General features: G+C 37.4%; 119 protein-coding genes, 1 tRNA gene, 2 pseudogenes and 1 riboswitch (2 of these 123 cut by a window edge). Of the genes and pseudogenes, 45 read left to right on the top strand and 77 right to left on the bottom strand.

Annotated features, from left to right (window positions below):
- The 43 genes from ACFX4W_RS12600 to ACFX4W_RS12390 form a co-directional block, all read right to left on the bottom strand.
- Nucleotides 1-21, bottom strand: the 5' portion of a protein-coding gene (locus ACFX4W_RS12600) for a sulfatase family protein (RefSeq protein ID WP_043982517.1). Its footprint begins 1,722 nt before the window's first position; 21 of the gene's 1,743 nt are visible here — the first part of the coding sequence; its start codon is at nt 19-21; its stop codon lies beyond the left edge, outside the window.
- 501 nt (nt 22-522) lie between these two features.
- Complete coding sequence (locus ACFX4W_RS12595) at nt 523-981, bottom strand: cell wall hydrolase (RefSeq protein ID WP_043982516.1); 459 nt, start codon at nt 979-981, stop codon at nt 523-525.
- Between the two features lie 189 nt (nt 982-1,170).
- On the bottom strand, nt 1,171-2,472 hold the full coding sequence (locus ACFX4W_RS12590; protein ID WP_043982515.1) for a valine--pyruvate transaminase: 1,302 nt from the start codon (nt 2,470-2,472) through the stop codon (nt 1,171-1,173).
- 15 nt (nt 2,473-2,487) lie between these two features.
- Nucleotides 2,488-3,723, bottom strand: coding sequence for a DUF6421 family protein (locus tag ACFX4W_RS12585; protein ID WP_043982512.1), 1,236 nt, complete (start codon nt 3,721-3,723; stop codon nt 2,488-2,490).
- A 27-nt stretch (nt 3,724-3,750) separates the two neighbouring features.
- Nucleotides 3,751-4,689 carry a DMT family transporter gene (locus ACFX4W_RS12580; RefSeq protein ID WP_043982511.1) on the bottom strand — a complete coding sequence of 313 codons (939 nt, stop codon included), beginning with the start codon at nt 4,687-4,689 and terminating at the stop codon, nt 3,751-3,753.
- Nucleotides 4,690-4,721: 32 nt separating this feature from the next.
- The gene (locus ACFX4W_RS12575; RefSeq protein WP_043982510.1) at nt 4,722-5,282 is read right to left on the bottom strand and encodes a hypothetical protein; all 561 of its coding nucleotides are present in this window, start codon (nt 5,280-5,282) and stop codon (nt 4,722-4,724) included.
- A 15-nt stretch (nt 5,283-5,297) separates the two neighbouring features.
- Nucleotides 5,298-6,560 carry an ATP-grasp domain-containing protein gene (locus ACFX4W_RS12570; RefSeq protein ID WP_043982508.1) on the bottom strand — a complete coding sequence of 421 codons (1,263 nt, stop codon included), beginning with the start codon at nt 6,558-6,560 and terminating at the stop codon, nt 5,298-5,300.
- Between the two features lie 307 nt (nt 6,561-6,867).
- Nucleotides 6,868-7,203, bottom strand: coding sequence for a hypothetical protein (locus tag ACFX4W_RS12565; protein WP_043982506.1), 336 nt, complete (start codon nt 7,201-7,203; stop codon nt 6,868-6,870).
- 189 nt (nt 7,204-7,392) lie between these two features.
- A complete protein-coding gene (locus tag ACFX4W_RS12560) occupies nt 7,393-8,565 on the bottom strand; it encodes an iron-containing alcohol dehydrogenase (protein WP_043982504.1) in 1,173 nt (390 codons plus the stop codon).
- A 190-nt stretch (nt 8,566-8,755) separates the two neighbouring features.
- On the bottom strand, nt 8,756-9,217 hold the full coding sequence (locus ACFX4W_RS12555) for a GNAT family N-acetyltransferase (protein ID WP_043982503.1): 462 nt from the start codon (nt 9,215-9,217) through the stop codon (nt 8,756-8,758).
- A gap of 39 nt (nt 9,218-9,256) precedes the next feature.
- A complete protein-coding gene (locus ACFX4W_RS12550) occupies nt 9,257-9,514 on the bottom strand; it encodes a SunI/YnzG family protein (RefSeq protein WP_043982500.1) in 258 nt (85 codons plus the stop codon).
- Between the two features lie 66 nt (nt 9,515-9,580).
- Nucleotides 9,581-10,327, bottom strand: a complete 747-nt coding sequence (locus tag ACFX4W_RS12545; RefSeq protein WP_043982499.1) for an MBL fold metallo-hydrolase — start codon at nt 10,325-10,327, stop codon at nt 9,581-9,583.
- Nucleotides 10,328-10,565: 238 nt separating this feature from the next.
- Nucleotides 10,566-12,047, bottom strand: a complete 1,482-nt coding sequence (locus ACFX4W_RS12540; RefSeq protein WP_323619131.1) for an amino acid permease — start codon at nt 12,045-12,047, stop codon at nt 10,566-10,568.
- A gap of 101 nt (nt 12,048-12,148) precedes the next feature.
- Nucleotides 12,149-12,427, bottom strand: a complete 279-nt coding sequence (locus ACFX4W_RS12535; protein WP_016764133.1) for a YokU family protein — start codon at nt 12,425-12,427, stop codon at nt 12,149-12,151.
- 2 nt (nt 12,428-12,429) lie between these two features.
- Nucleotides 12,430-13,839, bottom strand: a complete 1,410-nt coding sequence (kamA, locus tag ACFX4W_RS12530) for a lysine 2,3-aminomutase (RefSeq protein WP_028408513.1) — start codon at nt 13,837-13,839, stop codon at nt 12,430-12,432.
- A 42-nt stretch (nt 13,840-13,881) separates the two neighbouring features.
- Nucleotides 13,882-14,361 (bottom strand): GNAT family N-acetyltransferase, encoded by a 480-nt coding sequence (locus tag ACFX4W_RS12525; protein WP_043982496.1) that lies wholly within the window; start codon nt 14,359-14,361, stop codon nt 13,882-13,884.
- Complete coding sequence (locus tag ACFX4W_RS12520; protein ID WP_340447472.1) at nt 14,349-15,869, bottom strand: M81 family metallopeptidase; 1,521 nt, start codon at nt 15,867-15,869, stop codon at nt 14,349-14,351. Before ACFX4W_RS12520 ends, ACFX4W_RS12525 begins: the two co-directional genes overlap by 13 nt.
- Nucleotides 15,870-15,898: 29 nt before the next feature.
- Entirely contained in the window at nt 15,899-17,359 is a 1,461-nt protein-coding gene (locus ACFX4W_RS12515; protein WP_377559461.1) for an aldehyde dehydrogenase family protein, read from the bottom strand.
- A 28-nt stretch (nt 17,360-17,387) separates the two neighbouring features.
- On the bottom strand, nt 17,388-18,683 hold the full coding sequence (locus ACFX4W_RS12510; protein ID WP_377559459.1) for an aminotransferase class III-fold pyridoxal phosphate-dependent enzyme: 1,296 nt from the start codon (nt 18,681-18,683) through the stop codon (nt 17,388-17,390).
- Nucleotides 18,667-20,052, bottom strand: a complete 1,386-nt coding sequence (locus ACFX4W_RS12505; protein ID WP_097823407.1) for an aminotransferase family protein — start codon at nt 20,050-20,052, stop codon at nt 18,667-18,669. Before ACFX4W_RS12505 ends, ACFX4W_RS12510 begins: the two co-directional genes overlap by 17 nt.
- Nucleotides 20,040-21,230 (bottom strand): thiolase family protein, encoded by a 1,191-nt coding sequence (locus ACFX4W_RS12500; protein WP_043982489.1) that lies wholly within the window; start codon nt 21,228-21,230, stop codon nt 20,040-20,042. Before ACFX4W_RS12500 ends, ACFX4W_RS12505 begins: the two co-directional genes overlap by 13 nt.
- Nucleotides 21,230-21,892: a 3-oxoacid CoA-transferase subunit B gene (locus ACFX4W_RS12495; protein WP_043982487.1), complete on the bottom strand. Its 663-nt coding sequence runs from the start codon at nt 21,890-21,892 to the stop codon at nt 21,230-21,232. The genes ACFX4W_RS12500 and ACFX4W_RS12495 overlap by 1 nt, the downstream gene beginning before the upstream one ends.
- Before the next feature lies 1 nt (nt 21,893).
- Nucleotides 21,894-22,550, bottom strand: a complete 657-nt coding sequence (locus tag ACFX4W_RS12490; protein WP_043982486.1) for a CoA transferase subunit A — start codon at nt 22,548-22,550, stop codon at nt 21,894-21,896.
- Between the two features lie 178 nt (nt 22,551-22,728).
- Nucleotides 22,729-23,058, bottom strand: coding sequence for a DUF3870 domain-containing protein (locus ACFX4W_RS12485; RefSeq protein WP_013057066.1), 330 nt, complete (start codon nt 23,056-23,058; stop codon nt 22,729-22,731).
- A 214-nt stretch (nt 23,059-23,272) separates the two neighbouring features.
- Nucleotides 23,273-23,521 carry a ferredoxin gene (locus ACFX4W_RS12480; protein ID WP_013083172.1) on the bottom strand — a complete coding sequence of 83 codons (249 nt, stop codon included), beginning with the start codon at nt 23,519-23,521 and terminating at the stop codon, nt 23,273-23,275.
- Between the two features lie 37 nt (nt 23,522-23,558).
- A complete protein-coding gene (gene pdxS, locus ACFX4W_RS12475; RefSeq protein WP_162214255.1) occupies nt 23,559-24,443 on the bottom strand; it encodes a pyridoxal 5'-phosphate synthase lyase subunit PdxS in 885 nt (294 codons plus the stop codon).
- 193 nt (nt 24,444-24,636) lie between these two features.
- A complete protein-coding gene (locus ACFX4W_RS12470) occupies nt 24,637-25,620 on the bottom strand; it encodes a quinone oxidoreductase family protein (RefSeq protein WP_340447476.1) in 984 nt (327 codons plus the stop codon).
- A gap of 14 nt (nt 25,621-25,634) precedes the next feature.
- Nucleotides 25,635-26,408 (bottom strand): enoyl-CoA hydratase/isomerase family protein, encoded by a 774-nt coding sequence (locus ACFX4W_RS12465; protein ID WP_043982483.1) that lies wholly within the window; start codon nt 26,406-26,408, stop codon nt 25,635-25,637.
- 29 nt (nt 26,409-26,437) lie between these two features.
- The gene (locus ACFX4W_RS12460) at nt 26,438-27,199 is read right to left on the bottom strand and encodes an SDR family NAD(P)-dependent oxidoreductase (protein WP_162214253.1); all 762 of its coding nucleotides are present in this window, start codon (nt 27,197-27,199) and stop codon (nt 26,438-26,440) included.
- A gap of 11 nt (nt 27,200-27,210) precedes the next feature.
- Nucleotides 27,211-28,989: an acyl-CoA dehydrogenase family protein gene (locus ACFX4W_RS12455; RefSeq protein ID WP_377559454.1), complete on the bottom strand. Its 1,779-nt coding sequence runs from the start codon at nt 28,987-28,989 to the stop codon at nt 27,211-27,213.
- Nucleotides 28,977-29,720: a 2-phosphosulfolactate phosphatase gene (locus ACFX4W_RS12450; protein ID WP_280559621.1), complete on the bottom strand. Its 744-nt coding sequence runs from the start codon at nt 29,718-29,720 to the stop codon at nt 28,977-28,979. Before ACFX4W_RS12450 ends, ACFX4W_RS12455 begins: the two co-directional genes overlap by 13 nt.
- The gene (locus ACFX4W_RS12445) at nt 29,717-30,775 is read right to left on the bottom strand and encodes a phosphotransferase family protein (protein WP_377559452.1); all 1,059 of its coding nucleotides are present in this window, start codon (nt 30,773-30,775) and stop codon (nt 29,717-29,719) included. The genes ACFX4W_RS12450 and ACFX4W_RS12445 overlap by 4 nt, the downstream gene beginning before the upstream one ends.
- A gap of 25 nt (nt 30,776-30,800) precedes the next feature.
- On the bottom strand, nt 30,801-31,202 hold the full coding sequence (locus tag ACFX4W_RS12440) for an acyl-CoA thioesterase (RefSeq protein WP_043982478.1): 402 nt from the start codon (nt 31,200-31,202) through the stop codon (nt 30,801-30,803).
- A 14-nt stretch (nt 31,203-31,216) separates the two neighbouring features.
- Nucleotides 31,217-31,999, bottom strand: coding sequence for an enoyl-CoA hydratase (locus ACFX4W_RS12435; RefSeq protein WP_013083163.1), 783 nt, complete (start codon nt 31,997-31,999; stop codon nt 31,217-31,219).
- Entirely contained in the window at nt 31,999-32,880 is an 882-nt protein-coding gene (locus ACFX4W_RS12430; protein WP_165575126.1) for a 3-hydroxyacyl-CoA dehydrogenase family protein, read from the bottom strand. Before ACFX4W_RS12430 ends, ACFX4W_RS12435 begins: the two co-directional genes overlap by 1 nt.
- Nucleotides 32,881-32,963: 83 nt before the next feature.
- Nucleotides 32,964-33,527: a TetR/AcrR family transcriptional regulator gene (locus tag ACFX4W_RS12425; protein ID WP_230183826.1), complete on the bottom strand. Its 564-nt coding sequence runs from the start codon at nt 33,525-33,527 to the stop codon at nt 32,964-32,966.
- 90 nt (nt 33,528-33,617) lie between these two features.
- Nucleotides 33,618-35,234: a long-chain-fatty-acid--CoA ligase gene (locus ACFX4W_RS12420; protein WP_230183827.1), complete on the bottom strand. Its 1,617-nt coding sequence runs from the start codon at nt 35,232-35,234 to the stop codon at nt 33,618-33,620.
- A gap of 19 nt (nt 35,235-35,253) precedes the next feature.
- Nucleotides 35,254-36,027 carry an SDR family oxidoreductase gene (locus ACFX4W_RS12415; RefSeq protein WP_043982473.1) on the bottom strand — a complete coding sequence of 258 codons (774 nt, stop codon included), beginning with the start codon at nt 36,025-36,027 and terminating at the stop codon, nt 35,254-35,256.
- Nucleotides 36,005-37,249: an acyl-CoA dehydrogenase gene (locus ACFX4W_RS12410; protein WP_237074908.1), complete on the bottom strand. Its 1,245-nt coding sequence runs from the start codon at nt 37,247-37,249 to the stop codon at nt 36,005-36,007. Before ACFX4W_RS12410 ends, ACFX4W_RS12415 begins: the two co-directional genes overlap by 23 nt.
- Before the next feature lie 151 nt (nt 37,250-37,400).
- Nucleotides 37,401-37,664, bottom strand: a complete 264-nt coding sequence (locus tag ACFX4W_RS12405) for a DUF1292 domain-containing protein (protein ID WP_013057050.1) — start codon at nt 37,662-37,664, stop codon at nt 37,401-37,403.
- A gap of 86 nt (nt 37,665-37,750) precedes the next feature.
- Nucleotides 37,751-39,475 carry a PAS domain-containing sensor histidine kinase gene (locus ACFX4W_RS12400; protein ID WP_043982471.1) on the bottom strand — a complete coding sequence of 575 codons (1,725 nt, stop codon included), beginning with the start codon at nt 39,473-39,475 and terminating at the stop codon, nt 37,751-37,753.
- Nucleotides 39,476-39,636: 161 nt separating this feature from the next.
- Nucleotides 39,637-39,951 (bottom strand): YckD family protein, encoded by a 315-nt coding sequence (locus tag ACFX4W_RS12395; protein ID WP_043982470.1) that lies wholly within the window; start codon nt 39,949-39,951, stop codon nt 39,637-39,639.
- A gap of 73 nt (nt 39,952-40,024) precedes the next feature.
- Nucleotides 40,025-41,143, bottom strand: coding sequence for an NAD(P)/FAD-dependent oxidoreductase (locus ACFX4W_RS12390; RefSeq protein ID WP_043982469.1), 1,119 nt, complete (start codon nt 41,141-41,143; stop codon nt 40,025-40,027).
- Nucleotides 41,144-41,478: 335 nt separating this feature from the next.
- On the opposite strand from ACFX4W_RS12390, the gene ACFX4W_RS12385 reads away from it, so the two are divergent.
- From ACFX4W_RS12385 to ACFX4W_RS12360, 6 genes are all read left to right on the top strand, one after another.
- Nucleotides 41,479-41,991 (top strand): CBO0543 family protein, encoded by a 513-nt coding sequence (locus tag ACFX4W_RS12385; RefSeq protein ID WP_043982468.1) that lies wholly within the window; start codon nt 41,479-41,481, stop codon nt 41,989-41,991.
- Nucleotides 41,992-42,057: 66 nt separating this feature from the next.
- Nucleotides 42,058-42,240: riboswitch (Lysine riboswitch) on the top strand.
- Nucleotides 42,241-42,385: 145 nt separating this feature from the next.
- On the top strand, nt 42,386-43,714 hold the full coding sequence (gene lysA, locus ACFX4W_RS12380) for a diaminopimelate decarboxylase (RefSeq protein ID WP_165575129.1): 1,329 nt from the start codon (nt 42,386-42,388) through the stop codon (nt 43,712-43,714).
- Nucleotides 43,715-43,766: 52 nt separating this feature from the next.
- The gene (locus tag ACFX4W_RS12375; protein WP_013057044.1) at nt 43,767-45,029 is read left to right on the top strand and encodes a dicarboxylate/amino acid:cation symporter; all 1,263 of its coding nucleotides are present in this window, start codon (nt 43,767-43,769) and stop codon (nt 45,027-45,029) included.
- 138 nt (nt 45,030-45,167) lie between these two features.
- Nucleotides 45,168-45,302: a hypothetical protein gene (locus tag ACFX4W_RS12370; RefSeq protein WP_013057043.1), complete on the top strand. Its 135-nt coding sequence runs from the start codon at nt 45,168-45,170 to the stop codon at nt 45,300-45,302.
- Between the two features lie 150 nt (nt 45,303-45,452).
- Nucleotides 45,453-45,638, top strand: coding sequence for a hypothetical protein (locus tag ACFX4W_RS12365; protein ID WP_043982464.1), 186 nt, complete (start codon nt 45,453-45,455; stop codon nt 45,636-45,638).
- 136 nt (nt 45,639-45,774) lie between these two features.
- Entirely contained in the window at nt 45,775-46,686 is a 912-nt protein-coding gene (locus tag ACFX4W_RS12360) for a LysR family transcriptional regulator (RefSeq protein ID WP_165575130.1), read from the top strand.
- 186 nt (nt 46,687-46,872) lie between these two features.
- Here the strand turns inward: ACFX4W_RS12360 and ACFX4W_RS12355 are convergent, their stop codons facing one another.
- The 8 genes and pseudogenes from ACFX4W_RS12355 to ACFX4W_RS12320 all read right to left on the bottom strand — a co-directional run bounded on the left by ACFX4W_RS12355 (nt 46,873) and on the right by ACFX4W_RS12320 (nt 54,172).
- On the bottom strand, nt 46,873-47,559 hold the full coding sequence (locus ACFX4W_RS12355) for an O-methyltransferase (RefSeq protein WP_043982461.1): 687 nt from the start codon (nt 47,557-47,559) through the stop codon (nt 46,873-46,875).
- 178 nt (nt 47,560-47,737) lie between these two features.
- Entirely contained in the window at nt 47,738-48,457 is a 720-nt protein-coding gene (locus ACFX4W_RS12350; RefSeq protein ID WP_043982459.1) for a pentapeptide repeat-containing protein, read from the bottom strand.
- An 18-nt stretch (nt 48,458-48,475) separates the two neighbouring features.
- Nucleotides 48,476-48,805: a PadR family transcriptional regulator gene (locus ACFX4W_RS12345; RefSeq protein ID WP_013057038.1), complete on the bottom strand. Its 330-nt coding sequence runs from the start codon at nt 48,803-48,805 to the stop codon at nt 48,476-48,478.
- A 156-nt stretch (nt 48,806-48,961) separates the two neighbouring features.
- Entirely contained in the window at nt 48,962-49,540 is a 579-nt protein-coding gene (locus tag ACFX4W_RS12340) for a GNAT family N-acetyltransferase (protein WP_280559612.1), read from the bottom strand.
- 181 nt (nt 49,541-49,721) lie between these two features.
- Complete coding sequence (locus ACFX4W_RS12335) at nt 49,722-50,195, bottom strand: hypothetical protein (protein ID WP_162214245.1); 474 nt, start codon at nt 50,193-50,195, stop codon at nt 49,722-49,724.
- A 244-nt stretch (nt 50,196-50,439) separates the two neighbouring features.
- Nucleotides 50,440-51,900, bottom strand: a complete 1,461-nt coding sequence (locus ACFX4W_RS12330) for an aminoacyl-histidine dipeptidase (RefSeq protein ID WP_162214244.1) — start codon at nt 51,898-51,900, stop codon at nt 50,440-50,442.
- Between the two features lie 194 nt (nt 51,901-52,094).
- Nucleotides 52,095-52,871, bottom strand: coding sequence for a 3-hydroxybutyrate dehydrogenase (locus tag ACFX4W_RS12325; RefSeq protein WP_013057034.1), 777 nt, complete (start codon nt 52,869-52,871; stop codon nt 52,095-52,097).
- Nucleotides 52,872-52,890: 19 nt separating this feature from the next.
- Nucleotides 52,891-54,172 (bottom strand): annotated as a pseudogene (locus ACFX4W_RS12320) (GntP family permease).
- 337 nt (nt 54,173-54,509) lie between these two features.
- Here ACFX4W_RS12320 and ACFX4W_RS12315 point away from each other — a divergent pair.
- Nucleotides 54,510-55,109 carry a DedA family protein gene (locus tag ACFX4W_RS12315; RefSeq protein WP_043982455.1) on the top strand — a complete coding sequence of 200 codons (600 nt, stop codon included), beginning with the start codon at nt 54,510-54,512 and terminating at the stop codon, nt 55,107-55,109.
- 35 nt (nt 55,110-55,144) lie between these two features.
- Here ACFX4W_RS12315 and ACFX4W_RS12310 read toward each other — a convergent pair whose 3' ends face one another.
- From ACFX4W_RS12310 to ACFX4W_RS12300, 3 genes are all read right to left on the bottom strand, one after another.
- On the bottom strand, nt 55,145-56,452 hold the full coding sequence (locus ACFX4W_RS12310; protein ID WP_165575132.1) for a CitMHS family transporter: 1,308 nt from the start codon (nt 56,450-56,452) through the stop codon (nt 55,145-55,147).
- A 197-nt stretch (nt 56,453-56,649) separates the two neighbouring features.
- Nucleotides 56,650-57,357, bottom strand: coding sequence for a response regulator (locus tag ACFX4W_RS12305; RefSeq protein WP_162214241.1), 708 nt, complete (start codon nt 57,355-57,357; stop codon nt 56,650-56,652).
- On the bottom strand, nt 57,354-58,961 hold the full coding sequence (locus ACFX4W_RS12300; protein WP_280559604.1) for an ATP-binding protein: 1,608 nt from the start codon (nt 58,959-58,961) through the stop codon (nt 57,354-57,356). Before ACFX4W_RS12300 ends, ACFX4W_RS12305 begins: the two co-directional genes overlap by 4 nt.
- A gap of 195 nt (nt 58,962-59,156) precedes the next feature.
- On the opposite strand from ACFX4W_RS12300, the gene ACFX4W_RS12295 reads away from it, so the two are divergent.
- From ACFX4W_RS12295 to ACFX4W_RS12285, 3 genes are all read left to right on the top strand, one after another.
- Nucleotides 59,157-59,927 (top strand): SDR family NAD(P)-dependent oxidoreductase, encoded by a 771-nt coding sequence (locus tag ACFX4W_RS12295; RefSeq protein WP_377559443.1) that lies wholly within the window; start codon nt 59,157-59,159, stop codon nt 59,925-59,927.
- 171 nt (nt 59,928-60,098) lie between these two features.
- Nucleotides 60,099-60,239: a small, acid-soluble spore protein L gene (gene sspL, locus ACFX4W_RS12290; RefSeq protein WP_013057030.1), complete on the top strand. Its 141-nt coding sequence runs from the start codon at nt 60,099-60,101 to the stop codon at nt 60,237-60,239.
- Between the two features lie 257 nt (nt 60,240-60,496).
- On the top strand, nt 60,497-61,168 hold the full coding sequence (locus ACFX4W_RS12285) for an NAD(P)H-dependent oxidoreductase (RefSeq protein WP_280559600.1): 672 nt from the start codon (nt 60,497-60,499) through the stop codon (nt 61,166-61,168).
- 29 nt (nt 61,169-61,197) lie between these two features.
- Here the strand turns inward: ACFX4W_RS12285 and ACFX4W_RS12280 are convergent, their stop codons facing one another.
- The 5 genes from ACFX4W_RS12280 to ACFX4W_RS12260 form a co-directional block, all read right to left on the bottom strand.
- Complete coding sequence (locus ACFX4W_RS12280; protein WP_043982444.1) at nt 61,198-61,485, bottom strand: hypothetical protein; 288 nt, start codon at nt 61,483-61,485, stop codon at nt 61,198-61,200.
- Nucleotides 61,486-61,608: 123 nt separating this feature from the next.
- Nucleotides 61,609-61,827: a spore germination protein gene (locus tag ACFX4W_RS12275; protein WP_025752385.1), complete on the bottom strand. Its 219-nt coding sequence runs from the start codon at nt 61,825-61,827 to the stop codon at nt 61,609-61,611.
- A gap of 164 nt (nt 61,828-61,991) precedes the next feature.
- On the bottom strand, nt 61,992-62,660 hold the full coding sequence (fsa, locus tag ACFX4W_RS12270; protein WP_013057026.1) for a fructose-6-phosphate aldolase: 669 nt from the start codon (nt 62,658-62,660) through the stop codon (nt 61,992-61,994).
- Nucleotides 62,661-62,936: 276 nt separating this feature from the next.
- Nucleotides 62,937-63,677, bottom strand: a complete 741-nt coding sequence (locus tag ACFX4W_RS12265) for a metallophosphoesterase family protein (RefSeq protein WP_016764089.1) — start codon at nt 63,675-63,677, stop codon at nt 62,937-62,939.
- 307 nt (nt 63,678-63,984) lie between these two features.
- The gene (locus ACFX4W_RS12260) at nt 63,985-65,628 is read right to left on the bottom strand and encodes a M4 family metallopeptidase (protein WP_377560531.1); all 1,644 of its coding nucleotides are present in this window, start codon (nt 65,626-65,628) and stop codon (nt 63,985-63,987) included.
- Between the two features lie 429 nt (nt 65,629-66,057).
- Here ACFX4W_RS12260 and ACFX4W_RS12255 point away from each other — a divergent pair, with 429 nt between their 5' ends.
- Together ACFX4W_RS12255 and ACFX4W_RS12250 are read left to right on the top strand one after the other, a co-directional pair.
- Nucleotides 66,058-66,339, top strand: a complete 282-nt coding sequence (locus ACFX4W_RS12255) for a hypothetical protein (RefSeq protein WP_237074951.1) — start codon at nt 66,058-66,060, stop codon at nt 66,337-66,339.
- 411 nt (nt 66,340-66,750) lie between these two features.
- On the top strand, nt 66,751-67,677 hold the full coding sequence (locus tag ACFX4W_RS12250) for a manganese-dependent inorganic pyrophosphatase (protein WP_014459925.1): 927 nt from the start codon (nt 66,751-66,753) through the stop codon (nt 67,675-67,677).
- Between the two features lie 18 nt (nt 67,678-67,695).
- Here the strand turns inward: ACFX4W_RS12250 and ACFX4W_RS12245 are convergent, their stop codons facing one another.
- Complete coding sequence (locus ACFX4W_RS12245; protein WP_097823301.1) at nt 67,696-68,640, bottom strand: alpha/beta hydrolase; 945 nt, start codon at nt 68,638-68,640, stop codon at nt 67,696-67,698.
- A gap of 225 nt (nt 68,641-68,865) precedes the next feature.
- Here ACFX4W_RS12245 and ilvD point away from each other — a divergent pair, with 225 nt between their 5' ends.
- Nucleotides 68,866-70,542 carry a dihydroxy-acid dehydratase gene (ilvD, locus tag ACFX4W_RS12240; RefSeq protein WP_028408385.1) on the top strand — a complete coding sequence of 559 codons (1,677 nt, stop codon included), beginning with the start codon at nt 68,866-68,868 and terminating at the stop codon, nt 70,540-70,542.
- A 67-nt stretch (nt 70,543-70,609) separates the two neighbouring features.
- On the opposite strand, the gene ACFX4W_RS12235 is transcribed toward ilvD, so the two are convergent.
- Complete coding sequence (locus ACFX4W_RS12235; RefSeq protein ID WP_043982783.1) at nt 70,610-71,038, bottom strand: GNAT family N-acetyltransferase; 429 nt, start codon at nt 71,036-71,038, stop codon at nt 70,610-70,612.
- A 366-nt stretch (nt 71,039-71,404) separates the two neighbouring features.
- On the opposite strand from ACFX4W_RS12235, the gene ACFX4W_RS12230 reads away from it, so the two are divergent.
- On the top strand, nt 71,405-72,193 hold the full coding sequence (locus tag ACFX4W_RS12230) for a DUF4240 domain-containing protein (protein WP_043982782.1): 789 nt from the start codon (nt 71,405-71,407) through the stop codon (nt 72,191-72,193).
- 46 nt (nt 72,194-72,239) lie between these two features.
- Here ACFX4W_RS12230 and ACFX4W_RS12225 read toward each other — a convergent pair whose 3' ends face one another.
- On the bottom strand, nt 72,240-73,217 hold the full coding sequence (locus tag ACFX4W_RS12225; protein WP_043982781.1) for a DMT family transporter: 978 nt from the start codon (nt 73,215-73,217) through the stop codon (nt 72,240-72,242).
- 100 nt (nt 73,218-73,317) lie between these two features.
- Between ACFX4W_RS12225 and ACFX4W_RS12220 the strand changes: the two genes are divergently transcribed.
- On the top strand, nt 73,318-73,875 hold the full coding sequence (locus ACFX4W_RS12220; protein ID WP_043982780.1) for a helix-turn-helix domain-containing protein: 558 nt from the start codon (nt 73,318-73,320) through the stop codon (nt 73,873-73,875).
- A 44-nt stretch (nt 73,876-73,919) separates the two neighbouring features.
- Here the strand turns inward: ACFX4W_RS12220 and ACFX4W_RS12215 are convergent, their stop codons facing one another.
- Both ACFX4W_RS12215 and ACFX4W_RS12210 read right to left on the bottom strand, forming a co-directional pair.
- Complete coding sequence (locus ACFX4W_RS12215; protein WP_028408390.1) at nt 73,920-74,204, bottom strand: hypothetical protein; 285 nt, start codon at nt 74,202-74,204, stop codon at nt 73,920-73,922.
- 95 nt (nt 74,205-74,299) lie between these two features.
- Nucleotides 74,300-74,638 (bottom strand): hypothetical protein, encoded by a 339-nt coding sequence (locus ACFX4W_RS12210; protein ID WP_050691151.1) that lies wholly within the window; start codon nt 74,636-74,638, stop codon nt 74,300-74,302.
- Nucleotides 74,639-74,973: 335 nt separating this feature from the next.
- Between ACFX4W_RS12210 and ACFX4W_RS12205 the strand changes: the two genes are divergently transcribed.
- The 6 genes from ACFX4W_RS12205 (at nt 74,974) to ACFX4W_RS12180 (ending at nt 82,655) form a co-directional block, all read left to right on the top strand.
- Complete coding sequence (locus tag ACFX4W_RS12205; protein ID WP_272911207.1) at nt 74,974-76,092, top strand: GAF domain-containing sensor histidine kinase; 1,119 nt, start codon at nt 74,974-74,976, stop codon at nt 76,090-76,092.
- A gap of 15 nt (nt 76,093-76,107) precedes the next feature.
- Nucleotides 76,108-76,746, top strand: coding sequence for a response regulator (locus ACFX4W_RS12200; protein ID WP_162214315.1), 639 nt, complete (start codon nt 76,108-76,110; stop codon nt 76,744-76,746).
- Nucleotides 76,747-76,885: 139 nt separating this feature from the next.
- Nucleotides 76,886-77,425 (top strand): NADPH-dependent FMN reductase, encoded by a 540-nt coding sequence (locus ACFX4W_RS12195; protein WP_377559438.1) that lies wholly within the window; start codon nt 76,886-76,888, stop codon nt 77,423-77,425.
- Nucleotides 77,425-78,642 carry an MFS transporter gene (locus ACFX4W_RS12190; protein WP_165575092.1) on the top strand — a complete coding sequence of 406 codons (1,218 nt, stop codon included), beginning with the start codon at nt 77,425-77,427 and terminating at the stop codon, nt 78,640-78,642. The genes ACFX4W_RS12195 and ACFX4W_RS12190 overlap by 1 nt, the downstream gene beginning before the upstream one ends.
- Before the next feature lie 132 nt (nt 78,643-78,774).
- Nucleotides 78,775-81,981: an SNF2 helicase associated domain-containing protein gene (locus ACFX4W_RS12185; RefSeq protein ID WP_377559436.1), complete on the top strand. Its 3,207-nt coding sequence runs from the start codon at nt 78,775-78,777 to the stop codon at nt 81,979-81,981.
- A 17-nt stretch (nt 81,982-81,998) separates the two neighbouring features.
- Nucleotides 81,999-82,655, top strand: a complete 657-nt coding sequence (locus ACFX4W_RS12180) for an MtnX-like HAD-IB family phosphatase (protein ID WP_165575093.1) — start codon at nt 81,999-82,001, stop codon at nt 82,653-82,655.
- An 11-nt stretch (nt 82,656-82,666) separates the two neighbouring features.
- On the opposite strand, the gene ACFX4W_RS12175 is transcribed toward ACFX4W_RS12180, so the two are convergent.
- Together ACFX4W_RS12175 and ACFX4W_RS12170 are read right to left on the bottom strand one after the other, a co-directional pair.
- Complete coding sequence (locus ACFX4W_RS12175; RefSeq protein ID WP_340447602.1) at nt 82,667-83,761, bottom strand: acetyl-CoA C-acyltransferase; 1,095 nt, start codon at nt 83,759-83,761, stop codon at nt 82,667-82,669.
- Nucleotides 83,762-83,775: 14 nt separating this feature from the next.
- Entirely contained in the window at nt 83,776-84,333 is a 558-nt protein-coding gene (locus tag ACFX4W_RS12170; RefSeq protein ID WP_028408399.1) for a biotin transporter BioY, read from the bottom strand.
- A gap of 154 nt (nt 84,334-84,487) precedes the next feature.
- Between ACFX4W_RS12170 and ACFX4W_RS12165 the strand changes: the two genes are divergently transcribed.
- The 7 genes from ACFX4W_RS12165 to ACFX4W_RS12135 all read left to right on the top strand — a co-directional run bounded on the left by ACFX4W_RS12165 (nt 84,488) and on the right by ACFX4W_RS12135 (nt 90,773).
- Entirely contained in the window at nt 84,488-85,921 is a 1,434-nt protein-coding gene (locus ACFX4W_RS12165; RefSeq protein ID WP_377559433.1) for a class I adenylate-forming enzyme family protein, read from the top strand.
- Nucleotides 85,908-86,366, top strand: coding sequence for a GNAT family N-acetyltransferase (locus ACFX4W_RS12160; protein WP_237074947.1), 459 nt, complete (start codon nt 85,908-85,910; stop codon nt 86,364-86,366). The genes ACFX4W_RS12165 and ACFX4W_RS12160 overlap by 14 nt, the downstream gene beginning before the upstream one ends.
- A gap of 465 nt (nt 86,367-86,831) precedes the next feature.
- Nucleotides 86,832-87,419 carry a nucleotidyltransferase domain-containing protein gene (locus ACFX4W_RS12155; protein WP_377559430.1) on the top strand — a complete coding sequence of 196 codons (588 nt, stop codon included), beginning with the start codon at nt 86,832-86,834 and terminating at the stop codon, nt 87,417-87,419.
- 49 nt (nt 87,420-87,468) lie between these two features.
- On the top strand, nt 87,469-88,653 hold the full coding sequence (locus tag ACFX4W_RS12150; RefSeq protein ID WP_483879988.1) for an ABC transporter permease: 1,185 nt from the start codon (nt 87,469-87,471) through the stop codon (nt 88,651-88,653).
- On the top strand, nt 88,654-89,340 hold the full coding sequence (locus tag ACFX4W_RS12145) for an ABC transporter ATP-binding protein (protein WP_280560080.1): 687 nt from the start codon (nt 88,654-88,656) through the stop codon (nt 89,338-89,340). It begins immediately after the preceding gene.
- Nucleotides 89,341-89,686: 346 nt separating this feature from the next.
- Nucleotides 89,687-90,196: a GNAT family N-acetyltransferase gene (locus ACFX4W_RS12140; protein ID WP_043978728.1), complete on the top strand. Its 510-nt coding sequence runs from the start codon at nt 89,687-89,689 to the stop codon at nt 90,194-90,196.
- A 409-nt stretch (nt 90,197-90,605) separates the two neighbouring features.
- Nucleotides 90,606-90,773 carry a hypothetical protein gene (locus tag ACFX4W_RS12135; protein WP_165574791.1) on the top strand — a complete coding sequence of 56 codons (168 nt, stop codon included), beginning with the start codon at nt 90,606-90,608 and terminating at the stop codon, nt 90,771-90,773.
- 397 nt (nt 90,774-91,170) lie between these two features.
- Here ACFX4W_RS12135 and ACFX4W_RS12130 read toward each other — a convergent pair whose 3' ends face one another.
- Nucleotides 91,171-91,362 carry a hypothetical protein gene (locus tag ACFX4W_RS12130; protein ID WP_013058411.1) on the bottom strand — a complete coding sequence of 64 codons (192 nt, stop codon included), beginning with the start codon at nt 91,360-91,362 and terminating at the stop codon, nt 91,171-91,173.
- A 534-nt stretch (nt 91,363-91,896) separates the two neighbouring features.
- Here ACFX4W_RS12130 and ACFX4W_RS12125 point away from each other — a divergent pair.
- Together ACFX4W_RS12125 and ACFX4W_RS12120 are read left to right on the top strand one after the other, a co-directional pair.
- Nucleotides 91,897-92,787, top strand: a complete 891-nt coding sequence (locus ACFX4W_RS12125) for a LysR family transcriptional regulator (protein ID WP_043978181.1) — start codon at nt 91,897-91,899, stop codon at nt 92,785-92,787.
- Between the two features lie 344 nt (nt 92,788-93,131).
- Nucleotides 93,132-94,334, top strand: coding sequence for an iron-containing alcohol dehydrogenase (locus ACFX4W_RS12120; protein ID WP_165574793.1), 1,203 nt, complete (start codon nt 93,132-93,134; stop codon nt 94,332-94,334).
- Between the two features lie 325 nt (nt 94,335-94,659).
- Here the strand turns inward: ACFX4W_RS12120 and ACFX4W_RS12115 are convergent, their stop codons facing one another.
- From ACFX4W_RS12115 to bioF, 4 genes are all read right to left on the bottom strand, one after another.
- Complete coding sequence (locus ACFX4W_RS12115) at nt 94,660-94,920, bottom strand: YnfE family protein (RefSeq protein WP_235567333.1); 261 nt, start codon at nt 94,918-94,920, stop codon at nt 94,660-94,662.
- 418 nt (nt 94,921-95,338) lie between these two features.
- Nucleotides 95,339-96,163: a malonyl-ACP O-methyltransferase BioC gene (bioC, locus tag ACFX4W_RS12110; RefSeq protein ID WP_043978191.1), complete on the bottom strand. Its 825-nt coding sequence runs from the start codon at nt 96,161-96,163 to the stop codon at nt 95,339-95,341.
- Nucleotides 96,156-96,902 carry an alpha/beta fold hydrolase gene (locus ACFX4W_RS12105; protein WP_043978194.1) on the bottom strand — a complete coding sequence of 249 codons (747 nt, stop codon included), beginning with the start codon at nt 96,900-96,902 and terminating at the stop codon, nt 96,156-96,158. Before ACFX4W_RS12105 ends, bioC begins: the two co-directional genes overlap by 8 nt.
- Nucleotides 96,899-98,077, bottom strand: coding sequence for an 8-amino-7-oxononanoate synthase (bioF, locus tag ACFX4W_RS12100; RefSeq protein ID WP_043978196.1), 1,179 nt, complete (start codon nt 98,075-98,077; stop codon nt 96,899-96,901). The genes ACFX4W_RS12105 and bioF overlap by 4 nt, the downstream gene beginning before the upstream one ends.
- A gap of 261 nt (nt 98,078-98,338) precedes the next feature.
- Between bioF and ACFX4W_RS12095 the strand changes: the two genes are divergently transcribed.
- From ACFX4W_RS12095 to ACFX4W_RS30715, 5 genes and pseudogenes are all read left to right on the top strand, one after another.
- Nucleotides 98,339-98,572, top strand: a complete 234-nt coding sequence (locus ACFX4W_RS12095; protein WP_043978199.1) for a hypothetical protein — start codon at nt 98,339-98,341, stop codon at nt 98,570-98,572.
- 144 nt (nt 98,573-98,716) lie between these two features.
- A complete protein-coding gene (locus tag ACFX4W_RS12090) occupies nt 98,717-98,869 on the top strand; it encodes a hypothetical protein (protein WP_377559423.1) in 153 nt (50 codons plus the stop codon).
- Nucleotides 98,870-99,226: 357 nt separating this feature from the next.
- Nucleotides 99,227-99,859 (top strand): TetR/AcrR family transcriptional regulator, encoded by a 633-nt coding sequence (locus ACFX4W_RS12085; protein WP_043978201.1) that lies wholly within the window; start codon nt 99,227-99,229, stop codon nt 99,857-99,859.
- A gap of 135 nt (nt 99,860-99,994) precedes the next feature.
- Nucleotides 99,995-101,692: an MFS transporter gene (locus ACFX4W_RS12080; protein WP_280560078.1), complete on the top strand. Its 1,698-nt coding sequence runs from the start codon at nt 99,995-99,997 to the stop codon at nt 101,690-101,692.
- Nucleotides 101,693-101,789: 97 nt separating this feature from the next.
- Nucleotides 101,790-101,939 (top strand): annotated as a pseudogene (locus tag ACFX4W_RS30715) (SF0329 family protein); the annotation flags it as partial.
- A 405-nt stretch (nt 101,940-102,344) separates the two neighbouring features.
- Here the strand turns inward: ACFX4W_RS30715 and ACFX4W_RS12075 are convergent.
- Nucleotides 102,345-102,539, bottom strand: a complete 195-nt coding sequence (locus tag ACFX4W_RS12075; RefSeq protein ID WP_043978207.1) for a hypothetical protein — start codon at nt 102,537-102,539, stop codon at nt 102,345-102,347.
- Nucleotides 102,540-103,102: 563 nt separating this feature from the next.
- Between ACFX4W_RS12075 and ACFX4W_RS12070 the strand changes: the two genes are divergently transcribed.
- Nucleotides 103,103-104,548 carry a DHA2 family efflux MFS transporter permease subunit gene (locus ACFX4W_RS12070; RefSeq protein ID WP_043978210.1) on the top strand — a complete coding sequence of 482 codons (1,446 nt, stop codon included), beginning with the start codon at nt 103,103-103,105 and terminating at the stop codon, nt 104,546-104,548.
- A 95-nt stretch (nt 104,549-104,643) separates the two neighbouring features.
- On the top strand, nt 104,644-105,111 hold the full coding sequence (locus ACFX4W_RS12065) for a hypothetical protein (protein WP_043978213.1): 468 nt from the start codon (nt 104,644-104,646) through the stop codon (nt 105,109-105,111).
- Nucleotides 105,112-105,369: 258 nt separating this feature from the next.
- Here ACFX4W_RS12065 and ACFX4W_RS12060 read toward each other — a convergent pair whose 3' ends face one another.
- Nucleotides 105,370-106,668 carry a CitMHS family transporter gene (locus tag ACFX4W_RS12060; protein ID WP_043978216.1) on the bottom strand — a complete coding sequence of 433 codons (1,299 nt, stop codon included), beginning with the start codon at nt 106,666-106,668 and terminating at the stop codon, nt 105,370-105,372.
- Nucleotides 106,669-107,412: 744 nt separating this feature from the next.
- Nucleotides 107,413-108,264 carry a MurR/RpiR family transcriptional regulator gene (locus tag ACFX4W_RS12055; RefSeq protein WP_043978222.1) on the bottom strand — a complete coding sequence of 284 codons (852 nt, stop codon included), beginning with the start codon at nt 108,262-108,264 and terminating at the stop codon, nt 107,413-107,415.
- A gap of 435 nt (nt 108,265-108,699) precedes the next feature.
- Here ACFX4W_RS12055 and ACFX4W_RS12050 point away from each other — a divergent pair, with 435 nt between their 5' ends.
- Genes ACFX4W_RS12050 through ACFX4W_RS12040 form a run of 3 tightly spaced genes read left to right on the top strand, consistent with a single transcriptional unit; the run spans nt 108,700 to nt 110,489 of the window.
- On the top strand, nt 108,700-109,380 hold the full coding sequence (locus ACFX4W_RS12050; protein ID WP_043978224.1) for an S-adenosylmethionine--2-demethylmenaquinone methyltransferase: 681 nt from the start codon (nt 108,700-108,702) through the stop codon (nt 109,378-109,380).
- Nucleotides 109,381-109,400: 20 nt separating this feature from the next.
- On the top strand, nt 109,401-110,291 hold the full coding sequence (locus ACFX4W_RS12045) for a prephenate dehydrogenase/arogenate dehydrogenase family protein (protein ID WP_043978227.1): 891 nt from the start codon (nt 109,401-109,403) through the stop codon (nt 110,289-110,291).
- A gap of 45 nt (nt 110,292-110,336) precedes the next feature.
- Complete coding sequence (locus tag ACFX4W_RS12040) at nt 110,337-110,489, top strand: hypothetical protein (protein ID WP_157842249.1); 153 nt, start codon at nt 110,337-110,339, stop codon at nt 110,487-110,489.
- 885 nt (nt 110,490-111,374) lie between these two features.
- On the opposite strand, the gene ACFX4W_RS12035 is transcribed toward ACFX4W_RS12040, so the two are convergent.
- The 3 genes from ACFX4W_RS12035 to ACFX4W_RS12025 are packed head-to-tail and all read right to left on the bottom strand — an operon-like array spanning nt 111,375 to nt 112,724.
- Nucleotides 111,375-111,785, bottom strand: a complete 411-nt coding sequence (locus tag ACFX4W_RS12035; protein WP_043978230.1) for a DUF5360 family protein — start codon at nt 111,783-111,785, stop codon at nt 111,375-111,377.
- Between the two features lie 4 nt (nt 111,786-111,789).
- The gene (locus ACFX4W_RS12030) at nt 111,790-112,152 is read right to left on the bottom strand and encodes a DMT family transporter (protein ID WP_043978233.1); all 363 of its coding nucleotides are present in this window, start codon (nt 112,150-112,152) and stop codon (nt 111,790-111,792) included.
- A 14-nt stretch (nt 112,153-112,166) separates the two neighbouring features.
- Nucleotides 112,167-112,724, bottom strand: a complete 558-nt coding sequence (locus ACFX4W_RS12025; protein ID WP_043978235.1) for a TetR/AcrR family transcriptional regulator — start codon at nt 112,722-112,724, stop codon at nt 112,167-112,169.
- Nucleotides 112,725-112,998: 274 nt separating this feature from the next.
- On the opposite strand from ACFX4W_RS12025, the gene ACFX4W_RS12020 reads away from it, so the two are divergent.
- The 5 genes from ACFX4W_RS12020 to sodA form a co-directional block, all read left to right on the top strand.
- Entirely contained in the window at nt 112,999-113,364 is a 366-nt protein-coding gene (locus ACFX4W_RS12020; RefSeq protein ID WP_043978238.1) for a DUF2089 domain-containing protein, read from the top strand.
- A gap of 11 nt (nt 113,365-113,375) precedes the next feature.
- Entirely contained in the window at nt 113,376-113,765 is a 390-nt protein-coding gene (locus ACFX4W_RS12015; RefSeq protein ID WP_043978240.1) for an SHOCT-like domain-containing protein, read from the top strand.
- 10 nt (nt 113,766-113,775) lie between these two features.
- The gene (locus ACFX4W_RS12010) at nt 113,776-114,057 is read left to right on the top strand and encodes a hypothetical protein (protein WP_043978267.1); all 282 of its coding nucleotides are present in this window, start codon (nt 113,776-113,778) and stop codon (nt 114,055-114,057) included.
- Nucleotides 114,058-114,508: 451 nt separating this feature from the next.
- Nucleotides 114,509-114,600: transfer RNA gene (locus ACFX4W_RS12005), tRNA-OTHER, on the top strand.
- A gap of 197 nt (nt 114,601-114,797) precedes the next feature.
- Nucleotides 114,798-115,343 carry the 5' portion of a superoxide dismutase SodA gene (gene sodA / locus ACFX4W_RS12000; RefSeq protein ID WP_013059198.1) on the top strand. The gene runs 63 nt beyond the window's last position, so the window shows 546 of its 609 coding nt (coding positions 1-546); the start codon lies at nt 114,798-114,800; its stop codon lies off the right edge, out of view.

Genomic DNA, 115,343 nt, shown 5'->3' with positions numbered 1-115,343 from the left:
AAAATTAGGCTGTTTCTGCATGTTTATTCCTCCGCATGTTTATCAAATTTTCTGTATTGATAAACTATGTAAAAAGCACTTTTTTTAGAAGAACGGAGTACGGTTCATGTCTTTTTATACCCACACAAAAAAAGACTTGGAGGATTTCTCTAAGTCTTTCATAACTCGTTTCAATACGATATTCCTTATTTTTTGTAAGCTTTTAGCTGCTGATTTCGTTTATAGGTGCTAATGATACTAGGTATCAATTATACTTATCATAAAACTCCACATCATGTAGCGCCAATCCCCTGTAAAAAGCGCTACTCCCGTAAAAAAACGAGCTGACCAGCAAGAGCTAACCATGAAGCTATCCAAGCAAACATCATATTCTCTTTCACGTTATCACCTCATATTTTTAATTATGAATGACTTTTTATATTTTACCATGAAATTCTAATTTTAAAGATTATTCTACTGTTTATTTTATGTACATAACTAAAAAAGCTAATAGCAGCGCGCAGCTAGCCATTAGCTTTTTTATTATTTTGCAAATACATGATTTCCTATTTTAATTGTTTCTTGTTTTTGGCGCAGCCATTGATCTCCCGTTTTATCAGGATTAAAGAAGAATAATGAACCTTTTCCTTGACCTTGGAAGTTAATTGCTTCTTCTACAGCTTTTTTTGAATCTTTGTCTGCAGGTTTATTAATTTGACCGTTGCTGACCGGACTATACTGACCTTTTTGATAAATAACGCCTTTTACAGTGTCTGGGAATTTGCTGCTGTCGACTCTATTTAATACAACTGTCGCCACGGCTACTTTGCCTGCATAAGGCTCTCCTTTGGCTTCAGCTGATACAAGACGAGCTAATAATTCTTTATCATTTTTATTTACTTGAACGTGCTGTTCATGAGCGGGCACTGCTGCAAATGCTGAGTAACCTGCACCAAAACTTGGGATAAGCATTGCTATAGCAATCACTAGTTTCTTTATCATAAAAATAAAAAGCCTCCTTGCTATTTCTTGACGTGGTTCATATGCTAGCAGAAATATAGGAGTCTTTCATTGCAAAAAATTATCCAGTTCCAAAAGAAATTGGATGTTATTGTCTTCTTTAAACAATCTTTAGCTTATAAAGAACCCTTTATGATTACGTATGAGTTGCACTTCTAAACCTTAAAGAAATTATAATTTTTCTGTTTGAAATATAAAGTTTGAACTGTATATTTCCTTAACTACTGAAGAAAGAATATCAATTCCTTTCTTTAACTCCTCATCTGCAGCAGTAAGACTTATGCGAATGCACTCCCGGTTGTGAGAAGAAGATTGGCTGCCGTGAAAGAATGAGCCGCCTGGCACTACAATCAAGTTTTCTGCTTTTAATTTATTGTATAGATCGCTATCACTGAAAGGCAAACCTTCTAACCAAAGCCAGCCAAATAACGAACCTTCCGCTTTGTGCAAATACCAAGGAATATCATCCGGCATACGTGTAGTTAAAAGTTTTTTTAAATAGTCATGTTTTTGTTTATAATGAGTTCTTATATAGTTAGCTGAAATTCTGGCTAACTGCCCGCTCTTTAAGGTGTTAACCACCATCCTCTGACCTAGCCTAGAAGAGTGAATCAAAATATTTGATTGAAATGCTTCCATTACTTTTATGAAGTCACTTTTTCCTATAGCAATTCCTATTCTCTCACCAGGCAATCCGGCTTTAGAAAGACTCATGCAGTGAATGATATTATCATGTATGATTGGATCCATTTCAATGAAATTAATAGCAGGAAAAGGCGGTGCGTAAGCTGAATCAATTAGAAATGGAATGTGATAGTCCTTGCACACTTGGGATATAAGCTGTACGGCTTCTTCGGAAAGGATGTTGCCGCTTGGGTTATTAGGTCTTGATAATACAATAGCTCCGATGTCTGGGTCCTGAGCTATTTTATCTTTAAATGCCTGTTTGTTAAATTCATAGCGAAACGTATGACGATCAAGCTTTGAGAGGATAGGAGGAATTCCTTCTATTACACCTTCCTCAAGTGCGACTCCACTATACCCAGCGTAATCTGGCAGCATAGGTATTAATGCTTTTTTTACTCTTCCTTCTTTACTTGTACCACAAAACGAATTTAAAGCTAAAAAAAAGAGATTTTGACTTCCCGACGTGATCAAGACTTGTTCTCTGTCCAGTTTAATACGATAATTCGTAAAGAAGTATTCTCTTATGCAATCAATTAATTCATGCGTACCGTAACTAGAACCATATTGGCTAATCAAATTTTTTAATTGTTTGTCGTTCACAATATCTCTTAAAGCTTCTTCCCACATTTCATAAACTTGAGGGAGGATGGCAGGGTTGCCAGCACTTAAATTCACATATTGATTGAGATTGGAATTGAGCACCTCTTGGATGTCATGCATGATAGCGCGAACACCTACTTTATCAGTCATTTTGCTTCCTATTTTACTTAAATGCAAAGCAGTCACTAGTGCACCTTCTCCTTAAAGATTATGGTCATCGAATAGTAAGTATGGAACTTCAATCTTTTTATTTTGCTGATTAATAAAGTAATTGTCCGGGATAATAAATTTATCATCGTTCTCACTAGGTAATAAGTATTTTCGAACATAATGTTCAGCTTCTTCTTTATAGTCAAGGTCACTTTGAATCGTTTCAAGTTCTTCAATTTCTTTTACTAAAAGATCCAGTTCTTCTAAGCATATGTCTAAATCTAAATAAGCATGGTCTCCTTTTCGGGATATTGAACGCCCATTTGCAACTAGCCAGCTAAAAAGAAAAAAACCTGTTCCAGAATCAAAGTTTCGAGGTGCATTATGCTGACTAGGGTATCTTAAAAGTCGTTCAAAGAGAACAAATTCCGTTATCTCTTCCCAAAAAGGATATTTTCTTTTATGAAGAGTCAGCACCGTCTGGCAATCTACTTTAACTTCTTCTAGTATGCCTGCAAAAAAATTCATTTTCGCCTGTATATGTTGGTCAAAAGGTTTGTTTCCGCAGTGATGGTAATAATCATGCAGATATCCCCAGATTACCCTTGCCTGATAAGTGTCTTCTCTATTCATAGTATGAGATTTAAAGTTGAAATCAGGAAAGATAGAAGACGCTCTTTTTAATGTATCCTCATTGTATATGCTGTGAAATTTATTAAAGAAAAATATCGCGAAGTTTTGACTTGTTACCTTTTCTTTTGTTTTTACATTCTCAGGGAAAAATACAATACACTTCCCTTCCATAAATCCTTGAGTACCAGCCAACAGCTTTAAAGATTCACACCCATTTTTAGGATGAGGAAGGTCTGCTTCGATGGATTTCATGATTTCAGGTTCATCGCGCACAGCGATAAAGGCTTCTAAATAAAATCCTCTTTTTGTAGGGCCATTAGGCGTTACAATCGGTCCTAAAAAGAACGTCGCCTCCCCGTTTGCAGGCGGGCTATAGGCAATTAACGTTTGATCAAAATAAGGAGCTTGATCGAGTCCTCTTTCAATCCAATCACATACGTCATTTTTTAATGCATTCCACACTTCAGGTAAATTTAAAGAGTTATATATTGTTTCAGTTTCAGCAACTACTTTTAATAAGAGCTCTCTAGCTTTTTCGTAATTTCTTTTGACCTCTCCATTTTGGCCCTGATATTTTCTTATCTCATATAGAGAAGGTACTATTTTATCGTTTAATAACTCCACTAAACTTTGAGTATGATTTTTTGTTAACATGATTAAAACCCTCCTTTTTTAGAACAGCTACTTAGCAGAAATATTTTTAGATGATTTAAGAGTAGAATTATTTGTGTTTTTCTCTATTTGCTTTTTCAAGTTAATAAATATAACCCCTGCTATTACAAACGCTGTACCTATATAGACCTGTTTGTTTAATGTTTCACCTAAAAAGACAAATCCTACATATAAGGCGATAACCGGTGAAATAAATAAATGCGCCGTTGCTTTTGATATATGCCATTTTTTTAATAAATAAATATTAATAGAAAACCCCACGACCGACCCTATAATGGCCAAGTATAATAATGAGATAAGACTAATCCCAGAGAAAGTGCGGTTTCCATTTTCTACGAATAGACTAACAATCAGTAAACAAGCGCCTCCACTTAGCATCGAAAAAGAATTAAAGGTCATAATAGGCAAGGATTTTATGCGAGATTGAACTTGAACAGTTATAAAAGCAGAACCTAGCATAGCCATTAAAATGACGATCATGGCTACTATTTGAATCACATTTCCCTGTATAAACAGCTGATTTCCAAATACAACGCTCATACCAATTAAGCACATGACTACACCTAGCTTTTGTCCTTTTGTAGCTGGTGTTCCTTTAAATAAGCGATTAAATAAAAGAGCAAACACTGAAATGCTGGCAGCTAAAACGGAAACAAGCCCGCTTGGCAAATAAACGGATGCCCAATAAACAGAACCAAACGGTAGAGCAAAGTACAAAATTCCGTTTAATGCTGAAATGGTTACTACTTCTTTTGAAACGGCCATTTTTTTTGTGAGTAAGAGGTAGAGGGCAATTATTAAACTAGCAATTAAAAACCTCATACCTGCTGACCATAGAGGCAAGCTATCCTTTAATCCAGTCTTTTGAAAAGCCCATGTCGTTCCCCCGATGACGGCTAATAGACAGAACAAAAGATGTACATGAATACGGGTTAATTTAGAAATCACTGTTTCACCTTATTTCTTTTTTAAAGTTAAGCCTATTTTCTTCCGTGGAGCGTAAAACACATCGGCACTTCTCCAAAATCTTTTACAATTGTTAACTCCTTCTCGGTAGCGGCTTTACTCGTTGTAATACATGCGTCTACCTTTCCTTCTAAGCAATCAATCGCCGCTTGAGCATTACTATTTACTAACTGAACATTGGGACTGATGGAATGAGCTAAATCAACAGGGGCAGGATGTGAAGCAATTAACAGGTTATTGGTTGTTATCACCTCTTCTTTTGAGGCAAGCACCATGTTATACGTTGGCATAATAAAGCTATCTACTAGCTCTAAACTAGTTAAATTTTTGAACACAATATCATGTAAGTAAGGATATACTGCGCAGCCTAGAAGAGCAGAACTCTCTGTTTCTTTCACATGAACTAAAGCTTCTTCCAACGTTTGATGCAAAAAGACCTGACCTTGTATGCTTTGGCGTTCGAACCACAGATAGCCTGCTTTTTCACAATTTGTTCCTTCAGGCCCTAAGGTATGGATAATGCTAATTTTTTGAAGCTGCTTATTTTTCTTACTAGACGACTCTGCAACTATCATAGCCTTTGATACCCCCTATGCGTTTACTTTATTTTTATAAACGATTTTTACTTTGTTATCTAAATAGCTGTAATACTGCTCACAGTCGGAATAAGAGTCATGAGTGGTTAAAATAAATCCAGGGTACCCTGAAAAGTGCGGATATGGTAAAATGTCTGTCCCTTTAGTGATAAATTGAATAACTCTTTTTACTTCAGTATCTCTGCGCACGTCTTCTAAGCCTCGAATTTCTTTAAAAATCCCATGGCCTTGCACAGGGATAATGTAGTTGCCCACCACTTTCTTTCGTTTTCTTTCATTTCTTAATACAGGAGGTTTTAACCCTAATACATAGTAAAAAACTAGCTCCATATAGTTAATACCTGTACTTTCCTTTACGATATAATGAGAAATCCCAGATCCTCCAATGCGCGCTCCTATTTCAATTACATAAGGTTTTCCTGCTGGGTCCAGGCGTAATTCAATATGAGCTGGGCCATTCTCAATTCCTAAAGCATTTGCTGCTCTAGCTGCTTCTTGTGCAATAGATTGCCAAACGTTTTCTTCTAGCTGAGCTGGAGCTATATAAACACCTTCTTCAAAGAAAGGTCCTTTGGAATTTCCTTTATAACCTATAGAAAGTACATAAACTTCTCCTTCTACAGAAAACGTTTCAATAGCAAACTCTGGTCCGTCTATAAATTGTTCAATTACCATGCTCGTTTTATTTTTTGTGAATTTGCTTAGGTCTTCTTCATTTACGCGTCTCACTTTTTCTATGCTGTCAATCAGTTCCTTTTTATTATTCGCTCGTGATACACCTTGACTGGAAAATCCGTTAGAAGGTTTTACTACGACAGGATAAGGCAGTGAAAGATTCTTTAATTCCTCCGTATTTTCAACCTCTTTAAAATACGGAGTGTTAAGATCATTATCTTTTAAAACCTCTCTCATCTTCTGCTTGTTTCGACAGTTACTAATCACAAACGGTGATAAGCCCGGTAAGTTTAACTCTTCTGTCAGCTGAGATACAACCTCTAATGCAGGCTCATATAATGTCATAATGCCGTCAAAAGGATTTTTGTGATGCTCTGCTTTAATAATCTCAAGAGCTTTGTCTGGGGTGTGAAATAAATCAATGGGTATGAAATTTTGTACGTTTTTAAGATGCTTAGGTTCTACTTCTTCTTGGTTATAAAAAAACGTCAATTTAATTCCGAGAGCTTCTGCTTCTTCAAAAATAAACGGTAAATATGTATTTTGTAACACAACTGCTAGATGCTTATTTTGTAACGGCATTTACTTCCCCCCTACTTTTAAACAGTTCTTCACTGTTCGATGACTAAATTCTAATGACCGCTTCATATATTTGTCAATTTAATTTTATATAACATTAGGAATATATAGAATATTTAATATATTAGTAAAAAGTAAAGAAAAGAATAGTTTATAGGGTTAATACTAAAGTGAAACTAAAAGCAGAAATTTTGCTATTTGATTATAAAGATATTGTTAAAAAAATTTAATGAGAATTTTTCTATAAAAAAGAAAGGTCGACATAGATTCAACCTTTCTTTTTTATATTTTTTATTAAAATAGATACTTATCATTTACAAAATAAGTTTTCTTTATCAGCTATTTCTTTAACGATTTGAGGATCTAACTCAACACGCAAAAAAGATAGCGGTTCTTTCCATTCGCAAGTGCTGTCAGCTCCAGCAGGGATAAAGTTAATATCATTTTTAAAAGCTACTCCTCCCTGAAAGCTATCTGCTACTGTTTCTTGAATCGCAACAGGCTTAGCGGTACGGTGAAGAAGGAGCAAATGTTTATCCAACGTTTCACGTGCTTGTTGAGGCTGAACATTTTCTGCTTTTATAATTTGAACATTTTCTTGTTTTTGACTCAAGATGTCCTTTGAGTTAAACTTCACTTCTTTCATATTGCGCTCCTTTTTCATAGATATATCCATTTTTCACTTTCTTGTTTGAATTTATGTGAACCCTTTTTGTTTACTATAGTGAAAGAGAAAATAAAAAGAACCATTCTTCCTGCTCTACTTAATTTCCAGTCATTTATAAGATAAAACAAAAAGAAGAAGACAGATGTCTCCTTCTTTTTGTTTTTCACTTTACAGTGACGCTTTTAAAATAGCTAAAATATCATCTTTATTTAGTTTTTTAAAGTTACCGAAACCTCCGTACGCCATTTCACGAGCAGCAATTCCAGCAATTTCGTCTAGTCTCTCTTCTCCGATATCGTAATCTGCTAAGCGAGAAGGTGCACCAAGGCTTGACCAAAAAGCGCTTAACTTATCGATTCCTTCTAATGCAATTTCTTTGTCGCTTTTACCTGCAGTTTCAATATCGAACATGCTTGTCATTACACGCTTCATACGAGTTACATCTTGATCTACAACGTGTCGCATCCAATTTGGGAATAGGATTGCTAAACCGCCTGCATGAGGAATGTCATATACCGCTGATACCGCGTGTTCAATTGTATGTGAAGCCCAATCGCCAAAGTAGCCCATTTGAAGTGTTCCGTTTAGCGCGATTGTTCCGGAATATAAAATCGTTTCGCGGTGCTCGTAGCTTTGCAGATCTTTTAGCAATTTTGGTGCTGTTTCAATTACTGTTTGTAATACGGAATAGCACATACGATCTTGTAAAGGCGTGTTTTTCACGTTATGGAAATATTGTTCAAACACATGGCTCATCATGTCTACCATGCCGTAGATAGTTTGATCTCTAGGAACAGACATCGTGTTCACAGGATCTAATATAGAAAATACAGGATGCGTAACGGCGCTTCCCCAAACGTATTTTTCATTTGTTTCCCAATTCGTAATAACAGAATCAGGATTCATTTCAGAACCTGTTGCTGCCAATGTTAATACCGTTCCGAACGGCAGTGCTTTTGTAGCCGTTACTTTTTTGTTAATAATATCCCAGACGTCTCCTTCATACTCAGCTCCGGCAGCGATTGCTTTTGTGCAGTCAATAACGCTTCCTCCGCCGACTGCTAACATGAAGTCAATGTTTTCATTTCGGCAAATTTCAATTCCTTTTCGTACCGTAGATAGTCGAGGATTTGGCTCTACGCCCGCTAACTCATTTATATTTACGTTTAACTCTTTTAACAGCGTAAGAACTTGATCGTATAAACCGTTTTTCTTAATGCTTCCTCCGCCGTAAACAAGCAAAATATTTTTTCCGTATTTCGGGAGCTCTTCTGATAATGCTTGAAGCTGATCTTTTCCGAAGATTAATTTTGTGGGATTATGATAAATGAAATTTTCCATACTATCTGTATACCTCCTAGTTGAATATAAAGTGAGTTGTCGCATTACGCGAACAAGAATGTAAGTATAAATGTAAAACAAAAATTTTTCAAGAGTTAAGTTCTCATATCGCGTACTTTATTTTATTGAGTAATTAAAATGAAGAAAATGGCTTCTTAGATATAAAAAAGAGAGCAAGTAAATGCTCTCTTTAAAGTTCTTTATAAGCCATTTTTCTATACGTAACAAATCCTTCTTTTTCGTAAAAGCTTTCGGCAATCGTATTATCATTCCAATAATCTAACTCAATTGTATTGATGTCGTTTGTACGAGCAATGCTATAAATTTCTTTCATTAAACTTGAACCAAACCCTTTGTTTTTGTAGGGTTCTGGGATGTTTATTTGATGAACATAAATTGACTTGTAAGTCTTTTTAAACACTGTCTCTGAATACTGCTTTATTTCCAGCCAAGCGAATCCCACATGCTGACCTTCGTCTTCTCCTAAAAGAAAGATAGATCTATCGTCTTTCATCACTTTCTTAAAAAATTCATGTATCTTCTGAAAATCATATGTTTGAAAGCGCTCGGGGTATAATTCTACATGCAGTTGATGAACAGACTGATTAAGCTTGGCAATTTTACCAGTATCGAAAGTACGGCTAATCTTCAATTTTTTCTCTCCTATATATCTCGTATTTAGTAATGCTCGTTATGAATTTATTTCGTTTAATATAGCCGGTGCGTTTGAGGTAAATAACAGATAGTTTTTATTGGTCGTTTTTATAAAGATGCGGTCAGTCGTTCCGTACGGAGGGCCAATTCGAATGGCGTTTACTTCTTTGCCTCCGTACGTGTCATCTTCCGTTACTTCAAGAATGTCTTCTAACGGAATCGTAAAGTGTGAAAGCTGCCATTTTATAATGAGATTATCATTTATTTTTCGGACACTGATAGTTGGTGTAAACATTTTATACATCCCCTTTGGTTTCTATTTTCCCTTCCTTCTTCTAGCAAAAAACAAGTTCATTTCCCCTTAACTTTCTCCCTGTGCAATGTGTTCTTTTATCCTTAAAATTGCTTCTTTCGGACAGCCTTGAAAATAACCTCCATGGTAACAAATAACATGCTCAATGTCGTAGTGTAAGAATTTTTCGAGTGATTGAACTGCTTGGTCCATATTTAAGGTCGTTTGTTTAACAGGTCCCATTAATCGTCCATTTGCCAACACTAAAGCATCTCCAGCAACCAGTGTTTTTGATTTTCTTAAATAAAAACTTACATGCCCAGGCGTATGTCCAGGGGTAAAAATCGGTTCAATGCCTTCACAGTATGGGAGCATTTGACTCCCTTTTAATACTATATCTACGTCAACTTTTGGAGGGTTTTTATAAAAAGATTTTATTTCATCAGGTATAGCTGCTAGTTCTTCGTTACTCATTCGACTCGCATTCGTTTTAATAAGTGGAAGTTTCCCTTCAATATACGGCTTATCAAATTCATGAGCATATACGATGATATTTTCATTTGATTTTTTTCGTATATCAGTCGCACATCCTATGTGATCTAGATCTTGATGCGTTAGAAGAATTACTTTTAGCTGTTCAATAGATATATTCAATTCACTCAAGGCCTCTTTCAGTTGATCGGTTTGCCCAGGCATTCCTGTATCAATTAGAATAGCTTCATCGTTATTCCAAACTAACGTAGGATTTAATATTATATTTTGGTCAAAAGCTCTGGCAGTCAACTGTAGCATTTCAACACCTGCAGAAATTCTCATTACAAACCCCTTTTCTTATTAAAGTACAAAGATTTTCAACCTCCATAATCGCTTAGCATGCAGTGGTATTCTTGAATTTTATCAATAAACAAAACAAAAACCAGACTGGAAAAAAATCACTTTTTATGCTATGATATCTATAAAATAAAACTTATTATGATAGATTTTTATAAATAAAAAGGTGAACCTTGTTGTCCAAGGTTCACCTTTTTTACTTATCGTTAGCCGTATAGCTTTTTTATTTCTTATCGTCTCTTCGGATACATTCATGCAAAGGTACAACCTTGGTTTTCTTTGCTATTTTATATCCCCACCACGTCGCTAAAAAGAGAGGCAAACCGATGTATGAGACCGTCAAGCCGTACCAATCAATTTTGTCGGAAAGTACCGCTTGATAATTCTGTCCTAGAATAACGATGAGGCACATTCCAAATGCAAGAACAGGACCTAGAGGAAACCATTTTGCTTTATACGCCAGTTCATTTATATCCCGTCCTGAAGCAACATATGCTTTTCGGAAACGATAGTGGCTGATGGCAATACCAATCCACGCAATAAATCCGCTCATGCCTGAAGCGTTTAAAAGCCACATATACATTTGATCGCCAAAAATTGATGTTAAAAAGGCAAGACCGCCAATGATAGTGGTTAAAACAAGCGCGTTTACTGGAATTCCTCGACGATTAATTTTTCGAAGCGCTTTAGGCGCTTGCCCTTCATTTGCCATGGACCACAACATTCGCGTAGAAGCATATAAGCCAGAAGTTCCGGCTGATAAAACCGAGGTAAGAATAACAGCATTCATCACTGAAGCAGCTGCAGCAATTCCTGCTTTTTCAAAAACAAGCGTAAATGGACTAACAGCAATGTTATCCACATCTCCTCCTAGAAGAGATGGACTTGTGTAAGGAATGATGAGCCCAATTACAGCAATGGCTGCAATATAAAATAGAAGAATGCGCCAAAAGACTTGGCGAATGGCTTTTGGTATATTTTTTTGAGGGTTTTCACTTTCCCCAGCCGCAATGCCGACTAGCTCTGTACCTTGAAAAGAAAATCCCGCGATAAAGAAAATGCTTAGTACGGACAGAAATCCGCCGTTGACCGGCGCTTCTTCTAATGTAAAGTTTTTAAAACCGATATATTCACCGCCGAAAATGCCAAATATGGTCAGAAGGCCCACTCCGATAAACACAATGATGGTTACTACTTTTACGAGAGCAAACCAATATTCAGATTCTCCATAGCTTTTTACAGATAGGAAATTAAGTAAAAAAATTAAGCCTAAAAACAAAGCGCTCCAGATAATACTTGGCACATCAGGGAACCAAAACTTCATAATAATAGCAGAAGCAGCTATTTCTACAGCGAGCGTAACAGCCCAGTTAAACCAATAGTTCCAGCCGAGCGCAAAGCCAAGAGCTGGGTCTACATAATGACTGGCGTACGTTGAAAAAGAACCTGATACCGGCATAAACGTGGCCATTTCTCCAAGACTAGTCATGAGAAAGTAAACCATAATTCCAATGGCCCCGTAAGCAATCAGCGCTCCTCCAGGTCCAGCAGTTTGGATGGATGATCCGGTAGCTAGAAATAAGCCTGTTCCGATTGACCCTCCAATGGCAATCATGGTCATATGGCGTGCTTTCAAATGGCGTTTTATATGCTTATCGTCCTGCTTTTTTTCTTCTTCATTACGATTTATATCGACCGCTTCCATACTTATCCCACCTTTATAAATGAACTATGCGCACATGTTTAACGTAAAGCGTATAAGAATATCCATCTCCCACAAAAAGCAGGAGATGGACCCTTCATTGCTTACTTTGAAAAATCAAAGTAGTTTCGTTTTAATAGACGAGGCAGGCTCATAAGCTGTTCGTACGTTACACTTTTTTCTAAGGCAGAGGTGTTGATTAAAAACAGTTGATCTTCAATGTGTCCAACCGTTGCATCTGTTTGATACGTAATGCCGCATTCTGAACATGTAATGGAAGGCGTCTCTTTAATTTCTATAGCTTTTGTGCCGTCAGGAAGCTCCCAATAAACCGTTGCATCCGTCTCTTTCGCTTCATAGGATTCGCACCATTGACATTTCAATATTATTCCTCCTTCGCTCCCGCCGTTTCGTATTTTTTCATTTGCGTTTCAAATTTTTTCTCTTTTAATTGATCGCGCTTTTCACGCTTGTCTTTTAAAGAACTATGCTCTGGATTTTGGTCATACGTTTTCCGGCGGTCAAGACGGTTTAGACCTTCCGGTGTTAAGTTGAACTTTGTATCATCAATAATCGAAAGAACACCGTTGCTTTCAAATTTTTCAAATACTTCAGGATATACTTTTTTATAAAATTCTTCTGCGCTTCCACTTTGGTAATTTTGCGGCTCCGGATACGATGTAATAACACCTTCAAAGTTTCGAAGCACCACTTTATTGGAGCTTTGAGAAATAATATAGTTTGGCTGCAGCGGAATTTTACCGCCTCCTCCAGGAGCATCCACGATAAACGTAGGAACTGCATAGCCGGACGTATGGCCGCGAAGTCCTTCCATAATTTCTAGCCCTTTACTGATCGGCGCACGGAAATGGCCGATTCCTTCTGATAAATCACATTGATAAATGTAATAAGGACGCACGCGAATTTTCACTAAATCATGCATAAGCTGCTTCATGATTGGCACGCTGTCGTTAATTCCGGCTAAAATAACCGCTTGGTTTCCAACTGGAACTCCTGCGTTCGAAAGCATTTCACAAGCACGCTTTGATTCTTCTGTAATTTCAATTGATGTGTTAAAATGCGTATTTAGCCAAACCGGATGATATTTCTTCAAGATATTGCACAGGTTTTCTGTAATGCGCTGCGGGAACACCACCGGTGCTCTTGTACCGATACGAATAATTTCTACGTGCGGAATATCGCGCAAATTTTTCAAAATATATTCTAAAATATTGTCATTGATTAATAGGCCGTCTCCTCCGGAAATTAATACATCACGGATCTGAGGGTTGGCTGCAATGTAATTAATAGCTGTATCCAGCTGTTTTTTTGGAACGCCCATGCCAATTTGTCCTGAAAAACGTCTTCTTGTACAGTAGCGGCAGTACATAGAGCATTGATTTGTAACTAAAAACAGCACGCGGTCGGGATAACGGTGCGTTAAGCCAGGAACCGGTGAATCTTCATCTTCGTGAAGCGGATCTTCTAAATCATACCTTGTTTTATGCAGTTCTTCTGAAATAGGAACGGACTGCATTCTGATTGGACATTTCGGATCGTTCTCATCCATTAACCATGCGTAATAAGGAGTGATATTTAACGGAATCGTTTTGGTTGCAATTTTAACGCCTTCTTCTTCTTGAGGTGTTAAATTGATCACTTTCTTTAAATCTTCCAATGTTTTAATCGTGTTTGTCAGCTGCCATACCCAGTCGTTCCACTGCTCGTCCGTTACATCTTTCCAAAGCTCGATTTCTTTCCAGTGTCTGCTTGCTTTATATAATGTATTTTTCATTTTATATTCCCTCCAAAGTTCATTTTTTGAATAGATGTTCTACTAAGAAATTGACCGCACCATATAATAGCGATCTTCTCCTTCGCCAAACTCTCCTGCTCGCGTTTCTTTAATGGTAAAATCCATTTTTTTATACAGCTTCACAGCCCCTTCATTTTTTACATTCACAGTCAAACAAACGCTTTCGAAATTATCTTTTTGTAGAACCGAAAATATTTCTTCTAAAAACAGCTGTCCAATTCCGCTTCCTTGTTTATCAGAGCGGACGTAGAAACCAAAGATATAAGCTTTTGTGATATCTTTGTAATCTCGAAGCAGCTCGCAAATGGCAATTGGTCTTGCGTCATTTTCCTGGAAATATTGAATAAGCTTGCCGTAGCGGGCTAAAGGTACAAGCGTCTGTTCATCAACGGCTCCCATGCCCGGAAACGCATCTTTTTCCAGTTCAATCATCATCTTTTGCTGTTCAGGATTTAACGATTCTGGCACTTCGATATAGTACTGCTCTTTTAATGCATCCATTTTTCTTTCCTCCTTTTTTCACTTTCATATTTGACATCTTGCAGCGGCCAAATTGGTTTTGAAATGTGCTGATAATTAAAGGTCGTTAAGCGATTTGATGCTACGCCCGGAGCATCCACATAGATGATAGATCCTACAAGCGGTTCAAAAGCGGCTCTGAAATGATTTTTAGCTTTTAAACCAATGATTTTTTTCGTCGCTGGCTCGATACCGATATGGCGAAAAAGTTCAGGATCGTTTGCTGATACCGGCCTTCCAATCAACAAAATATCCAATTCTCCTACTCGAATATGAGCTGCACCTTTTACATTTACTTTCAAATGCTGATTAAACGGTCCCGAATTGTAAAATTCACCTTCTGATAAGCCAATGACCTTTGCTTCAACTTCAACGGGCTTTCCGAACTCAGGAGAAACTTTTCCTCCTAAGGAAAGAGAGACGTAATTCCCAACTCCTGCTTGCACGCATTGTTTAATAGATTCAGGGTCATAAAGACCTCCAAATAGTGTCCCCGGCATATCTAGCTTCAGCATGTATTCCAAAAGCTCTGTTGTATCGCCGCTTCCGCAGCTTAAAGGATTGTCCGCTATATCAGCGAGCACAATTGGCTGTTCGTTTGATCGTTTTAACGCTGTTTGCAGACCTTCTTCAACGGTAGGCAAATCCATGATAAAATCTTCTTTTATACTCCAAAACTGAGAAGCTAGTCTCTTTGCTGTTTTTTCTGCCGTTTCAGGATTCAAAGCTGTTACGAGCACGCTTGCTCCGGCAATTGGAATATCAGAATACGGAAAGCCTCCAAAAATGGAAACATTGTATACGTCTGCTTCTTGCTCGGCTTGCTTAGCAAGATCAATCATTTTTTTCATCGGCCCTTCTGCGGTTCGCATATTAATCGACGGCAAAAGCATAGGCAATTTTTTTAAAGATGCATAATAGATAGCGCTTTCTTTTACTTGTGTTAAAAGCGCTCGCGCAGCGTTCACTCCTTGTTCGTACATATCAACATGAGGATATGTTTTAAAACCAAAATGAAGCGGCGTGTACGTAAGCATATCTTCACTGATATTTGCGTGCATATCGAGCGTAGTAGCAATGGGAACGTTGCTTCCTATGCAGCTTCTTATCTGACTTAACAAATGAGCTTCAGGATCGAAAAGATGCTCTACTACCATTGCGCCGTGCAAAGCGATTAACAAACCATCTAGCGGCCCCGCATGAGTAAGTGAGTGCAACATTTGCTTTTCAATTATGTGATAAGCTTCAGAAGATACAATCCCAGATGGAACCGCAGCTGCACAAACAAGAGGAACGATTTCTACCTGCTTCTCTTGCTTTAATACATCTAAAAATCCCCCTACTTCTGTTTTGGTTCCTGAGTATGCTTTATATATTTCCGTTCCAACAAAATAGCCTTCGTGTACAAAGTGTTCTATTTCTGTTTTTAATGGACTAAAGCTGTGAGATTCATGATAAAAAAAGGCAATGCCAATGCGATATGAAGACATGTGCTCCTCCTTTTCGCTAAGGTGCGAGATTAATAGTTGGTGTAGACAGACTTCCATTCTGTCATCACATCAAATGCATGATGAGAAACTTCCCTGTGACCATTTCCAGACATCTTCATTCCTCCGAACGCTACCCCCATTTCAGCATTAGATGTTCCGTTATTGATATAGACTAATCCGCTAACAGCGTCTTTTGCCGCTCGGCTTGCATAGTGCAAGCTGCTTGTATAAATGGAAGTGGAAAGTCCATACATCGTTCCATTGTTGACGCTCATTGCTTCTTCATAGCCATCTACTTCAATAAAAGCAAGCACGGGGCCAAAAATCTCCTCTTGAGCAATTGTGTGGTTCGAACTGACGTTATCAATAATTGTAGGCATGTAATAACAAGTCCCTAACTCTTCTGATAAAACACGACCTCCAAGCGCAATATTTCCGCCTTCTTCCACCGCTTTTTGCACGTAATTTTCTACTAAACGGCACTGCTGTTCATTTACAAGCGGACCTATTACAACCCCTTCCTCAAGACCATTTCCAATTTTCATTTCTTTTGTAAGAGCTATTACTTTTTTCAAAAGCTCTTCTTTTACTGAACGCTCCACAATCACTCTGCTAGCTGCGGTACAGCGCTGCCCTGTGGTCGTAAATGCTGATTTAACAATTCCTTCTGCTGCTTTATCCAAATCGGCATCCTTTAACACAATAACAGCGTTTTTTCCTCCTAGCTCTAAAGAAATTCGTTTTAAGGTTTTGCTGCTCATTTCTGCTAACTGCTGACCAACTTCCGTAGAACCTGTAAATGAGATGATTTTCACTTCAGGGTGCGTAGCAAGCTTTTGTCCAACGATTCTGCCCGATCCTGTAAGCAAGTTAATTGTTCCTTTTGGAAGCCCCGCAGCGTGCAATACTTCCATAAAAATCTTCGCTGAAAGCGCCACTTCTGAAGCCGGCTTCCAGACAACGGTATTGCCAGCGATTAAAGCGGCAAACATTTTATAAGAAGCGAGAGAAACAGGAAAGTTCCAAGGTGTAATACATGCCACAACTCCAAGCGGTTCGCGAACCATTTTTATATCTCGGTCAGGAAAGCCAGCGGGCACTATTTCGCCAAACAAACGTCTTCCTTCTCCTGCCATATACTGAGCTGTTGCAATGACGACACCAACTTCCCCTATAGATTCTGTCAGCGGTTTTCCCATCTCTTTTGTCATCACTTGAGCGAGCTCTTCTTTTCTGTCTTCAAAAAGCTCAGCTGCTTTTGTTAAAAATGCTGCACGTTCAGGAATAGATGTATTTTTCCAGTGGCTGTAGGCTGTACTAGCCGCTTTTACTGCATCATCAACTTGACTAGCCGTAGCGGCTGCGCACGTTCCAACGAGCTCTTGTGTTGCAGGGTTTATACTTTCAAAATAGGTTTGCTCCTCTTCACTTACCCACTCGCCGTTAATATATAAATTTCCTTGTAACAGTTCGGTTTTAGTCTGACTCATATTGTTACTCTCCTTTTCATTTAAAAAGCTAGTTAATTGAAACTGCTTCTGTGATGGCTTCTTCTAGTAAAGACAGCCCTTGATCCAGCACGTCTTTATCAATATTTAGCGGCAGCATTAAACGAATGGTTTGCCCTTTGACTCCACAGTTCATAATTAGCAGTCTTTTTTCCAGCGCTTTTGATTTAATAACAGGGACATAAGCAGCTGCTGTTTCAACATGAAATTCAATACCAATCATCATACCAATTCCTCTAACCTCTTTAATAGCTGGTAAATGTCCGATAGAATGCTGAAGGCGTTTAACAATATCAGCGCCTACTTTTTCACTGCGCTCTACAAGCTTTTCTTCTTCAATTATTGAAATATTAGCTAAAGCCGCTGCGCACGATACTGGATTTCCGCCAAAAGTAGAACCATGTCCAGCTGTTGGCCATTTCTCATGCAGTTCTCGGCTTGCTACAATGGCTCCTAAAGGCATACCGCCGGAAAGAGCTTTTGCTAAAACTAAAATATCTGGTGTGACTCCAGCATGTTCTGCGGCAAACATTTTTCCAGTGCGCCCAAATCCCGTTTGCACTTCATCAAAAACAAGCAGAATGCCATAATCATTCGCTATGTCTCTTAGTGCGCGTAAAAAGCTAGAAGGAGCAGGGTAATAGCCTCCTTCGCCCATGACTGGCTCAATTACAATCGCTGCTACGCGTGAAGGATCCACTCGCAGTTCAAACAGCTTTTGCAGTTGATTTAAGCAATATGCTTCTGCATCTTCCTCGTCAACATTAGGAAGCTGACTTGGATACGGATAAGGAACGTGATACACTTCTCCTAAAATCGGCTCGTAGTAGCTGCGATATTTTGAGCTTGAAGCCGTAATAGCTGTAGCTCCTAGTGTACGGCCGTGAAAAGAACCTTCAAAAGCAATGATCGCTGATCTGCCAGTGGCCGCTTTTGCTAATTTGAGCGCACCATCAATGGCTTCTGCGCCTGAATTTGAAAAAAACACGGTGTCTAAGTTTCCAGGCGTAATGTGCGCAAGTTTTTCTGCCAAATTCACTGCTGTTTCGTAATAGCCGTAGTTTAAGCCTAGGTGAAGCAGCTGATCTGCTTGTTTTTTTATCGCTTCTACCATTTTTTCATGCGTATGACCCACTGCATTGACAGCTACTCCTGATACAAAATCAATATATTCATTGCCATCGGCTGTCCAAAATTTCGCACCGTGCGCTTTTTCAATAACAAGCTCTGTTACTCTTGTCATCACCGGTGATAAATGTTTTTTCCCTTTGATTTGAAGCTCTTCTGTTTTATTTTGCACTTTCATATGACTCATCCTTTCTTATGTGCTGATAAAAAATAGAAAACGCATGATCTAGCAATCTCACTATTTCATCAACTTCTGATTTCGTTATATTTAAAGGAGGACTGATAATGATATGTTCTCCTTTATGTCCGTCTATAGATCCGGATCCTGGATAAAAGACGCCTCCAAGCTCCATACAAATTTCATTGAGCTTTTCGCTGGCTGCTTCACGTGGCTCGAAAAATATCTGTTGATTGGCGTCTTTCATTAGTTCTAATCCAATTAAAAGTCCGCGGCCGCGAATATCTGAAATATAAGGATGCTTGCGCTGCAGCGCTACTAAACATTCCATTAAATACGCGCCTTGAGTTTCAACGTTTTGAAGGATATTCATTTCTTCATACATATCCAAAGCAGCAAGGCCTGCCGCTATTGAAACAGGATGTCCACTGTACGTATAGCCATGAAGAAATTTCCCGCTGCTATTTTCTAACAGACCTTGAATCAGACGGTCATGGACAATCATTCCTCCTAAAGGAGCGTACCCAGCTGAAACTCCTTTACCAAACGTTAGGATATCCGGTTCGATTCCGAATTGTTCCACTGCAAAATCAGTTCCCGTTCTCCCGAAGCCTGTCATCACTTCATCAACAATCAAAAGAATGTCATAGCGGCTACAAAGCTCACGTACTTTTTTGAAATAGTCAAGCGGAGGTACAACAGCTCCTTGCTGACTTCCTACGATGGGCTCTGCGATAAAAGCTGAAATATTTTCTGGACCAAGCTCTAAAATGGTGCGTTCAATATCGGTGATACAGCTCCAGTTTTGATTTGCCATGCAGTCTTCTTGATTGCGATTATACGGACAGCGATGACAATACGGCGAATAGACGTGCGCAAAATGTAAAAGGTTGGGTGTATAAGGATATCGTCTTTTTACATCTCCTCCAGCTGATAGTGCCCCTATCGTGTTTCCGTGGTAAGACTGCCACCTTCCGATTACGATGTGTTTTTGCATCTTTCCGGCATCTCTGTGATATTGCCTTGCTAATTTTAATGCACTTTCATTTGCTTCTGATCCTCCTGATGTAAAATAGACTTTGTTTAAATGAAGCGGCGCCATTTTACCAATTTTTTCTGCAAGTTTATGCAAAACATTCGTTTCAAAACGTAATGTATGAACAAACGCCGCTTTTTTTGCCTGCTCCGCCATCGCCTCGGCTATTTGCGCAATGCCGTGCCCTAAGTTTGCCGCCACGGCGCCGGAGCAGCCGTCTACATACTTTTTTCCTTGTTCATCTATTAAGTAGCTTCCTTCACCATGCGTAATCATTGGATACTTTTTTGTTAAATCTCTATGAAAAACATAATCTCTTTTTATTTCGTCCATCTTTCCACCACCATCGCCATTCCTAATCCTCCTGCAACGCAAATAGTAGCCAGGCCGTATCGTCTTTTTTGCTTGTGGAGTTCATGACACAGAGTTGTTATAATTCTTGCCCCGGAGCAGCCTAAAGGGTGTCCAAGCGCAATCGCTCCTCCGTTTACATTCACTTTTTCTGATGTGATGTCCCATTCTCTTAAGCAAGCAATACTTTGAGCGGCAAATGCTTCGTTTAATTCAATTAAGTCCATATCACCTAAGCTTAAACCGACTTTATTTAAAGCAATTTGCGAAGCAGAAACGGGACCAATTCCCATTTCCTTTGGAGAGACCCCCGCTGCGGCAAACGAAACAACCTTTGCCATAGGCGTTAATCCGAGCTGCTCAGCTTTTTCTTCCGACATCAACAGCATCATTGAAGCGCCATCGTTTCTGCCGGATGAATTGCCGGCTGTCACCGTTCCATTCTTTTGAAAAACAGGCTTAAGCGCACCAAGCTTTTCTTTGCTAGTAAGACGAGGAAATTCATCTGTTGCAAAATGCCTCATACCTTTTTTTCCTTCTTTTACAGGTACCGGGATAATTTCTTCTTCAAACAAATCAAGTTCTATAGCCCGTCTAGCTTTTTCCTGACTATAAAAAGCAAACTCATCTTGTTCCGTGCGGCTAATACTATATTTTTCAGCGAGCCACTCGGCCGTCTGTCCCATCGTAAACGTTCCGTATAACGTTTCAGGCTGTGATTTTGGCTGACTTTCTGTATTAGAGTCATAGAGTGTTAAATCACCAACGTGAAAACCAAAACGAGTGCCTACCGTATAGTGCGGTGCTTGAGACATGCTTTCCACTCCTCCGGCTAATACCACTTCGGCTTGACCTGATAAAATGGACATAGCTCCATTCATTACAGCCTGCATGCCTGAACCGCACTGGCGGTGCACGGTATAAGCTGGAATACGTTCAGAGAATTGAGCTTTCAGCCCGGCTACTCTCGCTATATTAGGAGCATGAGCGCTTTGTTTCGTTTGTCCGACAATGATTTCATCAACAATCTCTGAAGTATATCCCGCTGAAGACAAATTGTTTTTCATCACAAGAGAGACTAGTTCTTCTGGAAGCGTATCTGCAAGCGAACCGCCAAACTTTCCAATAGGCGTTCGAAATGCATTTACAATCACTACCATTATGCTGTCACCTCATTGTTTTTATTAAATAATTTAGAAACGCGAAAAGAAGCCTGCGTTTTTTGTTGCACTGTCTCTAAAGAAACACCCGGAGCTGTTTCAAGAAGTTCAAGACCATGATCTGTTACCGAAAAGACAGCTAATTCTGTAATAATCATATCGACTCGTCGCTCTGAAGTAAGCGGATAAGTTAACTCCCCAACTAGCTTTGACTCTCCTTGGCTGTTCGTATGAAGAGTCGTAACAATAACTTTTTTTGAGCCTTCTAATAAATCCATTGCTCCTCCTACGCCAAGAACACTTTTCCCAGGAACAGCCCAGTTTGCAATTCGGCCTGCTTCATCTACTTGAAGCACTCCAAGAATCGATACATTCACATGGCCTCCCCGTATCATGGCAAAGGAATCAGCGCTGTTAAAAAATGAGGCACCTTCCAAAACCGTGACGGGCAGCTTTCCAGCATTCACAAGTTCTGGATCTATATAACCTTCTTCAGGAGTAGGGCCAACGCCAAGAATCCCGTTTTCTGAATGTAAAAACACGTGAACATCGGGTGAAATATAATTAGCAACTAAAGTAGGAATGCCGATTCCTAAGTTCACCACATCTCCGTGACAAAGCTCTTTTGCAGCACGCGCAGCAATATATTGTTTGACGTTCATCTTATTGTTCTCCTTTCATTACGATATAAGTAACGTATAAATGAGGAGTTACAATTTCTTCAGGAGAAATCTGCCCAACTTCAACCACTTCTTCTACTTCAGCAATCACGATATCAGCAGCCGTTGCCATCATTGGATTAAAGTTTCTCGCTGATTTGCTGTAAATAAGATTTCCGAGTCGATCTGCTTTTTTAGCTTTTATTAGAGCTACATCTGCGTGCAGCGATTCTTGCAAAACATATTTCTTTCCTTTTAATACTCGTTCTTCTTTTCCTTCCGCAAGCTGAGTCCCTACGCTCACAGGCGTATAAAATCCTCCGATGCCTGCTCCTCCTGCCCTAATAGCCTCGGACATTGTTCCTTGCGGGATGAGCTCCACTTGGAGTTCTTGTTGTTGATAAGCGTGTACAACTTCAGGGTTGGAAGTAAAATAAGAACCTATGGCTTTTTTTACTTGTTTTTTTTGAACCAATACACCTAATCCTTTTCCAGGTTCACCGAGGTTATTACTAATAATCTCTAAATCTTTAAGGTTTGATTTGGCAATCGCTTCAATCAGACTAAGCGGGCTTCCAACGAGACCAAATCCACCTACCATAATGCGTGCGCCATCTGTTATTTTTTCTATTGCTTCTTCGCGCGTGATGATTTTGTTCATTTTGTTTCCTCCTTTTCTTTTTATATTTCACAGCGCTTTACGCGAAAAAAACCAAGCAGGATACAATGACTCCCCAAAGAAACAGGGATGTCCCCACTCTTTGTAAAGTGTGTGTATCTGCTTGGTTTTAATAAGACCATGAAAAGAGGTTGTCTTCTCACTTTATTCTAACCAAACGCTATGTAATTTTTTGATTCACATTATCCCAGTAACGTTGAATTGCAGCCTGAAGCGCTACGATAATCGCCTGTTGAGATGGAGCAAAATAATAATTTTGAATACGTTCAATAAGAGGTTCAATTCCATCTGCAAGGCAGTAACCAATAAGCAGCTTCCGGAAAAAATTTTGCGTCAGCTCCGTAATAAACGTAAACTCAGCATTTACAATTTTATGCTCTGTCAGATCCACTTCTAGTACAATTCCCGCATGCTTATACATTTCATACATGGAAGTTCCCTGTGGAGCTTTTGCATATCCTGTCACAATGACTGTATTCAGTATTTGCATGCCCCTTAATCTCCTTTTAAAAACTATTTAATTACTCCGCACTTTTACACTAATAATTCTGAAAGGTCAAATGAGATTAACTCATTTTCTTTTAGTCATGTAAGTGCTTTCATTTTTAAAAAGATATATTCTTACACAACTAATATTTCGCCTTTTCTAGACAAAATCCTTCTTTTCTTTTAAAAAAACTTTCTATTTTTTTATTTATTCGGCTTTATTGAAATTTATTCGAGTCTCCATCAAACTTTTCATCCGCTATACGGATGGACTCTGTTGGACAGCCTTCAAACGCATCTATTAAATCGTCTTCCAGCTCTTGGGGCACTTCAGCCGTGCCTTGATTATCATCAAGTATAACGAACGCAATTCCTTCATCATCATAATCATAAATATCAGGTGCCGCAGCTCCGCATGCACCGCACGCAATACACGTTTCTTTATCGACTATCGTATATTTCCCCATAATCATCCTCCTAACTAAGTTTAAAAGTTATTACTCATTACCAGCCGCGTTCTTGCATACGATTTTCTGGTAATAATGATGAAATTTCAATTCCTTTCATTGCACTTCCTAATCCTTTTGATAAGCTTGCAATCAGTTCATAGTCTTGATAATGCGTTGTTGCTTCCACGATTGCTCGCGCAAATTTTTCAGGGTTGTCTGATTTGAAAATTCCTGATCCAACAAACACGCCGTCTGCTCCAAGCTGCATCATTAACGCTGCATCCGCGGGTGTTGCTACGCCGCCTGCTGCAAAGTTTACAACCGGTAAACGGCCTTCATGTTTAATTTGCAGTAATAGCTCATAAGGCGCACCTAATAGTTTTGCTTCTGTCATTAACTCGTCTTCATCCATGCCTACAACTTTACGTACTTGAGCGTTTACTTGGCGCATATGACGCACTGCTTCGACGATGTTTCCTGTTCCTGGTTCGCCTTTTGTACGAAGCATCGAAGCACCTTCACCAATTCGTCTTGCTGCTTCCCCTAAATCACGGCATCCGCATACAAATGGAACTGTAAATGTACTTTTGTTAAGGTGATATTCCTCATCAGCTGGAGTGAGTACTTCACTTTCGTCAATATAGTCTACACCCATTGCTTCTAGCACGCGTGCTTCAACAATATGGCCAATACGAGCTTTTGCCATAACTGGAATGGATACAGCGTTCATCACTTCTTCAACAATTGTTGGGTCTGCCATACGAGACACGCCGCCTGCTGCACGAATATCAGCTGGAACACGCTCTAATGCCATAACGGCAACAGCGCCTGCTGCCTCTGCAATTTTTGCCTGTTCTGCATTGATCACGTCCATGATAACGCCGCCTTTTTGCATTTCTGCCATTCCCCGCTTCACGCGGTCCGTTCCATTTCTCACCATATTCATTTCCTCCTTTATATGTTCAAACACTTATTATGCAACTTCCATGCCAGTGTTAAAATATAGAAGAAATTAGTAAAAAACATTGATTTTTATGCCAAATTATTAAGCGATTTTTAAAAAATTGGCAGGTGAAAGCCAATTTTTTAAACCAAAACAGCTCCCATCCCTATTAGAGACGGAAGCTGTTTTGTTAAGGAACTAACACTAATTTTCCGGTCGTTTTTCTTCCTTGAAGCAGACGATGTACATCTGCCGCTTCATCAAGTGAAAATGTGCCGCCCAGCATTAATTTTAACTGACCGGCATTTACGTAGTTTAATAGCTCATGCAGGCTTTGCTGATAAAGTATTGGTTTTTCCATCATTTGAGGTAAGAAAAAGCCTAGAACCGATTGGTTTTTTTCCATCAGGCGGGCGGGGTTAAATTTTACAGGTTTTCCGCTAGCCATTCCGTAAAAAACGAGGCGCCCAAATGGTGCAAGACATTGAAGAGATTCATAGAATATATGCCCTCCTACCATTTCTAAAATAATATCGGCTCCTTTTCCTCCCGTCACTTCTAAAATTTGTTTTTCCCAGCCTGTTTCTGTATAGTTAATTGCTTCGTCAGCTCCGAGATTTTTTGCAAGCTCAAGCTTTTCTTTGGAGCTCGCTGTAGCAATAACTTTTCCAGCTCCAAAAATTTTGGCAAGCTGAACAGCTAAGGTTCCAACACCGCCTGCTGCCGCATGAACGATGACGGTTTCTCCTTTTTCAAGGCGACCCATTGTTTTTAAAATATGATAAGCCGTGAGTCCTTGAAGAGGCAAAGCAACCGCTTGTGTTAAATCCACATTCTCCGGCAACGGAATAAGGCCTCTTGAATCTGCCAGCGTGTACTCAGCGTATCCTGTTGCTCGATTAGATCCTAGCAGCGTCACGACTTTTGTACCTACTTTTATCTCTTTTACATCCTCGCCTACTTCAACCACTTCGCCCGCAACTTCAGAGCCAGGGATAAAAGGCAGCGGTGTTTCGACTACGTATGCTCCTTCACGCCGTGCAGCGTCGGCGTAATTAACACCGATTGCCGCAACTTTAATGAGCACATCTTTCTTTTTTGGTACAGGGCGTGCAATATCGATAACTTGAAGAACATCAGGTCCTCCGTACTGCGTAAATTGAATGGCTTTCATCTTATATCCCCCTCTTATTTCCCTTGAAATAGTGGCTTTCTTTTTTCTTTAAACGCAGATATTCCTTCTTGATGATCTCTTGTTTCTACCATAAGAACTTGCGTTAGTCTTTCTTGTTCAAGGACTTGTTCTAATGTTAAATGAAAGGAATCGTTGACAATTTTTTTCATTTTCCCATACGCTTTGGTTGGTCCTTGTGATAAGCGACTTGCAAAGGATGTGACCTCATCTTTCAGCTGATTTAACGGTACTACACGGTTTAAAAAACCAGCTTTGTAAGCCGTGTCGGCATCCATAGGCTCTCCTAAAAATAATAGTTCCTTCGCTCTATGGGGACCAACGACCTTTGTAAGAAAGTAAAGGCCTCCTCCGTCTGAAATCAATCCAACTTGAGAAAAGCTTAATACGAATCGACTTTCTTCTGACGCAATGATAAAGTCAGAAGCGAGAGCTAAATTAAAAGCCGCTCCTGCTGCAAATCCATGAACTGCTGAAATAATTGGCTTCTCTAGATTTTGCATCGCTAAAATACATTCATTTAAACGGCCGATATGTTCATAAACATCAGATCCGGATGCTTGGCCCATCGTTTTTACATCCCCTCCGGCAGAAAACGAGCGCCCTGCTCCATTTAATATAACCACTTTAATAGACTCATCGCTTTGCGCCTGTTTTATTTCAGCTGTTAACTTTTCAATCATTTCCTCACTGAATGCATTTAAACGATCCGGCCGATTTAACGTTAAAGATAAAATAGTCCCGTGCTTTTCTACTAATAAATCACTCATAATTCAGATTCCCTCCTCTTTACTTTGCATTAAACGATAAGCCACCCGCCGTCTACTAATAAATCACTTCCTGTCATATAAGAGGCCTCTTTAGACGCTGCAAAAGCAATAACGTTTGCAATTTCATCTGGTTTACCTACACGTTTTAAAGCCGTATTGTTTTCGATTGCCTTAGTGAAGCGCTCGTTTTCAAGTCCAGGCTGCGTTAAAGGTGTTTCTACGAATCCAGGAGACACAGAGTTTACTCTGACTCCGTGAGGTGCTAACTCAAACGCCATTGCTTTTGTAAAGTTAATTAAAGCAGCTTTAGCAGCGCTGTAGTGAGGAATTTGTGCCCCGGCTTTATGTCCTGAAAGAGAAGCGATGTTAACAATAGATCGATTTCCTCCTATTTCTTCAGTTAAAAAAGGAATCAAATGTTTTGTGACAAGAAATACGCTTGTTAAATTGACGTCCTGCACGTGTTTCCACTGTTCAAGCGTTGTTTCTTTGATTGTTGAATTAACTGATCCGCCTGCGTTATTAATTAATAAATGAATTTGCCCGTACTTTTCTTTTATAAACTCAGCCAACTCTTTGACGTCTTCTTCTTTCGTTACATCAGCTGGAAAAATATCCGTGCATTTTCGTTCACACCGTGTGTCAATAGCCGATGCAGCCTGTACTAGCTTTTCTTTCGTTCGCCCGACAAGAATGACGCGAGCTCCTTCTTTCGCCATTCTCTGAGCGGTCGCTTCTCCAATGCCGCTTCCAGCTCCTGTAATAACAGCTATTTGCCCTTCAAAACGCATAATATTCCTCCTTATACAACATATCGCCCGCTGTCGATAAATTCACGGGCGATGTCTCGATTGCGCGTGAACTCTTCTTCACTTTGCAAATCATTCATCCATTTTCCAAGAATTGTGCGGTACTGCCGGTGTTTTTCACCCGTTAACATCCCGTTTATTAATTGTCGAGCCTGCTTTTCAATTTCAAAGAGCGTTTCACTAACAACCGTTGCTGACAGCTTGCTTTTTAACTTTTCTTTTTCTTCTCCATTTTTGTTCACGGCTTTTTCCGCGCGCAGCACGGATGACTCCATAGCGAATAGCCCAATAGCAATTTCTGCGAGCTTCATCAGCGTTTCTTGTTCTTGTGCTAGATTGGCGTTAAACGTTTGGAATGCTGTTCCTAACAAAGCAAGAAATAAATGTCTTGTGGTAATAACCGCCTGCTTTTCTCTTGCTAGAAGTTCATTTGAAGATATTTCCCACTGACCGCTCATCAATTCACTAACAGCATGTTCTACTTGTTTGCTCAGCTCTATTTCTCCTTTGTCTGCTTTTTTTAGAAGCTGAGTTGGAAGCAAAAGGCGATTGATTTCATTTGTACCTTCAAAAATACGATTGATGCGTGAGTCACGATATACTTGTTCTATTTTATATTCTTGAATAAACCCCGCGCCGCCATGAAGCTGCAGCGATTCATCGGCAATTAAATCAAGAGTTTCCGACCCGTACACTTTACAAACTGAACATTCCATTGCAAATTCAGCCAGCTGTTTAGCTACTAACTTATGATTTTCACTTTCATATAAGCCACCAAGCGCCTCTTCTAGTAAACCGGCTGTACGGTACTGAATAGATTCAGATGCAAAAATACGAGCCGCCATTTTTGCTATTTTTTCTTTTGAAGCATTAAATTCCGCAATAGCTGTTTTAAACTGCTTGCGTTCTTTTGTATAAGCTAAAGCAAGCTCAAACGCATATTTCGCTGCGCCCATACATGCAGAACCTAAGTTAAAACGTCCGAGGTTTAAGACGTTCAACGCAATCAAGTGACCTTTTCCTACTTGTCCAAGTACGTTTTCTACGGGTACTAAACAATCTTCATAAATAACTGGACGAGTAGACGACCCTTTGATTCCCATTTTCTTTTCTTCTGGCCCGAGAGACAGTCCTTCAAAACCTTTTTCTACAATAAAAGCGGTAAAATGTTCACCTTCTACTTTTGCATACGTGATGAACGTATCTGAAAAGGCTGCATTGGTAATGTACTGCTTCGTTCCATTTAATACATAATGCGTTTTTTCAGGATTTAATACGGCTTTTGTTTGGGCTGCAAGAGCATCAGAACCTGCTTCTGGCTCTGTCAAACAGTAGGCCCCAATATATTCGCCGCTTGCCAATTTAGGCAAGTATTTTTCTTTTTGCTTCTTGGTGCCAAAATACGTAATAGGAAGTGTCGCAATGCATGTATGATTAGAATGAGCGACTCCATATCCGCTTGTCCGGCCAATGATTTCACCTACAAGTCCTTTGCTTACTTTATCAAGACCTAGTCCTCCATATGCTTCTGGAATACTGTGAGCAAGAAGTCCAAGCTCGCCTGCTTTATGCATCAATTCTACTACTTTATTAAAATCCTGCTGCTCAATGTCATTATGGTAAGGGTCTACTTCTTTTTCAATAAACTGCTTTGCTGTCTGAGCAATCATACGGTGCTCATCCGTTAAGTCTTCGGGTGTATAAACGTGATGCGTAGATGTTTTTTTCAGTAAAAATGATCCGCCTTTTGCTTCTGTTTTCATTTCAGACATATCGTTTCCTCCCCGTTTACTAGCTTTTTTTTCACTACCTTAGGAACTACGGGATAGACGTTTTTCCGGCTTACAAAGCCAATTTCGTCTAGAAACCCATACTGAGTGAGCATTTCTCCTATGGCTGAGCACTTCAATATTTCAACAGGTGAATGCTCATAAGCCTCATACAAAAGCAGTGCGGCTTTTGCAGCATCCGTCAAATGAAATGTTTTTAGTTGCAGCAGACAGCTTACAAAATACCCCGCTCCATACAAATCTTCTAGACAGAAGCGATCGGATGAACCTGAACAAACCAATAAAACAGTTTCATCTTGACCTTGCTGACAAACAGCACTGGCAACCGCTTCTCCGTTTAAAAGCGAAGCTGTATATACATGGTTTGCTTTTTCAGCGTTATGAATGGCTACGGTTCCGTTAGTCGTGGACAAAATAACCGTTTTATTTTGAACATGCTCCTTTAACGTGCTGGGATTCGGATCAAAAAAGCCTTCAATCGTTTTCCCTCTATATTCGCCTACAAGCGCAATATCATCAGGCTTGTACGTTTTTGCTTTTTCACGCGCTTCTTCTTCGTTTTTTACTGGAATAACTTCTATTGCTCCTTGCTGTAAAGCAGCCGCAATTGTTGACGTAGCCAATAAGACGTCAAATATAACAACCGTTTTTCCTTCTAGCTTTTTGGCAAGAAGCTCTTCTTTTTTGAGTATTACGTGAATTTTCTCTTTCATATATGTCCTCGTTCTGTGTGCAGAGCATGAATAATTAGTGTTTTTACATAATCTCCAAATTGTGAAAACCGTTTATCATTTGTTTGGCCTTTTTTATAACGGTAATAAATTTGCTGACAAATGACAGCAAGCTTGAAGTACGCAAATTTTAGGTAAAAGTCAATGTGTGAAACATCCCGTCCGCTTTTTTTAGCGTATGCTTCTACAAAATCTCGACGGGAATAAAAGCTTTTTTGCACAGTAACAGGTGGATTTCCGAGTCCTCTTTTCAAAAGTTCAGGATCGCTGTCTTCCATCCAGTAGCTCAGCGCCACTCCCAAATCAGCAAGCGGGTCTCCAACGGTTGTCATTTCCCAGTCAAATAATCCTACAATTTTATTTCCATCCGGTGAAAATAACGTATTGTTAAGCTTGTAATCATAGTGAATAATGGTCGAATGCTGTGTAGTCGGGATGTGTGTGGTCAACCATTTTTTTAGGGCTTCTACTTCCGGTATGTCACTTGTTTTTGATTTTTCATAACGATGAATCCAGCCGTGTACCTGACGTTCTAAAAATCCTTCGGGCTTGCTGATTTTTTCAAGAAGCGTGCCTTTATAAGGAACATCATGAAGTTTAACAAGGACATCCACCATTTGTTCTGAAATACAACGGCAAAGTTCGTCAGTTCCTTTCATTTCTTCTGGAAACGCTGTGTCGATGAGAACACCGTGCTTTCTCTCCATTAAAAAAAAGGATTTCCCAACCACCGTCTCATCTTCACAAAACACATACGGTCTAGGAGCGAGAGGGAAAGACTTCGATAAAACAGATAAAATCTTGTATTCTCTTTGCATGTCATGCGCTTTTGGCGCAACTGGCCCAAAGGGAGGGCGTCTCAACACCGCCTCCCACTCTCCGACTGAAAGAGCGTAGGTTAAATTGGACGCACCTGATCCAAATTGCTTGATTAAAAGAGGCTCTTTAGGTAAATCAGGAATCGAAACACGGAGAAACTGATGCAGTTTTTCCGTGTTTAATTCCTCTCCTTTTCGTACAGGAATGATTTGTGACATTCTTTTACCACCTGCTTTTTTATAGTTAAACAGCTACTTTATAATTCATCAAAAACTGCTTAATGTCCGCTGGAATAGACACGCTTTTTTGTGCATCAAAATCAAAGTACACGATGACAGCTTCTCCTTTAGCAATCAGCGATCCCGTCTTGCTGTCGGTAATTTCATGACCAATTGTAAAGCTTTTATTGCCGACATTAGATACAAAGGTTTTAATTATTAGCACTTGATTAAAATAACCTTGCGCAACAAAATCACATTTAGTAGACGCTAAAATATACTCCCACTTTTTTGTATGCATGGATGCTCCCATTTCTTCAAAAAAAGCAATACGGGCCTCTTCTAAATAAATGAAATAGCTCGTATTGTTAATGTGACCGAGTGCGTCTGTTTCGCAAAAGCGCACTTTGACCTGTGTTTCATACATGATCTTCTCCTCCTTTACTTATGTGAAAAAACAGCGGGACGCTTTTCAATAAATGCTGATACTCCTTCTTTAATATCTTCTGTTTGAAAGACTTCTTCAAACAGCTCTGCCTCAAGTTCAAGACCTTCAGATAATGTACGATTCATTCCTTCGTTTACCGCTGTCTTAATTCGAGAAAGTGACGGAAGAGAGTGACGGTTAAATTTCTTAGCCAGCTCTTTTGCTTTTTCGAGCCCTTTTCCTTTAGGCGTTATATGATTGGCAAAGCCTGCATGAAGCGCTTCTTCTGCAGAAACAGGACTGCCGGCAAACATCCACTCTTTAGCTTTAGAAACGCCGATTACGCGTGGAAGACGCTGAGTTCCGCCGCCTCCAGGAAACAATCCGAGCTTCACTTCCGGAAGACCTATTTGAGCATGTTCTTCGGCAATGCGTATATCAGCGGTTAGTGAAAGTTCGCATCCTCCTCCAAACGTTAAACCGTTTAACACGACAATTGTTGGTTTTTCAATGTTTTCAAGTTTTTGCAAAACACGATGGGTTTTCATAAACTCTTCTTTAATGCCGCTTTGCCCCATTAACTGAGGAAACTCTTTAATATCAGCTCCAGCCATAAACGCCCGGTCGCCCGCTCCTGTTAAAATGATTGTAATGACATCAGGATCTTTACTAAGCTCTTCATACGTTTCTTCAAGCTGCTGCACAACAGTCTGGCTCATTACATTTAAAGGCGGGTTATCAATGGTTACAATTGCCGTTTTCTCCTCTTTTTCAACACGTACAAATTTTTTCATCATTACTTCACTCCTTGTGTGTGGTATGTGTAAAAACCTTTTCCTGTTTTACGTCCAAGCTCGCCTTTTTGAACTTTTTCTTCAATACACGCAGCTGGCTTGTCCTCTGGATCCCCCGTTTCGCTATAGCGCTGCTGCATCACAAAATATCCGACGTCAATTCCCGAGAGATCCATCAATTCAAAAGGACCGATCGGGTGATTGAGCGCTTTTTTGCAAATCGTATCAATGTCTTCAAAATCTGCGTATCCATTTTCATAAAGGAAAACGGCTTCTTTTTGCAACGCTCCTAAAATTCGATTAGCAATAAAACCTGAGATTTCTTTTTTCAGAAGGACTGCTGTGCGATTAATTTGCTTGCAAACGTCCATTGTCGTTTGAGCTGTTTTTTCACTTGTCTTTTCACTCATGACAACTTCTACGCAGTCCATTACAAGGGGAGGGAAAAAGAAATGCATGTTAACGATTTGATCTGGACGGTTTGTTGCACTTGCAATAAGCGAGTTAACAATTGTTGAACTATTCGATGCTAAAATGGCGTGACTTGGTGCGTACTCATCTATTTCTTTAAAGACACTTTGTTTTACATCTAACTTTTCTACCACAGCTTCAATTACAAAATCAGCATTTGAAACCGCTTCCTTTAATTTGTTTGTAAAAGACAATCTTCGGAATGCGGCTTCCTTAGCCTCAGAAGAGATTTTTCCTTTATGAACCCACTTGCCTATAATTGCTTCCAGCTTGTCTTTTGCATCAATGAGTGATTGTTCATTCATATCTTGAATAATTGTTTCATATCCTCCGAGTGCACAAAGCATACCGATTTGATGTCCCATTTGTCCTGCTCCAATAACAGCAATACGCTGTATATCTTTACTATTCATGTTATAACCTCCTTTTAATATAAAAGGAGAGAAAGAGCTTATACTTTCCCGCCTTTTACGAGCACTGTCTAGCCCAGCAGCTACTATGACTCAATACCTTTCATCAGCATCTTATAAAAAATAGCCGCAACTTCTCGATCTGTCTTTTCACCATCTGACTGAAACCAAAAATAGCTCCAATTTGTCATTCCTAATATGCCTAGCGTCACGATATCTGAAGGCAAATCTGAACGGAACTGCCCTGCTTCCATGCCTTTTTCAATAATTTCCTGTACGTTTTCTTTAAAACGATCGCGCTTTGGAATGATTTGTTCTAAGTGTTCTTCACTCAAATGACGCATCTCTCGAAAAAACACTTTAGCTCGAAGACCTTCTTTCTCAATATCATGAACAAGTTTAAAAATAATGCTGTGAAGCTTTTCTGGATAAGATGTTGTCTTATCTGCAAGAATCGTTTCTTGGTTTTCTATTAATCTTTCAATATATTGAAGGTGAATATCCATTAAAAGCTCTTGTTTGCTTTTAAAATAATAATAAAACGTTCCTTTTGTGACGTTTAATTCATTTACAATATCTTGAATCGACGTTTCTTTGAAACCTTTTTGAGCAAAAAGCTGAATGCTTCGTTCCATCATCAAATCTTTCATCGTCAAACCCTCTCTGTCTTTTCTCATTTTCACAAATTATACCATGGCTTAGAGGGAGCTTTTGAAAAAGTTTGTTTATGTTCAGCTTATTTACGTCGTTTCTTTCACCACTTCTTCTCGTAGTGCCCGTCGCAAAATTTTTCCTACATTGGTCTTAGGAAGCTCAGCGCGAAACTCAAAGATTCGCGGGATTTTGTAAGCTGCAAGGTGCTGTCGACAATAAGAAGTGAGCTCTTTTTCGGAAAGAGATTTCCCTTCTTTCACTACCAAAATCGCTTTAATGGTTTCTCCTCTGTAAGGATGCGGCACACCAATTACAACGGCTTCTTTAATGTGGCTGTGTTCGTATAAAACTTCTTCAATATCTCGAGGGTACACATTAAAACCACTCGCAATAATCATATCTTTTTTGCGATCAACAATGGATAAATACCCGTCTTCATCTATCTGTCCAATATCTCCTGTGTACAGCCAGCCGTTTCTAAGCGCGTGAGCCGTCTCTTCAGGTTGATTCCAATAGCCCTTCATAACTTGAGGGCCTTTAATTACTATTTCTCCAAGCTCTCCTCTTGGCAGTTCTTTTGTTCCTGTAGCCACATCAACAATTTTATAAGCAGTTTGCGGAACGCCAAGTCCGACTGTACCTGGCTTTCTCTCACAAAACGGCAGGTTGCAGTGCGTCACAGGAGATGCTTCTGATAACCCGTACCCTTCTAACACTTTAGCGCCCGTTTTTCGTTCGAACTCTTTCATCAGCTCAACAGGCATCGGCGCACTGCCGCTGTTGCAGATGCGAATACTTTCGATGTTGTATTCTTCTGCCTGAGGATGATTGGTAATAGCAACATACATAGTTGGCACACCGGGAAAAATACTAGGCTGCTCTTTTTTTATTGTATTTAGTACTTCTTCCAAATCAAACCGCGGCAATAGCAATATTTCATTTCCGCAAAGAATTGATAAATGCATACAGGAAGTCATGCCAAATACGTGAAACAATGGAATAACGGTTAAGCATTTTTCTTTTCCTAATTCAATATCATGCTTAAATATTTCGTATGATTGAACTGCGTTTGTGTAAATGTTTGTATGTGTAAGCATCGCACCTTTAGATGGTCCGGTCGTTCCTCCCGTATACTGAAGAACAGCAATATCGTGTGATGGATGGATAACCGGCTGGTTAAATTCATATTTTATGGTTAAAAAATCTAGGAAGGAAAGGTCTGGTGATGCAGGAACAAAAGGTTTTTGCAAGCTGACGGTTATCGCTTCTTCTATATCAACGCGGTTTCTTATTTCTTGAAGTCTCGTATAAAAATCATCGAGTATAATGATTTTTTTTGCCCCGGAATCGTTTAAAATATGCTCTAGCTCTTGTTCGACAAGCATAGGATTGACCTGAGTAACAATGCCGCCCGCTGCTACAATGCCAAAATAGCTTATTATATATTGCGGACAGTTTGGCAGCATAATCGCTACACGATCTCCTTTTTTAATCCCTTTTTTCTGCAGTGCTCCTGCAAATACCCGAACTGAGTGATACAGCTCCTGGTACGTTAACGTATGCTGATACATGCGCGTTGCTGTGTGAGCAGGATAACGTTCGGCTGTTTCTTTCAGCATATCAAATAGTGAAATATCTTCGATGTGAATGTCATGAGTGTAGGCTTCTGGATAAGGTGTAAACCATTTTTTAACGTCTTCCATCAAGTTACTCCTTTCTTATTCACATAGCATGAACTCCACCGTCTACTGTCAGAACATCTCCCGTAATATAATTAGACGCTGCAGAAGCAAGAAAAACAGCTGCCCCTTTCAAATCGGCTTCGGAGCCAAAGCGTTTTAAAGGAGTTTGACTTAGAAAATAATCTTTGCCTTGTTCCATAATCGCACCTGACATTTTAGTAGGGAAAAATCCAGGCGCAATCGCATTAACTTGAATATTATGCTGTCCCCATTTGACGGCTAAATCTTTCGTAAACGTAATGACCGCTCCTTTACTCGTGTTGTACCCGATTGTATCCATGTACTGAGGATCTGTTCCTCCAAGACCGGCAATTGAAGCAATGTTAATAATCTTGCCAGCTTTTTGTTTAATCATTTCTTTTCCAGCTTCTTGGGACATTAAAAACGTTCCTGTAACATTAATATTCATCACTTTTTGCCAAGCTTCAAGAGGCATTTCTTCAACCGGAGCACCCCACGTAGCTCCGCTGTTATTAATTAAGATATCAATACGTCCAAATGTTTCAATTGTTTGGTGCACGACATTTTTAATATCTTCAGGCTGACTGATGTCGCAAGTTAAGGCGAGCGTTTTTACATCGAGGCGGGCCAATCGATCGGCCACTTGCTGACATGCTTCTTTTTTTCTCGAACATAGAACAATATTTGCCCCTGCCTCTGCAAGCCCTTCTGCCATTTGTTCTCCTAATCCTCTGCCTCCGCCGGTAATAATAGCTGTTTTCCCAGTTAAATCAAACAAATCCTTTATGTGCATAGGTTGCCTCCTTTTCTTGATAGGGTTTTAGCTCAAGTCTTGCAAGCTGTGCTTTGTGCACTTCGTCTGGACCATCAGCGAGGCGAAGAGTGCGAGCATTTGCCCAAAGTGCCGCAAGCGGCGTGTCTTCTGAAACACCTGCTGCTCCAAATGCTTGAATAGCGCGATCAATGACTTTTAAAGCCATAGCAGGAGCCATTACTTTAATCATAGCAATTTCTTTCCGCGCTTTTTTATTTCCAACTGTGTCCATCATATAAGCAGCTTTTAATGTTAATAAGCGAGCTTGCTCAATTTCAATACGCGATTCTGCCACCCATTCTTGAATAACCCCTTGCTGAGAAAGCAACTTATTAAACGTAGAACGGTTTTGAATACGCTTACATAATTCTTCAAGCGCTCTTTCCGCTGCTCCTATTAAACGCATGCAGTGATGAATACGTCCAGGCCCCAATCTGCCTTGAGCAATAGCAAACCCTTTTCCTTCGCCTAAAAGCATATTAGACGCTGGCACACGCACATTGTCATAATGAATTTCAGCATGTCCATGAGGAGCGTGATCGTATCCAAAGACTGGCAGCATTCGTTCAATTTTAACTCCTGGCGTATTTAAAGGAACTAGAATCATAGACTGCTGTTCATATTTAGATGCGTTAAAATCGCTTTTTCCCATGACAATAGCAATTTTGCAGCGAGGATCTCCCGCACCTGAAGACCACCATTTTCTTCCGTTGATCACATATTCATCGCCTTCTCTTACAATACTGCACTGAATGTTTGTGGCATCAGAAGAACCTACATCCGGTTCTGTCATAGAAAAGCAGGAGCGAATGTCTCCATTTAACAGCGGCTTTAGCCATTTTTCTTTTTGTTCGGACGTTCCGTATCGAACCAGTACTTCCATATTGCCGGTGTCAGGAGCTCCGCAGTTAAAAGCTTCTGGTCCAATAATAGAACGGCCCATAATTTCGCAAAGAGGGGCATATTCGACATTTGTTAGACCCGCTCCGTATTCGCTTTCTGGCAAAAATAAGTTCCATAATCCAGCTTGCTTTGCTTTTTCTTTTAACTCTTCCATGATCGGAGGAACAGCTGACCATCTAGATGGCTGTTCATTCAGCTGTTGTTCGTATAGCCGTTCATTTGGGTAAACATGCTCTTCCATAAAAGAGCTCAATTCTTCTTGCAGCTTCACTACTTTGTCAGAGTAAGAAAAATACACGGTAGTCCCTCGCTTTCATTTACTTACTAACCGGTTGGTATGTTACATATTCATCATAAATGAAGGGAAATAATTCAGCAAGGTATTTTTAGGAAAATTCTAAATATTATATTATTTAAAAATAAAAAAAGAGAGGTTTTAACCTCTCTTTTTACGCGGATGTCATTTCCTCAAATACGGCTGATACCTTTTCAAATTCATCGTCATCTTCAATTGAAGACCATTCACCATCATCTTCAATTTTCAAAAAGAAAACATCAATTTCTTCTTCTGTTTCAATTAAAACTTCTTCCACAAACGCAACAGCAATATAATCGTGCCCTTCAATCGTCATTTTTCCAAGCACTTCAATATCTTGCTCTTGATCATTTTCGTCTAAAATTGTAAAAATCTCTCCCGTTTCAATGCGTTCCATCTTATTCCCTCCTATTTTAACCTCATTATTCGTTCACTAACATGTATTCCCCTTTAGAAAAGGTTTCATGCTTATAAAAGTAGAATCTATTTTTTAAAAGGCAAAAGAATGTCTACGGTAGTTCCTTTTCCAAGTTCACTTACAAAGTTAATTTCTCCTCTATGTTCTCGAATGATCTTATAGCACACCATCAGTCCAAGCCCCGTTCCTTTCTCTTTGGTACTATAAAAAGGTTTTCCTAAATGCTGCATTCTTTCCTGCGTGATGCCTGGCCCCTCGTCGCTAAACCGGATAACAAGGTTCTCCTGATTAAATCTTTTTAGTTGAATCGTTACGGTTCCTCCACTTGGCATAGATTCGACTGCATTTTTAAATATATTGCTAAACACCTGTTTCAACTGATTTTCTTCGCATAATACGAGAGGAAGATGAAGATCAATTTCTTTTTTTACGTGAATTTTCTCTGTAATCCCCTGCACCTCAGCTAGCTTTAAAGTATTCTCTAAAATATCTTGGACATGTTTGTCTTTGTAGGTTTTCGCCTGAGGCTTTGCAAGACTCAAGAACTCATCGGTAATCAATTCAATTCTATCTAACTCACGATTTATCATTTCTACATAGTAAGGCTGACCGCTCGTTTCTCTTAATAACTGCATAAATCCTTTTACCGCCGTCAGAGGGTTTCGAATTTCGTGAGCTATACCAGCCGCTAACTGTCCGACTAAGGAAAGCTGAGCGGATTCACGCAGCAATTTTTCAGTTTTTTTACGTTCTGTAATATCACGAAACAAAACTTGAATGGCCTGCTTTCCCATATAGGGAATAGGAAAGGCAATGGTTTCGGCATCAATCGTATGACCGTCTTTATGAATAAACTTTTCTTCCTGTAGGTCTACAGATTTATTTTCTGTTTTCATTCGATAAATTCGCTGTTTTACCACATCATAGTAATCAGGGTGAACAAACTGATAAACACAAGCTCCTAATACGTCTTGAGGACTTTTGTATCCTAGCGCTTTGGCTCCTGAAGGGTTGATGTAATCAATTTTCCCTTCACTATGAACGATAATCGCTTCCGGCGATAACTCAATCAAGCTTCGGTAACGTTCTTCGCTTTCTTTTAAAGCCGTTTCAGCCTGCTTGCGTGATGTTATATCTCGATAGACAAAAGCAATGCATAGCGGCCAATCATTCATATTTTCAACGCGGAAGAGTGTGACGCTTACATTAATTAAATGACCGTCTTTATGCTGTCTGACCGTCTCAAATTCCGTTTTCGATTCACCTGATTGAATGGTCTTATGAAGTTCGCACACTGGCTCCTTTAAAAACGAAGGTATAATCGGAAGAGGCTTTTGATGAATTTCTTCAAACGTCCAGCCAAATGTATTCTCAAACGCAGGGTTCACTTGAAGCGTTTTCCCTTCTAAGTCAACGACAGCAACAGCATCTGCGTTATGATAAATAAAAGGCTGAACCTGTTCTTTTTTCTCCTGATAACTAGTTATATTCACGCAATGTCCCATAATTTCAGGCTTTTCTGTGTAAGATAAAGGGGTTAAGTTTACTACATAGCGTTTATCATTTATTTGAAGCTCGTACATAAGCTTTTTCTTTTTGTTTAGTGCTTCGAAAAAATGCTCATACGAGACCCATTCTTCTAGAGGTATTTTTTGGTCATGAACGCTTTCACCTTGATACATACTGTAAACAAGATGGTCATCTTTTTGTTTGTAAGCAAATATGATTCCTAGCGCCTCAGCTGAATGATTTTCTGCATGTAATCGGACTATTTTTTTATTTTTGTTCATCGTTCATATTTACCTACCCCTCACTAACATCTTTCCTACTCGTTCTCATTCTCTTAATTTTACATGAGGATTTTAGAATTTACTAGATAAAGAAGCGGATATTTTCCATTCATTCACATAAAAAAAACGCCTGTAAAGGCGCTTTTTTATGTGAATAGGAATTACTTTGAATGATGCATTTTATGACAGTGTCGCTTTGGCACAAAACCATTTTGCTCCATATGCTGATAGCGATTTTCCATATGTGAAGAAATGTTTTGACTCTCCGTTTTGCTTAGCACCCCGTACTCCACATATTTTGAAAGTATTTCTTTCTTTTTTGCTAGCATTTCTTTGTACAGCACGGACAGTTCCTGCTTTTGCTCAGACGTCAACTGCACGTCTTTTGTTTCTGGCTGAGGATTATTTTCCGCTAATACAGGCGTCGCGCTCATAAATAAAAAAGCTGCTGCTGCACTTATCATAATCTTTCGCAAACAATCTACTTCCTTTCATCATATAGTAGTTATAGTTTGCGAACTTCTATTTGTTTTCATTCATTCTGTTTGCTTAAGACTCGATAGCTCCTCCTACATCATAGTCGCTAAGATCAATTTCCATTTCCATTTCAAGTGCTAATTTAGCAAGCTCTGAACCAAGATAAGGACCCGACGTTAAGCCTGAAGCTCCGAGACCATTCGCTACTAGTATTCCTTCGTAAGCCGGAAGAGCTCCAATGACTGGCAAGAATCCTGGAGTAAATGGTCGAAACCCTACCCTTGTTTCTAAGACTGTGCTTTCTGTTAAGCCGGGAGCAATTGATAAGGCCTTTGAAAAAATCTCATGCATCCCCCCAGCAGTTACTCTCAAATCATAGCCCGTGTCGTTTTCATGTGTTGCTCCAATGACAATTTGACCTTGTTCAAATGAAAGAATATATTGATCGCTTGGAGGCATCACAACGGGCCAGTCTTTTGTATCTACATCAGGGAGATGCAAGTGGACAATTTGCGCTTTTTGAAAGCTTGCTAAAAATTTCACTCCAAGAGGCTCTAGTAATTGATTTGCCCACGCTCCTGCCGTTACGATTGTTGTACTTGCTAGAAGGGTTTGTCCATTTACGGAAACGCCCGTTACTTGATTATTTTCATAAAGTAGTTCTGCGTTTCCTTCTATTATTTTTGCACCGTTTTTCTTCGCTGCATTCACAAGTGCGTTTCGAAGAGCTCTTCCGTTAACGCGAGCGGCTCCACTAATATGAACTGAACTGTATTCTTCTGAAAGAACCGGAAACAAAGCCTGTGTTTCTTTAGCGGATAAACGTGTAATCTCGCCTATTTCAGGAGCTTCTTCCCGACGCTTATATGCTCTTTCTTCCATTTTTTTAAGCTTTTGCTCATCAGTATGTAAGCTAATTGCTCCTACTCGCTTATATCCCGTATCCGTTTCTCCATCTTCTTCTAATTGCTGAATTAATGTTTGATAGTACTTAGCGCCGCCTTTTGCCAAGCGGTACCATGCTTTATTTCGACGCTGCGAAAGCCATGGGCAAACAATTCCTGCTGCTGCATCAGTAGCTTGACCTGCATCCTTGCGATCTATCAATGTCACATCTGCTCCTGCTTTTGCTAAATGATATGCTGTAGAAGCTCCAAGTACCCCAGCTCCAACTACGATGTATGTTTTCATACCAAAACACCCTTTTCTTTCTTCTAATATTCTCATGCTATATGTACGCAACTTTAGCATAGCAAAAAAAGAAGTCACATACTAGGCGAAGCTATCTTGAGCTTATTTTTGAATCTTGCTGACTTTGACATATAGCTCCTTTCATTGTAAACAAAAGCGCAATAAGTTCTTTTACGGGAATTATGGTGAGATGAAGCAAACCACAAATAGTGATCACCCATATTTAACACTGCGCTTACCGCTTTTTTATTATAGTTTCTGAATAAAAAAATGAAAGAATAAAACCACTATAATATGTAAATAAAAAGAAATAACCATTATTTTAAGGAGAGCGTATGCAATCTTCATTTGTATTATTTTTCATCATTCTTGGTTTACTATTTGGCAAGTGGCGAAGGTATCAAGAATACTATCCTACTTTGCTGTTTTGGGTCACAGGGAATTTGCTTTATGAAGTGCTGCTGTTTCATCACCGCGTATGGGTATTTCACCCTGTAGGTATTGATCACCTTTTTCTACCCGATCACCTAATGGTTTCCCTTGGAATAACTTTAATTATTTATCCGTTTGTTATACCGGTTTTTTTAGGAAGGCTGCCGCTGCATGTAAGCGGCAGGCTGTGGTGGATTCTTTTGTGGGCGCTTTTATTTACTGTGATTGAGTTCATTGCTTATGTTAATCACAGTATCACTCATCATTATGGATGGTCGCTGCTGTGTTCTTTTCTCTTCAACATTGCCACGTTCTCACTTTTAGTCATTCATCAGAAGACAGCACTGGTCGCTTGGATTCTATCTGGAAGCTTCATAGCTTTCTTATTTATTTTTTTTGATATTCCTATGCCTTAACTTTTCATTGACTAGACGGAGGAAAAGGAAATATAATAGGAATTACATTTAAATATAATTTTCCTCTCTGAGAATAGAGGTGCATGAAATCAAGAGTCACTTATTGGAGACTAATGGAGTCTGTGAAGATAAGTAAAAGGGATTTCGTGCCGAAGTATATAAACATCCATTGTGTTCATATACTGGTTCAGTATTGAATAAATGCTGAGCTGTCACAAACCATTTGGTTTGTGGAGAGCTATTGAAGAGATGTTGATGCCTAGAATGTAATAATACTTTATTATTATGAAACCAAGACGCGTGAACATCACTTCACGGGTCTTTTTTGTGTTTTTCTACTGACCATCAAAGTTCAAAGTTATAGTTGAATGATTTAAATGGAGGGATACGGATTATGTACTTACATGGAACGAGTAAAATTAACAGCAGCAATCATTTAGAAATTGGGCAGTGCGATACGGTCGAACTGAAAAAACAATACGGCACTCCCCTATACATCTACGATCAAGAATTAATTGAAACGAAATGCAAGGCCTTCCATTCAGCCTTTCGAAGAAGCGGATTTTCATATCAAATCGCCTATGCAGGGAAAGCATTTCTTTGTATGGAAATGGCTAGCCTTTTAACGAAGCTTGATATGTCACTAGATGTGGTCTCAGGAGGCGAATTATTTACAGCGCTTGAAGCTGGATATCCAGCTGAACGCATTCATTTTCACGGCAATAATAAAACGATTGAAGAAATGGAAATGGCTCTTGATGCGAATATTGGCTGTTTTGTTGTTGATAACTTTACCGAACTTGAAGTTTTGCATGCCTTAGCAGCTGAGCGCAAACAGAAAGCATCTATTCTTCTGCGTGTTACTCCAGGAATTGAAGCCCATACACATGAATATATTATGACCGGACAGGAAGACTCCAAGTTTGGATTTGGTCTTTCCAATGACCAAGCCATGAAAGCGGTAAGTTCTGCGTTAGAAAAGCCTTACTACGATCTTTTAGGCATTCATTGTCATATTGGTTCGCAAATTTTTGAAGTAGATGGTTTTTCTCGCGCCATTGATATTTTAACTGATTTCTTAGTCAGCATTCGTGATAAAATGGAATTTGAAGTAAAAGTTTTAAACGTAGGTGGTGGTTTTGGTATTCGTTATACCGAAAGCGACTCTCCTCTTCCAGTTGAGTATTATGTAGATGCACTGACAGAAAAGCTAAGCCGCACGTTAACTGAACAGAATTATACCCTTCCAGAAGTCTGGATTGAGCCTGGAAGAAGCATCGTAGGAGAAGCAGGTACAACGCTTTATACAATTGGATCAACGAAGGAGATTCCAGGTGTACGAAAATACGTAGGAATTGACGGCGGTATGACTGATAATATCCGTCCTGCTCTTTACGATGCAAAACATGAAGCTGTCTTGGCTAATAGAGTGACGGATAAAAAAGATGAAACAGTATCAATTGCGGGTAAATGCTGTGAATCAGGAGATATGCTTATTTGGGATATTGATTTACCGCGCGTTAATCAAGGAGATTTATTAGCAGTGTCCTCTACAGGTGCCTACAACTATTCAATGGCTAGCAATTACAACCGTATTCCGCGCCCTGCTGTTGTATTTGTAAAAAATGGAGAAGCTCGTCTTGCTGTAGAGCGAGAAACATACGAAGATTTGGTGCGTAAAGATGTAAAGCCAGTCGTTACTACGTATGCAATGAGCAAATAATAGCTGTTCTTGCGTAGTAAAGAAGCTATTGTTGTTTGGAGGAAATCTAACTATGGTTTTAAGTGTATTTAAAACGTACAGATCATCGCTTATTCTGCTTCTCGCTATTTTAATTGGCGGGATAGCAGGATATGCTATCGGGCCGGATGTGGCAGTCGTAAAGCCCTTTGGTGATTTGTTTCTTAATTTAATGTTCATGATTATCGTTCCCCTTGTCTTTTTTAGTGTGGCTTCGGCGATCGCAAACATGAATGAAATGAAGCGTCTTGGTAAAATTATGCTAGGTATCGCCGTTGTGTTTATCGCCACTGCTGCTGTTTCAGCCGTTTTAGGCTTTTTAGGCGCATCACTTTACAATCCGCTACATAATGTAGATACTTCTGCCATTAAAGAATTGATGGGTGACAGTGAAAATACAGCTGAAAAAATGACGCTTTTAACTCAGCTTGTTAGTACATTTACTGTACCTGATTTTGTTCAGTTATTTTCGAAAGAGCACATTTTACAATTAATTGTCTTTGCCGTTATTTTCGGTATTGCTACAACGATGGCTGGCGAAAAAGGACAGCCTATGGCGAAATTTCTGACTTCGGGTCAAGAAGTATCGATGAAGGTTGTTAAAATTGTGATGTACTATGCCCCAATTGGTTTAGGATGCTATTTCGCTACTGTAGTAGGAGAACTTGGACCAAAGATCTTACAAGGGTACGCTAGAGCATTTATTCTTTATTTATTAATTGCAATCGTTTACTATTTCGGTTTCTTTACGCTATATGCATGGATTGCTGGCGGTAAAGCAGGAATTAAGCTGTTTTGGAAAAATGCAGCTGCTCCTTCTATCACCGCTATTGCTACCTGTTCTTCTGCTGCATCTATTCCAGTCAATTTAGATGCAACAAAGAAAATGGGTGTGCCGCTGGATATTGCTGAAACAGTGATTCCACTAGGAGCAAACACGCATAAAGATGGTTCTGTTATCGGTGGTATTCTAAAGATTGTTTTCTTATTCAGTTTGTTTGGCAAAGATATGACGTCTGCTACGAGTATTTTGAGCATTTTAGGCGTAGCCTTTTTAGTTGGAGCCGTAATGGGAGCAATCCCTGGAGGCGGTATGATTGGCGAAATGTTAATCATTACAATTTACGGATTTTCGCCAGAAGTTCTGCCCATTATCGCGGTCATTTCCACAATTATTGACGCCCCTGCTACGCTTTTAAACAGTACGGGAAATACAGTAACAGCGATGCTTGTTACAAGGTTTACAGAAGGAAAAGACTGGATTAACAAAATTATCACCACCGATAAAGTCGCTTAGTAAAAAAGCAAAGGGAACAGTCTTAGTGACTCTCCCTTTGCTTTTTTCGTGTGCAGTAATATCGATAGCGGTGTATAAAGTCTGTACATACGCACATTCTAAAGGTATGTTTCATAACCGGACTGGAGGTGTCGTCTAATGAGTAACGCTGCAGGAGGTTCAAAGAAAAATCAACCGAATGATGCGAATCACGTAAGCGCAGAAACAAAAGCTCATCAAAAACGTCTTACTGAGCAAAACAAACAAGAGCATCAAGCTGAAGAACGAAAATAAAATGACGTTAAAGAGCGCAGCGCCTGCGTTCTTTAACGTCATTTTATTTTTAGAGAGAACTTCATACCCCTGCTCGTTATGGGGCTATCGTACAACCTCCTTTCGAACTTTTACATATTCTATTAATAGGTTTGTAAAAGGAGGAATGACATGGTGTTTTCTTGGCTAGAGATTACAGCTGCAGCCTTTGGACTTTCAGTTATTTTGATAAGTTTTGCATTTTTACCCGAACGCACATACAAAAGTCTTTATATCCCTCATCAGCTAGTAGCAAAATCTATTTTTCTCTATAAAAAGATTATTCGTTTTATAAATCAATTTCGACAGAAACTTTAGCTCATTTCCTTTCCCTGTTTTTATTCATTGGATATATCCTCCCCCTTTTTAATCAGCGCATTTACAGTAAATAATTTAGTGGTTAAAATAAAGAGTAAAGAAAAAGGATAAGCAGTTTGCAGAAATGGAGTTTCACATGGAAATCAGAGACTTAGAATACTTTATAGAGGTAGCGAATCATAAAAATTTTACAAAGGCAGCGCTGCAAGTTCACTTGTCACAAACGGCTTTAAGTAAAGCCGTCAAAAAAGTAGAAAATGAACTAGGATTTGAGCTTCTTGATCGTTCAACAAGAGAATTAAAGCTAACCGATGCAGGAGAAGTCGTGTATCATCAGGCAACTAAAGCTCTGTCGGTGTTAAAAGACATGCCTCACTTGTTGGGAGATTTAATGAACTTGCAAACAGGGCAAATCAAGATGGGAGTCCCTCCGCTCATCGGGACCTTGTTTTTCCCGAAGATTGCAAAAGCATTTAATGAACAATACCCTAAAGTATCTCTAAAGCTTATTGAATTTGGAGCAAAAAAAATTGAAGCACTTGTGGAAGAGGCTGGTGTAGATATGGGGATTGTTATGCTTCCTCTTACAAGCGGCCATGATGAGCATTTTCACGTATACCCGTTCGTTAAGGAGAGATTTCTTTTATACGCGCATAGAAACCATCCTTTAGCAAAACGTTCTTCCGTCTGGATGAAAGAATTGGAGCATGAAAAATTCATTATGTTCAGTGAAGAATTTACGCTGCACGACCGGTTAATTCAAGATGCTTTAAAATCAGGTTTTGTGCCTTCTATAGCGTATAAAAGTTCTCAATGGGATTTAATTATTGAATTAACAGCGGCAGAACTAGGTATTGCTATTTTACCCGAATCGCTTTATGCCAAAGTGAAAGATCCCAATATTACTACCGTACCTATTGCAGATCCTGAAATGATGTGGGAACTTGGAATTATTATGTTAAAAGAACGCTACAGTTCATTCGCTGTACGAGAATTGATTAATTTTTTAACCGAAAAACAAATGACAGATAAATTGGGGCTCCTTTAAAAAAGAGTTTGGAACAAAAGTATGTTAGTTGAAGGACAATCCGAACGAGTTTGGTCGAGAATCCAGCTCATTCGGATTTTTTTAGGATGATGATGAACGCAGGTTTCATGTATGTATTTGCTTCTAGCTGTTGATTGGATGAGTTTCGTTATGTCTCCGTTTCTTTTTAGGTGTAATAAAGTTTTATCATTCAACAACCCCTACAATGAATCCATCATAGCCTTTGCTTCCAACAGTTTGTATAGCCGTGGCGCTTATTCGTTTTTCTTGAGCCAGAGCATTCATAAATTGGCGAATTCCCTTTACATTTTCATCTTCACTTTCTGAGTTCACCACATGCCCTTGACGAACAACATTATCACAAATAATCGTACTTCCTCTTTTCGATAATTCTAGAGCCCACTTTAAGTAATTTGGGTTATTCGGCTTGTCAGCATCAAGAAAGATAAGATCAAACGGCTCTGTTCCCTTATCCTTTAATACAGCTAATGTATCAAGCCCGGGGCCGACAATGACTTCTACTAAGTGGCTTACTCCCGCTCTTTTTAAATTAGCTCTTGCTACTTCTGCATGCTGAGCGCTTAATTCGAGCGTAATCAGCTGTCCGTCTTTCGGAAGAGCTCTGGCTAGCCAAATCGTGCTGTACCCTCCAAGAGTACCAATTTCCAAAATGCGTTTAGCTCCTTTTAATGAAGCTAACAAATGCAGAAACTTTCCTTGATTAGGCGATACGTCGATGGCAGGTAATCCAGCCTCTTGATTTGCCTTCAATACCTCATCAAGAACAGGGTCAGGTTGTATAAGCTTATCATTCATATAAAGATCCACTTCATTCCAAATTTCATATATAGACATTTCCATACTCCTCCACATAAGTGATAAAAGCTTTATTATTCAAAGATACGAATATGTTTTTCTCATATCCACCTTGTTGCCGTAATCGTTCGTATTATGAATGTGTTCTAGCTTTCTAATAAACTATCCTGCTCGCTCTTAAAAAGAATTGCTATATGTCCATAAAAAAAGACCTTCAGAGAGGTCTTTTTTATCTTTAAATAATCGTAACTTTACTAAGATCTATTTTGGCACTTTTTAAAAAGTTATATGTCAATTTATCCATTTTTGCACCTTCAAAATCAGATTTCTTTAAATCTGATCCTCGGAACTGTACATTTAGCAAAGTTGCGTGGCGAAATGAGGCTTTTTTTAATGATGTTCCTTCAAAGATTGTTCCGTTAAATGTTTCTTCGTCAAATACAATGTCTGTTAAATTACATTGCTTAAAGTACGTGTTGTCATAGATACAGTCTTTAAAACTGGCCTGTTTAAAATTTGCCCATTTAAATTGTACGCCTGTTAAATTAACGTGATGAAATATTGCTTTCGTTAAATTGCTGCTTTTAAACATGCTGTCCGTAAGATCTGCGTAGCTAAAATCAGATTCATTCAAATTACTGGCATTAAATTTCCCTTTATACACCGATACAGAACGAAAATCAGATTTTGTAAGCTCGGTCTTTGAAAAATCCATAGGGACGGTTTGCTTTAATTCCTTTGTTTCTACATTCATTGATTGAATCAGTTCTGTAATATCACCGATAGAATTGATTGTCATATAATAAGCCTGTTCTTCATTATGCCCGTCTTTTTTGTAATCTGTAAATTTTTCCTGCAAGTTCTGTGATAGTTCTTCTTCTAGATCTTGAACATTTTCTACATCCTGATAAGGAGCCAAAATGTTATGCACATGATTTTTTATTTTTTCGTTCATTTATAACATCATCCTTTCTCACAACAATAAATCAATAATTTTTTTCGCTTGCTCCCAATTTTCTTTATTTTGTTTATATACGCTTTTTCCTTGTTCTGTAATTTTATAATATTTTCTGCGGCCGCCTTGTACAGCATCTCCCCAGTAAGAAAGAATATGGCCGTCTTTTTCAAGGCGCTTCAAGCTTGAATACATTGTGGCTTCTTTTAATTCATACTGCTCTTTAGAGTAGGTATAAATAAGCTTACTAATTTCATACCCATACTTATCACCGCTGAGAAGTAATTTTAAAATCATTGTATCTGTATGTCCCCGAAGTAAATCTGAAGACATTTTTGCATATACCAAAGTATCACCTCTTTATGTATAATTTAAATCATATTACTATGACAGTCAAGGTATTATATTTAATAAGATACACTAATATATAATTGCACATATGTAAACAGCTTAACAGGAGAAAATAGCCGGTAGAAACGTACCGGCTATTTTCTAGGAGACATCTTATTCTTCGTTATAGCTGAGCTTAAATACTATCGGCGTACTTTCTGCTGATATTTTCCAAACCATGTGGTGATACCCCTTGCTCCAGTAATCTTTTACTAAATAATCAGGGATTCCAAATATGTTTTTCCATACTTCCTGAGCATTTTTGTATCCGCTGTCCAAACAAATTTCTTTAATTTCTCTGCTTTGAAGTGTAAGCAGCATAGTATGTAAAAGCAGTGTTCCTACACCTTTTCTTTGGTACTTTGGATGAACAAAAACTGTGCCGATTTCAATCCATCCTTGCAGCTCTCCTTTTGTACACGCCGTAATTAATTCACTAGCAGGACCATATTCAATACAGCCAATAATCTTATTGGTGCACGTATCTATTCCGAGCCAAAAGAATCGATGTTTTCCACCGCTATCAAGGTCACTTTTTAAATATTGTTCTTTACTTTCAATTTCTATTTGTATATTGTTCACCATTTCAGATAGACCCTCTTTATGAAAGGTATCTGTGATTACTTCGTTAAAAAGCTCGTGGAGTTCTGCGCGGTCTTCTATTTTTGGTCTTCTTATTTCAATATGATGCAATGTTCATTCCTCCTTGTTATTTCACGGCAGAATATGAAGCTTTACCATTATTATTTATTATTTATCAATCTATGTTGATAATCCTTTTCTCTCTCTACTGTTTTTCCAATAAAAAAGCACGAGAAACTTTGAGTTCTCGTACTTTTTTATAATATGGATTCTGCTTTTCTATTGGGAACTGTTAATACTGATTCACAAAGCTCTGGATTTTACATACGAATTCAGAGAGATTCTCTTTTATCTCTTTATCCTCTGTTTTCTCTACTTGCTCCTGTATGGCATCAATCATTAAACGTGCTCTTTTAGGATCTATAGAGGCCGGTTGGCTGCTGTTGTTTGATAGACTTTTCAAAATTTGATTAGTCATTTTGTTTTTATCGTGAATATAAAATAATATTTGAGGAACTTGATTAATTAACAAATTTACGTATCTGCGAAACTCCTCTATCTCATATAATTCTCTTGAATTACCTTTAAAGCCATCAACGGAAAGCATAAGACTCTGGTAGCCTTTATCACTGCGTTGATTAAGTACTTTAATCACTTTCAAAAACCGATCGAACTTTAGATAACGTATTTCGTCTTTCCTTAATTCTAAAAATTCAATTTCTCCTTTTTCCAAAAAGGGATCTTTGATAAGACTATTGTCATTCATATACATTCTCTCCCTACTAATTTATTAGTTGCAGAGCTTGTTTTGAATTCATTTGTCTATCGTTTTAGTAATTGTTTACCTCTTTTAGGCCCGTTTTAAAACCTTTATTTGTAAAACGCTTACATAAATGTTCTCAATTGCCTGACGTGTTGACGGAATTCTGCTTATTATCTGCTAAATGACGAATGAAAAAGAGCTCCTTTACAGAAGCTCTTTTTTTAAAATTATAGGGATGCTAATAACTTTATATCTTATTTGCTTCTTTTAATACCGCTAATAAGTATTCCCATGTCTTAATAGTAGACGGAATGCTCAGGTGTTCATCAGGTGTATGAACGTCGTACATATCGGGACCGAGCGAAATGGCGTCTAATCCAGAGATTTTTCCCAGGAAAATACCGCATTCAATTCCAGCATGGATGGCGATGATCTCCGCCTCTTCCCCATACTTTTCTTTGTAAACCGTTTTACATAATTCACGAATTTTTGAATCTGCATTGTACGCCCATTCAGGGTAATTGCCTTTTGTTTCAACTCTTCCTCCGACTACTTGAGCAAGTATGTGCACTTGACTTACTATTTTTTCTTTTAAGCTTTTTACTGAGCTGCGGATTTCATTTTGAAAAACAATCTCAGACTCTGTCGTCGTAATCACACCTAAGTTGGTAGAAGATTCTACTAATCCTTCGATATTCATACTCATACTTTGAACGCCGTTTGGTGTTAGCATAATAGCTTGTACAATTCGTTCTGTCGTTTCTTTTGTAAAACATTTCTCATCGGAAGAAGATTTGTTTATTTTTACATATACGCTCGGATCAGCCGCTTGTAATTCATTTTTTACTATTTCGTTCCACTCACGAATCTTATTCTCTAACTTTCCTACCTCAGAAGGCTCAACTGATAGAATTGCTTCTGATTCACGGGGAATCGCATTTGATTTTAATCCTCCACTAATGCTGCTTAAAGAGTAGGGAAGTTCATGTTGTAAATCATATAAAACTCTTCCTAGCAGTTTATTAGCATTTCCTCTTTCTTTATCAATTTCCATTCCAGAATGTCCGCCGCGCAGTCCACCAATGCTTAAGCTATATGTTTCTGAGTTATCGGAAGGCGATTCCCAGTCTACGGGAATACGAAGCACGCTTTTTACCCCGCCTGCGCTGCTGACAAGCAGCTTTCCGTCCTCTTCTGTATCAAGGTTAATAAAGATTTTCCCTTCAAAATGAGCTGGATTTACAGCAATGGCTCCGCCCATAGTTGTTTCTTCTTCAGTAGTAATGACTACTTCAAGAGACGGGTGAGCTATATCATGAGCATCTAGTAAAGCCAGTGCATATGCCACGGCAATCCCGTTGTCAGCTCCTAGCGTAGTACCATTTGCATAAAGCATATCTTCCACAATTCGCAGTTGAAGCGGATCTTTTTCGAAATCATGCACAGTTCCTTTATTTAACTCGCATACCATGTCCATATGTCCTTGCAAAATGATGGCTGGAGCATCTTCATATCCTTTAGCTGCCGGCTTTTTAATAATTACATTTAAAGCCTCGTCTTGTATAACTTCAAGGCTTCTTTCTTTTGCAAAAGAAACTAAATAGTCACTAATTTTCTTTTCATTTCCAGATTCTCTAGGAATAGCTGAAATTTCGTTAAAAAAATAAAAAACCGGATGTTTAATTAATTCATTTACTGTTTGCACCATATGTATCATCCTTTCTGAACTGCAGGCTTTTTTATCATACTATTTATCTTTACAGGAGAAATAGTATAAGGCTTATTTTATGTATAGCCTAGTTATATTTTAACGTTGATTAGCTCGATAGAATAGGTATAACATAAAAAAGCATAAAGGAGCTCATTAGACTCCTTTATGCTTTTAATGACTTATTCTATTTTTTATTGAGCTGTATATCCGCCGTCCATTACTACCGCTTGACCAGTTACACCTTTTGCTTTATCACTCGCTAAGAAAATAGCGTAGTCAGCAATTTCGCTCACGTCTAGTAATCTTTTTTGAGGGACTAAAGGATAAATAACTTCTTCAAGCACGCTCTCTAATGGTACATTTCTTGTTTTAGCTAAACCATCTAACTGACCTCTCACTAGTGGTGTATCCACATAGCCAGGACAAAGTGCATTCACCGTAATACCGTGTGCTGCGCCTTCAAGAGCAGCTACTTTTGTTAGCCCAATTACACCATGTTTAGCACTGTTATAAGCTGCTTTGCCCGCAAAACCGATTAAACCGTTGATAGAAGAAACGTTAATGATACGTCCGAACCCTTGTTTTTTCATAATCGGAAACGCGTGCTTAATCGCCATAAATGGAGCTGTTAGCATAATTTTAATCATTAACTCATATTTTTCAGTTGGAAACTCTTCGATTGGAGAAACATGCTGCAAGCCAGCGTTATTAATGAACGTATGAACCGCTCCAAAATGTGCGTTTGCTGTTTCAATTAAATGTTTGATTTCTTCTTCTTTTGTTACATCGGCTTTGACACCAAGCGCTTCAAATCCAGCTTCACGAAGATTTTGTGCTGCAGCTTCTACAGCAGCTTGATCAATGTCGGATAACACAATTTTCCCGCCGTTTTCTGCGAATCGTTTACCTATTTCAAACCCAATTCCTCTTGCTGCTCCTGTGATTACAATTACTTGATTTTCAACCATGTGTATTCTCCTCCTGTTTTTAAATAATACCGGCTGCCGCTAATGCGACTCCTGCAAATAAAGCGATTGTCGGGATGATAAATGCAACAACAAATACGTCTTTATACGTTTCTTTATGCCGAAGACCAGTTACGGCTAATAGCGTTAACAACGCACCGTTATGCGGTAAAATAGATGCACCTGACGCAACGCTTGCAATACGGTGAAGAGCATCGGCACTTAAATTCGTCGTTTGAGACAAGTGATACCACGTATCTCCTAATGCTTGAAGCGCAATACCCATACCGCCGGATGCTGAACCCGTGATCATCGCTAGCACTTGAACGCTTAATGCTTCTGAAACGAGTGGATTGCTCGAAATGTTTAGCAACACATGCGTGACATCTTTAAACTCTGGAACTGCTGTAATAACCGAGCCAAAACCTACTGCTGCACTCGTGTTAATAACAGCCATCACGGATCCTTTTGCTCCTTCATTTATAGAAGAAATAAACGTTTTATAGTGTTTAAAATTAATAAGTAAAATAGAAAAAATACCAATTAATAATGAAACGATAGGCTCCCATTTTAAAACGTTTAACGTCACGACAACGACAATCAGCGGTAAAATAGCTAATATTACATTCATCGAGTCCTGCTCATCACTCGCTGCGACTGATGATTCATTAGGCTCGGTAAATCCTTGATTTTTTGCTTTTAATTTTTTATCACGATAAGCTAACCATAAATATCCTCCCACTGCCATAATAAGACCTGAAACAATTCCAATAATCGAACCGGACATTGCATTCGTTTTAAATGTAGCAGTCGGAATCAGATTTTGGATTTGAGGCGTACCTGGAATCGCTGTCATTGTAAACGTAAATGCTCCGAGTGCAATGGTTGCTGGCAGTAAATTTCGCGATACGTTAGCTTCTCGAAATAGCGCGATTGCTAAAGGATAAATCGCAAAGACAACAACGAATAGACTCACTCCGCCGTATGTCAAAATGGCTGAAGCAATTAGCACCCCTAAAATGGCTCTTTTACTTCCAAATAATTTAGCAATACGCTGCGCCAACGATTTGGCTGCGCCTGTATCTTCCATTAGCTTTCCAAAGACGGCTCCTAATAAAAAAGATGGGGAACCATTTTGCAGCGAAATCTACAAACCCTCCCATATACACATCTGTATAAGTAGACAGTACTTTTAAACCGCTAAAGTAAGCAACGAATGTAGCTACAACAGGTGCCACCCAGATAATAGACCATCCTAGATAAGCAAAAAACATCAACAATAACAATCCTACAATAATAACCACACGGTAACCTCCTTTCCTTTTAATATCTATACATAATGGATTGTTTCACAACACAACAAGTTTACACCCGCTATTTTTATAAGTAAAATGAATAAAAGTAATCAAAACTATGAATAAAAGTCGTAGTTTATTTAAAAATTCACCCTCAATTATTTTTTTCCTATAGTTTCACTTCTGAGTAGAAGCTATAAAATACACTTCCTTCCTTTTTCCTTGTACAAGCTAATTTTTTTCTGTCACATCCCGCTTTCTTCCTTTATTTTCTTTTCTTTTATAAGTTTTTCCGAACATATAGATGGGTATTTGAATGTTATGACACAGAAAAAGAGGCGATCTTATGCTACATTTCATAACAGACTTACTGAAACAATTTGGAATTTGGGGACTTTTAAGCGGACTGGCCATTGAGGCTTCCTCCCTGCCGTTTCCCGGTTCTCTTCTCACCCTTACCTACGGATACTTATTAAACATGCACATAGTGAAATTGTTATTAATCGCTCTTGCAGGAAGCGCCGTTTATACAGCTTTTAGTTTTATACCGTATGGGATAGGCTATAAATTAGAGGATAAGGTAAAGAAAAAATTATCAAAAAAGAAAAAAGCATTTGAGAAATCACAAAAATGGTTTAAAAAATGCGGATTATGGAGTATTGCGATTGCTCGTCCTTTAGGGCTCGGCAACTACATTTCCTACCTTTCAGGGCTATCTAAAGTGAAACCTATGCCGTTTGCTCTGCTCACATTTCTTGGTATCTTTCCTTTGAATATTGCCATGCTTTGGTTAGGGCAAATCGGAAACTTTAAGTCCATTCAATCTTTTATTTCAGATGCACAAACCTATATTTTAATTGCAGCGGTAGTGGCTGTATGCGGATTTTTAATTTATAAGTTCTATTTTAAAAAAAACAGCTGCAGCGAACAGTCTAGTTCAACGTAAGAGTATAAAAAAAGACCCTTTGGGGTCTTTTTTTATCAGATAGAAATAACACCTAAAATTAATGCAGCTATTGTCATCACTGCCGTAGTTCCTAGCGCCCACTTAATTAAAAAGCGTTGCAAATCACTAAATTCAATTCCTACCATTCCAATTAATAAGTGAGCTGCTGCTACCAAGGGACTTATCACGTGAACAGGTTGTCCTAAGATAGCAGCTCTTCCAATTTCAGCTGCGCTAATGCCATAACTTTCGGCAGCTTGAGCAATAATTGGCAATACGCCAAAATAAAAGGCATTATTAGACATAAAAAATGTAAAAGGAGCACTTAAAAATGCTACTATAACTGGCAAAAAAGGACCCATTGCATCTGGGATTATTCCTACAAGTGTATTTGCCATAGCATCAATCATCTTTGTTCCAGACATAATTCCTGTAAAAATACCTGCTGCAATAACAATTGAAACGACGGCTACCGCATTATTTGCATGAGATGAAATTCGCTGCTGTTGATCTTTGATGTTTGGATAATTTATTAATAATGCAATAGCAAACGCTACCATGAACAAAAGCATCAGCGACATAAAGTCCATAATTAAGCACACCATAAGACTAACGGTAAGGAGAAAATTAAACCATACTAACTTAGGACGTCGATAGTCTAAATGTTGCGCTGTTCCCTCTAATTCATCTGCATGTGCGATTTCATTTGCAGAATGTTTAATATTGATAACTCCTAACCTTTTTCTTTCCCTTCTTCCAAGGACAACAGAAACAAATAGCACCCATAGAAGTCCAAAACCCATTACAGGTATTAAAGGCAAAAACAACTGAGACGAATCTAAATTTAATGAACTCATAGCCATAGCAGAAGCACCTCCCCACGGAGTCATATTCATAACTCCCATAGATAGCATCGCAATTCCTGCTAGGATAAGCGGATTCATTTCTAGCCGTTTATATAATGGAAGCAAAGAAGAGACCGTTATCATATAGGTAGTAGTTCCATCGCCATCTAAAGCAACCATCATTGAAAGCACAGCAGTTCCGACAACGATTTTTAGAGGATCTCCTTTTACAACCTTTAAAATGAATGAAACGAGAGGGTCAAACAATCCTGAATCAATCATTAATCCAAAATATAAAATAGCAAATAAAATCATAATAGCTGTAGGAGCAATATCTTTTACACCCTCTAGCATCATAGGTCCCATTCCGCTAGCAAAACCGCCTATTAAACCAAATATAATTGGAATAATGATAAGAGCAACCATTGGGGTAAGTCGCTTTGACATAATTAAATACATGAATACTGCAACCATTAAAAATCCTAATAAAGAAAGCACGGATATTTTTCCTCCTTTTTGATAACGGTTTCATTTTTGTTTGCTACACGTTACTAAAAAGGTATCACTTGTTAAAGCAGGTTCATAGATAACTAACATAAGTTTAATATCTTTTATAAAAGTAATTTTTTTCATTTTTTTCATGCATCATTTCTACATAAAAACGAGATAGCGGACAAAGAACCGCTATCTCGTTTTTATGTAAAACTAGTTACTCGGTATTTCCGCTCAGGCCTCCCTACACTTCCATACACTATTTCCACCTGCATTTCTTTACAAGATACTAAATACTCTAAATACCTTCTCATTGTTGAATAACTGATACCTACTAGTTGAGCAAACTCATCTACATTCAAGCTCTGCTGAACTTCGCGAACTTTATCTCTTACTAAACGAAGAGTATGTTTATCAATCCCCTTAGGAAGTTCTGTTACTGCAGCTGCTGATTGAGTATGGCGGTTATGACGCGTTCTAAATAAATGGTCTATTTTATCTTGGTTAATCATTTTATTTTCGGTTAATTCTATTCTCGTAGACTGATAATGTTTTAAAGTAGATAAAAATTTATCAATAATTACAGGTTTCACCAAATAACCAAATGCTCCTCCTCTTATTGCTTCCCCTACTGTTTCAACATCATTGGCTGCCGTTATTAAAATAATATCGATTCCTCGATACTTCTTTCTGATTTCCCACAGCAGCTCCACTCCGTTGATATCTGGTAAAAAGACGTCTAATAAAATTAATTGCGGCGTAAATATTGTTAGTAGTTCTAAAGCCTGTTCTCCAGATCCTGCTGTCGCAACAACAGTAAAATGCTCTAGTTTCTTAGTAAATTGTTCATAAATTTGTGCAGCTGTAGAATCATCTTCTATAATCATGACATTAATTTGATTTTCAGTCATATCGATTCTTCCTTTTCATTATTTAATAGCTTTGGGATAACTAATGTGAATCTTGCTCCTTGTAACATACTTTTGCTTATGTATAGTTCACCTTTAAGCAGCTCTACAGATCTTTTAACAATAGTCAATCCAATTCCATGATTTTCACCTTTTTTCGTTGTGTAACCATCTATAAAAATCATATTTTCTACTTCTTTTGATATCCCTGGTCCATTATCTTCAACTTCAAAAATCAGGTCATTTCCTACATCTGTAAAAGATACCAGCACGTTCCCTTTATGTTCTCGCACAGCCTCGAGCGCATTATCGATTAAATTCCCCAAGATAGAAACAACGTTTTTTGCGTCTTCGATATCTAAAGTACTTGTTAAGTTACTATCTTGGTCAATTTCTAAAGTGACGTCTAATTCTTTCGAACGATTGATCTTTCCAAGTAAGCATGCTGCAATCAAAGGATCTTTTACAGAAGACATTAAAAAAGAAATAATATCTTGGCGTTCCTTTACCTCTGATGAAATCATTTGCATGACATGCTCATACTTCTTTAACTTTAACAATCCATAAATCACGTTCAGCTTATTTAAAAATTCATGATTTTGAGCACGCGAATTATCAGAAAACATTTTAATTTTAGAAATTTCTTCTGTCAATTCTTCAATTTGAGATAAAGTTCTTATAGTAAGGACGATACCCTGCACTTCTTTTTTTCTTACAATAGGAGATAAATCTAAAATATACTGCTGACCATCTAATACAAGGGACTGGTTAGAATACACCCGCTGCTTTTCTATCGCTTGATCAATTAGCTGTCCTAAACGGGCGTTCTTTATCTCTCCTCCTATTTGAAGATGACCAAATAGTTCTCTGGCCCTTCTGTTCATCGACGTTACACATTTTTCAACATTTACAGTAACAGTAGCATCTTGAATAGATTCAAGGGTAGCCTCTTTTTCTTTAAAAAGAAAGGAAATCTCCTCCGGTTCCAGTCCAAATATTAGTCTTTTTACCCGCCTTGCAATGAAAAAAGCTCCAAATGCTCCAATAAGAAAAGGAATACAGGACAATTTAATGATTTTTATTCTATAATCATTAATCTGTTTTTCTATATTGCTTACAAGAAACCCTACTGACGAAACGCCTATTACGTTTCCTCGGCTATCCCATATGGGGGTCTTGGCTTTAATTGCAAATCCTGAAATTCCTTTTCCTTTATAAATAATGGATTGATGCTCCTTTAAAGAAGCTTCGTTGCTTGTTTTGGTATGTTTTCCAATATAGCTACTATTGGGATGAGAATAGCGGATTCCTTTATCATTAGCGATGGTGACGTAATCTGCCCCAGTGGTTTTTCTTATTTTTTCTGCAACAGGTTGGATGTGCTCAGAAGGATTTTTATTCTTAAAAGCTTTTACAATCATTTTGTCTTCAGAAGCTAATTTTGCTACTGTCATAGCTTGCTTACCTACATATTTTTCAACAATTTCATCTATCATTGCAGAAAATAAAATGCATACAAGGACGGTACTCACAAGAATAACTACCGTAATAAGCAATGTAATTTGGGCAAGTAAACTAGGTCTTCTATTCACATTAAGAAAACGCATACATTCCTCCTTTTAATGAAATGAAATTTCGGCTGTTGTTTCAAGTGTAGCATAAAAGAAAAAAAGTTTAGCACCCAACTTCAAATGTTTATAAATAGACGTCTAAAGGGAAAAATAAATCGAATAAACGCTTGACTTAAAGTATACTTTAACAATTATAATCAATTGGAAAACATCGAAAATGGAGGAATCAACATGAAATATACAGTAATCACTGGCGCAAGTTCAGGAATTGGATATGAAACAGCTTTAGCTTTTGCAGCACGTGGAAAAAATCTTATATTGGCTGCACGTAGAGAGGACAAGCTAGAAGAGTTAAAAAGAAAAATTGAAGAACTGAACCAAGATGTAAATGTTATTGTCCAGTCGGTTGATTTATCCGTGGCAGAAAATGCTCATACGTTTTATGAGTCACTCAAAGAGTATGAATTAGAAACTTGGATTAACAATGCTGGATTCGGAAACTTTGCTTCTGTCGGTGAACAAAAATTAACTAAAATTGAAACAATGCTTCATTTAAATATCGAAGCCTTAACCATTCTTTCTTCTCTATTTGTAAGAGATTATGAAAACGTTGAAGGTACACAGCTTATTAATGTCTCTTCTGGAGGCGGCTACACCATTGTTGCTGATGCAGTCACTTATTGCGCAACAAAATTCTACGTAAGTGCATTTACAGAAGGTCTTTCTCAAGAATTAAAAGGAAGAGGAGCAAAAATGCAGGCTAAAGTTCTAGCTCCGGCGGCTACTGAAACAGAATTTGCACAGCGTTCGATGGATATGAGTGATTTTGAATACGAAGGACGAGTACCTAAGTTTCATACGTCAAAAGAAATGGCTGCTTTTATGCTGGACCTTTATGATAGCAATAAAACGGTAGGGCTTGTAGATGGAGTGACTTACGAATTTCAATTAAAAGATACTATCTATCCATACGCAGACAGAGCGACAAGCTCAGATTCTTAAACAAAAAACACCCTTCCAAGGGTGTTTTTTTATGTCCGTTTAAATGAGTAACTATTTTGTTTATGTAATGAAGATGCTTAAAGATAATCTTTTCTTATTTATCTTTCCACGCTTGACTTCCTAATTTTTGTTTTGCTTTTTGTACATACTAACCGAACGGAGGTGACGAAAATGGGTACAAAAAAATCTGCTAACCGCGGTCAAGTAGCTCCTGGAGTTAACCCTCAAGGACACGGAAAAGATGTTGAATTTTCAACAGAACCGAAAAGTGAACTTGAAAATAAAGCGAAAAAGTCAAATACAAAAATTTAATTAACAAGGAGAAGATCACTCTTCTCCTCTCTTCCTCTTAATTACTTTTTCGAAAACGAAACTCCCCAGATTGTTGACTCCTTTCTGCTTCTTACGAAGCTACATCAATAGTATAAAAAAGTATACTATACAACAAAAATGTGCGTACTTGTTAGAATGATTTATATGAATTATGATAAATCTGCAAACGGATTTTATGACAAATTGTATGTTAACAGTTCATCACTAAATATTTTTCACAGAAAGGTTGTTTACACATGAACCATACAGATAAAAAACAAGAAATTTTAGACGCATTTAACTTTCGTCATGCTACAAAAGAGTTTGATCCAACGAAGAAAATTTCCGATGAAGATTTCCAATTCATTTTAGAAACAGGACGCTTATCTCCAAGCTCAGTAGGTTATGAGCCATGGAAGTTTTTAGTCGTTGAAAATAAAGATTTAAAAGAAAAATTAAAAGCTGTTTCTTGGGGAGCACAAGGTCAAATTCCTACAGCAAGTCATTTTGTTATTATTCTTTCTCGTACAGACGCAAGATATGACTCTGAATATGTGTTGAATCTTCAAAAAAACGTAAAAGAAATGCCGGATGATGTATTAGAGACATTAATGCCTCGTTATAAAGATTTCCAAGAAAATGATTTTCATTTGTTCGAAAGCAAGCGAGCACTATTTGATTGGGCTAGCAAACAATCTTATATTGCACTAGCTAATATGATGACATCAGCTGCTCAAATTGGTATTGATTCTTGTCCGATTGAAGGATTTAACTATGACCAAGTACACGAAATTCTAAAAGAAGAAGGATTACTAGAAGACGGTAAGTTTGATATTTCCGTTATGGTTGCGTTCGGCTACCGAATTCATGAACCTAAACGCGGAAAAACGAGAAGAAGTATAGATCAAATTGTACAGTGGGTAAAATAAGAAACGAAAAACGAAGGGGTGACATTGCGTCACTCCTTCGTTTTTATATTTTTATATGCTGTTATAAAGGCAGAAGGATCGGTTTGTATGGTATAAGCGAACATCCCTTGATTTGTATGTAAGTATAAAAAGCCGCTGTCTTTTGAAACGCATTTGTAAGAGATGTCAAATACGTCATTAATGTGAAAGCAATCGTTTTGTGTTTCAATACTATCAGCGTATAAACACATGTCTTTTGAATGCTGAATTGTCACCTTTTGTGTTCGTTTTATTTTTCTTTCAACGTATGTATAAGGAATCATAGAAATAATGCTCATAGCACCCCTCAACTCCCTTCCTCATGAATGTATGTTTTTCTTTTAAAAGCCAAAACACCTTGTTAACCAAACTCTATCACTTACCAAAAAGCAATTCCAGAAATACTCTTTCTGGAATTGCTTTTAAGATTGCTGCTCTTTATTTTCTTCACCTTTGCAAAAGTCGATATTACTGTTTGTCATAGAGGCAATAGCAGGAGAGCCGTTTCCAAACGAAAAACAAGCTCCTACCGATTTTGTATTTGCCGTGTGACTATTTTGTACAACACAGCCTACGCTTACGTTCGAGTTGTCTTTTAACCCGTTAGTCACGATATTTTCAATGTTAATAATACAGCCCATTTTAACACCTCTTTCGTTTCTATTAACGTATGTCATCTTTGCATATATGTATAGGATGTTCGCCTATTATTGATAAGTTGTTTGCTGCAAAATAGAAAAAAAGAATCTTCGTATACCCTTTAAGCAGAGAAGACACTAAAGTGATGTCTTCTCTTTCAGTGAATTTAACTTTTTACAGCTTTTTCCCAGTCTGATGCAAATTTTTCAATTCCTTGCTCTGTTAACGGGTGTTTTACTAATTGTTCAATTACGGCATACGGAATTGTAGCAATGTGAGCCCCAGCAAGAGCTACTCGTGTGACGTGATCTGGGTGTCTGACTGACGCTGCTATAATTTGTGAGTCAATGTGTTGAATTCGAAATAGCTCTGCAATTCGAGATACCAGATAAACACCGTCTTCTGAAATATCGTCTAAGCGTCCTAAAAATGGCGATACGTATGTGGCACCGGCACGAGCTGCTAGAAGCGCTTGATTCACTGTAAAAATTAACGTTACGTTTGTTTTTACGCCTTTTTTAGCTAGATAACGGGTTGCTTCCAATCCAGCAATGGTCATAGGAAGTTTAATCGTTATATTTTTGTCTCCTCCATTAATTTTTATCAGCTCTTCTGCTTGAGCAATCATGTCATCTGCTGTTACTGTGTCGGGCGTGACTTCTGCTGAAACGGATTCTACTTCCGGGACGGTTTTTAAAATTTCTTCGATGCGATCTTCAAACTTTACGCCTTCTTTAGCTACTAGCGAAGGGTTTGTGGTAACACCTGATAATACTCCAATTTTATATGCTTTTTTAATATCTTCCAGGTTAGCTGTATCAATAAAAAATTTCATCCTATATTCCTCCACTCGTTATGGTAAAAACAGCTTTTCAGGGGCGTTTTTGCATGACTTTATGTTCAAATGGAATTGCCCTCTTCATATTGTCTTCATAAAATAAAATTTATTTCCTTTCAAATGCTGTATGTTTTTCTCCAAGTTTTCCCTTCCTTAAATTCATCGGAATAACTTTTATTTGCATGTATCATACTAATGGTGTTGAAAAACCCCTCATATACTCCACTAAAAAACCTTCAGCATTTATGCTGAAGGTTGAAATACATTCTATTCTTAATTTTTTAGTCCTCTATAGCGAGCTGTTTTTAATTCTTGAACGTAGGGTTCAAAATCCGGCATCTCTACAGCTCTCGCCAATTCGATAGCCTTTTCAATATCGTATGGAATACGTACAAATTGAATAGAAAATGCTGAAGGACTTTCGTCTTGATCCTTTCCTTCTAAGATAAGATAAGAAGCTTGTGGTAAATCAAGCGGGTTTCCTACACTTCCTACATTGCATAGCGTTTTCCCTTTAATATGTTGAATAAATGCATTATGTACATCTCCGTAGCAGATAACATCTGGCTCTCTTGATCCTTTTATATTTTCCGTATATTCCGTATTAGCAAATAGACTAAGGCGCTTTTCAAGTGAATCCCAGGGTTGAATTCGATCATAAAGACTTCTAGGTGAAGCGTGAAACATTCTAATTAATTTTCCGCTCATCATAAACTCAACGGAAAAAGGAAGTTCCTTTAAGTATGCCTCTTGGGCTGAACTTAACTTCTTCTGATGCCATTTCAACGCTTCGAATTCCGCAGGCTTTGTAATGAAGTCATCCCAGTTTCCCATTACTGTTACTTCGCACTTTTCTTTTATGATATCAATCGCTTTACTTGAATCCGGTCCTTTTCCTACTAAATCACCTAGACAAATGATGCGATGGATATCTCGCTGTTGTATGTCAGCTAAAACTGCTTCTAATGCAGGAAGATTTCCGTGGATATCTGAAATAACAGCAATTTTGTCCATTGATTCCTCCACTCCTTTTTCATATGTATGTATTCAATTCTTTTCTTTATTATAACATTTTATAATAAGACCGTTTACTAAAACGTATTCTCTTCATTTACCAAACAACGGTATAATTCGAATGGACATAAAAGGGAGGAATAAGAAGTGGATTTTTATAGATCAAGAAGAAATCTGTTTTCCTTATTTATTAACATAAAATAAAGGAGTACTGTAATATATTTATACGAGTACTCCTTTATTGGTAGTAAGGTAGTATAGAGAGTCGTAAGATACCTCATTTATCTTGCGACTTTTGGTTTATAACTTATTGAACACCAACTGCGTCAAATGACTTGCCTACTGAAATTACTTCTTGAGAGCCTGAACCGTATAGATCAGCAGCAGCTTGTACTAAACCTGCACGCGCTTGGCTAAACGTTGTAGACTGAGTGAAGTATAGCGTATTAGCACGGTAATAAATTTTCCCTAGCTTATCGCCGCCGATGCCTGTTACAGTAACCCCGTAATGCGTTCCTCCGTTAGCTAGCAAGTAGGCAGCTTTGTTGATAATACCGCTGTTTGTATGAACTCCGCCGTTGTCACTAGAACCTGTATAGCGCTTTGAATAATGATCCGGATCTCCATATTTCGCTGGGTTGCTCATTGAACGAAGCGCATCACCGCTTGTACTAGGCGTATAAATATCTTCTCCAATTTCCCAATCTGGATTACGGTTGTCATAGTATTCTACCAATGTTCCGAAAATATCGGAAATTGCTTCGTTTAATGCACCTGATTCATATTGATAGATTAAATTAGAACTTCTTTCTGTGACCGCATGCGTCAATTCATGTCCAATAACATCTAATCCTCCTGATAGCGGAACAAAAGTAGTTCCATCTCCATCTCCGTATACCATTTGGGAGCCATTCCAAAACGCATTATTGTAGCCGCTACTATAATGAACAGTCGATTTTAGCGGAGCTCCTGCATTGTCATAGGAGTTGCGGTTAAATTTGTTTTTATAATAATCATATGTCACGCCTGCATAATAGTGAGCATCTACTGCAGCTGCATCGCGGGTTGCATTATACGTATTATCCGTGTCTGCCCATAGTGTACCTGGCAGAGATGTACGATTTTTTGCATCATACGTATAGATTGTCGCCCCTCTTGTATTATCTTGTAAGTAGTAAGTAGAACTAGATAACGTTGTCTTTAAAGATTTAGTATCTCCAAGCACTCCTTTACCTGAGCCAATAGCATTTGTTCCTGTTACAGGTTTCGCTGCCGGCTTTGCCGCTTGCTTCACATCGGCTTTTGGACCAGCTACGGAATCAATCGTATTGTACTTATCTAGCACTTTACCGCTAATAGCATCAACAAAGTAATAATAGTTGCCTGGTTCAGGGCTTAAGAAATTTAAATTTACTACATAAGCATACGTTGTGTCTGAACCATTTTGATAAACATACAGTTCAGATGAAGGGGATTTTTCATATGTCGGTTTAAAGCCTAAGTCTTTTTCAGCTGCTTGAATCGCCTTTTTGCTGTCAACTTGTTTCTGTCCTTTTAGCTTTTCCTTTTTATCTAAATCAGGAGCTACTGTACCTGATACAACTTTTAAGGTTCCATCTTTCGCTACGTGTGCTAATTGAGTAGATCCCCAAACAGGAATATTATTATATACCTGCTGCAAGCGTACAACGGTTGCTTGTTCAACGGGATCTTTCACTACTTCTGTCACTTTAAATGAGTTTTGAGCATTTTCGTTTCCTAATTTATATTTGTCTTTATTTGTATTCATATAATGAAATACGACGTCTTGAGCTTTCTGTGATGATGGGCCTGAAAGCTTTCCAGAAATAAACTCAGGAGATTTAATTTCTTTGTTATACTTTTCGGTTGAAAGTACATTATTTGGCGCGGCACTGCTCGTATGTGCAAAAGCAAATGATGAAGAAAGGATACCAACTGATAATNCTTTATTGAAATTTACAGCATTACTTATTCGTTATAAGGGGGAGAACAAGATGCTTTTTTTATCACATGATGAAAAAATTAAACAGCTGGCTTCACACTTAGCTGAACGGCTCAAAAGAGAATTAAACCAAGAAACCTCAGATGAACAAATGCACGTGCTCATCGGCTATTTGTTTGCTTCTCATTTAATCGAGCACCATCCTACGGGTTATTACGTAAGGTCTCAATACCCTGAGCAGCTAAAAGATTTATATGAAACTTTACACGTCCATCAATAAATTATCTCTTCCTCTTTTGTCCTATATCGTGTAGAATTTTAGAAAATATATGATTTTCTAGTTGATGGCAGAGCTAGGATATAGCGTGGTATGGCATTTACCTTTAAATGATTAAGTAATGGTTTTAGAGGTGAATAATGTTAGCGCAGATCAAAAAAATGAGTTTAGATAAAAATCGTCGTAATCCACATTACCGCGTATTGTTGCAGTGTCCAGACGGGAATGAACTATTCATTCACTTTAATTATACATACCGATCAAAAACATATTGGTCAAGAGATGTATATTACAACAATGTTCATAAAAAATCTCAGCTTGCTTGGTATACTCAAAGCGTAGAGGAAATGACTGCTCAGCAGTTTCTTGAAGAGCTAGGAGCTAAAGTAAATGAACATTTCAACTTTACACTGCGACGATAACCCAAAAAAGCGCCCTTTAACAAGGGGGCTTTTTTGGGTTATTTTATATAAACAAGTGCAAAATAATACATATTCTCTTTAATAATAGTCACTGCTTCCTTACTTTTTCTTTATAAAAATTGGCAAGATACTGCGTTTAAGTTAGCTATCAAGTGATGAAGAGACGGGTTGTGTTTTATCACTAATTTTTATATAATGAACCTATAAAACCCTCTATTTATATCGGAAATAGAGGTGTTTTTACTATGAAAAAGATACAAAATGGCAAAATATCTGCGGATGAACATCATTTTTCGCAAAAAAATTAAAATAATGTAAAAGTTTATGTTAAAATGGCAATGTTGCGTGAACGAATTAACTAACTTTACGCAAGAATGCTATTTACATACGTAAGAAGGAGAGAGATTTAAGATGGCAAAGACGTTAATTTTTGGACATAAAAATCCTGACACAGATACAATCTGTTCTGCAATTGCATACGCTGATTTAAAGAATAAATTAGGTGTAGACGCTGAACCAATTCGATTAGGCGATATTAACGGTGAAACGCAATTTGCTCTTGAAAAGTTCAACGCTGAACTACCACGTTTCGTTGATGAAGTATCTAAAGAAACAAATGAAGTTATTTTAGTGGACCACAACGAACGCCAGCAAAGTGCAAACGATATTGATCAAGTTCGTGTGCTTGAAGTAATTGATCATCACCGTATTGCTAACTTTGAAACAGCAGATCCTTTATACTATCGTGCAGAGCCAGTTGGATGTACGGCAACGATCTTAAACAAGATGTATAAAGAAAACGGCGTAGAAATTGAACCTAACATCGCAGGTCTTATGCTATCAGCTATCATTTCTGATTCTTTATTATTCAAATCACCAACTTGCACAGACCAAGACGTTGCAGCTGCTAAAGAATTAGCGGAAATTGCAGGTGTAGATGCAGAAGAGTACGGATTAGCAATGCTGAAAGCTGGAGCTGACTTAGGCGATAAAACAGCTTCACAATTAATTTCATTAGATGCTAAAGAATTCAGCATGGGTACAAGTAAAGTAGAAATTGCACAAGTGAATGCAATTGATGTAAACGACGTTTTAGTGCGCAAAGTTGAATTGGAAGAAGCTATTACTAAAACAATCGAAGAAAAAGGATTACAATTATTCCTTTTAGTTGTTACAGATATTTTAAACAGCAACTCTACTGCATTAGCACTAGGTTCTGCTGCTTCAAAAGTAGAAGAAGCATACAACGTAACGCTTGAAAACAATACAGCTGTCTTAGAAGGCGTTGTATCACGTAAAAAGCAAGTAGTTCCTGTATTAACATCTGTATTTGCTTAATAAAAAAACGGTTCGTGTTTAGACACGAACCGTTTTTTTGTCCATATGCACGTCAAGCCAATTTAGTATATCTTCTATTACTTCATCTTTAATTAATTCATTAAGCAACTCATGACGGCACTGTGTAAAAAAGCGGTAGCTTACGTCCTGCAATCCGGCTTTTTTAAAGTCGTTATATACTTTGAGTACCCCTTTTGTATAGCTGCCTACTGGATCATGTTCTCCAGATATTAAATAAACAGGCAGGTTTGATGGTACTAGCTTTATATTAGCTAAGTTAGAGATTTGTTTGATTCCTGTTAATAAGTCATAGAAAAATCCCGCTGTGAAAACTCCTCCGCAGTAAGGGTCATTTACATATAAATCTACAGCCTCATTATCTTGACTTAACCAATCAAAAGGTGTTCGAGCAGGATGAAAGGATTTGTTATACTGTCCAAAAGAAAGTTTATCAAGCAATGGACTAGCAGATCGTAATCCTTTTCTTTTTTTCTCTATTTTCGCAGCTAATATGCCGCCCTTCAGTGAAAGGGAAGGAATGCTGCCAGTACCTGAGAGCATCACACCATGAATGTGCTCTGTATTCAATTGAATATATCTTCTCGTTAGAAAAGAACCCATGCTGTGACCGAAAAGAAATATTGGTAAGCCGGAATGTTCCGTTGAAATGTGCTTAGTCAGAGCAATCATGTCGTAAACTACGGTGTCAAAACCATTTTCTTCAGCAAAAAAACGCTTTTCTTCATCTTTTAAAGCTGTTTGACCGTGACCGCGGTGATCATTTCCATATACGATGTAGCCATGTTGAGTTAATACACTAGCAAAGTATTCGTAGCGTCCAATATGTTCGGCCATCCCATGGGCTATTTGAACAACGCCTTTTGCAGAATTGTTTTCAACATCCCATTTTTGTGCAAATATTTCTTTTTCCTGATGACCTCTGTAGTAAAAGGATTGTTTCATGCTCAGCATCCACCTTCTGCTTTCCTGTAAAATAAGGGATATATGTATATATTATACTAATTTATGCAGGTGATTTTACTATTTTGAAATAAAAAATGATTATTTTGTCATAAACCTTTACAAACCATTATGTGATTTGTTAAATTAGTATTTATATTAAAAATTATTAAACAATTTAAAAAGATTCAGTTTTTAATAGGTTAGATGAATACGGAGGGAATTATTGTGGCAGAATTAAGAAGTAACATGATCAAAAAAGGATTCGACAGAGCACCGCACCGCAGCCTACTGCGTGCAGCTGGTGTAAAAGAAGAGGATTTCGGCAAACCGTTTATTGCGGTTGTCAATTCATATATTGATATTGTACCAGGTCATGTTCACTTACAAGAGTTTGGTAAAATCGTAAAAGATGCGATTCGCGAAGCTGGTGGCGTACCTTTTGAAATGAACACTATCGGTGTAGATGACGGTATTGCGATGGGACATATCGGTATGCGCTATTCATTACCAAGTCGTGAAATCATTGCTGACTCAGTTGAAACGGTAGTATCTGCTCACTGGTTTGATGGAATGGTATGTATTCCAAACTGTGATAAAATCACGCCTGGGATGTTAATGGCTTCATTACGTCTGAATATTCCGACAGTTTTTGTTAGCGGCGGACCAATGAAGGCTGGCGTAACGAGCGACGGTCGTAAGATTTCTCTTTCTTCAGTATTTGAAGGCGTAGGAGCTCATCAAGCGGGTAAACTTGATGATAAAGGATTGCTTGAATTAGAACAATTCGGCTGTCCGACATGCGGATCTTGTTCAGGAATGTTTACAGCGAACTCAATGAACTGCTTAGCTGAAGCGTTAGGACTTGCTTTACCTGGAAATGGTACAATCTTAGCAGTTGCTCCTGAACGTAGAGAATTTGTTAAAAAATCAGCTAAACAGCTTATGGAATTAATTAAATTAGATTTAAAACCACGTGATATCGTAACAGAAAAAGCAATCGACAACGCATTTGCTTTAGATATGGCGTTAGGCGGTTCTACAAATACAGTTCTTCATACGCTAGCTCTTGCGAATGAAGCTGAAATTGAGTATCCATTAGAGCGTATTAATGAAGTAGCAGAACGCGTGCCTCACTTGGCAAAACTGGCTCCGGCTTCGGATGTATTTATTGAAGACTTACATGAAGCAGGAGGCGTATCGGCTGCTTTAAACGAGCTATCTAAAAAAGAAGGAGCTCTTCATTTAGATACGATGACGGTTACTGGAAAAACGCTAGGTGAAAACATTGCTGGGTGCGATGTAAAAGACTATAACGTTATTCATCCAATCGATAAGCCTTTCACAGAAAAAGGCGGACTTGCTGTATTGTTTGGCAACTTAGCTCCAGACGGCGCGATCATTAAAACAGGCGGTGTTCAAGACGGCATTACTCGCCACGAAGGACCAGCAATTGTATTTGAGTCTCAAGATGAGGCGCTGCACGGTATTGCTAACGGAAAAGTAAAAGAAGGACATGTCGTAGTCATTCGTTATGAAGGACCAAAAGGCGGACCGGGAATGCCTGAAATGCTAGCTCCAACTTCTCAAATTATGGGAATGGGACTAGGCGCAAAAGTAGCGCTATTAACGGACGGACGCTTCTCTGGGGCTTCCCGTGGATTATCAATTGGCCACGCGTCTCCAGAAGCTGCTGAAGGCGGACCACTAGCATTTGTCGAAGATGGCGACCACATCGTGATTGACATTGAAGATCGTTCGATGAATGTTCAAGTTTCTCCAGATGTTTGGGCAGAACGAAAAGCAAACTGGAAAGGCTTTGAGCCGAAAGTGAAAAAAGGCTATCTTGCAAGATATTCTAAACTTGTAACTTCTGCAAGCACGGGCGGAATTATGAAAATCTAATAGTACAAAAAAGGCTCTCTGCTGAGAGCCTTTTTCTTTATTAAAGTAACTGTGCAAAGAAGCATTTTTAACACGAAAATTCTTTTTTCATAATAACGTGTGGAATACCGTCTTCCATAAAGACATCTGAAACCGTCTTATAGCCTAATTTATGATAAAAAGGTTCAGCCTGAACTTGACCGTGAAGCTTAGCTTGAGTTAATCCTTCTTTTTTCGCTGCTTCTTCTAAGCTAGCCACCACTTCTTTTCCGAGCCCGTATTTTCTAAATTCCTTTAATACGCATATCCGCTCTATTTTGGCGTAATCGTCTACTATGCGGAATCTACCAGAAGCTGACGGTTCATTGTTATAGTAAATCAATATATGTTTTGCCGTTTTCTCATGTTCATCAAATTCATCTTTTAATGGCACGCCTTGTTCTTCAACAAACACTGTTTTACGTATATGAAATACTTCTTCAAGCTGCTCTTTTGTTGTAACTTGCTTAATTTCCATCGAAAATCCTTCCTTTGCTGCGAATTTATGATTCTTTTTTGTATAATAAAGATATCTGATATAAAAGAGTATAAAGGAAAAACAAAATGTTGTAAATGCAACAAAAAACAAACAAGTGAAATATTACATACATGATGTTTTAATTTCTCGCTGTTTGAACTGTATCAGTAGCATTAAATTTAAATGCTGAGCGGAGTGTGCTCAAAAAATAGTCCTTCAGCTTTTAACAAACTTTAGAAAGAATTAAAATCAACTGGAACATGTTACAAAAGGAAAGAAAATGTATTATGAAGCGCCATGGCTCTACATAACTTGTAAAAAGAGAAATATTCACAATAGTAGTAGGATGAAAAAGGGGAATGTATCATGCAAATAACCTTAGTGTATAAAGATGAGCAATCGAATAAATTTTGGAAAGTTGAAAGAAGAGACAGCAAGTTAATCATTCACTTTGGAAAAGTTGATACAGCCGGTCGCATGCAAGTGAAAGAGTTTGCTTCCGCAGAAGCTTGTGAAGCGGAAGCTGAAAAGCTGATTCGTGCAAAATTGCAGAAAGGGTATAAGCCTTTAACTTGTTCAATGCAAGTAATGAAAGACAGTACGATGTCAGAGACTCTCTTTTGGGAACTGATAAAAAAGGCGAAGACAAAATTAGATGTCGACGAGCAAATGGAATGGCTCCGCTCCACGCTAGCAAAGCGTTCTGAAAAAGACATTTTCCGCTTTGATCAGCTATTAAATCAGCATTTTGATCAATCCTATACTTCTTCATTGTGGGCAGCAGCTTATATTGTAATGGGCGGTTGTTCAGATGATTGTTTTGATTATTTTAGAGCCTGGCTTTTATATCAAGGAAAAGACATTTATTATAAAGCAATTGAATCTCCTGAGACGATGATTTCTGTTCTTCAACCACTAGAAGCAGAAGGCTATGCTCCTCAATTAGAAGAATTACTTGCTGTAGCGTGTGAAGCTTATGAAGAAAAGACAGGTTTAGATAACGATTATTATTACGATAAATATGACCAGTTTGACCCAATATGGTACGATGAGCAAGATTTGGATCTTGATTGGGATGAAGATGATGAGGACGGTTTACAGATGCGATTCCCTGTGCTGTGGAGTCGCTATTGGAACAATCACCTCGAATACTAAAAAGAAGAGATGAAACTCTATATACAGAGTTTCATCTCTTCTTTTCTTATTTTGATAGAGTGGGTGACGGCGCGGTCTGAGATAGTTTTGTTTTTTTGTTTAACATACTATTTATGATCATTCCGATTACAATTATCATCATACCAGCTAACGCGATCCCTGTTGGCATACGCCCATTTAATAGAAACACTTCGCCAAGAACGGTAAAAATCATGCTGCCCGATTGAGTTGCTTCAACCGCTCCAAGCAAAGCTAAATTTTCTTTTGCCAAGTCTGTTGCGTGAAAGAAAGTCATCGTCGCAATTACACCTGAACTCATCGCTAATATAAAAGCTTGCGAAAATTGAGGAGCTGTTGGCATACCAGTTGTATAAAATCCATATATCGCATAGATGATACTTAGCGGTATACTGCCGATAGCCATACCTAAAACACGTTGAAATGTATCTAATTTTCCTTTGCAGACTTCCATCATTTTTCGATTTCCAAGCGGATATAAAAAAGCAGCCATGACGACAGGGAGAAAACCCAACACAAACTGTGAAAGCGTGATGTTTTCAGCTTCTTTAACTTGCATGAGAATCACGCCCACTAAAATAAATGTTGAAATACCAAGCGTTTTGAGTGGAATGTTTCCTCTTACTTTTTTGTTTCCATCTGCAGTTTGAATCGTTACATAGAAAAGTGGAGAAATGAGCGCACCTGCCAAGATCGTTACTTGCCACGTTCCAGCTATAAGCCATGACGGTCCAAAAAGTGAAGAAAAACTTAATAATGAATAAAATCCAATTCCTGCAAGAGTTCCCCAGCCTAACCAAGCGAAAGGATGCTTTTTCATTTCCATCCATAATGGTGTAAACTTCTTTTGTACAAGTACTAAAATGAGTAAAATAGGTAGTGCTAATAAAAAACGAAGAGATGCTGTCCAAGCCCAGCTTGTTCCAGATACATTCATGGCACGATTCACAATAAATGTAGCAGAAAAGAACATAGACGAGAGAAGCCCCCATAAAATTGCTTTCATACTTTTTCCTCCTAATTAATAAAAATACCTAAATGTATATTATAGTATACTTATATACAAAAAAAGTGTATCATAATATAAAAAAGAAAGGAAGAAAAAAATGCATTCAGAAGAAATGATGAAAAAGGTAGGCAACGAGCTTAGAAAAATAAGAACACAGCGAGAATTCACACTCGATGAATTAGCAGATAGGACGGGAGTCAGCAAACTCACGTTAGGGAAAATTGAAAGAGGGGAGACTAATCCAACCCTAGGAGTAATGTGGAAAATAACAACAGGTTTAAATATCCCTTTAACTAAATTAGTGTCAGTTGAACCTTCAGTGGCTGTATCTAAGTGCGGAGAAGGTTTTTCTCTCAAAGGACCGGACGAAGCGTGGAAAGTAGAATTTATTTTTCAAAATCAAATAGATTCAACTATTGAAATGTACCGAGCCTTTCTTTCTCCTCTCGCTACATACTATCCCGAACCTCATCATAAAGGATTAATTGAAGTAGCAACGGTAATGGAAGGCAGAATTGAAATGAAAATAGAAGAAGAGCTATACGAACTAAAACAATTTGACTCTATAAAATTTGAAGGAAGTCATGTACACTCATACAAAAATCTTGAAGAACGTCCCGCTGTTCTGCATTTACTGCTAAAATATGAGGCGTAAAACGGCAGAGCCGCAGTAAAACGAACCATAAAAAATGATTCGTTTTACTGCGGCTCTAATAGCTGTTTATTCATCAGCTTGTTTTGGTAGCTAATATATTTTTTCACTTTAATGATACTTAATGAATATTCTTCAATTAAACGGTGGATAGATTGAACCATACACTCTGGATAATGATGTTTTTTCTGTAAATATACTTTATACTTTCGAATTTGTCTTTCGAAATATAAAATAACTTGTTCAGGCGTTTTCACCAGTAAAGATTGCATGTATTCATTTACTTGCGTTTCAAGAAACGAATAGCGATTCGTGATAAAAAATGTCTTCATCTTATTTTCCTCCCTATATGTTAGTGGTACAAAAAAGAAACCCTTGTGCTAGGATTTCTTTTTTGCTTTTTATTTGAATCAGCTGTGCGCAACTTTTAGGCACTGATACTTGAAATCGAAGACTCTCTATATTTTTTTATTTTGCATTTTATATATGTAGGCGTTTCACCGAAAAGATTTGCTACATGTGTAATAGCTCCATAATACGTTTTAGCATCCATCATTTCTTTATTCACAATATAGTCATACAGGGATGATTCAATATCATCAACAAAAGCTAAAATGTGACGCTTTTCGAATAGGAGTTGATAAAGTTCATTAATTAAGTATGGGCTTTGATCAAATTTGTCTTGCAGCTGCTCTACTCGGTACTTTGTCATAGGCACTTCACACAAGATAATGTATCGTAACTCTTCTAAAAATAATTTATTCATCTTTCTCACATCCCTATTCTGTTAATAATTATATAATAGCACTATGCCTTCATATTTGGAAGCGTTTTCAATGTATTAATTTTAATATTTTTTTCTTCTCATTTCCTTTCGTTTTTTCTTTTCTTACGTGAATTATCTGTAGTATAGTTCGTTTTACGTAAAGACTCTAGCTACTTGTTAAACTACCTGACATACTTTTTGGGATTTTTATTATTGATGTCAAAAACTCTTGCATACCTAGCGGAAACACCTTAAAAATAACGTCCTATTAGCCGGAATCGTCTTTAATTGTGATAAAATAAAAAATGGAAAATACATCATATAGGAGAGAGGCTATGGAAAAAGATCATATTTCAGAGCTTAAGATTTTAAAAGACATTGCCGAGATTTTAAATGAAGGCACTAATTTACATACAATGCTTCACGACGCTCTTTTAAAACTGCTGCAAATAACAGATTTACAAACAGGATGGATCTTTTTTATTGACGAAAATGGAAAACATGAGATGATTGCCGCTCAGCATTTGCCGCCGGCTTTATTAAATAAAACCGCTCAGCCTATGTGTAACGGAAGCTGCTGGTGTGTTGATCGGTATATGGATGGCCGGCTTCAAAAAGCGTCTAATATTATGGAGTGCAAGAGACTTGAAGATTCCGTCATTCATGAGTGGGGGGATACACATGACATTACTCATCACGCAACGGTTCCCTTACAAGCAGGGGATGAGCGCTTTGGATTATTAAATGTAGCTGCCCCTCATAAAATTCATTTTGAACAGCGAGAGCTTGATTTATTAGGGTCCGTCGCTCTTCAAATTGGCACGGCTATCAAGCGGATTAAGCTGACTCAATCTCAGCAAGAGGTAAAACTTATTGAAGAAAGAAACAGACTGGCCAAAGATCTTCACGATTCTGTTAATCAGCTGTTGTTTTCGATTAATGTCACAGCCAAAGCCGGAAGCAGCTTAGCAAAAGATGTACAGTTAAAAGAGACTTTTTCCTTAATCCAAGAAACCGCTCAGCATGCCCAAGTGGAAATGAAAGCATTAATTTGGCAGCTTCGTCCTCAAGGATTAGAAAACGGCATTGTCAGCGCGTTAAAAAGCTATGGTCAAATGCTAGGGCTTAACGTAAAAGAACAAATTAAAGGAGTGTCTGTTTTGCCTGCTGTGATTGAAGAGACACTGTGGAGAGTCGGGCAAGAAGCTTTTAATAATTGCCGAAAGCATGCGGGTACGGCAGAGGTACATTTAAACGTAAATATAAGCAAAGAACAAGTAAGTATGAAAATTCAAGATAGCGGCAATGGATTTATATATAGCGCTTCAGCAGAATTGCCGACGCTTGGGTTAAAAACCATGCAGGAGCGAATAAACAGATTAAATGGCAATCTATCTGTTACAAGCAGCATAGGAAACGGAACGGTTGTGGAAGTATCTATTCCTCTTTCATAACAGAAAGGAGCGCATATGAAAATAAAGATTCTAATCGCAGATGATCACCACGTTGTCCGAAAAGGGCTTGTTTTTTTCTTACAGACGCAGCCAGACTTAGAAATTGTAGGAGAAGCTTCTAACGGAGAGGAAGCTTTAAAGTTAGCAATATCCCTAGAACCACACATTGTGTTAATGGATTTATCGATGCCGGTTCTCGACGGAATCGAAGCAACAAAAGAATTAAAAAAACAAGCACCGCATATACAAGTCATGATTTTAACAAGCTTTTCGGATCAAGACCATGTGATACCGGCATTAGAAGCTGGAGCTTCAGGCTATCAGCTAAAAGAAAGTGACCCCGATGAACTTGTAGCCGCTATTCGAAAGCTAATGAATGGAGAAAATCAGCTTCATCCAAAAGTCACCACACACTTGCTAACACGGTTAACCAAAAGCAGCGAAAAGAAAGTCAATTTTATTGATCACTTAACAAAACGAGAAAAAGACGTATTAAAAGAAATTGCAAAAGGAAAAAGCAACAAAGAAATCGGTGCTGCCTTACATATTACAGAAAAAACAGTAAAAACACATGTGTCTAATATTTTATCCAAGCTTGGGGTTCAAGACCGCACGCAAGCTGCTCTATATGCTGTTCAGCACGGAATTTCCTAACCTACGACTTTAGTTGTAGGTTTTTCTCTGTGCTTCTCCGTCTATATTGGTAGCTTTCTTTCTACCAATAGCATGACGAAAAAAAGTTCAGCCATCCCTATACTATACATATAACCAAACGACAGAGGAGTAGATAAGCATGAACATATTTATTATCAATGGAAGTCCCAGAGAAACAGGTCGAACAACACAAGTGACGAGAGAGCTTCACAAAAGCTATCAAAGTGCTTTTTTAGATTTAAGCCAATTATCGCTTCCTATATTCACAGGTGAACCTCATCAGTATGAAACAGAAGAAGTACAAGAGCTAATTGAAAAAATAGAAAAAGCGGATGGTATTTTACTTGCGACGCCCGAGTACCACGGAGCTATGAGCGGAGCGTTAAAAAACGCGTTTGACTTCTTAAACAGTGCGTATTTTGCGCATAAGCCCGTAGCACTTTTAGCAGTATCAGGAGGAGGAAAAGGAGGCATTAATGCTTTAAATAACCTTAGAACCGTTACACGCGCCTTGTATGCGAATGTTCTATCTAAGCAGTTGGTATTAGACCCTGCAGACATCGTGGAAAAAGGGACTTTACGAAAAAACGCAGCTGACGGAATTCATGAATTAGTTAATGAGCTGACTCTGTATACACAAGTGTCTAAGCAAATTTTAGAAGCTAAGCAAAATGTTTGATGAAGGCGCTTTACAAAGACCGGCGCTTTCAGGCCGTAGTAGCTGCTAATGTTTTATCCTCTATCGGCTCCGGTATTACGATGCTTGCCATTCCTTTACTGTTAGTTGCATCTCCAAATGGAAATAGACTATTTGGTACGATTATGCTGATTATGACGGTGATTAGCTTTATGGCTACTCCGTATATCGGCGTTCTTATTGATCGAATGTCACGAAAGAAACTGCTGTTAACCGTAGAATTGACAGGTTTTATCACGGTCATGTTATTTGTAATCGTCGGTTTTGTTACAGACTATTCAACGATTCACTACGTTATTTTGTATGGAACTGGAAACCTTTACTACACGTTTTTTTATCCAACGATTTTCGCGTTAAATCAAGAAGTTTTTTCAAAAGACGCGTTTCAATCATTAAACAGTATCATGGAAATACAAGGGCAGCTATCGAGTATGCTTGCAGGAGCTTTGGCGAGTCTAGTCATTACTCGTTGGTCGCTTCAATGGATTTTAACAGTCGATGCAGCTACGTATATAGCTGCATTTCTTTGTCTATTGAGTATTCCATATAAACAAAACAGGGAACGAAACGACAAGAAACACACTGCTATGAAAGAAGGGTTAACATTTATAAAAGAAAATCGCTCGGTCTCTATTTTTTTACTGCTTTCTTTTATGCCTTTCATCGCTGTGATGATGACGAACTATTTATTTCCTATTTATCTGACTCAAGAATTAAACGCAAGTCCAGCAGCATATGGGATTGAAAGTGCTGTATATGGTTTGGGGGCGTTAACGGCAGGGGTATTTATCGTATCTATTATGAAAAGAACAGGCACAGAGCTAGCGATTATGCTGAATATAAGCCTTTTTGCACTCGGAATATCTATCATCTTCTTTATGAAGCTTTTGTCGGTTTATTTTTCTATTGTGTTTCTTCTTGCTTTTGCAAATGCAGGTACAAGAGTAGCTCGAAATACGTTTATGATGCAGAAAATACCGAATATCATCGTGGGAAGAGTCGACAGCTTTTTTCGCTTTATCACGTTAGGTATTCGAATTTTACTGATTTTCTTCTTTACGTACGTTACGGCTAACGATCGTATAGGACTGGCTTTTTTAGGCCTTAGCCTGCTTTTATTATCATCCGCTGGAGCAGGTTGGATACTCTACAAAAGAAAACAGCGAAAACAGTCCGCATTGCTTAAGAGTGTTTTATAATGTCTGTTGCATGTTATAATAGAGGAATTGACAAATAATGTTCAACGTTTATGACGTTGAACATTATTTGTTCTGAATAGAAATTAAACAGAAACAGCATTGACTGTTATGCGATTGGAAGATTGTGAAGCGATGATAAATAAAACATTAAACAAAGAACAATTAAAAGATTCGTACTCAAGCAGAACGTACTATAGAGGGCACACGTATTACAAGCAGGGGCGTGTGCTTGATTTGGAATACAATGAACAGACCACTACGTGGACAGCATCCGTTCGAGGTGCGGAAATGTATACAGTAATGGTTGAACAAAAAGGAAATTCTTTTTATTCATTCTGCGATTGTCCTGCTTATCACGAGTTTTCAGAATGCAAACACGAAGTAGCTGTTTTATTAACCATTTGCGATGAGCGAGCAAAGCCGCAGCCAATTAAAACAAAGCCTTTTCGCCAAAGCAAAGAATACGAAAATGTAAATCACTTTATCGACTTATTTTCGAGCTATCAGCAAACAATAAGCGACCACAGAAAGTATGCAGATAAAGATCCGTTGAAAGTGGAATTTATTTGCAAGTCTTACTCAGAAGAATTTTTACGTTCAGAAGGAATGTACGTAGCGCTTGAAATGAAAGTAGGCGTCGATCGGACGTACGTAGTAAAAAACATTCAAGAATTTTTAACAGACGCTAAAGAATTTAAAACTCACGAATTTACCAAGCGCTTCGAATATGACCCAGCGGAACATTTTTTTATAGAAGAAGATAGGAAAATCATTGAGCTGCTGATGGATATTATGACAAATGAATCGTTTTATAAAAATTCTTATTCCATGTATCGTTCGTCTGCAAATAACAGAGAACTAATCATTCCCTCCATCATAGCCAAAGGGTTATTTCAATTGCTCAAAGATCGGAACTTTACATTTATTCATGACGGGCACTCATATGAAAATATTATCTTTGCTGAAAGCTCAGCTCCTTTTTCGTTTCAGTTAAATAAGCACCCGGCAGCTGGATTTGAACTAGACTTTACGGAGCTTCATCAAGCTTCGTTTTTTGATCGATACGGGTGGCTATTTTTAAAGGGGACGTTTTATGAGCTATCTCAAGATCAGCGCATGCTTCTTGAAGGGCTTCGAAAAACGGCGCCTTTGAAGCCAGTCGTACCTATAGCAGAAGAGCAGATGGGCAATTTTTTATCTCACGTCGTTCCAGGACTAAAAAAAGTGGGGAAAGTGGATATCACAAAAGAAGTATCCCATCAGATTATTGCACCTGAACTAAAAGCAAAAGTATTTATTGACCAGGAAGATGAACAGCTGTTTGTGACGCTTCGGTACCATTATGGGGAGATTTCAATTAATCCATTTTCACCTCAACCTGAAAAGTACGATAAAATCTTAATACGAGATTTAGAAAAAGAAGACCGCGTGATGGATTTAATTGAAACAGCTCCTTTAAACATTTATAAAAACCAGCTGTATTTAAATCAAGATGAATCATCTTTATATGAATTTTTGTTTCATATTGTTCCAAAGCTTGATGAAATAGCGGATGTGTATATTACGGATGAGATGAAAGATTATGCTTATACGGATTTTTCTGCGCCAGTAACAACGGTTGACATCAAAAACAGCAATGGATTATTAGAAATTAATTTTGATTTAGGAGACATTAATCATCAGACCGTTCAAGATGTTTTAAAATCTGTTTTAGAAAAGAAAAGCTATCATCGTCTAGATAACGGTGCGTTTATTCCTCTTGAAAACGAAGGATTTGAGCATATTCAAAATCTGTTTCGTGAGCTGAACGTAACCGAGAAAGACTTAAAGGATAACTCATTGCAAGTACCTTTATACAGAGGAATGCAAGTGGAAGAGATTATGAGTGCGGGTGATAAATCAGCGGCTAAGTTCGGCTCAGCATTTAAAAGATTACTTACACAGCTCAAATCTCCAGAGGAAATGGATTGGGAAGTACCGGAATCCTTGCAGGCATCACTGCGTGATTATCAGTACAATGGGTTTAAGTGGTTTAAATCTCTGGCTCACTACTCTTTAGGAGGCGTGCTGGCTGATGATATGGGGCTTGGAAAAACGCTTCAAAGCATTGCCTATATCCTATCTGAAAAAGAGCTTGATGAAGATAGCAGTGCTTTTTTAATTGTTGTGCCGGCTTCCTTGATTTATAACTGGCGCAACGAATTGGAGAAATTTGCACCGAATTTAACGGTTCAAACCATTACAGGAACGCCGAGCGAGCGTGAGGAGAAGCTAAAACGCACAGCTGACGTATGGATTACATCTTACCCAACGCTGCGTCAAGATATCGATTTGTATCAGCATCTTCATTTTCATGCTTTAATTCTAGATGAGGCTCAAAGTATTAAAAATCATACAACGAAAACAGCAGTAGCTGTTAGGACTATTTCAGCTAAAAAACGTTTTGCGCTGAGCGGTACGCCTATTGAAAACTCACTTGATGAGCTTTGGTCAATTTTTCAGACCATTCTTCCTGGCTTATTTCCAGGGCTTCGCCAGTTTAAAAACATGTCATCGGAGCAGGTCAGTCGAATTGTAAGACCATTTTTACTGCGACGAGTAAAAAAGGATGTGTTAAAAGAACTGCCTGATAAAATTGAAACAACTCATTTATCTGAGCTGACTAAAGAACAAAAAGAATTATATGTAGGGTATTTAGAACAGTTAAAATCATCTTTAGCCGGTGAAGATTTTAATAAAAACCGAATGAAGATCTTGGCAGGATTAACAAGACTTCGCCAGATTTGCTGTCATCCGTCTTTATTCGTTGAAAATTATGAAGGGGATTCAAGCAAATTAGAGCAGCTGCTTGAGATTACAAGAAATGCGGTTGCCAACGGAAAACGTTTGTTAATCTTCTCTCAGTTTACAAGCATGCTTCACATTATTCGAGAAGAGCTCCAAAAAGAAAATCTCTCATACTTTTATTTAGACGGTCAAACGCCATCAAAAGAACGAGTGGAAATGGCCGATCGGTTTAATAATGGAGAACAAGACATTTTCTTAATTTCATTAAAAGCCGGAGGCACAGGCTTAAATTTAACGGGAGCCGATACGGTTATTTTATATGACTTATGGTGGAACCCGGCGATTGAAGAACAAGCAGCAGGACGTGCACACCGCATTGGGCAAAAAAATGTTGTGCAGGTTATCAAGCTTATTTCTCAAGGAACCATCGAAGAAAAAATTTACGGCTTGCAGCAAAAGAAAAAAGAACTCATCGAACAGGTTATTCAGCCGGGAGAAACAATGCTTTCTAGTTTGACAGAAGAAGAGCTTCGAGAACTGCTTAGTATGTAGCAAAGGACGTGTAAGGAATGAAAAAATGGGCGTTTGTATCAGATTTTGATGGAACAATTTCAAAAAAAGATTTTTACTGGATTGTGATTGAAAAGTATTTTCCAGAAGGTGAAGAGCTTTTCCGCCGATGGAAAGCAGGAGAAATGAAAGATATTGATTTTTTATCTACTGTTTTTCAATCCATTCATCAAGAAGAACCGAAAATTTTAGAAGAAGTAGCGAATATTCCAATTGATGAATACGTGCCCGCTTTTATTAAAGCTGTTCAGGAAAACGGCGGAGATTTTTATATTTTAAGCGCTGGAACAACGTACTATATTAAACCGATTTTAGATAAATACGGTGTTGAAAAAGTGGAAGTTTATTCGAATGAAGGCTATTTCCATCAAAACAACGTTCATCTGCGTCTAGATCCTGCTCACAGATGGCATTCAGAACGCTACGGCATTGATAAATCTGCTGTTATTCAAGAACTAAAGGAAGCATACGAAACGATTTATTTTGCTGGAGACAGCGAGCCGGATTCGCATCCGGCAAAACATGCAGACGTCACATTTGCAAAAGATTCTTTGCAAGATTTACTGCGCGAACAAAACGTTTCATTTGTTCCGGTTGAGACATTTGAAGATATTGAGCAACATTTAATACAACACAACGTGATAAGAAAAAGATAAAAACAGCGGTATTATTTGATTACTTCAAATAATACCGCTGTTCCTATTCCGCCTCCGCTTCCTAAAGACGCTATGACATATCGCACGTCACGGCGCTTGCTTTCATAAAAAAGACGCGTAGCTAAAATAGCTCCTGATGCTCCGTACGGGTGTCCTAAGGTCAATGCTCCACCGCGAATATTCACTTTCTCTTGTGATATTCCCAGTTCTTGCATACAAGCGACAGCTTTAACGGCAAAGGCTTCATTGATTTCAAATAAGTCAATATCATCTACCGTAAGAGAATTTCGCTTCAAGATATTTTTAATCGCAGAAACTGGTGCAATAGCAGGGTAAAGAGGTGACACTCCTGAAATATCAGCGTCAATAAAACGCAAAACGGGCTGAAAGCCTAAGGCCCGTGCTTTTTGCTCTTCCATCACAAGGGCAATGCAGGCTCCGTCGTTAATTCCACAGCTGTTGGCTGCAGTGACGGTGCCTTCTTTTTTTAAAAAGACGGGGCTGGCTTTTTGCAGCAGCTTTGTTAGGTTTCGTTTTTTCATAAATGCTTCATCGTGCATCACGTTTGGCAGAGGAAGCGTTTCTTCTTCAAACAACCTCTTTTCAAAAGCCTCCCAGCTTCTTTCATGACTTAAAAGAGAATATCTGTCCTGCTGATCTTTAGATATATTGTATCGCTGAGCTACGTTTTCTGCTGCGATCCCCATGTCAGGATCACCAATTTTATCAGGAGAAAAACGTGCTCTTTTTTCAAAAGGAGAAGTACTTGTACTTTCAACGCCTCCAGCTAAATAACACGTTCCAGCGCCTGCTTTTATCAAATAGCTGGCCATTCGAATGGCCTCTAAGCCAGCTCCGCACTGACGATCAATGGTCATTCCCGGGATAGAAAAAGGGAGGTCTGCTTCTAAAGCGGATAGCCTAGCTACGTTTCCTCCTGGACCTACAACATTCCCTAAAATAATGTCATCGATTTCATATTCAATTCCAGCGCTAAGGTGTTTTAATAAAGGAGCCGTTAGCTCTTGAACATGAAAATCTTTCAGTAGACCATTTTCTTTTCCAATGACCGTACGCTTCGCTTTTACAATTGCTGCTTGATAGATAAGTCATCACTTCCTTACATAGAAGCCGTGTTAGAACGACCAGGTACCGCTACTGCTTTTCGAACTTTTGTAATTAGATAAGCCGCGACCACTGCTTTTATACAGTCACCTGGAAGATAAACAAAGCTTAGTTGAAGGGACTTTAGAAATGGAATGTGAAGCTGTAGTGCCTGTACAGGAATGCCGCATGCATATACCAACCCAATCCCAAATAACACATTTACGGCAAATGCCTTTGCAACCGTTACATTTTTTAATCGTGACAGCGTCCAGCCAATAAAGAAAGCTGCAAACACATAGCCAATGATATACCCAGCACTCGGACTCAAAAATACCCCGATTCCTCCGCGTCCTCCAGCAAGTAAAGGAACGCCAGCCGCCAGCAAACATAAAAAAAGAAATTGACTTAAAGCTCCAAGTCTAGCTCCAAGAATTCCTCCTGACAGCATGACACCCATAGGCTGAAGAGTAATTGGAACGGGTGTAAAAGATAAAAAAATAGGAGGGACGAGTCCTAGAGCGCCCATTATAGCCGTGAATAATGCAACATACGTCATATCTTTTGTTTTCATCGTAAACCTCCGCTATGTATGATAAAACATGACTATCGTATCTTATTAAACTTAAATTAGTCAACTTAATTTTTATGAAAGTTTACATTTTTGTTTTCTCAAACGTACATTTACGGTACACTAAAAGTAAAAGAAAAAGGGAGTTTAAGCAGTAATGAAACGAATTGAAGAACTAATTTTTTATCAGTGTCAACAAACGCCTGGCAAACTGGCACTATCGGATTCTATTAATAAGCTAAGCTATGGTCAAATGTGGGATCATGTATGTAAAGCCGAAAATCAGCTGAAAGAAAAAGGGATGGAAAAAGGAGAGCTCGTTGCGTTAAGTATGCCAAACAATGCAGATGCTGTTGTGTCATTTTTAGCGATTTTAAAAGCCGGCGGAATTGTGATGCTTTTACATAATGAGCTAACAGAGGCTGAAGTGGATACCTATTTTTCTATTCAATCCCCGAATTGGCTATGGAAAACATCTTCTTTAACTAACATAACAAAAGAAAAACCAATCCTGCCCGTACGGCAAGTGAATGCACTGTCCGATCTATTTTTATTTGGATTTACCTCTGGGTCAACAGGGAGACCAAAAGGGTTTGTAAAATCGCATTATTCTTGGTCTTCATCATTTCAAGAGTGGTCGGATATATTTTCTTTAGAGCAACACGACAAAGTGCTTGTTCCTTTACATATCTCGTATTCTGCCCAGCTTTACCCAGTTTTGCATGCGCTTTGCAGCGGTATGCACGTTATCATGCTAGAAGCGTTTACACCTTCGGCTGTTTTTAACAAGGAAGCTAACTGTATGTCTATTACACCTGCATTAATTTCTCCATTGCTTCGTTATGTACAAAGCAGACCAAAAGAACAACGACTTCTGCCAAAAACCGTGATTTCAGTAGGCAATAAATTATCTCCTTCCGTTCGAAAGAAATTTTCACAAGCATTTCCTAATGCCTATCTGTATGAATATTACGGATCTTCCGAAATGGGATTTGTTACGGTGCTTTCACCACATACAGCTGAAACGATGCCTCATACAGTAGGCTATCCTGTTAACAGTGTAGACGTTTTAATCCTGAATAAGCGTGGAAAAGAAGTAGAAAAAGGAGACAAAGGGACACTATTTGTGAAAACAACTCAAGCATTTGAAGGGTTTGTTAAGGACAGCGAAGAAACGAACCGCTCATTTTTTAATGGATATGTTACGTCGCATGATATTGCGATTCAGCTTCAAGACGGAAGCATTACGATCGTAGGAAGAGACAAAAACGTGATTAAAAGCAGCGGAAGCTTAGTGTATGCCGAAGAAATTGAAGAGCTGCTTTTACAAATACCGGGCGTTAGCGAAGCAGCCGTTTTTAGCGTAGCAGATGCTGAACGTTCAGAAGTAGTAGGTGCAGCAATTGTTTTAGAGAACATTTCTCTTTCTGATGTGAGACAAGCGCTGACACAACGAGTATCTGCTTATAAAATCCCGCGCGTATGGAGAGTTTTAACGTCCTTTCCGCGAATGAAAAATGGTAAAATTGATAAAGCAACGATATACAGCTACTTTACAGAGAAAGAAGGGAAGACATATGATCTCATTTGAACCTATTACAGCTGACACGATGTATATTGTGTCAGAGATTATCAATTCAAACGAAGCTTATAACGTGTTAGAAAACGGTAAAAAAGAGCGGAGTGAAGAAGAGCTTTTTAAAGAATATATGAATGAAAAAACGGACAGTTACTTTATAAAAGCAGACGATACATACGTAGGGGTTATCGATTACATGAAACAAAACCCAAATGATGACTATCCATGGATTGGGGCTTTTATTATTCATAGTGCCTACCACAATTTTAGTTTCGGAACGCAGGCGTATCTAGCGTTTGAAGACAAGCTAAAAGAAGAAAGAGTTTCCGTTCTTCGCCTTGGCGTTCTGTCTCAAAATCCTAGAGCCAAGCTGTTTTGGGAGCGCCTTGATTTTACACAGTATGCCACTAAGCCGCTGCATCATAATCAAGTTAACTGTTTGGAAAAAGAGCTGTAAGAAAATTCGTGGATTATATCCGCGGATTTTTTATTGTACATTAAATGGTCAAAAGAAAGAAAATATAGTAATCACTTTATTATTATCAGAGCCTTATGCTCCTGTTGAAGACAACGTAAGCCTTCTATTCGGCGCGACTTGAAGGATCTTGCAATTGTACTCAATTTTAGCAGAAGAAAAGAAGCTGTTTTTAATATAAAATTAACTATTTGAACTGTTTAGTACATATATAAAAAACTGCTTTTCTATGCATTCTTTCTTCATCTATGTCTCTGATAAAGCCTTTCATATCAAGGATGTATAAAAAGCTTCATACCATATATACTTTTCTGCCTAAGAACCCTTACTCCCAAAAGGGTTCTTTTTTGTGGTATGTTCCGAAAAGAGTGTTTATGTAAACTAGCTTTGCATATCGTATACATATTCTAAAGGGTATAATTTAATAAAAAATAGGGGGACATATAAGTGGCAGCCATAAAATCAAGCCAATTAGATTTTGCTGTAAATGTGATGAAAGACTTTAAGTATCCATGGTTTTTTGCAGGCGGATGGGCTATTGATCTTGGAATAGGAAAAGTAACGAGGGATCATGAGGATGTAGATATTTGTATTTTTAGAGAACATGCTTTGGAAGTTCTTTCATACTTTTCGGAATGGACTATATATGTAGCTATTCCAGGAGAAGGAAGGCTAGAGCTTTGTCAGACATTAAAAGACTTAGCTCCTCCTAGGTATGGTTTGCATCTTCACAGAGGCCAAGAAGACTTCATCGAGATTCTTTTAACGGACCGTAGTGAAGATAATATCTTATTTCGGAAAAATCATCATATATCAATGAAATATAATCAATTTGTTCAAGAAGACTCTCTTAACCGAAAGTATGTAGCACCAGAATGGCAACTTTTGTTTAAAGCCAAAGAAGGGAGATTAAAAGACGAAGAAGACTTTAAATCTTATTTACCCTTCATGAACAAAGAACGAAGATTATGGCTGTCCTTAGCCCTGCAGAAGCAGTTTCCGTCTTCTTCTTGGATTGAGCAATTAACTACATAATATTTAACTACCTAGAATGTTGATTATGTGAACTATATCTATGTATTGAATGCATGAGATAATAAAGGAAAATAGTTTAAAAGGAAAGATGCAGATGTTTAACAAAAGGTTTCNGTTTTTAGCAATTAAAGAATTAAAACATGCTAAATTTCGTTATGTAATGATGAGTATTATTATTGTTTTAATTGCCTGGCTAGTGTTTATTTTATCGGGACTGGGAAATGGCCTTTCGACATTAAGTGCTGCCACAATTAAAAACCTAGATGTAGATTATGTAGTTTATGAGAAAAGCGCTGGTGCTACGTTTAGCAAGTCTATCATGTCTGGTAATTTAATTGACGATATTAAAGAAAACAAAGATGTAAAAGATGCCGCTGTTTTCGGATCATCAATGGGAGCAATTTCTAAAGAAAAAACTGATGATAGCAGCAAGAAAACAGATGTAGCAGTAGTTGGAATTACTGCAGGATCCTTCATTGAGCCAAACGTTATAGAAGGGAATCAACTTTCACTTAACAAGAAATTTGGAGTTCTAGCCAATAGTAATTTGAAAGATGAAGGGTATAAAGTTGGAGATGAAATTCTTGTTTCTAATTCTAAGCTGAAACTAACTATTATTGGTTTTGTCGAGAATGAAACCTTCAACCATTTACCGGTGTTATTTACGAACATGGACACTTGGAGAGAGTATCAGTATGCAGCACCAGGGGCTGACAACGGCATTAAAAATCCAGTGCAATCTATTATTTTAAAAGCTCCTCAATTAGATGCAGCTAAGCTGGATAAACAGGTGGAAGGAATTAAAACTGTTACAAAATCGACCGCTGTAAAAGGAATGCCTGGTTATAAGGAGGAAAATGGAACAATTTTAATGATGCTTTCATTTTTAATTGTTATTTCAGCTTTTATCATCTCAGTTTTCTTTTATGTTATAACAATTCAAAAAACTCCTCAATTTGGTGTAATGAAGGCAATTGGAGCTTCAAATCGATTTATTTCTAAAGCTCTTGTTTCCCAGGTATTTATTCTGTCGTTCTTTGGGATTTTGGCGGGGATAGGTATAACATATGTGACGGCTCTTTTCTTCCCTAAAGATATGCCTTTTGATTTAGATGTTAAATTAGTAATTTTATATGCAGTTACGTTATTAGTTATCAGTCTCTTAAGTTCTATTGTTTCAGTCCGGCAAATTACAAAAATTGATCCATTAACAGCTTTAGGGAGGGTGGAATAAATGAGCAGTATTCAGTTGCACCAAGTTACAAAACAATATACGGAGGGAACTTTTACTCTAACAGTTTTAAAAGAAGCTTCTTTAAAGGTTAATCCTGGAGAGCTGGCAGCGATTGTAGGACCATCTGGTTCAGGAAAGAGTACTTTACTATCTATTATCGGTGCATTAATGAAGTCAACATCTGGAAAAGTAATTGTAAATGGAAAAGATGTAGGGCTATTAAATGAGGAACAGCTAGCCAAATTTCGTTTAAACGAAATAGGTTTTATTTTACAATCATCTAATTTAATTCCTTACTTATCTGTAATGGATCAGTTAATTTTAATTAAAGTAATGGCTGGTAAAGCAAGTCATGCGGATCGTCAGCTTGCCAAAAAAATACTGAATGAACTTGGGTTAGGAGATAAGATAAACAAAATGCCTAATGAATTATCTGGCGGTGAGCGACAGCGCGTAGCAATTGCCCGGGCCTTTTTTAACCAGCCAGGCGTTATTCTCGCGGATGAGCCAACAGCAAGCTTAGATTCAGAACGTGCTCATGAAGTAGTGCAATTAATTGCGGGTGAAGTAAAAAAACGAAAAAAAGCAGCAATCATGGTCACGCACGATGAACGTATGTTAGCTTACTGCGATCATGTATATCATATGGAGGATGGAAAACTAATATTAACTAACGTTATTAACTAACAGATAGAGATAACGACGCTTGATACCACTAACCTTATTATTCTTTCTTTTATAAGGTGAATAACTAAACTATTAGCTAACTAATTGCTTTGCATAGTGGTGTTGTTGTAGATAGCGAATGAGAAATATTTGGATTTGTATGTATGTGAATTTACAGATCTAGATAGGCTTATAAACTATTTCCTAAGGAAGAAACCGAAACCCTTGAAGAAAAACTTCCTTTAATTATAATTAATGGTAAAATAATCAACATAAAAGAAAATAAGATAATTGATTTAATATCTCAAACTAATGAATTAACTCTAATTAAGGTAAAGATTCAATATACGTAAAAGGAGTAGATAAAATGAGTACAAAAAGAATACACCTTACGCCATTTGAAACAGCTCACATTCAATTCTTACATAAATGGTTAAATGATGAACGGGCAATACAAATGATAGGCAGGACACCTTTAACTTATGAAGAAGTGGTACAAGAAGTAGAAAAGAAAAGAATGAACAACGATTTAATTTTAGGAATTGAAAGCGATGAAAAAGAATTAGTTGGATGGGTATTTCTAAAAGATATAGACTACGCACATGGAAGAGCTAGTATAGGAATTCTTTTATCTTCAGAAGCTAGAGGGCAAGGATACGGTCAAATAGCCATGGAGCAAATAATTGATCTAGGGTTTAAACAGCTCCGCTTAAACAAAATCTATTTAACTACAAGAGGAATAAACGAACAGGCAATTGCATTGTATGAAAAAATCGGTTTTGTTACCGAAGGAAAATTAAGAAATCATGCTTATGTGGATGGGAAGTACGTAGATACATACTTTATGGGTATATTAGCTTCAGAATGGAACAAGTAAACTTACTTCTTCACCATAAACAGCTAAGCTTACCAGCTATCATGAAAGTAAAAAAACTAGTGCTTGTATTGTACAAAAATCATGATTTTATATATCATTTATTTGCCGCCCGCAGGTACAAATGATAAAACTGTAATAATATACGAAGTACTTTAGTATTTACTAAATAAACTATGAAACTCAGGTAAGAGAGAATTAGAGTGATTATAACATTTTCAAACTTTGTATGTATATGAAACTACAAATCTGGCCACACTAATAACGTATTTTCCCTATTACAATAAAGTTAAAAATCCTTTGCCTGCATCAGGGAAGGATTATTTTTTTTATAAATCCTGCTTTAATTGGTTGTGAATCTAAATAAAGGGGAATTACATATATTAAGAGCACACAAAGGGGATAAATAGTAGTGACAAATCATAAGTACTATACGGGATCCCTGTTCGCCAGGGAATTAGAACGTTTAAAAGAAGAATATATTCAACTTGATTTCGACGATGTGAAAAGAATGGTTGAAGAAGATATTTTACTGTTAGAAAAAGCGGTGAATATGTTGTCTACGAATACAGTTTATTAAATTAAGCAACTTACTCAAGATGCAATAAAGCATTATCTAGCGACTACTGTAAATTCAATTTTAACAAAAGCTACCTCTTTTGACTGGGAAGAGGTGGTCTTTTTCAATTTCTAGACTGGATAAGATATACTAAGTAAAAAAGCGTTTGAAAGTATTCTATAATATTTCCTAGTTTCTAAGAAATGTTGCCCAAACAAAAAAGGACATTTCTTCTATGTCCTGTTCCCTCGTATCAGCCCCGCCTACGCTAAATACTATGACAGCCACTCATGCCATCCAACCTATACTTAGTATAAATGAAAGCGTTTACAAAGTAAAGATATTAATGAAATATTCTGTCTATTTTTATATGAAACTTATCTATTTCGAAAAATATCAAATATGATAGGTGACGTTTTTAATGTCTGGAGATTAACTCACTCATTAATCTGTTTAAAGCAATGTGTAATATATCATGTTCTGTATACTCTTGTTCAAAAGCTAGACTTCTTTTTTCTTTTTTCTTCAGCAACTTTTTAATTTCATCACATAAATAAATTTGAGAATCCAAAAGTTTTATTTCTTTTCTATCCTTTATTTGTTTAGACATGAAATCAACTCCTTTATGATTCTTTAAGGAACTATTCTATTTTAAAAAGTAAAATCCTTCTTCTATTACGTCGGAATAACGTAATAGGGTTTATCAGAAGGAATCATCTTAGATTAGAGAAAAATGGATTCTGTTTTTTGCTTTTCAGAATTGAAAATGTTTTTATAATTTGAGCAACCTACTCAAGCTGGCATCATAAGGTATCATTAGATAAAGCCGTAAAACAGAAAAACCTATCTTTTTGACTGAAAAGAGGTAGGTCTTTTCTGTTTTCACTCTGTATACCGTGTTCAATCTTAGTTACTATAATTACTTTTAAAGGAACCAATCAAGTAGAAGAACCCTTAAATCAGTTCTGTTCACTGTCCAGGGTTCTTTTTCCGGAATAAGCAGCTTTGCATCATACATTCTTGGTATGCAAACGTTCCTCTGAGAAGTTAGTAATGAAAGACATTACGTTTACAAGCAGCACGAGTGAAATGATATATTTAGAATAATATTATTATTGGTGAAAATGATTTAGGAGAGAAAACTATGGAACTCAAACAGTTAAAAATTTTTCAAATTGCTGCTCGAGAACTAAACTTTACTCGAACAGCTGAAATCCTTCACTATGCTCAATCAAGTGTAACAGCTCAGATTAAATCTCTTGAGGAAGAACTTGCTGTCCAACTTTTTGATCGGTTGGGGAAGCGAGTTATCTTAACTGACGCTGGAAAGCGCTTTAAGCTATATACGGACAAGGTGCTTGATTTAACCGAAGAGGCAAAGGAGACTGTAGGTGGGAATGAAGAGCCTAGCGGGACGTTAACAATATGTGCTTCAGAAACCCAATGCACCTATCGCTTACCAGCTTTGCTGAAACTATTTCAAGCTCGTTTTCCTAAAGTGAAACTGATTTTTCGACCTGGAATTTCTGAAAATGATTTTGAGGATTTACTTGCTCAAGGTCTCATAGATGCTGTTTTAATATCTATGACTCGCATTAACTCGGATAAGCTGATTGCCGAGCAGCTTGTCGCGGAACCTATTGTTATAGTAAGCCCGCCAAATCATCCTTTAGCCGATAAATCTGAAGTAAGACCCGCGGACCTAGATGGTCAGTCGCTGCTTTTTACTGAGAAATGCGATTATCGAAATATATTTGAAGCGTCACTTGTTGATGCAGCGGTTCAACCGTTATGTGATCTTGAACTTGGTGATATAGAAGCTATCAAAAAATGTGTAATGGCTGGAATTGGAATAGCAGCACTACCTAAGCTAGCAGTAGAGAAGGAAATAGAGGAAGGGAGTATGAGTGTATTAAGATGGAAAGGTCCAGAGTTTCCAATTGTCACTCAGCTGGTCTGGCATAAAGACAAATGGGTGTCTCCAGCTTTGAGTGCTTTTTTAGATGTAACTAGAGAAGTAATACTGGATCATTAAGGGGATTAGTATTTGAAGCTATTTTTATTGAACACCAAGGTGGGTTTGCATAAATAAATTAATTACATAGTGTAGAGGTTGCTAATCAGTTTTTTAGATAGTAACAATCTAAATATTCATCTGTAATGATTGGGGCAGGGCTTGTATTATATATGATAAGAAGTTTGTTAGATATACATATAGTTTATTTATGTTCTCTACTACATTACTATTCTGTATGTGTATTGCCTAAACCACCATAAGTATAAGTTACCTGCAGCCTAACAGTTGAATCTGCTAAGTGCAGAGAAGGTTAAAATTCAGTTAAGAGATGTATTTGATTTTAGATAATGGGAGGGGTATAAATGAAATCCTATAACTATTTTTGTTCTACTCAAATTGAGGTAGGGACGGGAAAAGCTAAAGAATTACCAGAAATGCTAAAATCTCTAAATATCGGTTCATCCATTTTAATTGTGAGTGATCCAGGTGTGGTCCGTACAGGACTAGTTTCACCAATTATAACGGCTCTTGAGGCTTCTGGTTATCGCGTATTATTATTCGACTCCATTGAACAAAATCCTCGAGATGCAAATTGCTTGGAAGGTGCAAAATTATTTCGTGAATTTGGTGCAGATGCAGTTGTTGCCATTGGTGGCGGAAGTGCAATGGATACTGGAAAAGCTATTGCACTGTGCGGTCCAAACGGCGGGGAACCATCTGACTATGCAGACGGCCGACTTCTGTATTCAAACATTGCACCAGTTATTTGTATTCCAACTACTTCAGGTACGGGCTCAGAGGTTACTCGTTCTGCTGTTATTACGGAAGCATCTACACACCGAAAGATGACACTCAAACATAGTTTGTTAAGACCTGTCTTAGCGATTCTTGATCCTGAACTAACATTAAGTCTTCCGCCTTCTGTTACTGCAGCTACTGGAATTGATGCACTCGTTCATGCGATTGAAGGTTATACATGTAAAGTAACAAATCCTATTTCACAAGCGCTCGGAGCTCAAGCAATGAGAACCATTGTTTCGGCATTGCCTATCGTTTTCCGCGATGGCAAAAATGAAGCGGCTCGTCAAGATATGCTGGAAGGAAGTCTCTTAGCAGGCCTTTGTTTTGGATCTGCAGATGTTGCCTCAGTACACTGCTTGGCAGAAGCGCTTGGAGGACTTTATGATACCCCGCATGGAGTTGCCAACGCAGTGTTTTTACCATATGTATTAAAGTTCAATTCTATGGAGAATAAGCAATTACATGCCACATTAGCAAGGTATATGAACTTTGCCAAAGATTCAGATTCAGATGAAATAGCTGTTGAAAAATTAATTCAAGGGATTATAGAATTAACAGAATCATTAAACATTCCTAAATTGAAAGATTTAGAGGGTGTAAAAATAGAAGACTTTCCGAGCATTGTAAGGTTGGCCATGCAAAACAACTCAACACCAAGTAACGTCCGTTTAATTACGGAGACTGATTATATGCAAATTCTTGAACAAGCTTATTTTAACCGCGTAGATCGAAATTGGGATTTTGGAGTAGAGAGCTTGAAGTAATGGAAGGAAAGGGACCGAGAAGGGTTATCCACTTATTATGAAAAAGGAAACAAAAAAGATAATAAAAACAGATATAAAATGAACTGGACCCCAATTGTTAGTCTGTGTCTACTGATGGGGGGAGTTTAGGAACAAAAGCTTTATCTATTTTTAAATAGTGTATGATATACGCCTTTAGTTAATATAAAACGTATCCAGAAAATAACTCCAAAAAGAAGCCTTGTTAAAGACTAAGGCTTCTTTTTATTTTAAGTTTTCATATATCTTTTTATATTCGTAATTATACGTATGTCACGTAATTCAACAGGCATCCATTATCAAAATACTATTTAGTTAATTGATTATACACTTCTTCTAGTTCTGAAAAAGAGATATCTTTAGATGCATAACCTACAGCAGCATCCACAATTCCATCAAAACCTTCAGGTGAGATACTTTCTGCTTTAAGGTATCGCTCATACTGCTCTAGTTCCTCTTGCTGGTTTTCTAAATCCCTCTCTTTCCCTTCGTAATCAGGAGCTTTCATAGTTTCGATATTTTTCTTAACAACATCAACATACCGTCTTAATTCTTCCACGCTTATCATTCTCCTTACATTTTTGAAGTAATACATAGATCAGAAATATGAAACACTGGGAAGGTAAAGGGACACTTTCCCTTTATACATATTGTGTTAACCCTCTAAAATTATACATCCGAAAACTAAAGCACCCATAAAGGGTGCTTTTAGAAAACCTTCTTTATTGAGAAGGAGAGACCATTCACCCGCAAAGGGAAGGACGGATTGCTTATAATATGCGTTATTTTCTTAAATTTATATGTCAAATAGAAGAGGCGATTGAGCAAAAACCTATTAAACAAACTAACAGTATGAAGAAGCGTGCTCTTTCACATAGAAATTGATATGAGATGATGCGAGGTTTTATATGAAATACTTTCTTGTATTAAGCTTTTTAATTTAGCTGCAATCCATCACTTCTAGAGAGTAGCCAGGGCAGGATTAGCTATTGGTTTGTTTTTGTAACATTAAATATTAAAAAATGATAAGTTACTTTTATTCCGTTCTCATTACGATAATCATTTTCATATAGATTGATTAATTCACGAAAAAACGAAGGACGTTGACAGTAGCTTTCCTCGTTACTGTTACTTGCTCCAATTTTTTTTATTGATGTAAAAAATGCCTGAACCGTCGGAAAGTATTGAATCTCTAGTTTCTCCATTTTTGATAGTTTAAATGGATGCTCTCTCAATGGAATTAATGCTTGTTCACAAATTTGAGACAACTCTTCAAGAGAAAAAAACGATTGGCCAGGTGAACTGTTATTGAAAAGACCAAGCTTTTGTTTCGTATGGCTGTAGCATGAATGAAGCTCTTGAAATGTACGGTTACCAAAGGTTGAAAATAGTAAGCTGCCTGTAGGCTTAAGTTGTTTATACAATTTTTTAATTGTCGTATGAAGACTATTAAACCACTGAAATGTTGCATTCGAAATAATAAGGTCATAATGTCTTGCTATACTTAGTTCCTCGATATCTCCGCATATGAAAGAAACTCGATCTTCCCTTACTTTTTTCTTTGCTAACTCAATCATTCCTGATGACAAATCGACTGCTGTAATAGCAGCCTTAGGGAATTTTTCGCACAATAATTGTGTTAAATAACCCGTGCCGCAGCCAACTTCAAGAATAGCTATTTTCTGGTTAAAGAAATTGGTGGGAAGCTGAGCTATTAACTGGTTTGCCATGCTTTTTTGTACATCGGCATAAGCATCATAAGTTTTAGCATGATTATTGAACCTTTTCTTTAAAAGTTGCTTATTAATCATAAATGAGCTCCTTTTCGAGAAATTTTTCTATAAGTTGCGTACAGTGCTGAGGCTTTGTAAAAAAAGGAATATGGCCAGCTTTTTCTAGAATACACAGCTGCGCTTTTCCACCAATTCTTTCAGCTATGAAAGAAGAAGACTCAGGTAAACATATTTGATCATCTTTTCCATGGATCAACAAACAAGGAGTTTGAATTTGATTAAGTTGCATTCTAACATCTTTTTGGAGTAAATAATCCAGCCCTGTAAGGAGGGAGTACATACTGTCTCCTTGATAATCACGCTGAACAACTTCCATAAATTGATGATGAAATTCTTCTTCTTTTTCAGATTTAGTGAACATAGCGTTATAAAATGAAGTAAGGGTTTTTTCTTTATTACGCTGTAGTTGCTTTTTCATACGTTCAACGATGCGTTGTTCCCATCCAAATGTATTATGCACGTCGTTTGTAAAGCGACTAGTTCCGCCGATTAATATGAGTCCTTCTATTTTGTTAGGGTATAAACTAGCAAGTTCAAGCGTTACAAGGGAACCTAATGACCAACCCATTAAATAAACAGTACCTGGAGTAGAAGTAAGCAATTGGATTGCTCGTTCTCTAAAGTCACTTAGTTCTTTTAGACCTCTCCAGTCTGTACACAAAACGTTACATATAGTAGACAATGATTTTATGATTGGGTGAAACGCTGCTTTTTCCATTCCCCATCCGGGAAATATTATAATAGTGGATGGTTTCATTGAATCACACTCATTTCTTTTCCAATTAGAGAAATTCTCTTTATGGCCCAATCTAAATCTTCTCGAGTATGATCGGCTGTTACAGTAAAACGAATTCTTGCTTTATTTTCAGGAACAGTAGGAGGCCTAACTGCAATAGCAGCAATTCCTTCTTTCTGTAAACGCTCTGCAAACTGCATTGTTCTTTTATTTTCTCCCGTCAAAATTGGAATGATTTGAGATTGACTTTTGCATGTGTTAAATCCTTCGTATGTAAGTGCCTTCCTAAAAAATAGTGCATGTTGTTGAAGAAGTGCGCGACGCTCTGTGTCTTGTTGCACCTTTTCAATCGCAGCCGTTATTGCACCGAGTATAGCAGGGGGAAGAGCAGTTGAATAAATGAATCCTCGCATTCTATTTTTTAAATAATCTATGAGCCACTGTTTTCCGGTAACATAAGCTCCAAATGACCCTAGCGCTTTACTAAACGTTCCCATTTGAATATCAATTTTATCTTGCAGATCAAGAAAATGAGCGTATCCTTCACCATTTTTTCCGTATACACCGCTTGCGTGAGCTTCATCAACCATTAACATTGCGTTATATTGCTCTTTTAATTTAACAAGATCCTCGAGCTTGGCAAAATCACCATCCATGCTGAAAACAGTATCTGTTACAATTAACTTCCGTGACTCCAAGGGAACTTTTTTTAATAGATTTTCTAGGTGGTTCATATCGTTATGGCGATAGCGTTGAAGTGTTGCGCGGCTCAGTAGGGCGCCATCAATGATACTTGCATGATTTAACTTATCGCTGAAGATGAAGCCGTTACGCGGAACCAAGGCTGAGATGATTCCCAGGTTTGCATTATAACCACTATTGATAATAAGTCCTGCCTCAGCTTTTTTCCAATTAACAAGTGCTTTTTCTGCTTTCTCGTAAAGAGAGTGATTTCCTACTATTAAGCGTGAAGCTGCTGCTCCTATTCCATATGTCATCACAGCATCACTCATTGCTTTCTTCAGCCCCTTATCTCCCGCGTAGCCTAAATAGTTATTAGAGGCAAGGTTCAACATCCTATGTCCATTGACTGTAAGCCATGGTTGTTCAGCAAATTCTGTAGTAACAAGGTGCCGTTTTTGAAAAATTTCATCTAAATAGGCAAGTTCTCTCTTAATATCTTCTTCCCAATTCAATACACTTTCACCACCGAAATAAATATATGTTAACTTATATTTATTTAAAGTTAACAATTATATCTAATCACGCCTTTAGAATAGTGTCAAGATAAAATAATTTAAAGAAAAGATACTAGATAATTGTCGCCACATAGCCTACTAAAGTTCATTTTTTGAATCTTATGAGTAGACGTGCAACCTTAGATAGTTAGATTGGGAATTTGTTTTCTTAAACCGAATATATATTAGGTAATTAAAATAAAGTAAGGTGGATTAGACATGGATAAAAGGGTCATTTTTGACTTTGAAGTCGATTTTACTAATGGCGGTGGAATACAAGGGCAGGAATTTCGTCTCGATATTGAGGGTGATGATATCTCTGATGAAGAATTAGCAAAATATATTGTAAAAGATATGAGGCTGCTGATGGTGGGTGAGGTAAGGATACTGAACAAAAAAATTATTAGTGAGAAACATAAACGAAAACCTGCTGAGGAGTATAGTGAAAAATAAAACACTTATATGTTATTTGTTTTAATCACATATGCATAGTAAAAAAAGAAGTTACCAAAAGGCGACTTCTTTTTTATTTAACCTTCTATCTATCGCTAACAGTAAGGAGCCGGTTCTTTTTAGCTTAGTTAAATTAATGGATTTATGGCTGAAAATCGGCTTGGACATGCTGTTTTGTTTAAAAAACTGCTTGATCCGATTAAGATGATGGTATCTAAACAAGCAGATTCATATATCGGAAAGTTTCAAACATTCATTGTGCAAAATCATCATTTATTTGATCAGTTTGCTATGTGAAAGCTGCCTCAATAGTCTAATCTCCAGCTTATAAAAACCCAGCACTTTTTACATCGCCACTTATATCTTTCAGTTCTTTTTCTTTCATTACAAAAGATTTTGCTCGTACGTTCACGCCATACATCTCTAACAACGAAATGATTCGTTCTTAATCAGTTTTTGATATTGACAGATTGACTATATTTTGTGAGACTTAATATACATAATGTTCATTAGTTTACATCATGTGCAGAATGTATGCTGATGATACAGGGCAGTTTAAATAGTTAATCACCAGAAAAGGTCTAAATGGCTGCACCTATACAAGTCATAATCATATGCCTGAGACTCAATAAAAGTTATACAAGGAGACGAACGATGTCTAAAAAAACAAAAGTAGATCCTAGGATAAAAAGAACAAATAAATACTTAAGAGACGCTTTAGTCGAACTTCTTAAAGAGAAAGACGTCACGTCCATTACGATTCAAGAAATTACGGAAAAAGCGGAATTAACGCGGGGAACATTTTATTTGCATTACCAAGATAAACAAGACTTTCTCATGCAGAGTATGAATGAAGTTCTAGAAGAGCTAATAGAGAAAGTAAAGCCTAAACAAAATAATGAGGATTCCGCAGCAGTAGAAGAAAATGATGAATCCGTTTCTTTCTTAAAGCTTTTTGAATTCATCTATGACCATTCCGATTATTTTAAAGTTATGCTAAGCGATCGAGGATTACCTCAATTTAGAAGTCATATGACGGAAATTGTAAAGAAAAGAGTGTATGGAGAGCTAATCTCTTCGATTGGAGAAGCAGAAGGTGGACTTGATATCCCTGAAGATATTCTGATTAGCTATATCACATCAGCTCATATAGGTGTCATTTGTTCTTGGTTAGAAAGTGATATGAAATTTAGCCCTGCATTTATGGCTGAAAAATTAACCAGCCTAACGCTTTTAGGACCAATTCGAGTGGCAGGTTTAGAAAAAAAAATAAAGCTTCCTTACTGAAGCTTTATTTTTTAGTTTGTTCAAATGCGGATAAACATCTTTCTTCTTTATCCTAGCTACTGTGATGGTTGGAAGAAACGTGAGCTTCGCATTTTTAGTTTTTTACAATCATGAAAAGCAGAAAGGAATTGTAGTATGAAAATAGAAAAACACTGGGGGATTTCCTTACTGGCAGTTTTAGCTATTGGTCCTGGTTTAATGTTAAACACGTCATTAAATTCTATACGTGAAATTCTCCAACAAACGTTCAACGATCAATCTTATATTTCGATAACACCGGTTTTAATAGGGGTTATAAGCTTTGCATTTTGTATTCCGTTTGGACCTATCCTTCGACATAAGCTAGGGGAGAGAAGGACGTATGTTCTTTCGATGTGTTTATTTCTTATAGGAGCTATTGTAAGCATTGCTTCTAACAGCTTCTTAGGAATGGGCATTGGTCGTTTTTTACAAGGAACAGGAACGGGTTTAGCACTTATGATGATGATTCCAATGCTGGTTCTTTCTTTTCCGATTCAGAAGCGGAACTTGGCATTACTGATTCTTATCGGCGGATTTTATGGATCTAGCGTTGTGGGCATTTTTCTCGGAATGTTAGTGAACAGCTACGGACACTGGAGATGGTTATTCTATATAGCAGCCGTCCTTTCCTTACTGGGAATATGCTTCAGCTACAAATTTTTAACAAATGATCACGCCAAGCAACAGCACAAGCATCATGAACCGTTTGACATCATCGGTGCAGCATTAATGTTTATGGTTACTGCATTTATTACGTTTACATTACTTAATCTCCAAAAATCAGGATGGGCATCTACCTATGTTTGGATAGGCATAGTGGGAAGCATCATTTTTCTATGCTTTTTATTCGCAGCAGAATGGCATATTAAAAATCCTTTAATTCCCTTTAGATTAGTGGCTTCTCGAAAACCAGCTCTCGCTATCTTAATTGCTATTATAGGCAATATTAGTATGAGTTTAACTCTTTTATCTCTACAAGGATTGCTTAAAAGTGAATCTAGTTTTGATAAAGGAGACACTTCATTGATCTATATCGGGCTTTTTGCTGGAATAGTAATTGCCGCCATATTAAGTGCCGTATTATACGATAAAGTTGGACCGGGCGTATTAGGGATTATAGGAGCGGTCATTATTATGGGAGTGAACATACAGTGGATGTATGTAGACGGTCATGTTTCTGCTTTCCTCTTTGTTAGCAGCTTTACCGCTTTAATCGCAGGAGTAGGGTTCACAGTTGCTGCAGGTCTTATGGGTGCTGCTTTAGGCGGACCGCTACCAAGTTTAGTCCCTCGGATGGTCACGGTTCAATTTATAAGAGTTACAGTATCTGCGGTCATCCCTGTAATCAGCAGTATCGTCTTTGCAAAGGTGTATAAAGATCACCTTGCAACAGTAAGCGCAGAGAGCCAGGTGGCTAGTAAAGAAAATTTCACTCAATCTCTACATGTAAAATCTGAAATCATTACGTATCATACATTTTCTACGTTTTCGTGTGTATTGAGCATTGTAGTATTAGTTCTTTCGTTTTTGATGTTCCTAACAGGTAAAGGCCACAAGCTGGCTCATAAGCCGCATGACAAAGAAACACATAAAGAAAAGCTGAGTACGGAAGAGCTTCCCAATAAAAAAGCTACTCCCGTTGTTGAACGTTCACTTAAAGAGGCTGTTTCAACTCAAGTCATTGGTGACAGCGAGTATAGAGAAGCTTTAAAAAAATTTGGTCAGCCTAAACCTTCTGCTGATAAAATGCTGCATATGAGAGATCAAGAATATAGAAAAGCTCTTAAAAGGATGAAGGATATAGGACAATAAGTTAAACTCGAGCAATTTGAGTGAAGAATTGAAAGAGCAAACTCGCATGGCAGTGAGTTTGCTCTTTTAATTTCTACATGTACGCTTTGCAGATATGTTGTTAATAAAAATATTGTGTGTGTTGGACCGCCGTGTAGGGAAAAGAATTTTACGTAAAATGAAAGAATTCATTTTAGAAGAAAATACATTAGTTCAGGATTTTTATAAATTACGTTGTGACGCAGAAAATATACATAATAGTGAATAAACAAAACAGAGCTTTCATAAAATAGGGAGTTCTGTTTTTACGCTTAATATCAATATTAAAATTTGATGGAGCCTTTTGTTTAGATGAATTTAGTATGTGAATTCGAGTTGTTTGTCTCAAAAAACAATTTCCTCAGAGAGCGTTTGTCTGCACATTAAATGCATGTATTTAGCTTGTTTCTTACTTTATCTAAAAAGTATGAAATAATGAATTTTATCCAAAAAAGAAAAATTAGTAGACTAAATTAAAGGTACGCTTAGAGGGCGCAAAATCTATTTTGGCTTCAAGTCGGAGAAAAATTTTAGTGACTAGAACTAGAATAGGAAAAAAGAGACTACCCTATAAGATATTGTATGGATAGAAAAGGACATTACTTTTGTAGATAACGTCCTTTTACATAGCTAATTATTCTTTTTCAACTACTGTAAAGTATTGGACGTTTCTTTTAACAATGACCAACTCATTTGATAAATCCAATATTTTACTTTTATCTTCAAACCTATACTGTATGTAGTTCTTTGCACGAATAAGTGATTTAGCTTCAACTAAATGACTTATTTCACCGTTAATTAGATGAAATGTTACTTCATACTTTTTCATAAGAAAACACCTCCATAGTATCAATTTTTACTATTACTTCATTTCTGATACTATTTCTTTTGACTGATGATTAAAAAGTTAGTTGTGTTTTGTTAGGGCAAACGGAACAAAAATCATATAACAGAAACAAATTTTAATTGTCACAGGGCACTAAGTTAGGTATATAGCTATTGGTATTTAGTATATTTTAGATAGAAACAGTACTTATAGCTGTGTTACAATATTCCTGTTATGTAGAGTGAAATTCATTTTATAGTTCTATTTCGTTTTAACTTACTTATTAAAAATTCCATATTATGAGTGGAAATTAGTTTACATAGGAAGGTTTCTAAAGTTGATTTAGAAATGAAATGGAGAGGTATCTGTGGAAAGAAACGAATTTAGAAGACAAAAAGCACTTCGGTCAAAAGAGAAGAGAAAGAAAAAGCTTAGTCAACATAATGCCTTAAACTTATCCCTAATCTTTATATCAATATGCATTGTTTGTCTGCTAATCAACCTATCATTGAGATAGAAAAATGTTCACCAAAAAGAGTATGTACAAGAGAGGAAGACAATTTAATATGAGTAATCAACAAGCAGTAGCCGAAAGCTCTAATATCAAAGTGCTGCCGATTATAACGTCGTTTCTTATTGCTGGATTTATCGGTTTATTTAGTGAAACAGCTTTAAATATGGCGTTAAAAGAGCTAATTTCTGGCTTTGGCATTCACGAAACAACCGCACAGTGGCTGACAACAGGGTATCTGTTAACGTTAGGAATTTTGGTGCCTATTTCAGGTTTTATTCTTCAGCGGTTTACGACCAGACAGCTTTTTATAGCATCTCTAATTTGCTCCATTATTGGAACATTTATTGCGGCTATTGCACCAACATTTGGGGTACTCATGATTGCCCGTGTCGTGCAGGCCGTTGGAACTGCTTTACTTTTACCGCTTATGTTTAACACGATTCTTGTTATTATCCCGCCGCATAAACGTGGAAAATCAATGGGGATTATCGGTCTTGTTATTATGTTTGCGCCAGCTGTTGGACCAACTGTATCAGGCTTAATCTTAAAAACATTAACATGGCACTGGATTTTCTGGATTTCACTTCCGCTGTTATTTGTTGCCTTAGTGTTTGGAGCTTTCTTTATGCAGAACGTTACCACACCAACGAAGCCAAAAATCGATATGATTTCTGTTGTTCTTTCAACAATCGGTTTTGGCGGAATCGTGTTTGGATTTAGCAGCGCCGGAGAAGGCGGGGGCTGGGGAAGTCTACAGGTTATTCTAACTCTTGTGATTGGAACTATTGCGTTAGTTGCGTTTTCTATTCGTCAAACGAAGATGGAAGAGCCAATGTTAGATCTTAAAGCCTTTAAGTATCCGATGTTTACAATCGGTCTTCTGCTAATTCTAGTTTGTATGATGGTACTATTGTCTGCGATGATGATTTTACCCCTATACTTACAAACATCACTAGCTTTATCAACCTTTGCTGCGGGCCTAATGCTTCTTCCTGGAGGAGTGATTAACGGAATTCTTTCACCGGTTATGGGCGGGTTATTTGACCGTTTTGGCCCTAAATGGTTAGTTATCCCTGGACTTGTGATTGTAGCAGGCACCATGTATGGTTTCTCAACTGTAACGCTAGAAACATCAACAGGATTTATCGTTGCTCTGCACATTGCGCTTATGATCGCCATTTCGATGATTATGATGCCAGCTCAAACAAATGGCTTAAACCAGCTTCCACCTGAGCTGTATCCGCATGGAACGGCGATTATGAACACCTTACAGCAGGTTTCTGGCGCAATTGGAACAGCGGTTGGAATTTCCATTCTGTCATCGGGTTCAAGAAGCTTCCTTGAGACGGTATCAAATAAAATGGATCCATTAAACCAGGTTCTTGCCTTCACCAACGGTGTTCAGCATGCGTTCGTCTTTGCGATCATTGTTTCCATTGTTGGATTGGTTATCTCGTTCTTTATCAAGAGAGTCAATGTGGAACAAAAAGCACATTAATAAAAAACACAGACCATTGGATGGTCTGTGTTTTTTTTGTAATAGGCGGACACTATAAGAAGAACTAGATAAAGTACATTGAGGTGAGTTCATTTATGATATCAAGAAAACACTTAGGATTTAACCTATCTATAATAGCGATTCCGTGGTTATCGTTGTTATTTATAGGAAAACGCAGCATGAGACGTTATTCGTTAGCAGGGATTTTTATTATTATCTTTGAAATTATTAATCATTTGTATGGGCATCAGAGGAAGTGGTGGAGATTTTATGATAAAAAAGATTCGTTTATAAAAGATGAACTTCCTTTTAGTATTGGACCTTATATGCCACTTTCAATGTGGCTGCTTAAATCTTCGTATGGAAACTTTAAGAAGTTTTTATTACTGAATATTGTAGTTGATGGAATCTTTGCTTTTTACTTCATTGATGTTCTTAAAAGGTTGAAAATTGTAGGTCTAAACCGATTAAATCATTTTCAATTTTTTATCTACCTTCATTACAAAGCATATTTGTTATATGGAGTGCAGTATTTATTTGAAAAGGCGAAAAAATTTAGTTAATTTAACGACTTAAGTGGGTAGACACCTTTTTTTAATTTCGCGGATATAGACATCTCCTTATTATTCAAGCAATTGAACATGAATTTGATGTCCAAATTGTTGAGATCAAATTGACAAACGGAGATACTGTATCAGTCATGATTGATTAGTGATTTGCTTATGTTATATTTCAATCTTTAATGTAATTTAAAGTTAAATATATAGAAGAGAGCTGTTTTGAAGAATCAGCTCTCTCTTTTTTATGTTCCCATAAATCATTTATATAGATAGTATTCCAAATAATACAGCCACAAACGTCATAACTAACGCTGTTCCAATGGCATACTTGGCAGCAAAGCGAATATGGTCACCTATATCAATGCCAAGGAGTCCTACTAAGACATAAATAGAACCTTGAAGTGGACTTAATAGATGCAAGGGTTGCCCTAGTAAAGAAGCTTGACCAATTTCTAGTGGAGGGATGCCAAAGTGAGCAGCCGTTTCAGACATAATAGGAATAATCCCGAAATAGAAGGGAGCATTTGCCATAAAAAATGTGAATGGCATACTTATAAGGGCGACAATTACTGTTAATTTTGGGCCAAGAGCATCAGGAATAACTGCTATTAAAGTATCTGCCATAGCTTTAACAATACCCGTTCCATCTATAATTCCAGTAAATATACCTGCAGCAAATATCATGGAAACCACCGTTAATATATTCCCTGCATGAGCATGCAGACGTTCCTTTTGATCTTGTAAATTTGGGTAATTAACAATCATCACGATAGCAAATCCAATCATAAACAAAGCTGGTAATGGTAAGAACCCTAGAACTAAAGCAGTAAGAAGTAAAAGTGTTAAAACTAAGTTAAACCAAAATAATTTTGGACGCTTTATTGATGCATCCATTCCTACATCAAGAGCTGCAGCAATTTCATTATTAAATTCTGTATCTATATTGATAACTCCAAGTCTTTTACGCTCGCGTCGTCCAAGGAAATAAGAAACCCCTAAAATCCAGATAGTTCCTGCAATCATAGAAGGAATAAGTGGTAATAGCAAGTCTGTTACATCTGCTTTTACAGCCGCCGTAGCTTGTACAGCAGGACCACCCCAGGGAGTCAAATTCATAACACCCATTGCTAATGCAGGAATACAGGCTAGAATAAGTTTATTCATACCTAATCGATTGTATAGCGGGAGAAATGCAGTTACTACAATTAGATATGTAATGGTACCGTCACCATCTAAAGCAACTATTAAAGAAAGTACTGCAGTACCCATTACAATTTTTAGAGGATCACCGCCAACCATCTTTATAATCTTCGCTACTAAAGGATCAAATAATCCTGTATCAATTAACACCCCAAAATAGAGAATGGCAAAGATAATCATAATTGCTGTCGGAGCAATGGTTTCAAGACCCTTCATCATCATTGGCCCTAAATCAGTGAAGCCGCCCAATAAAGCAAAAACAATAGGAACCACTGTTAATGCACTAAAGGCAGACAAGCGCTTACTCATGATTAAATACATAAATACTACAATCATCGAAAAACCTAAAAATGTTAACATATTATACCCCCTCTAGAACTTTCTTTCATTTTCCCTCTTGTTTATCTTTAATGTCATACTTTTTCAATTCTCATGAAACTATCTAACTATCATTCTTTATTGTAAAGCTGCTTTTCACAATCATTCATTAGTAAAAAACAATTGGCTTTTTTTACATATTATTGGTTTAAAATCTGTTATCAGAACAAATGTAAGGGTTTACAAAAAATCTATCGTGAATTCCCCCCTTAAGCCCACTGTATATATAGAATCATTAATAGATTATTTTCTATTCTCGTGTTTCTTTAACTAATCACTCCTTTACTAAAATCTTTTGTTGATGATTGCTTAGAACCAAAGGTAGTGCTCTCATCATTTGCGTGTTAACAAGCAAAATACAAGTGTTAGGATTAATAAACTTATAGTCACTTTGTAATCTTAGTAGGGGAGCAGTCAGATATCTCCGGATGATATCTAAAAATGATTTTACAGAACTAACTATATTCATTATTACAACCCTTCGTTTAAAGTAATAATTATTACTTTTCATTTAATTGTTGTAATAATTGTGACTATTTAAAAGTATACTATCATGGCTTCTAATGAAAAGTAAACGTTTTTTTATAGAAATGAAAAGTGAAAGGGAAGTATTAGACTTAATTAAAAAAATAAAAAAGTGGTAAAAACATAAAAAAGTGGTAAAAACATAAAATATCGAATTATTTTATACATTCGATATTTCATGCTTTTACCACATTCGTAAATTTAATCAGTGTAATGATAATTAATTTTTGTAAGGACTGAATTGATTTTATCGAGACGATCCTTTGTCTTTTCTGGATAATTTATAGCTATCGCACTTACAAGATAATCTGCCACAAGTAGCGACGCTATAGGTGAATTATGAAAAGCGATACTACTCGAGCTACAAGTCAGTACTAAATCTGAGTACTTAACTAAAGGAGAAGAATAACTGTCGGTAATTGAAATGACCTTGGCATCGTTACTTTTGGCAGCTGTTACAAACTCAACAGTTCTTCTAGCGTACCTTGGAAAGGAGGTTGCAATAACTAAATCTTTAGAAGTTAAAGTAATTCCTTTATCCACCCAATCACTTAAGTCAGAGACAATTAGCTCACAGTTTCCGAGTAGTCGATTAAGCCCAAAAGATAGATGCTGTGCCACGGGTAAACCACTTCTAACGCTTGTACAAAATATTCGGTCTGCAGAGACAATCATTTCTAACGCTTTATTTAGGCTCTCTGTAGAAATCATTTCTACTGTTGATTGAATGTTATTGAATTGACTTTCTGCACAGCGCATCCACAAATCACTCTCATCTAAGCCCTTCAAATTTGTTTCTAATCTGATTTGAGGAGCAGCATTGTTACGTAAAAGCTCCTGAAGTCCTTTTTGAAATTCTGCATATCCAGAATAGCCTAGACTAAAAGCTAATCTCATTATCGTGGTCGTACTAGTTTTTACTGTCAAAGCCAATTGATCAACTGTTAAAAAAGCTACATCGACAGGATTTTTAAGGATATAGTCTGCTACTCTCCGTTGAGTTTCTGTTAGTTGTGAGATATTATCTTTTAATTTTAATATTGGATTTTCCATACCTTCGCTCCAATTAAACAGATTATATTGTAAATTTTATTTTTTTAAGCATATAAAAAGTATTTATCACAATACTTACTTGAATTTTAGCATGTTTACTTTTTTATGTAAAAATGTTTCTTCTAAGTAATAAAGCTTAGGATATGTTTTTCCTGTGCTTTATTTACAAAAATAGATTTACTTTATTAGGTACCGATGATAAGATACATTTAAGATTATAGTAATAAATATTACTTAAATAAAAAATGTAGTAATTTTTATTACTTTGTTATTTTTTACGATGTTTTTCTATCTTTTTCAAAAATGCAGCAAATAAACTGTAGATATTCTGCGAATAGGGGGGCAATATCTAATTTTATCAATTTAATTTTGTAAGCGTTATCCTGAGTAGAGCATTGATTAGAATATATCAAAATCGAAGAGGAGTGTATATCAGTGAGTAATTTAGCACCAGTATTATCTGAAGACATTATTAAGAGAGCAAACCTTCTTAATACAACTCTTATATCTGATGCAATGGGGTGTACAGGCTCAATGGATTATAAAATTAAGCCTGTATCTACAGGAATGAAGGTAGTTGGAACCGCTCTAACTGTAAGTTTAAGACCTGGAGATAACTTATTTCTTCATCAGGCAATCTATGATGGTACAGAAGGATATGTACTAGTTGTAGATGGAAAGGGGCATACGTCAAATGCTTACCTTGGAGAGTTAATGGCAGCTGCAGCTAAAGCTATTGGACTTGAGGGGATTATTATAGATGGGGCAGTTCGGGACAAAGAGACCCTTAGTCAATCAGGATTTCCTATTTTCTCAAAAGGATTTATTCCGAATGGTCCTCTTAAAGATGGCCCAGGTGAGTTACATAAACCTATTTCTTGTGGAGGCGTAGCCGTTATTCCAGGAGATCTAATTATAGGTGATGATGACGGAGTTGTTGTAGTTCCAAAAGAAAAGATTGAAGAGGTTCTTTTTAAAGCGGAAAAAAAACTAGAGTATGAGAAAACACGTTTAGAAACGATTGAAGCATTTGAAAGAGCACGTCTGCAAGGTGAATCTGGAGGTAACATTCAGCCTTCATGGTTAAGAGAACAGATGAAAGCATATGGATTATAAACAGAAGGGAGAGCTTTAAAGTGAAATTAGGTTTTATTGGATTTGGAGAGGCGGCCTTTGAGTTATCAGTTGGCTTAAAAGGCGAAGGTTTAGAAACCATTTTTGCTCATGATGTTATGATAGACCATCCTACATATGGTCCACAAATTAAAGAACGAGCTGCTCAAGCTCAAGTAGAACTTCTTTATAGACCCGAAGAAGTTTTAAAACAAGTAGATATAGTAATAGTAGCAGTACCCGCAGATAAAGCACTTGAAGTTAGTGAGATGCTAAAACCATTCATAAAGAAAGAATGTATCTACGTAGATGTATCAGCTTCCACTCCTATCGTGAAGCAAAAAATTAACATAAATATACAAGAGAAGAATGCATTCTTTGTAGATGCCGCAATGCTAGGTCCCCTGCCAGTTTATAAACATAAGGTTCCTATTTCAGCAAGTGGTAATGGTGTAGATCGACTGTTTTCCTTAATGACTCCGTACAGTATGGACATAACTAAAGTAAGTGAAAAACCTGGTGATGCCTCTGCTGTAAAGCTAATTCGCAGTATTTATATGAAAGGTGTAGTTGCTCTTTATCTAGAGTTATTAGAAGCTTCTCATGAATTTAATGTAGAACAATTAGTCCTAGATTCTATTAGTGAAACTTTAGATAGTAAGAGCTTTAGAGAAACAATGAATCGATTGGTAACTGGAACCTCTATACATGCATTAAGAAGATCAATTGAGTTAGACGGCTCTATTCAAATGCTAGAGGCTTCTAATTTAAATTCTGTTATGTCTAAAGCAGCAAAAAGTAAATTAGAAACATTAGCTTCATTTAATTTAAAAGAAAAGTTTAAAGGACAAAAGCCAGATCATTGGTTGGATGTTATCAAAGCATGTAAAGAAGATGCTACTGTAAACAATTAAATAAACTAATCTATTATATCAATAATAAGAGACGGGGAGATTTACTTGGGAACATGGAATTTTCAAAGCGGTTCTATTTGGTTAGAAAAGGGGTTTATTCCAAATAAGTCTACAAGTATAGCAGCTACTCATAAGAATTCCAGAGATATTCATTTATCAGAATCAAATTTAATTGTAACAGCCCTAGGAGATTTTTAATGTGGGTGGTTACTGTAATCAATGCTTATTCAAGAGAAAATAATATTATCATGTTTGAATTTAGCACAGAAAGGGAGGCAAGAGAAACTTTCGTGAAATTACAAAACCATAAAATTTTTTCTGAAATTATCTGTTGTTATAATCCAGCTTCTACTTTAGCTGTTAACTGAGTTCTTTTAGGTTTAGGAAATCCGCTTAAAAAAGATAGTAAAGAAGGCCAAGTAAGATGAGTGAACACGCAAATATAGTAATTCTCCAGAGCTTGACAATAAAAGAGATGTAAACGTTATGTTTAAAAATAAGATAGTGTTGGTAGCCAACGGCCCAGGAATTAGAAAGGCTGCTTCCTATGATCAAACTTGTGGAAATTAAAAAATATCTCATATGACACTTATATAAAAGATAATTGCAGGTAAGGAATTATAAAAGAGGTTACAGGAAGAACTGTAACCTCAATTCAAACAACTAGAATTATATGTGTGTGAATTCTTATATAAGTGATTTTGCATTTCTCCCTAAAATATAAAAGCTACGTTAGAAATCCTCTTTTATTAAGTAGCGCCTCAGTTGATCTTATTTCTTTCTTTTGAATCCAAAACTCGCGATACAGGCTATTACTAACGAAATAACCCCAGCAACACTAATCTTTAGGTAAGAAATTCCCAAAGTCCAAGGACCATATTTATGGGAGTTCAAATGGTACATAGACCATCATTCTCCACCTTGGCCTTTAGAAAAAGAGAAGATGATCCATAGAAGGAACAAGAACAGAAACCACATAAAAAAGATGATGATATTAGCCATTTTCTTATTTATTTTTTAACCCTTCTCAAGAGGTTTTAATAATTCTTTAGTTATTGCTTTAAACTGATTTTAAAACGTTCATTAAATGAAAAGTTTACTTTTTTGATTGCCATTATCTTTTATAAGTAATGTTATAAAGAATAGAGGGTAAATCATCAAATACAAATTAAAAGCCCACCATGTGAGATCGAAATCTTTAATAAATGCCCAATACGCAATAGCTTGTATTCCTGAGCAAAATGTTAGCACTAGAGAAATTAAGGCATAACTCTTCCATGATTCTCTATACAGCCTGTATAAATATAGGCTAAACAATCCAGTGAATGAAACAAGAATATCTAGAGGGAAGAACGACCAGTTCCAAGCTATGACTATGGGGTTATCATAATCTTTGAATGCTATAGCTTTGGGTATCAATTCAAAGTAAGTAACAATCCAATAGATAATAAATCCGATATCTGTAACAAGAAAAAAAGGTTTTAAATATTTCATCTTTTTACCTCGTGTGTTCTTCTAAAGTGGATTTACTAATGTGAGCTTCTTTTTCATTGGTCATATTTAATGTTACTACGCCGATAATAATGAGAGCTATAGCAACAATCTTTAGTAGGCTTACACTTTCATCAAAGTACATAAATCCAATTAGCGTAATAAGTATAATCCCCATACCTGACCAAATAGCATAGGCAATTGAAACTTCTAAGCTTTTTAACGTTAATGTCAAAAAACACAAACTACAAATATAAAAGAATATGAGCAACACACTTGGTATAACTTTAGTAAAACCTTCTGATAATTTCATGGATGTAGTACCAGCCACTTCAAAAAGAATAGCTAAACATAGATAGATCCAATGCAAATCTTTTCGCCACCTTATTTTCTTATAGAAATGCCATTCAAAAGAATATCAATAACAGATTTTAATATTTCACTCATTGTTAAGTTAGATTTTAGAGAGAAGCTTGGCTGATAAATTTGATTGATTGCACCCAGGTATAGCTCTATAAATAGTTGTGAATTAATTTCACGTAGAACGCCTGTTTCTATTCCTTCTTCCATCAGTTTTACCACAAGATCCCACTCTTGCTTTAAAAAGTCATCTATCTCAACCCATTGATTATAGTGAAGCCGTTTTAAATCTGCTAATACGCGAATGTCCATTGTACTAAACTCTTCAGGAACACATATAAGGATTTGGGTAATCTTTTCAAGTAAACTTAGCCTTTCATCGTGGAAGATTTCTTCTTCTTTGTTCTTGATCTGTAGGATAAGATTTTCAACTATCGAGTCAATGATGTCGTCTTTGGAGCTAAAATGTTGGTACATGGTTCGTTTGCTAGTTCCTAAGTTCTTAGCTAAATCGCTAATAGTAAAAGAAAGTCCTTTTTGTTGAATTAAAAAAATTGCTTCATTTGTAATACGCTCTTTCATAAAAACCCCCCTCTTTGGTACCAGGAATAATTTTGTAGTACCGAACGTATTTTACAACATATTATTCCATAAATAAACATATTTTTATCTTTTTTACTTTTTTTAGATTAGAAGTATTCGAGATCCCATTGCTTGTGCTTTAAAAGAGTCAATTAATATTATTTAAACGAGAATTTATATTTTTAATTTATTCGTTAAAATTATTTAATTTTATTGTTTTTAACATTGAACATTTGTTATATAATCAAATTAACTAAAAGAAGGGGATTTGATTATGGCTTATAAAGTACTTACAAATTGTCCTGTCTGCAGTGAAACGTTAAAAATCACAAAGCTGCAGTGCAGACATTGTCACACGACGATTGAAAATGAGTTTGAATTATCTAAGCTGGCATCCTTATCAAGTGATCAGCTTCATTTTGTAGAAGTGTTTTTAACATGCAGAGGAAATATCAAAGAAGTGGAAAAGGAACTGGGAGTTTCGTATCCAACCGTCCGAGGCAAGCTTACTGACATCATTTCATCTCTTGGATATCTAGAAAAGAAGAAAAATGAAGTAGACGAGAAGAAAGTTGTGTCTATGCTAGAAAATGGTGAAATTACAGCAGAAGAAGCCATCAAGCTCTTAAAAGAAGAATAGGGGGGATTTTTGTGAAAGAGGAAATTACAAAAGTGTTAACAATGGTTCAAGAAGGCAAAATTGATGCAGAAAAGGGATCAGAACTGATACAAGTATTAAAGGAAAAAGAAGAAACAGGAAATAAGCTTTTGAAGAAACCGAATGCGTATCTAGATAAAATGTTGAAAATTCGAGTTGTGTCAACTGAAAACGATAATGTAAAGGTTAATTTGCCGATCAAGCTTGTCAAGCTGGTATTAATGGCGGGACACAGCATCGCAGCAAGTATTCCTCAATCAGAAAAATATGTAAAAGATATAGATATAAACCTGATTGTTGAAGCAATCGAAAACGAGTTAGATGGCCAAATTGTTGATATTAAATCGGCGAACGGAGATACCGTTTCAGTCATCATTGAATAATGGTTTGCTTATGATTCATGTAAAAGTGAAAACAAAAGATGTTCGATTTAGCATTCCAGTTCCATATGCTCTTTTAAACATTGCTATTAGCGTTGCTTTTTCAAAATTTATACAGAAGCATGCGGATAAATGGACAAAAGAACATTTTAAAAGAAAAGGGCTGAATTTCACTTTTCCGATAATAGATAAAAGCATGCTAAAGCCTATTGTTAAGGAACTGAAGAAACATAAGGGAATGATACTAGTAGATGTCAAAGCTACTGACGGTACGGAGGTAAGAGTTAAACTATGATGTAGCTTTGCAAAGTGCCTACCCGCGTGTAAAAATAAAACCTTATTCGTCTAAATAGATGTAAAAAAGGCTGAAAAAAGAGATCATACAGTTTGCTATCGTGCTGTATGATCTCTTTTTTTTCTCTGCTTTTTTCCTTTTCTTATCTAACCTATATCCGGAGTGTGCCCCCAAATATGGCAACAAACATAGCAATCCATATTCCTATGGACACTGACATCGTATTAAAACGCCCCTTTGCTACTTGATATTATTAAGTATTTCTTTTTATTAAGCAGCTCCGTAGTTGATTTTATCTTTTTTTGAAATCCAAAACTCACTATATAAGCTATTACTAACAAAGTAACAGAATACTAATTTTTACGTAAAAAGCTTTAAAGCCCAGGGACTATATCTATGCGAATTCAACTGGGAGATAGACCACGATCGCCCACTTTTACCTTTAGAAAAAGGGGGGATAAGACATNCGGCTGAAGGGATCGGTCTTGAAAACCGACAGGGGTGTTAAAGCCCGCGGGGGTTCGAATCCCTCTTCCTCCGCCATACTATTGTCTATTCAAAGCTTCTTTTGAGAAAAAGAAGCTTTTTTTATGTTTAAAAGAATAGCGAATGGGAATTAGGTAAATATAAATCATGGATTAGGAACTTTTTATTTGAAACAGTAGGGTAAATTTGCTAATCTAAACGTATATGGTGCTTTTGCGCCAAAATGCTTACATATTTTGAAGGAGGAATTATTCATGGCTTACAAATTACCAGAACTACCTTATGCATACGATGCACTGGAACCACATATCGACAAAGAAACAATGAATATTCACCACACAAAACATCACAACACATATGTTACAAATCTAAACGCTGCTGTTGAAGGCAAAGCGGATTTAGAAAGCAAAAGTATTGAAGAGTTAATTTCAAACTTAGATGCTGTTCCTGAAGATATCCGTACAGCAGTACGCAATAACGGTGGCGGTCATGCGAACCACTCATTATTTTGGACAATCCTTTGCCCTAACGGCGGCGGTGCTCCAACTGGTGAATTAGCAGACGCTATCGCTAGCAAATTCGGCAGCTTTGATCAATTCAAAGAAGAATTTGCAAATGCAGCTAAAACTCGCTTCGGTTCTGGCTGGGCTTGGTTAGTTGTAAACAACGGCGAATTAGAAGTAACAAGCACACCAAACCAAGATAGCCCATTAATGGAAGGCAAAACGCCAATTCTTGGTCTAGACGTTTGGGAGCACGCTTACTACTTAAATTACCAAAACCGCCGTCCAGATTACATT

It is taken from the genome of Priestia sp. YIM B13489 (assembly GCF_042787645.1).
Taxonomy (GTDB): Bacteria; Bacillota; Bacilli; order Bacillales; family Bacillaceae_H; genus Priestia; species Priestia megaterium.
Note: the sequence above shows the minus strand (reverse complement) of the source record. Positions and strands in the feature narration are given on the sequence as shown.

Bases quoted from the DNA above. Each gene is read 5' to 3' on its own strand.
- ACFX4W_RS12425 (WP_230183826.1), bottom strand. From the start codon at position 33,527: ATGAAAGATTTGATGATGGAACGAAGCATTCAGCTTTTTGCTCAAAAA.
- ACFX4W_RS12255 (WP_237074951.1), top strand. From the start codon at position 66,058: ATGTTAGCGCAGATCAAAAAAATGAGTTTAGATAAAAATCGTCGTAAT.
- fsa (WP_013057026.1), bottom strand. From the start codon at position 62,660: ATGAAATTTTTTATTGATACAGCTAACCTGGAAGATATTAAAAAAGCA.
- ACFX4W_RS12420 (WP_230183827.1), bottom strand. From the start codon at position 35,234: ATGGAAGACGTTAAAAAATGGTTTACACCTTATCCAGAAGCCTACACT.
- ACFX4W_RS12130 (WP_013058411.1), bottom strand. From the start codon at position 91,362: ATGTCTAAACAAATAAAGGATAGAAAAGAAATAAAACTTTTGGATTCT.
- ACFX4W_RS12465 (WP_043982483.1), bottom strand. From the start codon at position 26,408: ATGAGTGATTTATTAGTAGAAAAGCACGGGACTATTTTATCTTTAACG.
- ACFX4W_RS12295 (WP_377559443.1), top strand. From the start codon at position 59,157: ATGAAATATACAGTAATCACTGGCGCAAGTTCAGGAATTGGATATGAA.
- sspL (WP_013057030.1), top strand. From the start codon at position 60,099: ATGGGTACAAAAAAATCTGCTAACCGCGGTCAAGTAGCTCCTGGAGTT.
- ACFX4W_RS12120 (WP_165574793.1), top strand. From the start codon at position 93,132: ATGAAATCCTATAACTATTTTTGTTCTACTCAAATTGAGGTAGGGACG.
- ACFX4W_RS12210 (WP_050691151.1), bottom strand. From the start codon at position 74,638: ATGAATAAATTATTTTTAGAAGAGTTACGATACATTATCTTGTGTGAA.
- ACFX4W_RS12195 (WP_377559438.1), top strand. From the start codon at position 76,886: ATGAACATATTTATTATCAATGGAAGTCCCAGAGAAACAGGTCGAACA.
- ACFX4W_RS12235 (WP_043982783.1), bottom strand. From the start codon at position 71,038: ATGGAAATTAAGCAAGTTACAACAAAAGAGCAGCTTGAAGAAGTATTT.
- ACFX4W_RS12200 (WP_162214315.1), top strand. From the start codon at position 76,108: ATGAAAATAAAGATTCTAATCGCAGATGATCACCACGTTGTCCGAAAA.
- ACFX4W_RS12205 (WP_272911207.1), top strand. From the start codon at position 74,974: ATGGAAAAAGATCATATTTCAGAGCTTAAGATTTTAAAAGACATTGCC.
- ACFX4W_RS12400 (WP_043982471.1), bottom strand. From the start codon at position 39,475: ATGAACAAAAATAAAAAAATAGTCCGATTACATGCAGAAAATCATTCA.
- ACFX4W_RS12125 (WP_043978181.1), top strand. From the start codon at position 91,897: ATGGAACTCAAACAGTTAAAAATTTTTCAAATTGCTGCTCGAGAACTA.
- ACFX4W_RS12515 (WP_377559461.1), bottom strand. From the start codon at position 17,359: ATGAGTCAGACTAAAACCGAACTGTTACAAGGAAATTTATATATTAAC.
- ACFX4W_RS12250 (WP_014459925.1), top strand. From the start codon at position 66,751: ATGGCAAAGACGTTAATTTTTGGACATAAAAATCCTGACACAGATACA.
- ACFX4W_RS12595 (WP_043982516.1), bottom strand. From the start codon at position 981: ATGATAAAGAAACTAGTGATTGCTATAGCAATGCTTATCCCAAGTTTT.
- ACFX4W_RS12365 (WP_043982464.1), top strand. From the start codon at position 45,453: ATGGTGTTTTCTTGGCTAGAGATTACAGCTGCAGCCTTTGGACTTTCA.
- ACFX4W_RS12315 (WP_043982455.1), top strand. From the start codon at position 54,510: ATGCTACATTTCATAACAGACTTACTGAAACAATTTGGAATTTGGGGA.
- ACFX4W_RS12390 (WP_043982469.1), bottom strand. From the start codon at position 41,143: ATGAAAACATACATCGTAGTTGGAGCTGGGGTACTTGGAGCTTCTACA.
- ACFX4W_RS12445 (WP_377559452.1), bottom strand. From the start codon at position 30,775: ATGTCACAAATCATTCCTGTACGAAAAGGAGAGGAATTAAACACGGAA.
- ACFX4W_RS12500 (WP_043982489.1), bottom strand. From the start codon at position 21,230: ATGGTAGTGATTGTAAATGCATTTCGAACGCCTATTGGAAAGTTTGGC.
- ACFX4W_RS12575 (WP_043982510.1), bottom strand. From the start codon at position 5,282: ATGATAGTTGCAGAGTCGTCTAGTAAGAAAAATAAGCAGCTTCAAAAA.
- ACFX4W_RS12325 (WP_013057034.1), bottom strand. From the start codon at position 52,871: ATGGTTGAAAATCAAGTAATTGTAATCACAGGAGCAGCAAGAGGAATT.
- ACFX4W_RS12190 (WP_165575092.1), top strand. From the start codon at position 77,425: ATGAAGGCGCTTTACAAAGACCGGCGCTTTCAGGCCGTAGTAGCTGCT.
- ACFX4W_RS12385 (WP_043982468.1), top strand. From the start codon at position 41,479: ATGCAATCTTCATTTGTATTATTTTTCATCATTCTTGGTTTACTATTT.
- ACFX4W_RS12335 (WP_162214245.1), bottom strand. From the start codon at position 50,195: ATGAATGACAATAGTCTTATCAAAGATCCCTTTTTGGAAAAAGGAGAA.
- ACFX4W_RS12060 (WP_043978216.1), bottom strand. From the start codon at position 106,668: ATGTTAACATTTTTAGGTTTTTCGATGATTGTAGTATTTATGTATTTA.
- ACFX4W_RS12035 (WP_043978230.1), bottom strand. From the start codon at position 111,785: ATGAAATATTTAAAACCTTTTTTTCTTGTTACAGATATCGGATTTATT.
- ACFX4W_RS12090 (WP_377559423.1), top strand. From the start codon at position 98,717: ATGGCTGAAAATCGGCTTGGACATGCTGTTTTGTTTAAAAAACTGCTT.
- ACFX4W_RS12545 (WP_043982499.1), bottom strand. From the start codon at position 10,327: ATGAGAATTTCTGCAGGTGTTGAAATGCTACAGTTGACTGCCAGAGCT.
- ACFX4W_RS12275 (WP_025752385.1), bottom strand. From the start codon at position 61,827: ATGGGCTGTATTATTAACATTGAAAATATCGTGACTAACGGGTTAAAA.
- ACFX4W_RS12220 (WP_043982780.1), top strand. From the start codon at position 73,318: ATGCATTCAGAAGAAATGATGAAAAAGGTAGGCAACGAGCTTAGAAAA.
- ACFX4W_RS12585 (WP_043982512.1), bottom strand. From the start codon at position 3,723: ATGTTAACAAAAAATCATACTCAAAGTTTAGTGGAGTTATTAAACGAT.
- ACFX4W_RS12280 (WP_043982444.1), bottom strand. From the start codon at position 61,485: ATGAGCATTATTTCTATGATTCCTTATACATACGTTGAAAGAAAAATA.
- ACFX4W_RS12520 (WP_340447472.1), bottom strand. From the start codon at position 15,869: ATGTCTTCATATCGCATTGGCATTGCCTTTTTTTATCATGAATCTCAC.
- ACFX4W_RS12165 (WP_377559433.1), top strand. From the start codon at position 84,488: ATGAAACGAATTGAAGAACTAATTTTTTATCAGTGTCAACAAACGCCT.
- ACFX4W_RS12550 (WP_043982500.1), bottom strand. From the start codon at position 9,514: ATGTTTACACCAACTATCAGTGTCCGAAAAATAAATGATAATCTCATT.
- ACFX4W_RS12485 (WP_013057066.1), bottom strand. From the start codon at position 23,058: ATGCAAATACTGAATACAGTCATTGTGACAGGATATGCAAAAGCTCCA.
- ACFX4W_RS12525 (WP_043982496.1), bottom strand. From the start codon at position 14,361: ATGGATGCATTAAAAGAGCAGTACTATATCGAAGTGCCAGAATCGTTA.
- ACFX4W_RS12010 (WP_043978267.1), top strand. From the start codon at position 113,776: ATGATTCATGTAAAAGTGAAAACAAAAGATGTTCGATTTAGCATTCCA.
- ACFX4W_RS12300 (WP_280559604.1), bottom strand. From the start codon at position 58,961: ATGCGTTTTCTTAATGTGAATAGAAGACCTAGTTTACTTGCCCAAATT.
- ACFX4W_RS12115 (WP_235567333.1), bottom strand. From the start codon at position 94,920: ATGATAAGCGTGGAAGAATTAAGACGGTATGTTGATGTTGTTAAGAAA.
- bioC (WP_043978191.1), bottom strand. From the start codon at position 96,163: ATGATTAATAAGCAACTTTTAAAGAAAAGGTTCAATAATCATGCTAAA.
- ACFX4W_RS12510 (WP_377559459.1), bottom strand. From the start codon at position 18,683: ATGAAAGTGCAAAATAAAACAGAAGAGCTTCAAATCAAAGGGAAAAAA.
- ACFX4W_RS12230 (WP_043982782.1), top strand. From the start codon at position 71,405: ATGCAAATAACCTTAGTGTATAAAGATGAGCAATCGAATAAATTTTGG.
- ACFX4W_RS12180 (WP_165575093.1), top strand. From the start codon at position 81,999: ATGAAAAAATGGGCGTTTGTATCAGATTTTGATGGAACAATTTCAAAA.
- ACFX4W_RS12375 (WP_013057044.1), top strand. From the start codon at position 43,767: ATGGTTTTAAGTGTATTTAAAACGTACAGATCATCGCTTATTCTGCTT.
- ACFX4W_RS12430 (WP_165575126.1), bottom strand. From the start codon at position 32,880: ATGAATAGTAAAGATATACAGCGTATTGCTGTTATTGGAGCAGGACAA.
- ACFX4W_RS12025 (WP_043978235.1), bottom strand. From the start codon at position 112,724: ATGAAAGAGCGTATTACAAATGAAGCAATTTTTTTAATTCAACAAAAA.
- lysA (WP_165575129.1), top strand. From the start codon at position 42,386: ATGTACTTACATGGAACGAGTAAAATTAACAGCAGCAATCATTTAGAA.
- ACFX4W_RS12145 (WP_280560080.1), top strand. From the start codon at position 88,654: ATGAGCAGTATTCAGTTGCACCAAGTTACAAAACAATATACGGAGGGA.
- ACFX4W_RS12055 (WP_043978222.1), bottom strand. From the start codon at position 108,264: ATGGAAAATCCAATATTAAAATTAAAAGATAATATCTCACAACTAACA.
- ACFX4W_RS12480 (WP_013083172.1), bottom strand. From the start codon at position 23,521: ATGGGGAAATATACGATAGTCGATAAAGAAACGTGTATTGCGTGCGGT.
- ACFX4W_RS12370 (WP_013057043.1), top strand. From the start codon at position 45,168: ATGAGTAACGCTGCAGGAGGTTCAAAGAAAAATCAACCGAATGATGCG.
- kamA (WP_028408513.1), bottom strand. From the start codon at position 13,839: ATGAAAAATACATTATATAAAGCAAGCAGACACTGGAAAGAAATCGAG.
- ACFX4W_RS12070 (WP_043978210.1), top strand. From the start codon at position 103,103: ATGAGTAATCAACAAGCAGTAGCCGAAAGCTCTAATATCAAAGTGCTG.
- ACFX4W_RS12540 (WP_323619131.1), bottom strand. From the start codon at position 12,047: ATGGAAGCGGTCGATATAAATCGTAATGAAGAAGAAAAAAAGCAGGAC.
- ACFX4W_RS12570 (WP_043982508.1), bottom strand. From the start codon at position 6,560: ATGCCGTTACAAAATAAGCATCTAGCAGTTGTGTTACAAAATACATAT.
- ACFX4W_RS12435 (WP_013083163.1), bottom strand. From the start codon at position 31,999: ATGATGAAAAAATTTGTACGTGTTGAAAAAGAGGAGAAAACGGCAATT.
- ACFX4W_RS12355 (WP_043982461.1), bottom strand. From the start codon at position 47,559: ATGTGGAGGAGTATGGAAATGTCTATATATGAAATTTGGAATGAAGTG.
- pdxS (WP_162214255.1), bottom strand. From the start codon at position 24,443: ATGGTGAGAAATGGAACGGACCGCGTGAAGCGGGGAATGGCAGAAATG.
- ACFX4W_RS12245 (WP_097823301.1), bottom strand. From the start codon at position 68,640: ATGAAACAATCCTTTTACTACAGAGGTCATCAGGAAAAAGAAATATTT.
- ACFX4W_RS12075 (WP_043978207.1), bottom strand. From the start codon at position 102,539: ATGAAAAAGTATGAAGTAACATTTCATCTAATTAACGGTGAAATAAGT.
- ACFX4W_RS12495 (WP_043982487.1), bottom strand. From the start codon at position 21,892: ATGAACGTCAAACAATATATTGCTGCGCGTGCTGCAAAAGAGCTTTGT.
- ACFX4W_RS12185 (WP_377559436.1), top strand. From the start codon at position 78,775: ATGATAAATAAAACATTAAACAAAGAACAATTAAAAGATTCGTACTCA.
- ACFX4W_RS12305 (WP_162214241.1), bottom strand. From the start codon at position 57,357: ATGACTGAAAATCAAATTAATGTCATGATTATAGAAGATGATTCTACA.
- ACFX4W_RS12440 (WP_043982478.1), bottom strand. From the start codon at position 31,202: ATGTATGAAACACAGGTCAAAGTGCGCTTTTGCGAAACAGACGCACTC.
- ACFX4W_RS12470 (WP_340447476.1), bottom strand. From the start codon at position 25,620: ATGAAAGCCATTCAATTTACGCAGTACGGAGGACCTGATGTTCTTCAA.
- ACFX4W_RS12080 (WP_280560078.1), top strand. From the start codon at position 99,995: ATGAAAATAGAAAAACACTGGGGGATTTCCTTACTGGCAGTTTTAGCT.
- ACFX4W_RS12225 (WP_043982781.1), bottom strand. From the start codon at position 73,217: ATGAAAGCAATTTTATGGGGGCTTCTCTCGTCTATGTTCTTTTCTGCT.
- ACFX4W_RS12065 (WP_043978213.1), top strand. From the start codon at position 104,644: ATGATATCAAGAAAACACTTAGGATTTAACCTATCTATAATAGCGATT.
- ACFX4W_RS12460 (WP_162214253.1), bottom strand. From the start codon at position 27,199: ATGCGTTTTGAAGGGCAAATAGCTGTTATTACAGGAGCTGGAAGCGGC.
- ACFX4W_RS12285 (WP_280559600.1), top strand. From the start codon at position 60,497: ATGAACCATACAGATAAAAAACAAGAAATTTTAGACGCATTTAACTTT.
- ACFX4W_RS12360 (WP_165575130.1), top strand. From the start codon at position 45,775: ATGGAAATCAGAGACTTAGAATACTTTATAGAGGTAGCGAATCATAAA.
- ACFX4W_RS12450 (WP_280559621.1), bottom strand. From the start codon at position 29,720: ATGAAAGAGAAAATTCACGTAATACTCAAAAAAGAAGAGCTTCTTGCC.
- ACFX4W_RS12160 (WP_237074947.1), top strand. From the start codon at position 85,908: ATGATCTCATTTGAACCTATTACAGCTGACACGATGTATATTGTGTCA.
- ACFX4W_RS12565 (WP_043982506.1), bottom strand. From the start codon at position 7,203: ATGAAAGAAGTGAAGTTTAACTCAAAGGACATCTTGAGTCAAAAACAA.
- ACFX4W_RS12560 (WP_043982504.1), bottom strand. From the start codon at position 8,565: ATGGAAAATTTCATTTATCATAATCCCACAAAATTAATCTTCGGAAAA.
- ACFX4W_RS12490 (WP_043982486.1), bottom strand. From the start codon at position 22,550: ATGAACAAAATCATCACGCGCGAAGAAGCAATAGAAAAAATAACAGAT.
- ACFX4W_RS12085 (WP_043978201.1), top strand. From the start codon at position 99,227: ATGTCTAAAAAAACAAAAGTAGATCCTAGGATAAAAAGAACAAATAAA.
- ACFX4W_RS12455 (WP_377559454.1), bottom strand. From the start codon at position 28,989: ATGTCTGAAATGAAAACAGAAGCAAAAGGCGGATCATTTTTACTGAAA.
- ACFX4W_RS12105 (WP_043978194.1), bottom strand. From the start codon at position 96,902: ATGAAACCATCCACTATTATAATATTTCCCGGATGGGGAATGGAAAAA.
- ACFX4W_RS12140 (WP_043978728.1), top strand. From the start codon at position 89,687: ATGAGTACAAAAAGAATACACCTTACGCCATTTGAAACAGCTCACATT.
- ACFX4W_RS12350 (WP_043982459.1), bottom strand. From the start codon at position 48,457: ATGAACGAAAAAATAAAAAATCATGTGCATAACATTTTGGCTCCTTAT.
- ACFX4W_RS12020 (WP_043978238.1), top strand. From the start codon at position 112,999: ATGGCTTATAAAGTACTTACAAATTGTCCTGTCTGCAGTGAAACGTTA.
- ACFX4W_RS12215 (WP_028408390.1), bottom strand. From the start codon at position 74,204: ATGAAGACATTTTTTATCACGAATCGCTATTCGTTTCTTGAAACGCAA.
- ACFX4W_RS12330 (WP_162214244.1), bottom strand. From the start codon at position 51,900: ATGGTGCAAACAGTAAATGAATTAATTAAACATCCGGTTTTTTATTTT.
- ACFX4W_RS12170 (WP_028408399.1), bottom strand. From the start codon at position 84,333: ATGAAAACAAAAGATATGACGTATGTTGCATTATTCACGGCTATAATG.
- ACFX4W_RS12405 (WP_013057050.1), bottom strand. From the start codon at position 37,664: ATGGAACGCATTGAAACGGGAGAGATTTTTACAATTTTAGACGAAAAT.
- ACFX4W_RS12415 (WP_043982473.1), bottom strand. From the start codon at position 36,027: ATGCACATAAAGGATTTGTTTGATTTAACTGGGAAAACAGCTATTATT.
- ACFX4W_RS12505 (WP_097823407.1), bottom strand. From the start codon at position 20,052: ATGGACGAAATAAAAAGAGATTATGTTTTTCATAGAGATTTAACAAAA.
- ACFX4W_RS12265 (WP_016764089.1), bottom strand. From the start codon at position 63,677: ATGGACAAAATTGCTGTTATTTCAGATATCCACGGAAATCTTCCTGCA.
- ACFX4W_RS12095 (WP_043978199.1), top strand. From the start codon at position 98,339: ATGGATAAAAGGGTCATTTTTGACTTTGAAGTCGATTTTACTAATGGC.